Here is a 115343-nt window from a genome sequence, read left to right on the forward strand (position 1 = left end):
GCGTCACACGCCACTCCTACAGGAAAAAGCGCATTATGCGCTGTCAGAGACAAACAAGACCCGCTTTCCTGCTTAAATGAAGCAGGAAAACTGGCTTGTGTCTCGCCTGAGGAAAGGGCGTGAAAAGACGCGTCATTCTTTTTTGAGTCAGCTCCATTTGTTACAGCTGAAAATGATGTTGCATCGCCTCGAAAATCCGTTTACTTGCTTTCGTATCGTCAAACGCATAGATGTGACTGAGATGACGTTTGAACTTTTTAGGCATTTTCGATTCGCGTAGTGATTCCATCAAGGCGTCTCTTGTTTCGATGACGTCTCCTGGTAACAAATCCGTCGATTCGCCGGCGTTATCTTCGCCAACTAAGACAGGTGGGCGATAGTAGATGACCTTTTTGTGCATCAAGGAAAAATCGAGACCAACACTCGAATAATCCGTGATCAATACATGATGATTTTCAAGTAGCTCCTTGACTGTGAACGCATCCTGACTGATGACATCGACGAAGTCCGAGTGGAACAAGTGGCTGAATTTTTGGAAATTGCGATGAAGATAGAACGAGACTTCGGCCTTGTTGTCCATTACTAAGCTTTTCACCCGTTCGTCCGTGATCAACGCTTGAAACTCCTGGTAATAGTCGCTTTCCATGAACTGTTCGTCTGAATACGTATCGAGTTTTGGTCGCCACGTCGGCATGATCAACAGCTTTTTCCGGTTTTTATATCGCTTGAGCCAACGTGATCGTTCCGTGATCAAGTGGTCGAATCGGGCGAGACCCGTCACGATGATTTCGTCAGGATGAAAACCGTAATCGCGGGCGATGAGTTGTTTTTCCCGCTCCGAGGAGACGACGAATAAGTCGGTAAATGGATGCGGCATCTTTTTCCCATAAATGTGACTGACATCTTTTGATCCGATGACACCATGTTGCAAGAACAGCTTTTGTTTCGTTTGCATCAATGCTTCCGTGTGATAGGTAGCGAACGGTAAGGCATAACTTGAAGAATGCGTATGGCAGAGAATGTCTGCTGCTTGGACGACCTCGATGTTTTCTGGTGATTTGTAGAACACGATATGGTTCTCATATCCGACAAGATTTTTGAGGTCCGGACTCGACCGACTGATGATGTAGAAGATATTGAAGCGCTTCTGATGCTGGTCGACGAGATACTTGAAGAAAATCATCCCGTTATCTTGTGCTTTATCCGGATATTCAAAACAGATAATCGTCTTCTTATTTGGATCCAGTCCAAGTAACGGGTGAGGGTCTGCGTAATACTCGACAGTCTCGACCGGCACTGGGATTAGACGCATCGCAAGGCGTTCCGACACGGTTGAATAGGGGCGGACCAACACGTCATGTTGCTCATTAAGCGATAACCAGTGCTCATCGTTCAAGAGTTCCGGGTGATTTTTGAAGTGACGAATCCGGGGTGTAAAACCAGAGATCGGCATCTCACGAATCGTAAATCCGAACATGAGGTCATAGATGTTCGCATTGAATGCGTCGTAGTTATACCGGTCACCGAGTAACTGCTCGACGAGTTTTGGTTCGATCACGGCTTCGACCTCTGTCTTGAAGCGACGAGCATCAACTGGTGTGACGCTGAAGCGATTAATCGGCAGGGCGATTTTTTGTTCCTGATGTCTGATTTTAATGAAGCAATGTGGCTGTTTCACTTCGAAATACTTTGAGTGAAACGAAAACTTCAATAGAAGGACGTCGTCTTGACGAGTGATGCCCTCAAATAGGACGTCTTGATCATAAAAATTCATGATGGACGGTTTTTTGTTATAGATCAGACTGAGCTCGTCGTCTTGGTCGATGAAAATGAAATAGGAATGTTTCCCTTGTTTGATGTAGCTATTCGGTGCGATGACTATTGGTTCCGAAAGATGTTTGAACGAAATCGGTTTACCGGATTCATCGACGAATTTAACAGGATGATTCTTTTTTTTGAAGATATCGAGCAATGTATCAATCGATAGCACAAAGGCTGTCTCTATTTTTTGGAGTGGTATCAGTTGTTCATTGATCTCTAACTGTAGACTTTGATGCGGCAGATTCTCGATCAAAAACGTATGATCACGACAGGTGATTTTCATTGGTGCATGGCTTCCTTTCATACTCTGATTCAGTCGTTCTTAAACTACATCACTTACCATACAATATCTTCCGATTTCTGCAAAGATGTAGATTGATTGGAAACCAATGCGGTATAGTCTTCCGGCTGAAGGGTATTGGAAAAGAGACAGTCTTTACCGTATCTTCGACAGTTCATTAGTTGCAGAAACATGACAATGATTGGATATTATGCAAAACCGATTGACTTTGCTCGTAAAAAAGGAGATAAATAGAAACTGTATTGGTAAATGCGACTGATATCGCAAGAGGTTTATGAAAAAGCAAAGTCGGCTATATATAGAGGTTGAACTCACAGAAAAAAACAGAGATCAATCTTGAAGGGTGAAGGGGAGTAATGACAGATGCTGTATACGGTTACATCGACATTACCACCAAAACACGGTGGTAGAACGAAGTCGTTATTGAGTCGAATCGCACTCATGGAACAAGAACTTGGCGCCGGTTCAACAATTGTTACGACGAACTACAATGCCAACTACATGGAAGTCTACGAATTGTTCCGAACAGAAGAAAAGGTCGGTCCGAAAGTACAATTTGAAAATATCTACGATTGGTTATCAGATTACAAATTGTTAAGTATTCCAACGACTCGTTTTCGTAACAAACCGATCATCAAAGAAACAGCGCGCGAAATCGAAGGATTGAAAAGCGTCGAGAAAAAAAACAGTGACGCCGTTCGTTATTATGATGAGGAAGATGAATATGTCCTCTACCGTAAATTTTACCCTGAAACGCAAGTCGTCGAATTCGAGGATTTCATGACGAACGCTTCCCGTAAAAAAGTCGAGCGCTGGGAATATAACGTCTACGGTCAATTGCACCGGAAGACGATTTATTCGCCGGTCCATCATGGAAAGATGATGGAAGAGTTATATGATTCGGAAGGCAATGTCTATTGTAAGAAGTTCTACAATGAAATGACGCGCCCGAAGCTTATCTTGATTCAGTTATACCGGAATGGCAGAATGTACAAAGCGTTCAAAAAAGAGAAGGACTTATTTGAGTATTACTTCAATCGATTGTTTAAAGACGGTGATGTCTTGTTCGTCGATGCGCGTTTACTGGACCGCTCGATTCTCAACATCAAAGCAGATGTCAAACGAGTCATGGTCATTCACAACTCACACTTGGATGGTTCGACCGTCAAAGGATCATATACGACGATGTTCTCAGAATCTGATAAAGTGACACGTTTCATCAGTCTGACGAATCACCAAAAAGAAGACATTTTGGAGCGGTATAACATCCCGGAAGAGAAGATTTCCATCATTCCGCACTTTATCGTCCCAGAACAAACGCAACGACGCGAACAGGTCAAGGATCAATTCTGTTTCATCGGTCGATTCGGTTTGCAAAAACAGATGGATCATTTGATCAAGAGTTATGCGATCTTCAAACAATCCGGTCACGCGACGAAGCTTGTGCTCTACGGCATGGACGAACAAGGGCAACTGGCGATGATGGAGAGTTTGATCGAGGAGCTCGGCTTACAGGACGATATCGAAATCCACGGCTTCACGTCGAATCCGGCAGAAGTCTTCCGGGAATCGAAAGCCTCACTGTTGACGAGCGAATTTGAAGGATTTGGACTGACGGTCATGGAAAGTATCAATGTCGGCTGTCCGGTCATTTCTTATGACGTCAAATACGGACCACGCGAAATCATCGCCCACGGCGAGAACGGCTATCTCGTTCCAGCGAACGACATGGAAGCTTTTGCTGCCGCGATGGTGCAACTCGTCGAACGACCACTCGAGCGCGTCGAGACGAAGCCATCGCTGTACCTCGAGACGGCTGTAAAGAACTACGGACGATTACTAGAAGAATTAAGCAACTAAACCTACTACTTGAACGATGAAGAGGATGAACGTTATGAAGAAAATCACGAAAGCCATTATTCCAGCAGCAGGACTCGGGACACGTTTCTTGCCTGCGACAAAAGCAATGCCAAAAGAAATGTTACCGATTCTCGATAAACCGACGATCCAGTATATCGTCGAAGAAGCGGCAAAAGCCGGCATCGAAGATATCATCATCGTCACAGGTAAACACAAACGGGCCATCGAAGATCATTTCGATAACCAAAAAGAACTCGAGATCACGCTCGAGAACTCTGGGAAGACGGAATTACTCGAGAAGGTTCAATTCTCGACGAACCTCGCGAACATCTTCTATGTCCGCCAAAAAGAACAAAAAGGTCTCGGTCACGCCATTTTGACGGCAAAACAATTCATCGGGAACGAACCGTTCGCAGTCTTACTCGGGGACGATATCGTCGAGTCGGATGATCCGGCAATCAAACAATTGATGGACGTCTACGAGCAGACGGAAAAATCAGTCATCGGTGTACAAGAAGTCCGTCCGGAAGATACGCATCGTTACGGTATCATCGATCCTGTTTCACAAAACGGACGACTGTATGACGTGAAGAAATTCGTCGAAAAACCGGCTCCAGGCACAGCACCATCGAACCTCGCGATCATGGGACGTTACGTGCTGACACCGGATATCTTTGATTATCTAGCGAATCAAGGAGAAGGGGCAGGCGGTGAGATTCAATTAACGGATGCGATTGAGCGATTGAATGCGGATAGCCAAGTCTATGCGTATGATTTCGAGGGTAACCGTTATGACGTCGGAGAGAAACTCGGTTTCGTCAAGACGACGATTGAGTATGCCTTGAAAGATGCAGAGATGCGTGACGAGCTGAAAGCTTTCATCAAGACACTAGACATTTAACATGATGGACCACTCTGACATGATTCAGAGTGGTTTTTTTGTAATTCATGAAACCGATCCGTCTAGTGGAAACGTAGAAAAAGGAGAAGAGAGGTGCTACATATGTTAACGTGGCTCGGTATAAGGACTGATAAAAAAGCAGGACGACAATTTTTCACAGGTGTCGAAAAGAAAACAATCTTCCTAATCTTGCTTCTCTCGCTTGCGATCTTGAAGGGTGTGAAGTGGGGAATGACTGTACTTATCCCAACTGCCTTTTTCAGTGATCCGATCGTTTCCGTGTTACCAGGCGTGCTTGGCGTCCTAACAGCAGTCGTTTTCGTGCTTTTGGTAGAGCGCTCCCTGCAGGATAAGTCGAGTGAAAAGTAAGAGATACACGAAAGACCACCTGAAGTTAGTCGATTCAGACTGAAGACAAAGTGCAATTTTTCTCTAATTGAGAAGGATTGCGCTTTTTCGTTCGTCTCGAATCATTTATCAGGGTCAAGCTTCGCACCGCTGCTCCTGCTTATTTTTCTCTAGAAGGCGATTTTGAGCGAAAAAAATGCTTATGTGATACTTTTTCTCAATTCATCCAAATCAAACGAGAAATTGTTGATTTCGTTCCATAAATTGTTAGGTAGAACGTAATTGTCTCCTCGTTAAAAATAGGATAAACCTTTTTTAAGTTGAATTGGTAAAAAATAAATTTAATTATATAAATATAGTAAAATTGAAATGTTTTACTTCTATAAAAGTAAAATAAAGTATGGAGAATTGAGAGGTGATACAGAAAGATGAAAAATCAAATTTTAGAAAGTGTTTTCGCAGCAATGTTTTTTCTTATTTTTCTAATGTTTTTCGAAGGAATGCCGAAGTCGACTGATACATGGGTCGAATATGGAATAAAGTCTGTGGCAATTGCTGTCATTTTCCTAATAACGGAAGGTGTTTTTTCTAAAAAGTCTCTCAAAAAAAACACATCAAATCAATAAAGTATTCAATGGTTCTAATGCTGAGTACACGATAGAAAGAAAGCTTACATGTGCGTCATAATGTGGGCTTTCTTCAATTATTCAGAGTCGTTTTCGCGCATGACAACAGGTTCTTGTTGTAAAATGAGGAGGACTATGGAACAGGTGAGGGGCGAACGGACATGACGAAACGATCCATCCAAGATGCTGCTTTTTTGGGCAAACGAAAACAAGTAATGCGCTGCATCGAACGTGGTGACGATCTGAACGAACTGGATGAAGAAGGATTTGCGGCGCTTCATTGGGCGATTCAGGAAGGGTACCTACGGATCGTCGAATTGTTGCTCGATCACGGGGCGGATGTCAACCTTCCGAATCAGGACGGGATGTCACCGTTGCATATTGCGCTTTATGATCAAAAGACCGACATTGCGTTACTTTTGATCAAGCGAGGCGCTCATCTTGATTTAGATGAACACGGATTCTCAGCGCTTCATTTAGTAGCGGGCCGGGGCGGCAATAAAAAAGTCTTACGGAAACTAGCGCAGAACGTCGAGTTGTTACATCAACGGACCGATGACGGGGAAGGTGTGACACCGCTACATTATGCGGCGCAGGAAGGTAAGTCGAAAAAAGTCCAGCTATTACTGGAGGCAGGAGCAGAAGTCGATGCTGTCGGACTAGACGGATTCACACCGCTGTATCTCGCAGTCGGAAATAATCATCCGAAAGCGGTCAAAGTGCTTCTAAAGGCAGGAGCTGACATCGAAGCGGAAAACGTCGCGGATGGCGATACGGCAGTCCTCGCATTAGCGAGTGCTTACGGCTATGAACGGGTCGTCCGGTTATTACTCTCTTATGGAGCCGATCCACTGCATCGAAATGAAGATGGACGGACAGCGCGTGATGCGGCACTGGATAACGAACACCATCAGATTGCGGAGATCTTGCGCCAAAAAGAGATTGATGCGTTGTCTGAGGAAGAGAATAAGTGAACGATGGAAGACAAGACAGGAAACATCTGCGGATGCTTCCTGTCTTTAATTTTTAAAGGATTTTCAAATTGCTTTGTCAAAATAGAGATTAAGAGAACACTTATTCGTTATTGAAGGGAAGGATGTATCGTGAACGCAATCGATTGGACGGTATGGAATTTAAACGAAGTGAGAAGAAGAAGCATCAAAGTCTGGCAGTCGATTCCTGAAGATAAATTGAACTGGAAACCGGATAAGAACGCCATGACGTGTTTTGAGATGATCCGTCATGTGTTAGACAGCGAGTATTATTATTTCTTAGCGTTACAGAATCGAGGCAGTCTACCGTCGTATGAGTCCCCGTTTGAAGGGCGCGGCTTTGTATCCGTGCAAGAGGAATTAGACTTTGCGGAAGCCTATCGTGAGGAATTCATGGCATATGTCGAGCAACTAACGGAATCAGATTTAGCGATCGTTCAGATTGATCGTTCCGAATCAGGATATGTGCGTTCGCTCGGTGATATGTTGTTACGAATTGCATATCACGAAGCAGTGCATACAGGACAGTTACTCGATTACTTAAGAACAGCAGATGTTGAGCGGGTACGAGTTTGGGACTAAGGTAATTTAATGAGAAAAAGTGTTAGTAGTATGAGTTGCTAATGCAATCCGTCAGGTAGGGGGTAAAAATTAGAAAATACGTTTAGCAACATCCAAAGACATGAAGGTAATAGCAAAGATTTACGTTGATACGTGGAGGACGACATACACCGGTTTAGTACTCGATGTATATTTAGAACAACTCACTGTTCAACGGGCAGAACAAAAATGGATACAGTTTTTGAACGATTTCTCACAAGATACATTCCTATATGTGGTATTGAATGAAAAGGGAATTATAATCGGATTCGCAGCAGCTCAAATTCATGCTAATGCTGGAGTAAGGAAAGGAGAGTTGTCTGCCCTCTATATATTACCCGAAGCACACGGTTTAGGAATCGGCAAAAAGTTGATGGAGACTGTCAGCGTGCATTTCCTGAAAGCAGAGGTCTCCTCGATGATGGTTTGGGTAATGAAAAAGAATGAGCCAGGGCGTGCATTTTACAAACGACTTGGCGGCAAATACATAGGTCATCGTCAGAGTCGTTTTGGGAATGTTACGGTTGAAGATGAAGCATATGAATGGCTGGATGTCGCTATGCTTATCCATCATCAGAATTAAAAACAAGGAGGAAGTACGATGCATCTGTACTTCTTCCTTGTATGAATCACAGACTCCATTTCACTAGTAATCCTGCTTGTGTCAAACCGCCACCGAACCCATATAACAGGAGCATATCTCCCGCTTTGATTTTCCCCTCAGATATACCTTTATCTAAAGATAAGGGGATGGTCGCTGAAGAAGTGTTGCCATAATTGACTAGGCTGAAAAGCGTTTTATCAAAGGGAACCCCACTTTTATCGCAGATTGATTGAATCATGCGAAGGTTTGCACTATGTGGAATGAACCAATCGATTTGATCTAAAGTCATCGATGCTTGAGCCAGTACATATTTCATCCCATGAGGAACCGTGCTGACTGCCCATTTGTATACTTCTCGTCCATTTTGAACGATTTTGTTATTGTGAATAATAGGATTTTCGAACAATTGATTTGACAGGTTTGAGCAATATAGACTTGATCCTTTTTCTCCTTCAGAGTTCAAGTAGAAGGAAATAAAGTCAGACTGGACTTCATCACGTTCCACAAGAACAGCTCCGCTTCCGTCTCCAAACAAAATGCATGTATTTCGATCCGTGTAGTCAGTAATTTTAGAAAGTGTTTCTGCACCGATAACGAGAATTTTTTTATGAAGACCAGATGAAATTAATCCGTTCGCCAAGTGTAATCCGTATGTAAATCCCGCACAAGCAGCGTTCAGGTCAATTGTACCGGCATGTTTGATACCGAGTTTTGCTTGAACCAATGATGCGGTACTTGGTGTCTTAAAATCGGGTGACATCGTACAGATGATGATCATATCGACATCTTGAAATTCTTTATTGTAACGCAGTTTTAAATTCATGGCCGCTTGATATGCAAGATCACTTGTCGATTCAGTCTGAGCCGCGATTCTTCGTTCTTTGATGCCTGTTCGTTGAACTATCCATTCATCATTTGTTTCTACTAGTTTCTCTAAATCATGGTTCGTCATGATTTGATTTGGAACGTAAGAGCCGATTGCTGTAATTCGGGCATAAGATGCATTCAAGAATTGTTCCTCCTTGTAAAAAATATTTCTATAAAAATTTAAAACTAGATATTAGTACTAGGTACTAATATAAATGTGATTTTGTTTAAATACAAGCAATATAACTGATAAGATTTTTTGTTAAATCAAATAGTTTAAAAAATAGAGTGGTTTCTAGCGAATGCAATAAAGGAGGAATAAGTCATGATCGGAATCAGCATCGCCACCACATGGGAGTTTGACGCGACACTGGCGTATTTTCATGTCTCGCCTGAGGAAAGAATCACCTATCCATATGGTGAATACTTCACGCGTGAGATAAACGGGAAGACACTTCTGTTTTATAGCACGGGCGTTCGAAAAGTAAATGGCATCGGAGCCAATCAATACATGATTCTCCGTTTCTCATTGACGAAGGTCATCGTTGCCGGAACGTGTGCCGGGATTGACTCGAGGTACGACGTACTCGACACCATCGTTCCGGATCGTGCTGTTCAATATGATTGCACGGTCAAAGAGATTGAACCACTGATCAAACCCTCGTTCGCCGTCGATCTCGATGTATCGAAGTATGGTAACGACTTTCATCTCGGAACGATCGGAACAGCAGACCGTGCTGTCGTCATGTGGCGAGACTATATCGAACTGCGGGATAACGGATTGACGATTGCCGATACGGAAGCGGGGGCTATCGCGTACATCTGTCAGAAAAACGCAGTCGAATGTATCATCATCAAAGGCATCTCCGATTTTCCGACCGAAGAGAAAGAAGAAAATGCTGTCGAAGCAAACGTCGAACAGATGCGGATCTATATCGAGAACACACCAAAAGTCATGCAACGGATTTTTGCCGACTACTTATACCGGTTTCTAACGTAATCTTTCATCAGTGCACTTCTTTTACATATTTTCCAAGTTTCTTGCGGTAATATAGTTCAGTAGCATTGTATTTTTTGAAATATGTTTTATCATAGTGAATGGAAACGTTTTCTTAAATGGTGAGTGCATACCGAACTGTACAAGAAATGCCTGCAATCGTCAGGATTCGTAGGTGTAGAAGTAGATGGAGGGACATAGAAGCATGCAGGAATGGAAAGTATCTGGTCAACCGGGTCAGAAACGGATTGATATTGAAAGCCGGTTTCGCCCGGAAATCGAAGGGTTACGCACGGTAGCTGCCTTACTCGTCGCAATCTATCATATTTGGTTCAATCGTGTCTCAGGAGGTGTCGATGTCTTCTTCGTCATCTCGGGTTTTTTGATCACGACATCGATCATCTCGACGATCAACCGGACAGGAGAATTTAAGTTCCTGCCGTACGTGACAAAGTTGCTGAAACGACTCTTGCCATCCGTTTTGTTCATCTTAGGCGTCGTGTTAGTACTAAGCACATTTTTATTACCGGCATCGATTCTCGGGAAAACAATTCGTGAAGTCGTCGCCTCGATGTTCTTTTATCAAAACTGGCAACTCGCCGTCTCAAGTACGGATTACTTAGACGCGACCCAGATGAAGTCACCCGTCGAACATTTTTGGGCACTATCGATCCAGTGGCAGTTTTATATGATTTGGTTCGTTCTGTTCTCGTTCATCTTATGGATGATGAACACGTATCAGATCCGGTCGATTAAAGCCGTCCTGAACGGTCTGCTTGGCTTCTTGTTCGTCACGTCACTCGCGTACTCAATCTACCTGACTGAAGTCAATCAGCCATGGGCGTATTTCATTACGCCGACGCGGGTCTGGGAATTCGCCTTAGGAAGTCTATTATGTGTGAACTTATCGGCGATCCGTGTCCCGAAGTGGATAGCGACGATCATCGGCTGGGTGGGACTGATCGGCTTGCTGACGACAGGTGTTCTGTTTAACGTCTCGCAAATGTTCCCTGGCTATATCGCACTCTGGCCGATGACGTGCGCCTTGATGATCGTGTTATCAGGAACGCAGGAGACACGATTCGGATTAAAACGATTCCTCGGATCAAAGCCGATGGTCAAACTCGGTGGGATCGCGTTCGGGATTTATCTTTGGCACTGGGTGTTGCTTGAGTTCTATCGCTACAATGTTCAACAAACGCCAGGTCTGCTCGTCGGGACACTGATTATCGTTGCATCGATCGGTCTATCCTACTTGATGACGGAATGGATTGAAAAACCGATTCGCACTTCGACTGTCAATCGGACAGCGTTCAAGAAGCTAGGTGCGCTGTTGACGGTCAACGTTTTGTTGATTGGATCCTTACTCGGACTCGCTTATATGGAAGAGCAAGAGCTAAAACAAACTGTCAGCAAGAATAAGTATCCGGGTGCTTTAGCGATCGAACAGACACTGCCTGTACCGAAGCAAGATCCGTTCCCGTCTTATGCGAACGTCTTCAATGACTTACCGCTCGTCCATACGGATGGTAGCAACCAAGGGCTGCAAAAGACGGAAGCGAAAGTCGGCGAATACGGAAAGACGAAGGATTATAAAGCGACGATCGCGCTCGTCGGGAGCTCGCACTCGGAGCAATGGTTCGGTGCATTGCATGAAGCAATTAAAGGAACGGACATCCGTTTACTCAATCTGACGCGGTCAGGAACACGTTTTTCGACCGGTTATGAACCGGACTCCTTAAAAGGAATCTGGAACCAGAACGTCTTGAACTATTTGAAGGATGCCGATGTTGATTTGATCATCTCGCACGTGACTGCAGCGGATGCTTCAAAAGACAGCATCCATCAACAAATGGTCGACCAGATGCAGTTCGTCAAAGACGAGTATGGGATCGATGGTCTAGCACTCCGGGATAATCCACGGTATGACTTCAACGTACTCGAGGCGCTCGAGACGACAAGCATCGCGGACACGACGAAACAAATGAATACGCAACCGAACCAAACGGATGAAGCGTACTGGAAACAATTCGAAAAAACGAATCAGTCGCTTCATAAGCTGGATTTGACGCGTTACTTCCACGTCAAAGGCGAGTATCGCCCTGTCATTGGCAATGTCGTCATCTATCGTGACAACAGCCATATGACGAATACGTATGCGGAAAGCTTTGCTCCGATGTTCAAGAAAAAGCTCGACGAAGTGCTCGCGGACAAATTAGCGAGTACAATAGCTAACACGAACCATTAAAAAATAAAGCGTGTCGTGAAGCTTAACGAGGAGGAAATAAAAGAAACCATGGCAAATATTACGGCAAAGTTCAATCGGTGCTTAAAACTAGTCGAAAAATACCCACAAGCTTTCATAGTGGGGAAGGGGTCAACGGAAAATGAGATTCTTGAAGTCGAACATCGTCTTCAGGTCACGTTTCCGCCAATGTACAAAGAATTTCTAAAAAAGTTTAGTTATCTGGCTACGCATGATGAAGAGATCTGGGGAATCAGTCCATCAAACAACCAGTTAGATCTTGTATTTAGACTTGAAAAATATAACAAGGAACTCCGTAGCAAATCTCAAAGTGAAGTTCCTTCACATTTAATCGGAATACAAATGGAAGACTTTAGTTCGTCGCTCATTTGTCTAGACTTACAAGCCTTGACCTACAATGATCAAGAGGCAAAAGTATGTTTTTACCCAAGTGATGACGAACCTTACTATGCAGATTCCTTCACGGAAAGATTATTTGAGGTGTGTGATAGTGCCGTGTCAACGTATTTAGAGGATACAGAGGACGAATCTTCTACTCCAATCGAAAAGGTGAGTGCGATCAAGACGGAGCACAAGGATGTTTATTTCGAAGCAAAAGCGTTGATCCATGCACATCCAGAGTTATCTGAGTTTGGAGAAGGGATTTCGGATGCTAAAGTCGAGGTGATTGAAAAAGAGTTAAACGTCACCTTACCTGAAAGTTACGTGACATTCATGAAAGAATTCGGAGGGGGTGTCTTTGGAGACAACCAGTTTTTTACGATGTTCAATGATGAATTAGTAAAAACGAATCTCGAATTGTATCATCCAACAGAATTTGAGCATGCGCTTTCAAAACATCTAGTAGCTGTCTATTTTGATGATCTTGAGGAATTTTATGCGTGTCTTGATTTCAAAAATGTAGTGAATGGTGAGCCTAAAGTAGTGTATCGAGAAGTGAACGTACCGGAAGAAGACTATGATGATCGTGATGCATTCAAATCGTTCTCCGATTTTCTCTACTACATTATTCAAGACACCATTGAGGTCAACAGCTGATATCATCCGATCGACTACGTAAATGCTCGATTTTTCCGTTAAACGTATAAGCAACGTAATGAAACGGCTTGAGTCCAGAATTCAAAAGGACTCAAGCCGTTTTCCTATTCTTAGCATCACTTAACGTATGAACCATGCAGAAGGGCTGAACGAAAACACAGAAAAACTCCCTTCAAAATAAACGGTTGAAAGAATGAAACCGTCTGTTTTGAGAGGGAGCGTTTATTCAACAGATTGAAGCATTAAACAGAATAACTGCCGTCCGGTTGTTCACGTAATTCGAGTGCTTCAGCGCGCATCGTTTGATCCGTATTGAAGTACGCATCGACGACGCGGGAAGCGGCGAAGCCGTCCTCCATCGGACCGTACGTAGCACGGAACGTATCGAGTTGCGCTTGATACATTTTCGTCAGACGCGGGATGTCCGATAAGGCGTGAAGTAAAGCCTCTTCTGTCTCTAAGATAGGTCCCGGAAGATCGTTGTAGTAATCGAGATAGAATCCGCGTAGCGTGTCCCGATAGAGGTCAAGGTCATACGCATAGAACATCATCGGTCGATTCATGTTCGCGAAGTCGAAGAAGACAGAGGAATAGTCCGTGATCAGCAGATCCGTGATCAAATACAATTCCTGAATATCCGGATAGGCCGTCGCATCGATGAATTGTTCCCGGTGCTGTGCCGGAATCTTCGGCTTTTTCGTGACGAGCACGTGCGTCCGAATCAAGAAGACGTACTCATCGCCTAAGGCTTCCGCGACCCGGTCGAAATCAAACGGATAGTCGAAGTAGAACTTCCCTTTGCCAAGCGATTGATGATCGCGGAAGGTCGGTGCATACAAGATGACTTTTTTGCCTTCCGGTAGTTGCAACTGTGTCCGGATCCGTTCGATCGTTGCTTCATCATTCGCTGTAAAGAAAAGGTCATTTCGCGGATAACCGGATTCGACGACAGGTCCATCGTACTGGAACGCGCTTCTAAAGATGTTCGTCGCATAAGGACTCGGAGACAAGAGGACACTCCATTGCGCGATCGAATTTGTCACCCGTTCAACGTAACCTTCATCCCGACCATGGATCTCATCTAAATCAAACAACATCTTCTTCAACGGCGTGCCGTGCCATGTCTGGATGAACGTCGTCTCTTTCCGTCGTGTCATGTAGTGCGGGAAGTTCTGATTGTTGACCCAGAACTTCGCCGTCGCCATGTAATAGAAGTAGGCGGGAGACAGGCGTTTGACGACTTTTGCATTCGGATCACTCAGATAGAGCTTTTTGTTATAGATCCAGACGACTTTATAGCCGAGTGCTTGCTTTTTCAGTTCTTCGTAAATGTAACGCGGGCTGTCCGCGTAATGTTTACCGAGACCGCTCTCGAAGACGACAAGTTTTGGGTCGACCGGTAAGACGCGTTGCATGAGTCGATATCCTGCCTTCATCGTCGGGAAGTAGAACCGGCTCCGACGATAGACCTTAAAGAGGATGTTCGCCGCTTCGTTCGTCTGAATCTTCTCTAAAAGACTCGTCTGTTTCGTATAGTTCGCGATCGTTTGATAGACCTGATCGGAATAGGTCGTATCCGTTTTCGTCAAGAAGACGTCAGCACGTCTCTTGTATTCGTCATCCATCTCAAAATGACGGCGTGCTGTCGCATCGAGATCCTCGAACAAGTCATCGATCGTCTTTGAGATCTGACCCGGTAATTCGTTCTCGAGATCGAGATACGAACCGAGCGGACCGATGAAGCGTTTCGGATCGAATTGCAGGTAATGGACCGGTCGCTTCAAGAAACTGAAGTCAAAGGCGACACTCGAGTAGTCGGTGACGAGCAAGAGGCTCTCTTTTAACAACCCTTGGACATCACGTTCGCCTTGATGGATGACCGTGATTGGTAAGTTCTCGAAGTGACTCGAGTATTGCTGCATGTTCGGGTGCAGGCAAAGGACGATCTCGAGACGATGTTGTTTTGCGTATGCATGCAGACGCTCACTCGATAGGAACGCTTGGTACTGCTGATAATATTCCGATTCGAAGAACTGGAGTGGTGTCTGTAGCCACGAGCGCCACGTCGGAATGACGAGCATCTGACGTTTGACTGGGACGTCGTCGTTCAAGAGGGCATCAAAACGAGACAAACCGGTGATTTTGACCTCTCGCTCAGCGTAGCCCATGTCTTGTGTGACGAGTCGTTTCTCACGCTCGGAACTGACGAGGAACAGATCCGTATCGAAGGCAGCGGCAAACTTGCCGTACTGGTCATTCATGTTCTTCGTTCCGAGAACCCCGTGTTGGATGAAGACACGATCCGCCTTCATCTTCCGTTTGAACGGTTCGGACCGGAGCGGATACAAGTATTCCGCATGATGTGTCCCGATGACCTTCTTCGCCATCAACGAGTGATAGATGTGTTCCTTCGATTTGATCGGCAAGACGTTTCCGAGCGGAGCGACTTGCGCGTATTCGTTCGACGTCGGATCGATGACGTAATAGACCGGTCGCTCCGGATAGGTTTCGCGCATGTACTTGAAGAAGTGATATCCGTTGTCCTGCGCTTTATAAGGGCGTTCTCCGACGAGCCACGTGTTCTTCTCGGCAAACAGCCGGTAGAGCGGGGCGAACGTCATCAGGTGATTCAGATAGGCGTAATTTTCATTCGTAAACTCGGTCATCTCAAACGATAGATTCCGGTGACCGACCGTGTAGTACGGAATGATGTGCATTGTCGACGTATCATCTTTCCCTAACGCTTCCGGTGTCAGTTGACGCGTGATGTACCGGGCGCGACCGAGACGGTGTAATTTTGGTTCCGACCGGTGATAGAAGTCGAGTGCGACGAAGGCGTCATAAACTCCTTCTTGTAATTGCGCTGCTTGATAGAGTTGTGACCAGTGGATCGTCGCCGTGTAGTGATAACGATACAATCCGAATTTTTTCGCACTTGTCTCATTTTGGTACAACCAATCGATCGGGACCGGGACTTGATTGCCACTTTCCCGGTGAACGAGGAGCAAACGTCCCGTCTTGATGAACGCGTGACGGGTAAAGGCTTTCCCGCTGATGACCGTCGTCGCTTTCGTCTCATTGCGGACCGCATCAATCTGAATCTTCGGCTTCATCTGCGGTTCTTTATTCAATAATAGACGGAGATTGCCTTTTAAATCCGTATACAACTGGACGAATTCGTTGGACGTCTCATCCATCAATGGCGCGACCGGCGCGGGAATCTGCGTGTCGAGGAAACGTCCTAACAAAATCTCACGGGTGAAGACGGATGCATCGAGCGTAGCATGACTCGGTAAGCCGTCAGACTCCCATTTGTGTAATTGTTCTGGTGTGAGGTGTTCGACTTTTTTCGTAAACGTCAGCCAGAGTGAAAAACGACCGATCGGATAAGCAGTCTCTTGATCGGCTTCGACAGACTCGATTTCAACGAGACCGTCCTCTTCGACTGTCGGAACGTCCGCATCCTGCATCTGAGCAGCATGTTGACTCAGCTGAGAGACGAGCGTATGCGGCAGTTGGAAAGAGAAGCGATGATCGTGCTGTTGGTTCGGTACTTCAAGGACCGTCTCTTGCAAACGATCGCGAATGAGTAAGGACGTGATCGTCAGCAACGGATCGTTCAATTGACCGGATAGCGTATAGTCTGTCGGTGAGGATTGAATCTGTAACGACTCTTTTAACACCGATCGTTTAAGTTTCTTTGGTTTCTTCGGAAGTACAGTGTGCCCGAATTGGAGCACCCGGAGAAGAGATTTAAACAGCATGGGATCAAGGGACCTCCTACTAGGTGATATTTTATGAAAGCGTTATCTTTCATTAGCATTCTATCACAATCAATAGCTAAAACATCCCAAAATTTGAAAAACAATACGGACTTTGGTGGATAGACGAAAAAACCTTCTCACAGAGGAGAAGGTCAATAACCGATTAGTCGAGCTCACTCAAAAGCGTTAACCAGTTTGTCGTAAAGAGATCATCAGAAAACCGATTGATCGAGTGCAGGGCGGCTTCTCCCATTTGACGGCGTAGAGCCGGTTGCTCCATCAAGCGGATCGCTACTGCTGCAAAAGCTGACGTATCACCGGGTGGAACGATATAACCGGTCGTCCCGTGTGTGATGATTTCATGCGGACCATAACAGATGTCATAGGCGATGACCGGTACACCGTGCCCCATGCTCTCAAGGATCGCCATCCCGAACCCTTCGGATTGCGACGTGAAGATTGTCGCGACGGCACCATGATAGGCGTCTTGAATGTTCGTGATGAATCCGTTAAACCGGATCTGCTTCGTCAGTGACAGTTCCTTAATCAACGCGTGGAGATCCTTTTCGAGCTGATCGTTGTAACCGAAGCCATAGAAATCAAGGAAAGCATTCGGATGCTGGTCGACGATCTTCCGCATGACACGGATACTAGCAGCGACATCCTTTTTGATTTGGATACGCGAGACGACGATGAACCGATTTGGATCAGGTTCAGGAAGAACCGTATAATCCGCTTCCGGCACCGCACCGACACCGTGAGGAATCGCATGGAACGTCTCCGGATGACCGAACTGATCGGTCATATGTGCTTGTTGCCGAGGGGTTGCCGTGATGACTCGATCCCACTCGTCGATACGACCGAATAACGTATCCCAGACACCGCTGACCGTTGCCGTCTCGTTGAAGGGGGAGACGAAGTGATTGCTGTGTCCGAAGGCGATTTTTTTGATGTTCGGATGCTTGATGTCCAAGATGACCGCGTCTAAATTCTTTTTCGGTAGGTTGGCAAGACGATCTCGGTATTCTGACGAGATCAAGACCGCCTCATGCTGACCTAACAGCTTATTCAAGACGAACGTATTAAAGGTTGCCGGATCATTGAACTGTTTTTCCTGACCGGCTTCGAAATAAAACAGATGACTCCAGTCCGCTGAATTGATTTTATGCCAAATCGTTAAATAACACGTCCCGTCACTATGGAAGAAGGAGCGAGAGACCGGTTTGTTCGACGTAAACGAATACTGGATCGTCTGCACCAACTGGCCGTTATCCAGGTATTCTTCGCGGCGCAGGCGATGACGATTCTCTGAAAAATAATCGATGAAGCTGAGCTGATCATTCGCGTCAAACCGGGCGTACTGGACGTATGTACCATTTTCGAACAACCGATACGAATCTTTTTCGGCGCGACTCGCGTCGAGGAACAACGTATACCGCTTTTCCCAGCGTGGAATCAATTCGCCTTTCGAAGAGACGACGGACCGTTTGTCTGCCTGGCGACGTGCTAAAAAATTAATGACGTTGACGACTTGGATGCGAGAATCAAGCAACCGTGCCTCGACCATCTCTTGACGAATCGTTTCAAGATTCGGTTGAATCCCTAACGTCACGAGCGTCACGTTTCGCTCCGGATCAGCCGCGATGATCGCATTCGCTCGTTTAATGACTGCTTTTGATAAACCGCCACGCTGGGTCGCTAACGTATTCAATGTAAAAAACAAATCTCGTTTCATAGGGCATCTCCTTATATAGCGCTTACAATTTTAATGAGCGTCATGAAATGTGAATCTCTTTGGTGAACCTTGCCCATACTATAGCATACAATGTTGGAATAATAAGGAACCTAGGGATGAAGTGAAGATGTCCCTAGGCGTATCGTTAAGCTTCATGAATGGGTTGAATGAATGAACGATTGGCTGTGATGTACGTATCCTGAGTCGTTTTCAAGCGTGGGGTGCCTTTCGATGACAGAACGATCTTCTCAATCGAAAGAACCGTACCCGGTGTATTTTTCGTTGGTAGTTCGTTTTTAAAGTCACGATCAGCATACTGTTTACATGTCTTCAAAATCCGGACTGTTGTCGGAAGATCAGTCAGGTACGTCTCGTCATCAATCATAGGCGCAAGATGGACGTATTTTTTGTTTGCCGTGACGTAAGCACCATCAACCGTGACGAGTCGTGGTGTGCCGGCCACTGTCAACTGAAGATCGGAAATCGTCAGCAATTGCCCGACTTCAAGAGCTGTCTGCTTATGCTCGAATTCCAGATCGTCATACAAGAAAGCCTTCTCGAGTACAACGACTTGCGTCGGTGCATCGATATGATACTTCGTCGCGTCGATTTTCTGTACAGGTGATCTGGATTCCGCTGGACGAAATTCGACTTTAAGTTGCTGGTAATGCAGATGCATCCCATTGACACTACTCGGTAACGTCATCCGGACGACGAACGGATGATAGTCGTCATGGATCAGCATCAATTGGAATGGATATGAATGTCGTTCGAGTGCCTCCGTCGAAATGAATAATTCAGTCCCTTCGATATGGAACGGAACGGCGGTTTCCGTTGCTTCATCGTTAGGCGCGATTAAGAGAACTTGATCGACCGAAGCCGTGTCGTCTTTGAATAATTGTACGACTTCATAGAAGACACCATCAACGAGACGCGTGCCTGCATACGTGGCAAAGAACGGCTCAAGGACAGGTCCGAGATGGTGTAGTGATTCCGGCATTCTATAATAAAGACGGTTCTCCGATACATAGCGCCGGGCTTTATGTTTTTGGACGAGTAGCGTGATGAAGGTGACGAAGCTGTCATAATCTTGTTGCTGCAGCAAAGCGTACTGCTTTTGGAAGATGTCATCGAAAATGAAATCGGCTGGATCTGCACCATGACGTTCAAAGATAGTGATCATTTCACCGAACAAATCAAAGAAAGTCTGCTGTTGCGGATGCTCAAGGAACCGTTTGTTGTTGAACAGACGGGAGAGGAAATCCATCTCGATCAGACGGCTCAAGGCATGAGTCTTGGCGACTGTCGGAATATCCAGTTCAAGCGTTTTCTCAAGCACTTGTAAATTAAAAGTCGTCTTCTCGAAGATGCTCGTCTGTCCGACTAACGAATCATTCATCGCAAATCGATTGACGTGATAGACAGGTGCCGGATTCATCGAAGCCGTTTGACAGTTAGAGATGGCTTCGAAGAAGAAGAGTTTATCTTCACCGAACTGCATCGGGCTGAACCGGATGTTATGCTCGATCAAGACGGAGTGCTTCAGGATTTTCCCCGGCGGTCCAACCGCGCGAAATACTTTGTCGATTTCATATGGCACGAGCTGATTGGCAGTCGTGAACGATGCGAACCGCCCGACTTTTTGAATCGACGTGTCGGTATGTTTGATCGTTTGACCGAATGCGATATCGGCATCGTTCGAAGCGGCTTGCGCGACGAGCTGAGGGAATCCGACCGGATCAAGGCGGTCATCAGCATCTAAGAACGTGACGTATCTACCTGTCGCTTCTTCGATTCCGACGTTTCGCGGATGGGCAGGACTTCCCGTATTTTCTGGGAGTTCAATGATGCGAATGAAATCCATCGTTTCTGCAGCCGTGTGGAGAATCGATAACGACTCGTCGGTCGAACCGTCATCAACGAAAATCGCTTCCATCGTTGAATGATCAAGCGTGAGTGCCTGAATCGACGCTATACACGTCGAGAGATCCGTCGCTTTATTGTATACAGGAATGATAATTGAAACAATTTTTCCCAACAGTAATTCCCACCTTAAAGAAAATATTTTAAAAAATACCATTTGAACTGTACCACAAAATGGATGCTCTCAAGCGTAAGAAAGGTGAGAATATACAAAAAAGGACGATGACCCGATCAAAGAAGGGAGTCATCGACCATTTAAGCGCGGTCATAAAAAATTGAAATTACTTGATTCCAATGTTCTCAAGATATTTTTTTTTAGAGTCATCGATTTTACGGCTGATTTGTTTCGTATACGTCTTCCGCGCGTAAGTGGATCCGTCTTTCTGATAAATGGCTCTTTCTCCTCTAGATGATTGGTCGTAATAGATTTCGATTAAATTTTGATCCTCATAGACGATGACGCCCGTTTCTCCAGAATTTCGCTTTAGTTGTCGATCAACCAGTTGTTTCTTCAAGTATTGATTTTCAGATTTAATGACTTGATTGATAGCTGCATCGTATTTCTGTTTTGCTTTCTCGCTTGTCGTATTTCCGTCTTGATCGTAATCGCTACATCCTGCTAGGAAGACGATCGAAAAGAAGACGATCGAAAAAAGGAGGAAAGATAAAAGTTTCACTTTCAAATGCGAACACCTCCGAAGTACACGTTTTGTATTACCGATAGTGTACATCAAGGCAACGCTTCATATGTAGCGCACTTGAGAAATAGGGAAGTGCCTTAGAGTAGAATAGGCATATTATAGTTCAATCGCATCGATGACTCCTTCAGGATATTCCCAGACGTTTCCTTCGATGAGCCATTGGTGGTGGCAGTTCGGACAAGCGACTTCCGAAGAGAAGTCATACTGGATTTCTACACCTAAGCGCCGCTCCTCGTACGATACACTATGTAAATCTTCAATGAGAATCTCCTCCTTGAATTTCTCACGACAACGTGGGCATTTGAATTTCGAATAATGACTGATGACCGTATCCATTCGATTCAACTCCTAAACAAAGAATTAGTATCGTTTACAGTATAATGATAACGCTTACATATAAACGAGTTAATTTTGAATTGTAATCAAAATGGAATATATCAACTGAATTGGATTTTGATATATAGAGATCTCGAAAAAAATTTAAAAGGAATTACCCGTACTTATACATCCGTTCAATCCAATTGAGGCATACTTTTCGTCTAGATCAGTAAAAAGTGCCTTAAGATATAAGTTGAAACCACCATACCATTACAGCTTTTAAGAGAGGTGAAAATCATGTTAGAACTCGAAGTGTTATATATTGAGAAAAATGCAAATAATGAGTTGGATATTAACTATTTTGATCCAAAAAATGAACCATTGATCTTTATGTTTCAAAGGATGTTGAAAAAATTAAAGGTACAATTTCCGAAATACAGTTCGCTTTATGTTATTTTTTATGAAAGTTTAACAGAAGAAGAAAAACAAAAAATCAGAAGTGAAAATGGTGAAGGACGCGAATATTATTTTAAAGAAACTAAGATGGAGGAATTAAAGTCAAAAAAGAATTTAGATTTTTTAAAAGAAACATTGAATACTTTATTAGAAGGAATTAGACATTCAATATTCCGAGAATTTATAACCGATGATGAATTAAATAAAATAGAAAATTATGTGTATGAACAGAACTTTATATTCGTACAGAACATAGGCAGGAAAAATAACAAAACGAAAACAATGAGAGCTACTCTAAAAGCAAAATTGACACCTGTTAACCTAAATTTGTTTCTAGTGATTACTGATATGAAGTCTCGGAAAAGCCTATATGATGGATGTATATTTGAATTATCGCAATCAGTCATTATACCGTTAAGAAGTATATTGAACCCTATCTCTTTATATGGATATGAATTGTATTGGGAAAATGAGAATACGATCGACATCATCATAAACACAGTGGGAGATAGATTACGAACCAAAATTTATCGGAAGAATGATGACTCTGTTTTGGTTAAGCAACAAAAAATAAAGGTTTAAAGAAAGCATTATTTTTTATCAAGTGATTGCGACATGGAGTGTTCTTAACATGCAATTCTTTTCTTCTGCTCACTAGATGCTACACTTAGACCAGCTATTACACATAAAAGGATGATGTGGATGTGGAAGGCACTATTGTTTAATTCTGTTTGGATGGGTATCACATTGCCAATTCTTTTGAGTATTACTTTTACAATTTTATCCCCTCTATTCGTTTCTAGTAATAATGGTGTTCTCATGATTGTCGTTGCGTTAATCATTGGCATAATTGATGTTTATCTATCAATTCGGATTTGGATATGGATCGAAGGAAAGTCCTACAAACGAAAACGATACATGTGAGTGAAGCCTAACGGATGAACATTTTAAAAAGTCGCTTTATTTTTTTACATTGCTATAAGATGGCTTCGGTATTGAACCGGAGTCATTTTTGTCGTTTTCAGATGTCACGATACCCTCCACTAGGAAAAAATAAAAAATCCCAAAATTGTATTATGAAATATATAATATATGGTAGAAGATATTTATTGAAAATGACATTTTTTAATGTCATGAAATGAGGATATAAAAATATGAATTACATAGAACACTTAGAAGCCCATTGTGGTGAAAGTACTGGTCACCTTGAAATGGAAGAATTACAAGATCATGCGATTCAATTGTTGCAGTTTCAAAATGCACCGTTTGCGAATGCGAATACCGTGACATCACTTGGATTATTGCATCACCCATTACAATTCGAGAACGGTGCCGTTATCCATCAAGAAGTGATGCTATCTGTCATGCAACAAGATGCCGAGTCGGATTTAATTGAATTGATCTATCGCTTGACGCTGGAAGCACTAAAGACTGGACACGCTTATGATTTAGGCGAGTATTTACCGATGCCGGATGGGTTGTTATCGAAGTACGGCTTCGCTGCCCTATACGTGACGACACCGTTATACTTTGAAGAATCATTTCAAGTCTATAAAGGGAACACGGCATTCGGGGAACCGGAGACGGTGTTACCAGTCTGGTTCGTGCCCATCTTTGCTTCGGAAGTCGCTTACATCGAAAAATACGGTACTGAGGAATTTAATGAGATGTTATATGAAACTGAGATGCAGCTGCTTAATTTAAAACGACATCCGCTCGTGGGAGACAATGAAGAAATTGAAGAATCGATTTTTAACAGGGAGGTATTCGTTTGCGAATGCGAAATTACCGACGCCCTTTTTGAAGACGATATCCAACGACCATTAGTACTAAATGGACCGCTAGCGAAAGCGTATCACATGAGTGTTGAATCGGGAGAACAAGGCGATACAGATCAAAATGAAACTTTCCTGTTTGATTTTCTAAATCATCAAAATCGTTTTCCGATCTACGCGACCTTTTTTGCTTTTGAAGAGGAAGACAAAGACAACAGGGCTTTTTTCTCGCAACATCATATGTCGTTCACTTCACATGTCTTGTCTAGGCAGAAACAATCGAACGGTTGGTTACGTGGAAAACGAACATCGACAAGTGAGAGTCATTTTTTCACGGTAAAGATTGAAAATGCTAGGATGCTCGAACTCATCCTTGAACACGCTTATGGAGTTGCATCGATGGACGAACTGTTCATGTTTTCGTATTCCGATCGCTTGTCGATTCAACAAGAGGTCGAAACGACGTACCGAAAAACACGTGTCTTAGAAGATCGGTTCGTTTATCCGGAAGATACGACCGTCGTGATTGTCGGCCATGATGGAACAATGCTTTATCTGCTATCGAACGAAGAACACTTCGCTTATGATCTTCGGACGGACTGGGCGAAACGACTACGACAACAGTTACCGAACGATACGATGATTCGCCAGCTGAATGGCGAATTGTTCGCGGACCTATAAGAACGGGAGGGAACTTCATGCAACTCATCAAACCAATGAACGGTCAGAATCATTTTTGGCTGTTCGAAAAGGATGGACGGACACTCTACACGTTTCACGGCATCATGGGAGAGAAATTGAAAGAACCAATGAGCGAGCAAAAGTTCTCGCGCTTTTTTAATCTGGATGCCTACATTCGAGAACTTGTAGCTGAGAAAGAAAAGGACGGATACTCGGTCGTTCAAGAAGCGGATTACCACGAAGTTGTCGTCGAGATCTTTTGTCAGGATACAGAGTATGACGTCATTTTTGAGCATCGTTCGAGCATTGAAGAAGACCTCAACGGTTTTCTTTTTGAAATCGGCAACGGGTATTTTGTTGAAGATGAGTATGGTCCAGAAGCGATCGAATTCGTCCTTCATATCTTGGAGCCGTCCTATATCGTTGAACCCGTCATTGATTATTTTAAGGACCAGTTTAATATGAAGAAAATCCGAATGGGGCAGGCAAAAGTTCATTACGGCAGACGTTTGACCGGACTTTATCCCACAGGCAAGAATTTTAACCGGAAAAATTAAAGACAAAAATGTATAAGAAGGAGTCATATAGATGACATATCAAATCGGTTTACCAGGCGTTACAGAAGAGAGACTACAAGAGGTGGAAGCAGAACTTGGCTTCGAGCTTCCGAAAGAACTACGAAATAGGTACAAGCACGAAAATAAATTCAGCATCGGCGAATGGGGATTTCATCCAATCAAGGACGAGCAGTATATCAAGCGAACATGGGAGGACCTTGTTCGTATCAATTTGACAGATGCAGAAGAGTATCCAGAAGGGTTCTTGCGGATTGCGGCGGACGGAACAGGTGACGAACTCGGATATCAGTTACCGGACACAGATACGATCGTCTTATGGGACCACGAAGAACAAGAACTATTTCCGGTAGCACCGACGTTGAATGCGTTCGTTGAAAAGGAACAACAAATGGAGCAGAGTGCGGAACAAGCAGAACTTTTCTTAGAGACGGTTCTTGAAACGGGAACTGTCTATGGTCTATCAAAATTTGAACAGTCGGGCTGGGCCTATTGTCCGTCGAATCAAGACGAGACAGACGTCCTGTTATTCTTTTCGACGGAAGCAGCGGCTAAGGCGTTACAGACGAAGGAATGGGCGGACTATCACTTGATTCGCTTGGATTTGGATCTATTCATGGATGGCTGGTTACCGAACATGATCGACGACGGACTATATTGTGGCTTGAACTGGGGACCGGAGCTTGTCGGAATCGAGCTGGATCCAGAAGATGTCCTAGCAGATCTGGAGGGTTAACATGATTCAGACACTCAGTAAACAGGTGGATGGCATTACGTACTTTTGGTACTTGTATCGTGATGGCCGAACAATCCAGATGTATCATGGTGTCACCGAACAATGGAAGCTTGATCAAGATGTCAGCGATGAGAAGGAAGAACAGTACACGACAAGGCGTCAAGCGAAACGACGGATGGAGGAACTGATTGCCGAGAAACAAGCGGAAGGATACAAGCAGGATGATATTTACGGGATACAACCTGGACGAAAGGAACGCGAGAAGTTTCGACGACGGACGTCCTGGTTCGCCTATCTTCTGGTGGGACTTGGTCTGTTTCAGTTCGTGACACCGTTCTCTGTCTTACCAATTGTAGTATTTGGAATGGGTATTCCCTTGATGTTTTTAGCTTTTATCGGTAAAGGTTATCTTCCTACATGGCTTCGAATTTTCTGCTTCGTTAGTTACTTTTTCATGCACGTGATTCATCAGCAGGAATCATATATCCCGTATCTTTTCCCGGTTCTTTCGATAGGCACGGGAATACTATTATGGTTTCATCTTCGAAAAACGAGACAACAAATGAAAGTGGATCAATGACATTTAAAAAGGAGATGAAACATGTCGCTTCTAGATAAGTTATTACAAGACCCTATCGTTTCTGATCTACCACGTCTTCACACCGCTCTTCTTGCCAAAAATCGTGGCTTACGCAAAGAGTGGTTAGTACATATGGATAGATTCATTGAAGAAGCGAATACGTGGAACTTCGAGCGACAGCGGACGTTTGTGAGTTGGTTATTATCTACCTGTGAAGGAGAGACAGACGCTTCGTTCCTCTTGATTCATCCGCTAAAAGAACGTCTTCTAAAACCGACTTTGAAGAAGTGGATGAAAGAGATGCCGGATGACGTTCGACCGTATCGCTGGTATGGTCTTTTCTTTAATGAAGATGACCGCTTCATCTACTTACAAAAGGCGATTACACGTGGGGGAAGACGGGAGCAGTTAGCGATCGAGAGAATGATTGATCATCTTTTGTACGGATTATGGTATTCCTTCCATCATCTCGATGAAGATTTGTATTTAGGAGAAATCGAGAAAGATGCAGCATCCTTAACAGAGACTTGGTTACTAATCGAGCAACTCGATGATGCGGTTTTCAAATCGGAATGTATTAACGAATGGCAGAAGATGAATCAAACCTTAACGGATTGGATTCGTTTCCGGCAAGAGCGAACCACCGGATTCATGGAATGGCGGATGAAACAAGAATCAAAGGGTTAAGTTTGATTAATCCCATGACATTAGCAGGTTAGAAATGTCCTCTCCGTTATATTTAAGAAAGAGGTATTTAACATGAAAAAACTTGGCACGTTTACAAGTCATAAAGGGAATCTGATTGTCTCGGATCCGGCTTTCCTTGAGCCGGATGTAGAATACAACGTGACAATTCCAGTTGAACAAGGTTCGATTTGGATGGTCTTCTATGACGAAGATGAGTTCGAATCAATCAATTTGCTTTACCTAACAATGAATGAAGAAACGAAGATGGATCCATCCGATTTCGAGCCGTTATCCGATCTAGTCGTCGTCGATTCAGCGCAGCTCGTCGTCATGAACACAGCGGATTACGGGAGACGGGAAGCCATCGATTGGGAGATTCGAAATACGCTAGAGTTTGATGAAGAAATCGACCCGTTCTATATCGCAATTTCAGATGAAATGATGGAAGGCGAAATCTTCCTGTTTCCGTTCGGTGTCGCCGTTCAGTTAATGGGGGACGGACACTATGAAGTCCTTGTCCGACGAGAAGACGGTGACGTGACAGGGATCGTAATCGTCCTCGGGGAACATGAGGCTTTTGAAGAACACGATGACGAGGAAGACGTGTCACTAGAAGACGTTGAAATGCCAATCATCAAGAAAGAAAGAAGTCCATCAGGAGCTGATGATAGGTTTCTGGCGAATGTGATAGCTTCTATGGAGAGATTCTATGGAAAAGACCACAAAAAACTAAATTACAGTATTCCAATCGAGGGGCAAAAGGTAAGTCACGAGCTTCGTTTGTATGATCGCTTACCAAAAATTCAAAGCTACCGAGTGTCCGTGGAGAGTCCTTGTCCAGAAGCCCGCATCCAAGCATTCGAGACCGATCATTTTGCGATTCCGGAGTGGTATAAAGAGATTTTGCGAGTCTGTAATGGTGTGCGTTTTTCCGAAGAGTTGAACTTAAACGGTATTCCGTTGACGAGTTGGAACGGATTATCGCATGAGATTCAATATAATCTCTCGGACAGTCTCGATGAATACGCGTTAACCGAGTTCGATGCACTCCGTGACAAGTATTTCTTTTTTGGCTCGTCGTTTAAACAGGACGAATACTATGCGGTATTGAAAGAGCGTCCAGACGAAGCCGTCTATTGCTTCGATTATAGAACGTTAAAACTCAAACCGAAGGCAACGACTTTCCAAGATATCGTCCGTGATGCATGGCGCGCGTGTAATCTGAAGGCACTCCATAAAAGAATGTGAGGATGATCTCATGAAAATAATCTATTCCCGTGAAGACTTACTCGCACTCGAAGATCCCTTTGAATATGAGGTGGGATTGCCAATCCGCATCAGAGAACTTCCGGCTTCCGTCATCGAAGAGGAGCTTCCGGATAGCCGCGAACAATTAGATCGCCTTCTGAAAGAGGGCTATACCTTAGTCATTCAAAAATCGCGAATTCCGAACCCTTCCGTATTCGCGGGGTTACACGTGATAGCAGAGAACACGGTCATGAAATTATGTGTCTACGAGGGGAATCATTGTGAGGATGCGTTATGGGATGTCCTGTCCGAGAATGAATACAATCGGCACTGGGCATATTTTTTACTGAAGAAAATCGAAGGTGTCAGATTCGAATGGCCTTATACGAATGAAGCTCAAAGTTCGCTGAAACTGTCTAATCTCAAAACAAATGAACTCGTACATCTACGATTTGAAACCAATCAAAGCGTAACGTGTCAATGGGAATGAAAAAGGAGATACTTCATGAAAACGTATCTTGAAGAGCATAGCGATGCGACACGAGTCTACCCTTGGCTTACGGATGCGAGTTCATCAATTCGCTGTCTATGTGTGGTCGGTGAGATGCTTTTGTTTCCAGAAGATATCGTCCAGTTCAAACAAATCAGTAGTGAGATGTTCCGTGATGAGCTAGCGAAAAAGCATGCGCTAAGCACGTATCGCTTTTATGTAGTAGTGTGTGTCGGAAATAAGTTCCATTCCAAAAGAATCTTTGATTACTACAAGCTGTGGCGTCTACTTGAACGAGAAGAGACGCTCGATGGCTTCACCTCCCGAATGGAAGTACCGGTTCAAGTGGGCAAAGAACCGTACTACGTTGGGATTGCTGAATTTGGTATCGAACAGCTCACAACAGCTATCGAGATGGTTAGTGATTCTCCAGCTATGTATATCATTATTTGTGCGAATCATGATCGACCGCCACACTGTCAGGAGCTACTTGATCAGGTACTCGATATCGGCTTAACAGAAAGTGGGAATTTACCAGTCGTCGAGATGGTCACGACACTAACCGCACAAGGTTATGCCGTCTGCACGTGGGGAAGTTCGAGTGAAGAACAGGAACTACAGTGTTTTTATACGGCAGCCTTCTTATAACAATGTAGAAAGAAGGAATTCGATGAGTCTGCGTGGCGTATCGTTTGAAATTCTGAATGAACCGGGACGTGTCATGCTCGATATACTAAGTGCGATCGAGATGAAAGCGTATGACTGGTTTCTTCGTAACTTTGATTTTCCGATCCAAACCATGGACGGGGACTTGTATGACAGTTTAGAAGAGTTTTTAATCGATCAGAAAGCGACAGGACATGAATTAGCGAAATGGCTAAGGGGACCAAGCAATTACTTGATCTTTGCTGAATTGTTTGCATTTCAAAGTGGTCAGACTGAAGAAGTAGGAATGACGTATGAGTGGTTTCAGAAAAGCAATTGTCACATCGCGATTTTGGTGTATGACTGCACGTACGTCGATATCTATTGTAAGGAGCAGCACGTATCCGAAGCATTTTATGAGAACGCCGTGAGACGTGGATATACCGGAATCGAATGGGTGACAGATGATAATGATCCTCGGACTCGTTTGTCGGTATGGTCAGAATAAGACACTGTTTAGACGAACGGATGTAAACGATAAGCGTTTAAGGTGAGAGCTATGAACTACGAAGTTTTGATAAAAGGAGAGAAAAATCATGAATCAAGAGATGGAAGAGTTTGTTCAAGCGGTCCATCGGACGGTCGTTCAGGACGGTATGGCAGATTATAAGGACATCTATGAAGAAGAAGTCGATCCAAGTGTTAATGCCTATACTGCCTGTATCGCGTTTTACCAGCAGTCGAGCGAAGCGGATCAAAAACGGATGAGACAGATGATGGAACAGACGATCATCGATACGGTTTCGCATGTATTTGGCATCATCGATGGGAGTTCAGGACTAAATGGATCTGCGCTTGAAGCGAAACTGGCACTTGTCCGAGTCGACGAAGCAGGAGATCCGGTCGAGACCGTAGAGACAGATGGCGCATTGCAAGATACGTTTTTAGGATACATAGAAGATCATGACTTGAACGCATTGTGATGGAAGGAGCGAAACCACTCATGATCCAACTGACAAAACAAGGCGACTCCGGTACGCTTTACCAAACAATCTATACGGAGGGACGCCTCATCGTTCAACATCAAGGAATCGTTGGAGCGTGGGTGAGAGCGGAAGACGTAAGACAGATGCGTGTCTCGCGCTTCAAACGATTAGGTGTACAGATATTGCAGTTGGTCGAGAAGTTTGAACGTCAAGGCTATCGCGAGCTGAACGAGACAGATTACCGGGAATTAATCGTCCAGTTTTCTTATGAAAAGGATCAGGAAGAAACAGCGCTCGAGCGACGTTACATGATGGAAGAAGTAATCAATGATGGTTTGCTTCATACGGGGAACGGCTACTGTGAAGGGGGAGATATCGGTAGCGGTACGACGAATATCTTTTACCATGTCCTTGATGTCGAGGCAGCCATTGCACTAATTTTTGAAGAGACGAAAGCACGCGATGTACAAGACGAACCAAAAATTGCAGTACAAGAAGGAGCAGCGTACACCGTTCTATATCCTCAAGGAGCGACGTTCGATTTGATTGGTGAAAGTAAACCATGGAGCTGGATTCCGATGACGCAAGCGGAGGACGAGAAGATATGGCACGTCATTGATCAACAATTTCAATTCGCACCCAGTACGACAGTTTTCCCCTCATACCATGCCCCAAGTCCGTTCATTACATACGAAGTGGATTATGAGAAACGTGAAAAAATCGAGCAAACGTTAAAGCGTATTCTGACCGAGCTGACCGTTGAAGGGGAACGCGTCATGGCACTCGATTGGAATCATCAAGGATACTGGATCGACCCAAGGCGCCCGTTTCTTCGAAATGAAGAAGGAGACTGGATGGTTCCAGCAGTTCCAGATGGCGATTACTCCTTTTTCATCGCCCGTGATTTTCGCTGGGGGTACCTCGGTCACCCGTGGGAGGGTAGCATCACAATGTTTGGAGAAGATCTAATTACTGCGTTCCAAAGAACAAAGATTTTTTCGAATGAAATCCGAAGAGGGTGAGTAAGATGAAAATGACCTTTCAACGAAACGACTGGATTGATGTGTTCCGAGAACTGCTACCACACGACGATTGGAAAGAACTCGTCCGTCTTCAAGTGAATCAGCATTCGTATCCGGTTGAAGTAAAGTTACTGGACCGACCACTCAAGCAGAATCCACACATCGACGATTTTTCGGATTGGACGGTCCGATTTTACATGATCATGACCGACGATTCGCAGCTTAAAAGGTTTCTCGAACATCTTGTCATCGAACAGCAGGAAATGGCGACTGAAGCAGAAGTGACGCTTATCATCCAAAAACAAGGACAAGGAATCGTCCGGGTCACGAACGATTGTGTCTCGATGTATGGAGTCGCATATGAAGAGCTCGATGACGCAGGGACAGAATATGAGAACTTTTTTGATGCGGTCTTACCGCATGTCACGTTTCCGGTCGAGGTCGTTTTTTGTGGTCGGGATGTTTTAGAAAATGATGATTCGATTCACGTGATGACGTTGCGCGATTCCAATTGGCAAGCGGTATTTGAAGAACATGTATTGCATTTGCTGAATCGAAAGGAAGTGACGTCAGGATTATTTTCGAAAGATGCAGGACCCGCACGGCAAACGCTTGAGGACTTCATGTCTGAATTCTCGTTATTGATGCCCTATAACTTCATCGTGACCCGCGATGCAACAAATCGATTTGGCATGCTCGATCACTTTTGTACGAATGGAAAGATCGCGCATTTTGGGAAAATGGACGATCGAAAGACGTTTTTCAACTAACGATGGAAACATCATACATAAGGAGGAAGCACAATGAGCTTAGCATCATATATTTGTATGGAGAGACAAATTCCTGAACAGTATCTCAATTTAGATGAAAAAGATGAAACTGTTCCTTTATATATCGGTCCCTGTTTTGCGGATGAAGACTGTCTGTATGAAGTAAAAACGAAGCATTTTCATAAATGGTATGTATATGAAATTTCGAGTCACTGGGGCATCGAGATCGTTGAACCTTTTGATTCCGAAATTGCACTGGAATCGAAAGAAAAGCTGCGTTATTTGTTTACGCTCATGAACGAGTTCTTAGACGAGGGTGAATCGTTTGAATTGTATACCTGTTGGATTGGGGAAGAATCCGATCCGCAAGTGAAAAGTATGAAGTTATCATTGGCACTTGATCAGTTAGAAGACATCGAGATTCCTGAAAGAACGCATATTTTGATCACGAAACAGAGTGAAAACTAAAAAGCCGCTGCTCCACAGCGGCTTCAGTTTATTTGGTTCACTCTTGTGCATAGACGATGTCTGCGATGGCATGGACCTGAGCAAGCGTCATTTCGGAATAGAATTCGATCGACAAAGGATGATCCGTCGGCTCGAGTTCAAAGAAAGGAAGTTGACCGGTTCCTTCATCATGGACCATCACTTTTAAGTTGACGGTATCCGGGTAAGCGGGTAGATCGCTTGAAAACCAGCCGAACATCGCCTCCTCAATCCGAGAACGTTTTTTCTCGATGAAGCGAGCGAAGTTATCAGGACTCAGGCTCACCCATGCAATCCACCAGAAGGGTTCGTCTTGTCCAGCAATCGGGAGTTCAAGAATGCCCTTCACGAAATAATGCGGACCGTCCAGTTCTAAGACACACCACGTATCATGCATCTCGCTTTTCGTTTCTTGCTCTTTCTCAGACATTTGTTCGTAGTAGACCGGTCCGAGTGTTTCATATTCAGTCGGGAGTTCGTCGTGGCGTTCGCCACAGATGGCGCAAGGCAGAAGTTTTTTCATTGGAATCACCTCTAAGTTGGATTATGTATGTCTCGTTGTCGAACGCTAGGAGAGAGCATACTTATAGTGTAACATCCGTTGATAGAGAATCCTGATGAAGACCGTGACAATCCAGAGAAAGTGAGGAGATTAACGTGCAGATTTACATTGAAGAACATCAAAATCATGCGAAGACGATTAAAGAATATCATCTGACACTAAAGGGACAAGACCGAATCGAATCCATTTTTTCATTCGAATATTATAATGATGACTCAAAGGAAGATGAAGTCATTTCGGACGAAGAAGTGTTAACCCAATTATTCACACGGTTGAATCGTTTTCCAATCTATCTCTCCTTTGGATTCCATGAACTGACGGATTTAGAAAAAGAAGATTTGCTGTCTACGCTTAAGCACAAACAATTATCGTATACAGAGATCCTAATCACTAAGCGTGAAAGATATATGACCGTCGAAGTGAATTGCCCAGAAGACTTATTTCAGGTACTCACGCAGTCAATTACAATGGCTAACTACAATGGCTACTATTTGATTGCTTTCACTGATTTATTGAAGTTTGAAACGAGGAGAGTAAGACGGTGGTTGATCAAAAAAGAGAGAGTAGTATCAGTAATCGATATGACGAAACCAACGACATTTTTTAAAATCGGGTTTGATTTCGAGAATATTCTGATCTTCTCGAATGAAACAGATTTCGATGCATTAGAAAAAATAGAAGCACTGTTTCCAGAGGATGAAATCGAGCGGTAATGGAGAGATTATGAGGGGAGAGGGAACGTGTTGGATGTCTATTTTGAGAAGCATATGGATCATGCACAAGTGTTCAAAGACAGATACTTGTACGTTGATCGACCAGAACGTATCGACTTCATCTATTCGATGGGTTGTCTACCGGATGACACTGAAAGCGACTATCAAGGCGATTCAAATCGAGTCTTGAAACAATTTTTGACGCGTCTCAATCGGTTCCCGATTTTCGTCACGTTCGGTGGAGGATTTACGGATGAGGAGGTCGAGCCGTTTTTTCAAAAGCATAATCTATCGTATAAAAAGGTTCGACCAAACAAGAACCTATACTATAGCGTTCAAGTGCATGACGCGACCGAACTTGAGTTGTTGCTAGATGAGACCTATTGGTATGGGGCTGTGAACGAAGACTTCTTTATATCGTTTACGAATCTCCTGACGTTTGAGCGGAGAATGGTCAAAGGATGGTTTTTCAAAAAAGAACGTATCGTTCCCGTCATTCATGTGACGAAAGAGATGTCGTTCATCACGATGGAACATGATTTCATGGGCTATTATCTGTTTTCGAATGAACCCTGTTTTAATACCGAGGACAAGGTGAAAGCCATCTTTCCAGACGACGGTACCATTGAATTCTATTGATGAAACCAGCAACTCGATTTAGTTGGATGATGTAGATGGATCAAGCAGAATACGTGGAGGGATTTTCATGTTATACATCGATCTCGAAGAACATACGAATCATGCAAAAGTGATCAAAGACCGCTATCTCGATATTGATCCACCGGGTGCTATTAAGTCGATTTATTCGATGGGATGTCTTCCGAATGACGAGAAACGAGACTATCAACATGACTCCAATGAAGTACTGAAGCATTTTTTGACGCGTCTGAATCGCTTTCCAATATTCGTCACGTTCGGTGGTGGTTTTACCAATGAAGAAGTGGAACCGTTTTTTCAGAAGGAAAATCTGTTCTACACAAAGATTCAACCAGATAAGAGCAGTCTTTTTTATAGCGTTCAAGTGAACGATGCGAGCGAACTTGAGCGTCTGCTGGACGAAACGTATTGGTATGCGGCAGTAAACGATTTTTATTTCCTATCGTTTACGAATCTCCTGACGTTTGAACGGAAAATAGTCAAAGGGTGGTTTTTCAAAAAAGAACGTATCGCTCCCGTCATTCGTGCGACGGAAGAGATGTCGTTCATCACAATGGAGCATGATTTCATGGGCTATTATCTGTTTTCAAATGAAGCCTGTTTTGATACTGAAGAGAAGGTAAAATCGTTTCTTCCTAAAGGAGATGGCATTGACTATTATGAATGACATCCGGACGGGTGATATAAGGGAGGACGATCATGTTTGGGATTAGTACGAGTTTAAAAGAAGTGCCAGAAAACGAAAAAGAGATTCTACCATTTCCGAGTCACGTCCAACGTTTTTTAAGAGAAGAATTCGCAAGTACCTCCAATCGCTGTGACCTCTTGATTGATCTCGATCCTTACGGCGATAAGTTGTTCTTAGCAAGAGAAGTGAACGAGTTGATTGGAATTTGCGAGCTGCTTATTCAACGCTATTGCACACCTAAGGAAGCGTGGATGATGAATCAAGCGAATCATTATGCGAATGAGCCGTGGATGATGCATCAGTCAGATAAACGAATCATGGAACTACATCAATTTTTAGAATTATTGAAGCAGATGTGCATCGCGTCCGTCTATCAGAATACGTTGGTTTGTTTTTGGGGCGACTGATTGATTGAATGTTGAAGAATATATAAAAATTGGAGTTTTGAAAAGTGAGAAAAAAGCTGAAGATAATGGGAATCATAGCAGGTGTAAGTCTTTCGATATATGTCGTGTGGACGATCTACCGACTATTTTTCTTGGTTGATATCAATGTTGTACCAAAAGAAGAGTATATCTCAAAAAGTAGCTCGCCCGATCAGGCGCACACGATTCGCTTTTACCGCGCGAATGGTGGCGCGACGGTGGATTATGCGATGCTCGGCATTATGGAGAACAAGGACGGAGAAAAGCGCAGAATGTACTGGGAGTATCCTTGTCGCGAAATAAAAGAAGTGAAGTGGACGAAGGATACGGTGACGATCAATGGCACTAAGATCAAGATATGGAGTCAAGTGTATGACTTCAGAGAGGGCATATACGAAGCAGACTAAGAGGAACATGAGGATGATGATATGCATTCAGCAAATTTTGGCGTACAACCACGTGACGTAGTTGTTAGAAACCAAGCATGCAAGGATGAAGATTAACGATTGCTTGGTTTCTTCAACAAATAGCGAGGTGGTGGACCGAAAGATTGCTCCGCTTCGAAATACGCTAGTTCGCCTGGAATACAAGAAATGATCGAGGCGAATCCAAAGCCGATGGCGTGTTCGAGTGCTTCACGGAGAGGTAACGTTTTCCCGCTAATCAGCTCGTTTTCTGATAGACAATAGCACGTATCCGGTGCACCATATTGTTTCAACAAATCATACGTATCGTCTGGCCATGAATTAGGTGGTTTGATTTCAATCAAATAATCATTCTTCAGCATGCTTAAATACCGGTGATCTAACCGCTGAAGCGCCATATCTCGTTTTTTTGGCGTGAACAATTCATGTAGAACGCGCTCTTGAACGCGATTGACAAAAAATGATTGGACGAGCACTCTTTCTTGTTCTTTATCCATGTTTTCATTTCCTTTCTACTCAATTTAGCGAATCAAATCCATTACATACACTCATTGAATTCATTTTACATAAAAAGGAGCCAATTTATGAGCTACCTATCTGCGGGATATTATCTTATTCTGCTAACTCCTCGAAAAGAATACATGGACAAGGCTGTTGTTCCTGAGTCCGTTCTATCCGTAAGTGAATGCATCTGTACACACTATCCTGACATCAGTATCTTATGGGGAAACGTGGAAGTAAAGAAAGACCGTTATATGGAACAACTCGGTCTCTCACTTACCACCTTTCAGTTACTCGAACAATGGATAGAAGAACAGCGGAAGACAGGAGATATGTTGTTTCCTCAAGTGTTCTCTAACTTAAATGTTGCGCAAACGTTCGTAGATCGTTTTTTGAATCAACTTCCTGACATACGCATCATCAGCCTCGGTTTGCCTGAGCAGTATAAAGTGGATTTTCTTGAAGATATAGCGGCTTTTAGTAGTAAAAATCCTGAGCCTTATGGAGTAGAAAAAATGGTATCACAACATCTCAGACCTGACATGGAAGGTTCCAAAAAAATCGGGTACGAAGTGCTAGGATTTGATTCGGGATCATTTCATTCGTATTTGTGTAATGGACTGGAACGCGATTTCAGTCACCATTTTAACTTCTCACTTAACATCCATGGTTTAATCCATACGTTCGAAGAAGCGGATCGTTACTCAGATTATTGTAATGAATTAGGCGAGGCGACAGAAGCAGTCTTATGGCTGCCGTGGGCGATTTTTGAATATGAACGGAGCAATTAAAAGTAAAGATGCTGCTAATCAAGTAACAATGTTTAGAGTAATGAATCAGGAGGATAAAAAACGATGGAATCGACCGAACAATTAGAGCAGCATGTAAATCAATTAAGAAATACACTTTATGAATTCGAAAAGAAGATGGAACGCAAATTTTCGATTGAGGAATGGCGGTACCTTCTGGAGAACGGATTAAATAGTCTTTTGAGCACACGTGAAGACACACAGCAAATGATTTCAAAGCTCTCCATTCGAACGAAAAAAAGGCCTACTCGTTGGAAGCTATCATCAGGAGTTGTCTATGCCATTCCGTTACCTCGACTTGGAGGATACGGATATGCAGAGATGAGAATTTCGCAAGATGAGAATCATGAGACTGGAAAGATAGAGCCTATGGATTACATCCAATATTATAATCTCAAGACAGACTCGATTTTTTCACTCCAGGAGTTAGACCAAAAGAATCCTGAGACTTGTATCATCATAGATACGGGGTATTACGGGATTACAGAAGGAGAATGGATCGTACTTGGAAAACGGCATCGGGAAGAAACGTTTGAGACGCCATTACTATTTGGTAGTGTACCTAGTTTAAATTCTGATGGGGAAAACTACTATGTTACTCGAGGTATCAATGGAGAAAGAATGTTTGTGGAAGAAGAAAAGGCACGAGAGGTGATAAATCCTTCTGCAACCTGTGGTGATTTATCTGCTGTATACAAATATGAAGAACGATTAAAAATAATGAATGATTTTAAGAATTCATAATAAGTTAACGGGATACAAAACATTGAAAAATAAAGAGCAATTAGAATTGTATGTAAATCAATTGAGAAGTACACTTCAAGAATTCGAAAAGAGAGAGGGTCACGAATTTTTGATTGAGGAATGGCGGTACCTGCTGGAGCATGCATTGGATAGCCTTTTGAGTACACGAGAAGATGAGGAAAAGGATATTTCTACCCTTTCCATTCGAACCCAAAAAAAGCCTGTACGTTGGAACCTATCATCAGGAATTGTCTATGCGATTCCGTTACCCCGACTAGGAGGATACGGATATGCAGAAATGAGAGTCTCAAAAGATAAAAACTTTGAGAGTGGAGAAATAAATTCTATGAAATACGTTCAATACTACAACCTTAGAACAGAAACGATTCTTTCCCTTTACGAGTTAGATCAAAAAAAGCCTGAGACTTGTATCATCATGGATACAGGACAACAGGGAATAAGAGAAGGGGAATGGAAAACGATCGGAAAAAGGCATCGGGAAGAAACGTTTGAGACGCCATTACTATTTGGTAGTATACCTAGCTTAGATTCTGATGAAGAATACTACTACATTACTCGAGGTATTTACGGAGAAAGAGTGTTTGTGGAAGAGGAAAAGGCACGAGCGGTAATCAATCCCTCAGGAACGTGGGGTGATCGAGCAGCTGTATACGAATTCGAAGATCAATTGAAAGAGTTGAATGACTTTAGAAACACATTATAAGATGATGAGGAACAACCCATTGGAGAATAAAGAGCAATTAGAACTGTATGTAAATCAATTGAGAAATACACTTCAAGAATTCGAAAAGAAGATGGATCACGAATTTTCTGTTGAAGAGTGGTGTTACCTGCTCGAACATGGACTAAATAGCTTATTGAGTACACGGAAAGATGAACAACAAGTGATTTCAAGCGTCTCGATTCGTATGAAAAAGAAACCTTTGCGATGGAATTTATCATCAGGAGTTGTCTATGCGATTCCTTTACCTCGACTTGGAGGGTATGGATATGCAGAAATGAGAATCTCTAAAGATGAGAACCATGAGACTGGAAAACTAGAGTCTATGGATTACATCCAATACTATAATCTTAGAACAGAAAGAATTCTTTCACTTCATGAGTTAGATAAAAAAAATCCTGAACCTTGTATAGTCATTAGAACGGGTTACTATGGTATAAAAAATCGGGAATGGATTGTACTTGGAAGACGCCATCGAGAAGAAGGAACATTTTCAACTCCGTTGTTATTTGACACTTTAGAATCGAATGATGAAGAGTATTTCATCACGAAAGGCTTATGGGGAGAGAAAATTTTTGTGGATGAAAAAGAGGCTAAAGCAGTCGTAAATCCATATGGTTCAAGTGGGGATATAGCTGCTGTTTACAAATACGAAGAACGATTAAAAGAAATCAATAACAATTTGAAATGACTATTTATGTTGGAATCACAGATTGGTTTAGAAGTATTAAAACGATACTCAAACGGAGGTTGATTTAATGAATTATCTTGATCATTTAGAACAGCATTGCGGAGAATTCACGGAAGCATTTCCAATCGAGGAACTTGAACAAAAGAACGTCCAAATCTTGAAATTCAAAGATGCACCATTTAAGGAAACCTATACGATTGCATCCCTTGGATTACTTTTTCATCCACTCCAAACGGAAGATGATTCACTGATGCATCAAGAAATAATGATATCAGCGGAACAACCAGACGTTCAGGACGAGATCATTTATTTATTCTGGCAATTGGCTGAGTACGCTATGAGAACAGGACATGCATTTAATGCAGCAGAGTATTATCCACTCCCTGAAGGAATATTTGAAAAGTATCAGTTCTCCTCTGTTTATGTTACAAGTCCTGTGTACTTTGATGAATCCTTCTTCCTATTTGAAACAGATTCTAATGTTGGGAATGAGCCAGATACCGTATTGCCAGTCTGGTTCGTACCGATTTTTGAATCTGAGGAGAAATATATTGAAAAGTATGGAGCAGATCGATTCGAAGATCTTTTGTTCGAGACAGATGAGTTAGTAGATTTTAACCGTAAACCACTCGTGTAGATGGTTATTGATAGCTATTTGAAAGATAGAACATCGATCATACACGATCTGATAGAAAATCCTAGAGGTTTAGAGAATAATGGAGGATCAAATGAAGACGCCTCGTATACCTGACATCATATCGAAATTAGAATTGGTTTTAGAAAATAAACTTTCTAGAGAAGAAGTGTCTGATTGGGCTTATAAATGGATGATGGTTTTAGAAAATAAAGAAGGATGGGAGACTACAGATTACGATATTTTAGTTTTTCAAGGCTTAACTACAGTGTATGGCATGGACTTACTCAATAGCCCTACCGAATATCTGCACTGTGAGGAAGATATCCGTGATTGGGTGAAAGAACTCCAAAAAATCGAGAATAACGATCATCAGAAGGGTAGAAAGAAGTTTAACTAAAGTTTTGATATATCGCACAATGACAGTAAATCATCTAGTGGATGCTTGAACTCCTCAAGTGAATTAGAAGAATTTCCATAACTGTTTTAAAAACAGGAGGTATGAATGAATAAGAATCAAATCATGGATTCAGGATGGAATCGTCAAACCATATGGCAGGGCTGTATACTCGCTTCAATCGCTCATGCTATCTTTGTCGCAAACAACCCCGATTTTGCTTATGAGCATTCGTGGGATGGTGATCATTACAGTACGAATGATGGTCAAGGCTGTAGAGGAACAGTATCATTTGGACCGGATTTTTTTGTGGCGGCTTTTCGAAACGAAGAATTTTTTGAAGAGACTATAGAAGCGAATGACTTGCTAATCGAAGCTCCAGAAAAAGTACAAAAAATGGCTGTAGATGATACTTTTCAATATCTATTAGATGATATTAAAGGAGTCGTTCTCCCGATCGTCACTACTGTCTTGTGGGGAGGTGATCGTCAATCTTTTTCTAGTCATCAATACGAAGAAATGATGGATCGGGGATCAAATCTATTAGAAATACAGGCATCGGGTTACGAAGCTGGACTGGCATATTGGGAAGAGTACTACGAACTCACGGAACGACAGCTGTTGCTCCTAGAAACACTATATCACTTGAAAATAGAGAATCCATCTCAAGCTATTACCTTATCGCATGAGGACATTCAAGTATTAGATACGAGTGATATGGAAGGAATTGAGGAGAGTACAACTTCTTTTGATGAGATTGCTATTCATTGGCCTGGTGATGTATCTAACTAATCTATTCACTTACGTAATCTAGTTATGATTGCAAAGAAGCACACATCGTAAAAGAGATGTGTGCTTCTATTTTATAGACCCGAATAATAAACTTTCTCCGTCCGATTGATTTTTTCTACTACATCCTCGAACTTGAAATAAGACTATTAAGAGCAATCAGAAGTCAAACGTATCTGGATCCGGTCCACTCCGAAGATTTTCATTTAATTGGTTTAATCGTTCCATATCTTCTGGAAGGATTTCGAAATCAGTGATGCGCAGATTTTCTTGCATCCGTGAAGGCGTCATGGACTTAGGAATCGTGATGATGCCCTGCTGAATATCCCATCGTAGAATGATTTGAGCAGCTGATTTTTTGTATTGTGTAGCGAGCTCCTGAATGACCTCATTTTCTAGAAGTTCCGCATTCATGAGCGGTGACCAGGCTTCAATTTGAATCCCATGTTCACTGCAGAATTGACGCAACTCTGACTGAGTTAGCTTCGGATGGAGTTCGATTTGATTGACGACAGGTATGATGGATGCATGTTGCAGTAAGTCTTCGAGATGATGGATTTGAAAATTACTCACACCAATCGCGCGGAGCTTGTCCGTTTGAACCAACTCTTCAAGTGCTTTCCAAGGAGCTTGATACTTGGCTTTCCCTGGCCAATGGATCAAGTAGAGATCAAGGTACTCCAACTGCATTTTTTCTAAGGATTCTGCGTAAGCAGCAAGTGTTTCTTCATATGATCCATGTGCATTCCAGACTTTTGATGTCACGAATAGTTCTTCGCGTGTTACGAGTCCTTCTTCGATAGCTTTCGCAATGCCTCTGCCGACACTTTGTTCGTTACCATAGATGGCTGCAGTATCGATGCTGCGATAGCCTTCACGAATTGCAGTCACGACCGCTTGCTCGAGATCCGCACCGTCCTCGACACGAAATACGCCATATCCGACTTGTGGCATGTCCACGCCATTGTTTAACCGTACTGTAGAGATTTTCATATTCATCTAGCTCCTTTATCAAAATTACAGCAAAAAAATCATGCTGTCTGTGTGACATCATCATATCGGGAGCAATCAGAAATAAGAAGACGGCACTTTAAAGTTCCATAGTCACCAAAAAGTGACTTTTCCTAAATCACAGGGACGAGGGAAGTAAAAAAAAATCAAACAGCAAACAGCCCTGCATTCGAAAATGCAGGGCTGTTTAGGGAAGTACGGAAACATTAACAGCTATTCTTCAAGTGTTCATTTTGGAGATGCTGCTCTCCCCAGTCACATAAGACATCCATGGTCGATTTTAACGATCGTCCATAGTCCGTTAACTCATATTCGACCTTAGGTGGAGCTTGGTGATAGAGGACCCGTCGAATGACACCGTCCTGTTCTAATTCTCTTAATTGCTGGACCAGCATTTTTTGAGAGACATTCGGCATGAGACGTTTTAACTCACTCGTCCGGTACTTATCTTTAAACAAGTGGCACAAGATGACGACTTTCCATTTCCCGCCGATTACTTTTAAAGCAGCTTCGACAGGGATGCTAAATTTACTCAACACGATAACTCCTTCATCCATAAAATTAAAATACAAAGACTGATTCCTTCGTTAAAAGAATTACCAAAACGAAATATAGCATAAGTTGTACTTTATTCAAAAGAAGTGAACTCGTATGACTATATCAACTAGTACTGAGCATTACTCGTGTTGTAAAGCAGGACGTTAGCAAAATATCCAATGTAGTTTTTCTTAGACGTAGCTGTACGTGATTTTATTTTGTTGCCTCTGCTTCATACTTCTCTAAAAATTCATCAACAGAGACCTTCTCATTTACTTCACTCGTTGATTTACTCGAGGAAATGGTGGGAGATGATCCATTTAAATCATCTGGACTTGATTGGATTTCAAGCACTAATGTATCACCTAAACCCGTTTCAAGCCCACTTCCGAAGTTGAAAGTTCGTGTTACATAAGCTTCAGCATAATTTCGTTGATTTTCAGAGTACACTTTTACGTTAGAAATCTTATAACTAAATGAATGTAGCTGTTGTTTATCCACTTTTGTACTAGATAGAAAAATTAATACAGCCTCGTCGCGTGAAGATAATCTCGATTGATTGGTGTGTGCTAACGGCGTATTGTTTAAAAAATCCGCTTTTTGTTGCTCCAGGACGTTCGTGAAAAAAGTGTAGGCTTGCTCCTTTGAAATCGCGCTTTCAGATTTTTCCTGTGAAATATTAGAAGTCGCTATTGCGTTACTGATCAAAAAACCAGAAGATAGAAGTACACCTAAAGAGAGTGATAATAAAATAGTTTTCTTCAATATCAAAACCTCTTTCTGTTGTATAGATAATGTTACTATATAACAAAAAAAACCAAAAAGGAAAGGTTGAAAAAGATGGGTAAATCGAATTCTAAGAAAAAGAATAGAAAGAAAATAGTCCTGATCTGTTTCGGAACGCTAGCCATCATCGTACTACTCATGCCAATCCTATCACCGGTTCTGTTTACGGATGCTTCGCCGAGAGGTGCTTTAAGACATGAACTCTATAAAGAAGGATATTTCTATCAAAGTTACTTTGCAATCATTACGGAACAAGATCCACAAGCGGAGCGTTACCATATGTTTTGGTACCATTGGAAAAGTGAAACAGGCGGAACTCCTTTTGTCTGTTATTCGAAGAAGGTGAGTGAAGAAAAGTATGCGGTCTCTTGTGGTACAGGTCCATGACCCTATTTTTCGGAAAAAAATCTTAAATAAGAAAAGTAGATACATCATGCGAAATAGGAGTGCAGACTGGTGCGATGGAAGCGTACATAGTTCTGCACTCCTTTTGTGAAAAATCGAGATATGAGAGAAAAAATCATACGCCAAACATCATAAATGCAGACTAGACATAGGAAAAATTTCAATGAAACTTAATAAAGAAAAATATCGTAATTAATAGTTGTATAATAACTTCATGTAACAAACATATTCAAAGAATACATATGTCGGAGGAGACGTCGATGGTGGTACCGTTTCTTGGTCTTGGTGTCGGGATATTCTTGTTGACGTTAGGCATCTATTTTATCCGCTCAAAGCATGCGAAAAAGACACCGCTAGCGGGACACGGGGATAGCGTCGACACGGTGGATTCATTCGTACTCAGTATCATTTTGTCAATTGGCGTCATCTTATTTTGTTCGTTGACCGTCAGACATTATGGTTATGTCTGTGTCTTAGGTGGACTGTTCATACTATACGTAGTCAGCGCAGCATGGTGAGACCTATAAAAATGTAGAAGGTAAGATAAAAGGAGCACAAATCATGATTCAATTAGTAAAACAAATCGGCGATCGTGTTCATCACATCGTCTTTCACCAAGAGGGGCGCACTTTATTTTGCCGGGAAGGAGTTGCCCGAAAAGAGCAGGCAATCGATAGCGAGGATATGATGGAAACGAATGAAGAGTCCGCAACGAAGCGGATTGTTTTCAAAAATCCGTTCCTCGCGTATCGTCAGAAAAAAACGTGGGTTCGTGAAAAATTAGACAATGGATACATCCGGTCACCTTTTGCTCTGTCTGAAGCGATGGATTTTCGAGCCGACCGACGAATCATAAAGTTGCGTATTTTTAGCGCTTTATTGATCATGTTCAGTGGATTACTGACGCTGACAGGTAGCTTACCGATTCCAGGATATGTGACATTCGTTGTTCTGACTCTGTTCTGGCCGCGTGATTTCGAAGGAAAATCAGCACGTGCTCGCTTCTATTTTTGGTCTGGTGGACTCTTCTTATTCGCGTTAGCGGGCTCATCAAAAAACTATTTATCACCAATCAATCTCTCGATTAACGGAGCGGTCTGTCTCATCTCAGGATTCATTCTCCTGTTGTATGCGTCAGAGCAATTACAGGAACTTGCGACGAAAGGAATCACATATCATGACGAATCAACAAACGAAGGTGATTGAACTCAAGCGCGACAATGGTCAAGCGACCGACTACTGGGTCAGTTACCGGATGGGGCGCACGCTGTATCAGGTATCCGTGCAAGAACAAGCCGATGGTCAAACGGATGAAGGGGAGGTCGTCAAAGAACGTTTTCCGTTTTATTTCGGGATGAAGAAACGAATGCTTGAGTTAGCGGAAGCGAAAGAAGCCCTTGGTTTTCGACCGTTGACTGAAGCGGAGAAAGCAACGCCCGTCATCGAGGAAGAGGAAGCGCAGCTCGATCCTGCTTTCTTTAAGCCTGCGATCCGATACGCCTGGTTGATGCTCGGTCTCGGCATTCTGCTCTTCCTTCTTCCTTCGCCGATCCTGAACGGACTTGCGTTCGGACTCGGCTTATACGTCTGGTATGAGACATTCGGGCAGCCAGGAATGCCGCGCAGCTATCAACGGTATTTCCACGGGATGCTCGCGGGATTGACGATCTTACAGGTGCTATCAGCGTTAGAGTTCGAGCGCGTCGCGCAACCGTACTATGCGACGATTTCTGTGATTTCTGCGATCGTACTAGTGCTGCTCGTCGTTCAGCACCGCTTGAAAGAGACCGATCAAATCGGTCAGGAGGAAAGTATTCGGGTTAGGAAAATGAAAGACATCGATCTCGATCGTTTAGATGATTGAACACGATTAAAAAGAATCGTTGGATGAACGAAAGCAGGCAGAGATTCGCCTGCTTTTTTCTTTGTGTTGAAACAAGTCTATTTGTTTAGTAAAATGAGTTCACATTTTACTACTGTTCAGAGGAGTGAGGAAACATGGCAAGTATTCGAGAGGTGGCAAAATTAGCTGGTGTGTCGATTGCGACGGTTTCGCGTGTGTTGAATGCGGATGAAAAGTTATCAGTCAGTCCAGAAACCAGAGATAAGGTATTGCAAACGGCAAAACAACTGAACTATAGTCCGCGGCAAAAAAAATCGTATAACCAGCGGATTGCGACCGTCGGCTTAGTGACGACGGTCAACGAAATACAAGAAATCGATGATCCTTATTTCAGGGCAATTCGTCGCGGCATCGAAAGTGAAGCGGAACGCCAAAAAGTAAGTGTCAACAAAATTATTCGTCTATCTGAGAAAAAGACGGACCTCGAAGGATTGAATCATCTAGGTGCGATTTTAGTACTAGGTACCGTTGCGCCAGACATGCTAGAAGTCTTATATCAAAAAAATCCGAACATCATCGTGATTGACGATTCCCAAGCAGATGCACGGTTTGATGCCGTCTATTCTGATTTTAAAAGTGCGACGATTGCGAGTCTCGAGCACTTTTATGAGCTCGGTCATCGACAGATCGCGTTCATCGGTGGTCATCGTGTCATCATGAATCAGAACGGTGAGTCGTTCATGAGTGAAGAAGAGGATCGCTATCAGACGTACGTCTCTTGGATGAAACAAAAAGAATTGTCTGAGCATATACACGGTCTGCTTGGGGAATGGAAGACACTCGAAGGACTTCGTCTAGGGGAGCAGCTGGCTGAACATCAGGATGTCACCGCGGTACTCGTTGCCAGTGATCCGATGGCAGTCGGTGTGTACCGGGCATTCCAGCGAAACGGTCATCAGATACCGGAAGACATCTCCATCTCGAGCTTTGATGATATCGAAATCGCTGAATTTTTAACACCTTCCTTAACGACGGTGAAGGTTGAAACAGAAGAATTAGGAAAGTTCGCTATCAAAATGGCTTTGGAACGAATTCGTGGCGAACGTCATCTGCCCATCCGTCTCATGATTCCCGCGCAACTGATCAAACGAGAAAGTGTATCTCCTAAAAATTGAAAATAGTGTTGACAAAGTGTTTACTAAACTTTAAGTTATAGATATGTTTAGTAAACGCTTTTTTATTTTGCCTCAAAATGAAAGCGTCATCAATTGAGGGGGTTGGGTTTTGGAACTGATTCATGTTAACGAAACAGAAGGTATATTTCACTTAACAAATCGTCATTACAGCTATATCCTTCGGATCGAAGAAGGACAGGTCGTCGCCCAGGAGTATTTCGGTCAACCCATCAAAACGTATCATGGAGCACGAAAATACCCACGGATTGATCGATCGTTTTCACCTAACTTTCCGGATGCTACGGATCGATTGTTCTCGCTCGATACGCTACTGCAAGAGTATCCCGGTTATGGGACGGGGGATTATCGTTCACCAGCGCAACAGATCAAACACGAAGATGGGTCAGATGTAACAGACTTTCGCTATCGCTCATATGAGCGAATCAACGGAAAACCGAAGCTGGATGGTCTTCCCGCCACCTATATCGAAATGGAGGAAGAGGCGCAGACACTCGTTTTGATATTAGAAGATGCAAAGGAAGAACTCGAGTTGCGTCTAGCATATACCGTCTTTCGAGATCGACCGATCTTATCGCGATCCGTCCAGTTGCATAACGTCGGTACGAAAACACATGACATCCAAAAACTGATGAGTCTGTCACTGGATCTCCCGTCTCAAGAATTAGAATGTCTGACGTTGAATGGTACGTGGGGGCGTGAGCGGATGATGGAACGAGAGACGATTACACGAGGCATTAAAGTGTTTGACAGTAAACGTGGTTCGAGTAGCCACCAAATGAATCCGTTTCTTGCGATCGTCTCACCGGAGGCGACGGAGTACAGCGGGGAAGTCGTCGGGTTCAGCTTGGTCTATAGCGGGAGTCATCAAATGACGGTCGAGAAGGATCCGTATGGACAGACGCGGATTCAACTCGGGATCAATCCATTCGGTTTCCAGTGGCAACTGAATCCAGGCGAGTGTTTTCAAGCGCCCGAAGTCAACATCTCCTACAGCCAACACGGCATGATGCAGATGTCACAAGCCTTTCACGCACTGTATCGCGAGCGCTTGGCGCGAGGAAACTTCCGTGACGCTGATCGTCCGGTTCTGATCAATAACTGGGAAGCGACGTACTTTGATTTTGATGAAACGAAAATCAAGCAAATCATGGAGGAGAGCGCGGCTCTTGGCATCGAATTGTTCGTGCTGGATGACGGCTGGTTCGGACGACGAGATGACGATTATTCCTCACTCGGAGATTGGTTCGAATATCAAGAAAAGATACCGAACGGGCTGAAACATCTCGCGGATCATGCCCATGCTCAAAAGATGCAATTCGGATTATGGTTCGAGCCGGAAATGATTTCAAGAAACAGTCAACTTTTCAGAGATCATCCGGACTGGATGATACATATTCCAGGTCGTGGACGATCCAAAGGACGAGATCAGTACGTCCTGGATTTCAGTCGAAAAGAGGTGCGAGACAATATCATCGAACAGATGACAGCTGTACTTGACGAAGTCGAGATTGATTACATCAAATGGGACTTCAACCGGAACGTCACGGAAGTCTTTTCGACCGCGTTACCAAGCGAGTTGCAAGGCGAACTGTTGCATCGCTATGTACTCGGACTCTATGAAGTACTGGAGTTCTTGACTGCGCGTTATCCGCATATCCTGTTCGAGAGTTGTTCCGGCGGTGGCGGTCGTTTTGATCCCGGGATGTTGTATTACATGCCGCAAACATGGACGAGTGACAACACGGATGCCGTCGCGCGTCTGAAGATCCAGCACGGAACGAGCATGATCTATCCAATCTCGTCGATGGGCGCACACGTCTCTGCGGTCCCGAACCATCAAACGCATCGCAAGACGAGTCTTGAAATGCGAGGTCACGTTGCGATGGCGGGTGTATTCGGATATGAACTTGATGCGACACGGTTATCGGAACAGGAGAAGGCGATCGTCAAACAGCAAATCGCGTTTTACAAAACGCATCGGCGTACACTTCAATACGGAACGTTTTATCGGTTGGAGAGTGCGTTCACGAGCAATCATCCAGCTTGGATGTTCGTCTCACAGGAGCAAGATGAGATCATCGTCTGTGATGTCACCGTCTTGAGTGAAGCTGCGGCACCGATTCGGACACTGAAATTGAGCGGTCTCGATCCTCAAGCGATCTACGAACTAGAAGGAGCTCGTTACGGCGGAGATGAGCTCATGTACGTTGGGTTATATGTGCCACCAACCGTCAACGGAGATTTTGACAGCCGGTTATATGTCTTGAAAAAAATACAAGAGCATTCAGGAGGCAATCATGATGAATAAGTCGATGAAATTAGGAATGGCAGGCATTCTCTCGTCTTCGTTATTGTTTGGAGCAGGCTGTACGATGGGAGCGAATTCGGATCAGACCGAGATTGAGTTCTTTTCACAAAAAGTCGAGATGAAAGCAACGTTAGATCAAATCATCAAGGATTTCGAGAAGAAGAATCCCGACATCGATGTGAAGCTGACGAGCGTCAGCAATGCCGGTACCGTTTTAAAAACGCGGATTGCTGGTGGTGACGTCCCGGACATCGTTCATACCTATCCACAAAACGCGGATTTCAAAGGGTGGGCAGCAGACGGGAAGTTCGTTGATTTATCGAAGGAGTCGTTTTTAGGAAATCTCAAGGACGGTGCTGCCGAGTCGTATGCTGTTGATGGGAAAGTCTACTCGTTACCGCTGAACTCGAACGCTTGGGGCTTCTTCTACAATAAGACGAAATTCGATGAGCTCGGTCTACAGCCACCTAAAACGTGGGATGAGATGAAGGAAGTCGTCGCAAAAATCAAAGACGCGGGCGAGACACCATTTGCGAGCGCATTGACGACAGAGGACTCGTGGACAGTGAACGGATATCATCAACTTGCCTGGGCGACGGTCACAGGTGGATTCGAACAAACACAGGATGCACTCAAGAACAGCCCGAAAAATGGCATCAAAGTCGGAGATCCGAACTTTGAAGCAGTCGCGGACGAACTGAGTCTCGTCAGTGGAAATACGCAAAAGAATGCGAACGGTGCTTCGTATAGCGATGCGGTCGCTGTATTTGCGAATCAAGACGCGTTGATCTTCCCGAACGGCATCTGGGCACTTCCAGTCATTCGGGACCAACAGCCTGATTTCGAAGTCAGTATGTTCGCATACCCGGGAAAACAAGCGGGAGAAGAGATGACGGTCGGAGCAGCCGACTTGGCGTTATCCGTCTCAGCGTCAGGATCGAAAAAAGAGCAGGCAGCTTCGAAGAAGTTCTTGTCGTACTTAACGGAAGGGGACGTCATGCAGAAATACTATGATAAGGATGGCTCACCAACGTCCGTCAAAGCCGTGAAAGCAGACGGATCCTTCAAAGAAACAAAAGCCGTCTCGGATCTCGTCTTCTCGGATAAACAAATCATCTGGTTGCATTCCGAGTGGCCGTCGGAAGAAGAGTTTTGGCATTTGACGGTGGATTATATGAACAAAGGGGATAAGAAGAAGCTTTCGAATGATCTCAACACGTTCTTCAATGAAATGAAATAATCGAAAGGGAGTTGCCTCCATGAAAGAAAAAGGATTCGTCAACCGCTACTGGCCCTATCTCTTCATCATCGTGCCGCTCTTACTTCAAATCATATTTTTCTTCATTCCCTTGGTTCAAGGTGTCATCTTCAGCTTCACCGACTGGACAGGGCTGACTAGCTCCTATCACTTCATCGGAATTGATAATTATATCTCGATTTTATCAGACACACGTTTCCGGGATAGCATCGGCTTTACATTACTCTTTACGATTGGTCTCGTCGCTGGTCAAATCGTACTCGGCATCGCGATTGCTAAATTATTGAACCGTAAGATCAAAGGAGTCGGGCTGTTTCGGACAGCCTACTTCTTTCCTGCTGTCATCAGCACCGTCACGCTCGGCTTGATTTTTAAGCAGTTCTTCAACTACGGTCTCGTACCGCTCGGTGAATACTTACAGATTGAATGGCTGTCGCAAAGCTTGATCGCAAACGAAGGAACTGCCTTCTGGGGTCTACTCTTCGTTGCGCTTTGGCAAGGGGTCGCGATTCCTGTCGTCATCTTCTTAGCGAATCTCCAAAGCATTCCGAACGAGATTCGTGAAGCGGCGTCCATTGACGGAGCAAATGCATGGCAGACATTTAAAAAAATTGAACTACCTTTCCTATCGCCAGCGATCAGCATCGTCTTGATCCTTGCCATGAAGGCGGGTTTGACTGCGTTTGATTTAATCTACGCGTTAACGGGTGGAGGACCAAGTGGCTCGACGACATCCCTCGGACTACTCGTCTACAACTATGCGTTCAAAAATAACCAGTTCGGTTATGCCAGTGCGATTGCGATCGTACTGTTCATCATCATCGCGATCGTTTCGGTCATTCAAATCAATTCGTCCAAACGGTTCGAAGTTTAAGGAGGGCATCATGAAAAAAGATCGCATTCATATTCCGACCTATCTATTTTTATCCATCGGACTCGTATTGATTGCACTACCGATGTATCTGACGATTTTAAATTCCTTCAAAGAAACGCGTCAAATCACCGGCGGTTTCTTTGAGTGGCCAGATCCATTCACGTTCAATAACTTCCAGCGTTTATGGGAGGATGGTGTCGTCCAGTACTTCGCGAACTCGATGCTCATCACGACTTCGGCGATTGCGTTAATCATCCTGATTGTACCGATGGCTGCTTTTGCGTTGGCACGTACGATGGATCGGAGCCGTGTGTTTCAAGGCATCTACATCTTTTTAATCATCGGGATTTTCGTTCCGTTTCAAGTCATCATGATTCCGATCACTTCGATGATGTCAGGACTCGGTTTATCTAGTAAATTCGGCTTGATCCTGTTGTATTTGACGTACGCGGTGCCACAATCGCTATTCCTTTACGCAGGATATGTAAAAACCGTCATTCCGAAAGAACTCGATGAAGCGGCAGCGATTGACGGGAGCGGGAAGTTCAATACGTACTTCAAGATCATCTTCCCGATGATGAAACCGATGCACGCGACTGTGTTGATCTTGAATGCACTCTGGATTTGGAACGATTTCCTCTTACCGTTGCTTCTGCTGAATCGCGATGAGTCAACTTGGACCTTACCTTTGTTTCAATTCAACTACCAAGGGCAGTACTTTAGTGATTTTGGTCCTTCGTTCGCGTCGTATGTGGTCGGTATCGTATCGATCCTCGTCGTGTATCTCTTTTTCCAGCGCCATATCATTGATGGGATGGCAAACGGATCAATTAAATAAGGAACTAGGGAAGCATGTATTTGACGCGTAAGTCGAATACATGCTTTTTGTATGAGGAAATAAAAGGAAAACAGAATTGGAATGAAGAATAGATTACCGTGTTATAGAAGCGAAACAACAAAACATTGAAAAGAGGAAAAAGAGACATGGAAGTACAGTGGAACGATAAGACTATCCTTGAACTCATACTCATCGTCTGGGTGATCGGAGCCATCGTCATCATCGTGAGTCAGGCGCGGAGTAAGAAAAGTTTGAAAGCGAGCTTGATTAGCGGAACGATCATCAATCTTCTTTATACGACGGGCATTTCATTACTGTGGTTTTACACGATCGCAGTCGATGGGATCAGTCAGGTGTTAGTCGTCTTTTTCTTCGTCGGCATCTTTACGGTCCTTGAGTTTCTGTTTGTGATCGTTCTTTTGATCGTCAAACGCAAAAAAACAACTGTTTCTTGAGGAGTGTAATTTCAGTATTTCAACGTTTATTTCGAGAATCATCCGAAATTCAAGCGGACGATAGAAGGATTAGAGGCGATATCGTGTTGAATCGGAATAGATCAAAGAAGGAATCGTTTTTATGTACGACGCAAGGACATCTTCTACATAGTAGTAAACGTGCTTTTTCGTAAAGGCTCTATTTACGAAGAAGCATTTTTTCAAGGATCTAGTTAAATTAAATTGAACTTATTGCTTTACATTTTTCTTCCAGTCCTTTACGCTACAATAAAGTTCAATAAAATTTAACTATTGGAGAGAGGGGAAGGCGATTGAACAAGCAACTAGTCATCTTGCTACTTGGTAGAATTCTGATGAACATATCAGACAGCTTTTATATGATTGCCATCGTTTGGTTCGTCAAGACGACGACGAATTCGCCATTTCTGGTCGGATTAACGAGTACGATTGCTGTGTTACCTGTGACGCTTCAATTTTTGTACGGTCCGATCATTGATCGCTATTCGAAAAAGAAAATCCTCTTTTTCTCAGGCGTCGGGCAAGCCGTTTTGGTCGGAATCATCACCTTGCTTTATTTAAACGAGACACTCTGGATTCCATTGCTGTTCGTCATACTGTTTTTAGCGTTAACATTAGCGGAAATCTCGTATCCAACCGAAAATACACTCATCGAGCGGCTGGCATCAAAAGATCAGTTGACGAAGGTCAATTCGGTGTTCGCCTTTTCTTATCAAACGCTTGATTTGATTGCTGATGCGTTAGCAGGCATCGTGATTTTGTTTGTCGGCGTCGGAATCGTATTCGCTGCGAATAGTATCGTACTGCTAGGGATCGGGTTCTTATTTTTGCTCATACTCAAAGTACCATCTTCGAAAAAGGAACAACCCATTTCCTTACGAAACTTTTGGCAACAGTATAAGCATGACTTCAAGGAAGGGTTCTATGTCGTCCAAAAGCAAAAAAAGCTCTTGGCAATCGTATATGGCATCATCGGGATGAATTTTCTTGCGACGATGGGACTTGCGGTGTTACCGATCATTTCTGAGACATCAGCGGAGTATGGGTTTTGGTTAGCAGCGATTTCACTCGGAACGATGATCGGGACATTGGTATCAAGTCGTTTAGAGACATTTGCCCTCAATCGTGTCATACCGATTGCGGCGCTTCTATCCGGCCTTTTTTGGGTCAGTGCGTTTTTAGTGAAAGATGCCAGGGTACTACCCATCGTCTTATTTGGAATCGCTTGGATCGGAATTGGGGTGATTAGCATTTACCTGTATACGCTCATCCAAGTCAATCTTCCCTCGGACTATTTAGGAACAGGTTTTTCGTTTATCTCTTCTCTACTCGGATCCTTAAGTCCGCTCGGATATTTCGCGGGAGGCATGTTCGGAGAATGGTTTTCTAGTACGACGATCTTATTGATCTCTGGTATCGGCTATTTTGGCTTCGCTGGCTATTTCTTACTTCATCCGACACTTAGAGCGTTAACGACACCTGTCAGCACGAGATTCGAGAAGACTGCTGAAGAAAGAATAAAAGTCAATCAATAAATTCAAATAAAGTTAGTTTACATAATGAAGTAGGGGAAGGTACGCGTCTTCTTCTACTTTTTTTTGTAATTATGCAATCGATTGCATTCGTATGCCTGTTTAACATCAAGGAAAAGGAATCATATTTCTTGCAAAAACTAGTTTTTATTTCACACGATTTATGCAAAAATAGAACACAACAAACTGCGAGAATTTTTAGAAAAGTGAATGACTAGACTATTCATCCTTTTGAGTAGAAGAGAGAAGTCATCGTTTTTCGAATTCTAAATAACTTATTTTTTGTAAGCCTGGAGGGGAACGTATGAAATTGTTGAAGATGTGGAACCAAATCAGTTTAGTGAAACAAATCGCGATTGGCTTAATCGTAGGGATTGTTTTAGCCGTCACGATTCCTGAAGTAGCGAGTTCTTTGACCATCTTTGGAACATTATTTGTTTCCTCACTAAAGGCAGTCGCGCCGATTTTGGTCTTTTTCCTAGTTATGGCTTCGATTGTGCAACACAAAAAAGGTCAGCAAACGAACATGAAATCCATCGTCTTCTTATATCTGCTCGGTACATTTTTAGCGGGTGCGATTGCGGTCGTCGTCAGTTTCTTGTTCCCGGTCACGATTACACTGTCAGAAGGCGCAGAGAAGCTGTCAGCTCCTGGGAACGCCATCGAAGTCCTTAAGAAACTTGTCTTGAACATGGTCGACAACCCCGTCAATGCGCTCATTCAAGCGAACTACATCGGAATCCTGACATGGGCGATCGTCTTAGGACTCGCATTAAAAAATGCTTCCGACACGACAAAAACGTTCATCTCGAATTTCTCAGATGGTATCGCTAAGATGGTCGGCTGGATCATCAAACTGGCACCCCTCGGAATCATGGGTCTCGTCATCGGTTCAGTCACAGAGAATGGACTTGGTTCTCTCGGTAAGTATGTAGGATTATTGGGCGTATTGATTGGTACGATGCTTATCGTCGCACTCATTGTTAATCCATTGATCGTATTCATCAACGTCCGTCAAAATCCATATCCGCTCGTCTTTAAATGTCTACGTGAAAGTGGCATCACGGCATTCTTCACACGTAGTTCGGCAGCGAACATCCCAGTCAACATGGAATTGTGTAAGAAGCTCGGTCTCGATAAAGAGACATACGGCATCTCGATTCCGCTCGGTGCCACGATCAACATGGCGGGGGCGGCGATTACGATTACGGTTCTGACACTTGCTGCCGTCAATACGCTCGGGATTCAAGTCGATATTCCGACAGCCATCATCTTGAGTGTACTTGCTGCGGTCTGTGCATGTGGAGCGTCAGGTGTCGCTGGCGGATCACTTCTCTTGATTCCACTTGCATGTAGCTTATTCGGAATTCCGAACGATGTCGCGATGCAAGTCGTTGCCGTTGGTTTCATCATTGGGGTGTTGCAAGATTCATTTGAAACAGGACTCAACTCTTCGACAGATGTTTTGTTCACAGCTACAGCGGAATATCGCAAACGCTTGAAAGAAGGCGAGCAACTGTCAATCAATCGTCAGTCGATGAATGAAGCTGTTTCTGAAAAGGTCGTCAACGGCTGATCAGCTTTTCTATCATCATGATCTAAATAAGAAAAGGCATCCCAGCTGAGGATGCCTTTTCTTATAGACAAATTAACCTTCTCCTAAAGCAACGTACTTTTTTAATTTCCCTTTGAAACTCACGAGCAGAATTTCCTTTCTTTCTTCAGTAGAGTATAGGGAGGTACCCTTAGAGAGCTTCGTAGCAGTCCCATTATCAAAATCGTCTCTATCCGAACTTCTTCTTTTAATTTCTCCGACTTTTTCTTTCTGAGTGACTTCGGTTTTCTCTGCCCATGCTACATCTGATTTGTAGATCGTATCATTGAATTGAAAAATGTCTGCTTTAGCATCTTCTCCCAAGACTTCTGATGCTGTCGGTTTTTCACTAGTACTTTGCATTATCTCTTCATTATTACAACCACCTAATATCCATACAGTCATAATCGAGAAAGCGAATGATAAAACAACTTTTTTCATGATATAACCTCTTTCCTGTTTTGTAAGTTATTCCATGCCGATACACGTTAACGTCAACTGCTCTTCACGCTTGCCATCCCATTTGATTCGGATATGGTACGTGTCACTCGCTTTAAAGAGTTGTAAGGCGGCACTTGTCTCAAAGGTGGAGCCATCTCTTTCGGTTCCAATGAAACTTTGGAAATGGCTAGAGCGTTTAGCATGTTGACCATCTGACAATTGACTATCGACAAACCAAGTCACAGGTTTCTGTTGTTGTTCCATTCGTTTCAGGTCCTGTCCGATATATGTTAGGGCGTAGCCTTCGCTTACCCGGTAAGATAAAGGACGCTCTTTGACTTGCCGGACATGAATCACGGCGTTCCAGGATTCGCCTTTTGCCTGAAAGATGAGGTGTTCGGGTTCAGATGTTGCTGAAGCGCGGTGAATACCATAGAACGTGAAAAGCGTGAGGAACAGTAAGCATGCAATTAATAAGGTTCGCTTGAATAAGCGCTTGGACATGAAGGTCACCTCGGAACAGCAGTTTCCTTTAGTCTAGCAAATTCGGATATCTGTTCTACTCAGAATTCTATAAGAAAAGGGAATCTGTTTTCAGGATATCCAGCGTCCGATCTGCTCACCCATCTTGACGCGACGTTCGATGCCTGATGCGAGTTCGACGGTGTCCGGTGGCAAGACGAGGATGACAGTCGAACCGAATGAGAAGTAGCCGAACTCTGCACCACGCTCCAGCAGTCGTCCTTGATGTGTCTGAACAATCGTATTGACGTTCAGTGCACCGACCATGACGTGCTCGATCGCGCGGTGATCGACTTGCAGACGCGTGACCCGACGATAGTTGCGTGTCAGCGGACGTTTGCTGAATCGTAGCCCCATGTCATTGACGGGTGCCGAATCTCGCCCCAGTGTATAACTCGTCGTGATTTCGCCCGTGACTGGTGAGTGGACACGGTGATAGTCGGTCGGACTCAAATAGAAAATCAAGGCGACTCCGTTCGCGTAATCCTGGGAACGTTCGCTCGAGCCGATCAGCTCAGCAACGGTATAGTCCTGTCCTTTGATCGTAAACCGACTATCTTGCGTTAACGCCGGGACGATGGAGAGGACAGCGTCACTCGGACTGACGAAGGCATCCGACGCGGTTGCGATGGGTCGCATACCGGGACGTAACTCGCGTACGAAACAATCGTGCAGCGAGGTAAACGAATCAACAGACTTCAGCGCTTGATCCGTCTGAATGTGATAGGTGCGAATGAAAGGTCGGATGAGCGGTTTACTAAAGCGACTCATCGCAAACCGTTTTAGTGTGTTCGCAACAACGGGTCGAGCATTTAAGTGGATGATCGTATCAAAGATGGCTTTCTTCATGAGGTAAAAACTCCTTTAAGTTGTAATCTACCTCTTAGGATACGGTCGAATTCTGTTGATAGACGGAGTCGTTTTCTTAAGTTTGTCTTAATAAAAACACGTACCGAAGATGCGGCACGTGTCAGAACGTCATGATTTTCGAGTCAACAAATAGAGTAGAGGTCCGAACGCACCAATCGCGAGGGTGATGATTGCCCAAAGTGGAAAGCTTCGTCCCGTACGACGTGCATCATGACAGAGCCAAACGATGATGAAGAGGGCGCAGAGAATCAGGTCGACGAAAATCTGGAGCGTCGCCGTATTTTGTGTCGCTTCCGCAAAGATGCCAAGTACACCAAAATCAATTATCGAAAACGCAGTTAAAACAGCGAACGCGATCGTAATGATGAGCAATAAAGATTTCGGGATGGTGTCTACAAATGAAGCTTGAGATTCTTTCATAAAGGATTCTCCTTGAAAGTGTAGTGTTTACTACAAATAAATGTAGCATGTACTACAATCGAACGTCAATCGAGGATACGCAGAAGAAAAGTTATTACCCTGATCCGTCAAATAACGAAATGTGATGCTGTTCAATTTGGTATAATACGGAAAAAGAAACGTAGGATGACGAGAAGGGACGGAGCGAACATATGAAGGTAAAGCGATTGCGAACAATCTTCGCCTGTAGTGCGGCTGTAGCCGTATTGATGAGTGGAGCAAGTATCGGAAGTGGAAGCAGTCTTGTCGAAGCAAAAGTGGTCCAGACGAAAAAAGCGTTCGATTATAAAAAATACCGTGCCGATCAATTGAAGGTCATCACGAAGTACGGCAACATCTTATCGGATCTTAGCTCCAAATCCCCAATCAAAATTCCTTCTTATTATCAAAATGAAGCATATCGGACTGCGGTCGAGCAGTATAATCCGAAAGTAGAAAAATACGATTCAGATAACGTGAAGGAGTCAAGAAAAATCAGAGCGATGCGAGTCGATCTAAAAGCAGTCGATACATCGTCTGAGAAAAAAGCGTTCGATAAACGAATGGTCGCAATGAAAAAAGAAGTCAAACGACTCGTCAAGGTCGAGCAGGCATTAGCGAAGGAAAGCAAACCACTTTATCAAGAAGTCATGGATTACGAGCGACAACAAACGAAAGCGTTCATCGCCCAATATGGACCGATTGATCCGGCTTTGACGTTGATTAAATCTCTTCCATACGTACAGGAACTTGAGCGAAAACTGATCAAGAAAAAAATCAGTAAGCAAGACCGGATCGAGCGCGTAGATCAAGCAGCAGAGGCGATGGTACGAGAACGTGAGACGTCGAGTGAGCGCGTCGGACCGGAGCGTGGGAAAATGACGATCTTGATTTACGAGAATAAATTCGAGGAAGCAGCAGCTGTCTTTGAAGAAGCGAAACAGCTGACGAAAGACGAGAACGTCCGATTGGATCTTGCTTTTAAGAAGATCATCAATCGCTATTTAAAATAGAGCATCCTTCGTGGATGCTTTTTTGCATGGTGTCCGTTTCTTAAAATCGAGTATGATGGAAAGGGAAGGAGTCGATCGGATATGGATAAGTTTGAACAGAAGCGACAGGATTATACGCATCACATCGCAAAAGCGACGTTAGCATCAAGCATCAAGGAGATGAGTCTCAAGAAGATGGCGACCGCTGCCGGGACAAGTGATCGGATGCTGATGCATTATTTCAAGGATAAACAAGATATCGAAACCGCGGTGTTGACTGCGATTAGCCAAGAATTAATTGATTTACTACAGCAACCGGATCTAAAACTTGAGTTCACGGCATTCGTCCGTTTTCTGCGACAAGCAATCGATGAGCCACGAATCAAGCCGTACTTAAATCTTTGGTTCGAGATCACCCATCTTGCGACGAGTCAGGGGGAACCGTATACGTCGATCACGCGGACGATTGGGGAGTCATTCGACAACTGGATTAAACAGATTTATGTGCCGGCAGAAGGAGAAGATGTCGAACAGCAGACTGCGTTATTGTTCGTCTTCACGGAAGGGCTCGTCGTCTTGAATAAAATCGGCTTACAAGAGCGGATGGACGCTGCGGTTGAGGCGATGATTGATCTATACGAAAGAGCATGAATTTCATAAATCATCTTCGATTTCAATCCATACTTGATAGAATACCTCTGTATCGAGTGGGAAAATCGCGGTATGAACTCGAAATTCAGAGACTTGTGCTAAATAAAAGGCAAGAATCGTAGCAACCTTAAAGTCTGGCGTACCATAACCAGTAATCGACCGACCGTGGATCTCATTTGCAATCGAGTCTGCCCAAACTTCGGCTTCACGAAATGTCTCGAACTGCATTATCTCTTCCTTCCAACGAATCGCCATCTTCACGTCCTCCTCTACTGTAGTTAATGTTAGTATATGGAAGAAATAGTGTGTTATTTAAGGGGGAACGTCAAACATGAGTCGTTTTGGAATACATCAGGAAGTAATCAATCCGCCGCTCGGTGCCGCCTTCATCGGTTATCACCGAGAAGTCGGTATCGCAAGCATACACGATCCGCTATTTGTCACAGCGAGTATCTTTGAAAGTGAGCAGGCGACATCGGTTTTCGTCAGCATCGATAACATCGGATTGCTCGTCGCAGATACCGATACTATCCGTGAAGGCATCGCGGACCAGCTAGACGTGTCGAAGGAACAGATCATGGTCGTTTACACGCATACACATTCAGGACCAGCGACAGCAGGAAACGAACCATTGACCGTCGCCTATAAAACGATCTTGACGCAACAAGCGATCGTATCTGCTGTTAAGGCGAGTGAAGCGATGCAATCGGTCGAGATAGGGTGGGGTGTGACGCAGGGGAAACTCGGCGTCAACCGACGGGAGAAAAGAAATGGTCACGCGGTGATGGGGACGGATCCTATGGGTGCGACGGATGACCGAATCGGCACACTATTGGTTCGACATGCCGATGATGCGAGTCTCGTCGGAGCCTTCGTTTTCTGTACAGCGCATCCGAACGTCTTGAAATCAGATAGTGTCGTCTTATCCGGAGATTACCCGGGCGTCGCTCGAACGATACTCGAACAGGCACTCGGCTGTCCAGTCGTGATCGTCCAAGGAGCGACGGGGAACATCAATGCGAAATATCGCGGTGACCTAACAAGTCTACAGAAGATGGCGTTCGCTTTAAGCGGGCACGTCTTAACGATGGTCCCAGACGTGTCGTATCAACCGTTAACGCACCACCGGATTCAGTCGGTAATCTACCCAATGCGCTTAACAGAAGTACCGGCTACGAACGAATTACAAGACATGGCAACTTACGCTGAACAGACATGGGGCGTCAGCGCAGCACGCTGGTTGGCGTACGTTCAAGAACAATCGGGAGCAACTCTATCGATCCCGATCGAAGTCCAGTTACTTGAATTAAACGAAGGTTCATTCTCAGGTATACCGATGGAGCCGTTCTGTGAAACAGCGTTACAGATTCAACAGATCCGTCAAACGAAACTCGCATTCTTCGGAGGCTATACGAACGGTTACATCGGTTACTTGCCGACAGCGGAAGAACATCCGTATGGTGGGTACGAAGTGGCGATCAATCCAGTCGTCTACGGTCCAGTGACGGGTCTTTGGATGCCGCCTGTACCGGAAACAGCGAATGAAATCGTGAGGCACATCCGACAACTCTATGAAACGAACAACAACCCGGCTTCTCTCGTCTGAGAGACCGGGTTGTTATGATTACGATTTGATTTTTTTGATGATCCAGAATAAAGCGAAAACAAATCCGCATGTTAGGAAGATGAATAAAAAGAACAGAATGAGTAAGTTAGATAGATTTAACATCAAAGACCTCCGTCAATATGTATAGCTGATTTTCGAACTTTCGAATAGTAATAGAGTAACATAGCAATTAACAATATATAGTGAAATGACTTATTGTTTTTGATATTTCTTAAAGGGATTACTTATTATATGAACGAATAGTTATTTTATTCCATTTTAAAAGAGGGGGAAATATCATGATCGTCAAAAGATTTATTCTTAGTGTTATCATCACTTATTTATTCCTCAGTTTGCTTTTATACTTCAGCATCGGATATACGATTGATTGGATTCCGGAAGCAACTTTAGCTCAAAAGATAAAAGGGTACGCCTTTGAAGGGTTCACTCGGTTTAATTTTATTAAAGTTTTAATTGCTGTAGGTGTAGGTACTTTGTACAGCCTACTCTACCTAAAACCAAGATTACCGAGTTCCCCAAAGCGTTGATTTCCTTTATTTTGAAACTTTTCTTTGTTAAGTTCGTTTATTAAAATGTGAATGAGTCAACGTATTGGGGGAAATAAACATGAAAAAGACAGTTGGTGCAATCGTATTAGCAGGCGGCATGATGATACTCGCTGGTTGTGGAACAGCAGCGACACAAACCGATCTATTTAAGCAACAAGGTACATATTTAGGAGATAACAGTAACGTACGAGACATCGTCCAACAGCTACCGCATGGCGATCAGTTAAAGAAAATGGAACTGTCGACGAAAGATAAACCATATCAACTGACGTTACGTTATGCTGGATACGAAGAAGGACAGGTCGAACAAAAAAGTAATCGTACAGCAATCTACAATGCAACAGCACTGTTCACATTGATTCCGAATGTCGACCACGTCAACATGACGATCGAGGCTGCTTCGTATCACTTTACGAAACAACAGCTGCGCGATTGGTATGGAAAAGACTTTACGGCGTACGATAATGAGAAAGCGCTGAAGGCATTCACGAAGCCTTTTATCGAAGATTCGAAGAAAGTAAACGACTTATTGAACTAAATCGATTGGGCACGCTCTTGAAAAGGAGCGTGCTTTTTAATTGATTCATTCCCATAAGTTGTAAAAAGTACTTTGCATAACAGAGTAATTCAGTTTATTGTAAAGGTACTGATACATCCAGAATTAGGAAGGGGTTGGACGGGATCGAGATTGATAAGGAGTTATTAAAAGGGCACGTCGACACGATCATCTTGTCGTTGTTGAACGAACAAGACCGATACGGGTATGAAATCGCGAAGACGATCCGGCAAACGTCAGATGAGCAGTTCGAACTGAAAGAGGCGACACTCTACTTGTCACTCAAACGACTCGAGAAAAAAGGATTCGTCACATCCTATTGGAGTGACGAAGCAGCAGGCGGCGGGCGGCGTAAATATTATACGCTGACGCCTGAAGGAAAAATCCTTCTTGCGAAAAAACGACGCGAATGGCGTTTTCTGAAGCAACTACTCCCGAAGTTTCTTGAAGAGGGAGACGGTGCGCTTGAATAAACTCGATCATTTCGTCCGTGACTTGTATCAAGATGCGGATGTGACGGATCCGGAAATCATTGACGTCATGGAAGAGACGCGTAGCCATCTCGAACAATCGATGCGAGACTTGATGATTCAAGGTTATTCGGAAGAAGAAGCGACGAAGCTTGCCATGTATCGCTACGGTAGCAAGGAACATGTCGATCAGCTGTTGACGTGGGTCTATCGAAAAGAGCGGACGTTCGCTTCGTGGTTGCTCCGAATCGGGATCAGTATAGCTACTGCAACGATACTATGCTTTATCGGCACGATGATGTTGAGCCAGCATCAGTCACTCGCCTATGCGGATGCCTTTTATGGTAATGAACGCTCGATTGAAGCGTATGAACGTATTTTAGAAGATCATCTATTGCTAGTATCGATTTCTGGACAAGACACGGCGTCCTCACGTGATTTCACCATTCATAAATCGATTTGGTTACCGGAGTTGTTCACTTCACACGGCGTGTATCTGATTGACGAACAGCACCTGACGACGATAGAAAGCTTTGACGTCACGAAATTTGGTGCCGTGCTCGCGCTGATCGGCTTGACGATCTATCTCGTGACATCCGTCATTTGGAGCGTCATCAAGCTCTATCATGCGGGACGATTGCATCTGCTAAGTATCATATCAGTCATATTCTTTAACGTCCTAGGTTACTGGTTTTGGGCATTACGAAAATAGGAGGGGTCATATGTTGCAGCAAATCAAGCTCATTTGGTCGCAAGCATTCACGGTGAAACGATGTGTATTATATCTTCTGATCATTCTCGGCTTACCGGTGCTTCAATTCAGTTTCATTTATGAAGGCTATCAGTTCTTCTTACCGATCGAAGTGTTCGAGGAGACGCTATCAGGAACGATCCCGATGCTGTTTCCGGTACTAGTGGTCTTAATTTTCTTGCCAATCTTCATCGCTGAATACAAGGATAACTATCTTACATATGTCCGAACACGTGCGAGTCTAAAGGATTATCTGTTTGCAGTCGGTTTCGTCAATGCGATGCTGACAGGAATCGTATTCTTTTTAATGACAATCGTGACGTTCGTCCTCATTCATTATGTCGAACCAATCATCGGTCTCGTTGACTATTGGTCTCTCAGCGAAAAGACGTATGAGACCTCAAATGCATTTTCGTTCTTAGCGGACATTCATCCGTTACTCTATGCCGTCCTCTATGCTGTTTGGATTGGACTCAACGGAACCGCGTATGCGACGCTTGCTTATCTGTTGATTTTGGCGCTCGAACAAGTCTATCTCGCAATTTCGTTACCATTCGTCGCTTATCATATCTTCAATTTTGTCGCGGGTATCATGCAAGCACCACAGTTCTCGCCCATCAGTACGGTCTTTCCGTTCAATATCACGGAACAACCGCTTTGGACGGTGTTCGTACCGTTTGCTATTTTGGTTGTTGTTAACATTACGCTCTATCTGACGATGATTCGACCGAAACCGGAGTGGATCTTCCAATCATGAAGAGGACACGAAACATTTCAATTGTACTGAATAGTCTATTCATCCTCGTGATCAGCTACGTCGCATGGTATAGACGACAAGAAGTTCTGTCCGAGGCACAAGAATTCGGCAAAGATGTCAACGCGTGGGACATCACATTTACGATTCAAAATGATATGTACCTAATACTCTTTTTCCTGATGCCGTTACTGCTGTTCCTCTCGTTTCGAACGATTGAACAGCAGTATGAACCGACGATTTTGATTCGGGTTGGCTCATTTCGGAACTGGGTGTACTACTCGACAAAACGGTATGTACGCGCTGTTCTGACACTGTTTGGATTCGTCTTGTTGCTGAGTCTTCTTAGTGCCGTTGATCAATCGTTTACGTTGCAGTGGAGTCCTTACAGTCAACTTGCAACGAGTGGTAACATAAGTCATTATCTCGTTTCATCTTTCCATTCACCCCTGTCAGTGATTTTCTTACAATCGATTCTGTGGTTGCTTGCGAGCATTGTCCTACATGGATTGATGTGTCTTGTGTTTCTGTTGCATGAAAAACGTAATGGCTTGTTGCTACAGGTGGCAGGGGTAGTGTTTTGGTGTATCTTTAGTTTTAAATCATCGTTTGGAGTAGGAGAGTTTTTTTCACCCGCTGTGTATTTCTCTGTCGGGGCTGTATCCAATATAATGCATCCTTTGATGGCACTCGTTATCCTCAGTCTCGTGATCGCACTGATTTATTTATCGGTCCAATGGATTCAATCGCTCCGTCAACTATTGACTTCGCAAAAGGTATTATTACCGTATCTAGTCTATGCGATGCTTGCTAGTCTGTACATCTTCCTCAGTAGTAGTCGAGCGTCAACTGAGCTGCAAACGATTGGTGATCTGTTCGTCGTCGTGTTTTACGGTGTCAGTGCGGAGGACAGTTCGTTTCTGCAACTCGTATCGCATCTGATCCTTTTCTTCGGACTCGCTTACTTAAGTCAATTGAGTCTGCAGGATCAAATGACGGCAATCGGACCATACACGTGGATGCGTTACCAACGACTCGAGAAATGGGCACTGCATGTCTTCGTAAGGGAAGGACGTTTTTTTCTACTTGCTCTCTCACTTCTAATCCTCGGAACGATTGTAATCGGAATGCTGCAAGGCGTATCGCTATCGCTTTCGACTAGCCTTTTATCGATTTCACCGATGCAATTGCTGCTGCAACTGTTTGGCATCTCGATGCTACAATTAATGCTTTATTCTCTTTTCAGCTTCATCTTGCTGTGGCAATTCCCAGATGGATACGCGATGCTCGGTTTGTTCGGCGTCTTATCGGTTTTCTTACTGCCCAACTTCAATCGGTATGGCATCTTTCCGTCCGGATTGAATGGATTTGCCCAATTGCAGTCGTTTAGTCTGACACACCTCTTGATCGTTTTGTTGTTCTACGTTGGGCTTTCACTTGTCTGGTTATATGTTCTGTTTCAAAAAAGCATACGAATATAAGGAGGATGTATCATGGAAATGATCAAGCTCGAGCAGGTCACGAAAGGGTATCAAGGCAATCCGTTATTCGCAGACGTCGATTTGACGATTCTAAAAGGAGACATCGTCGGCATTACGGGACCGAATGGTTCAGGAAAGTCGGTCTTATTCAAGATGATTTGCGGCTTCATCCATCCGGACGCGGGAACGATCACCGTCCGGAATGAACAGCTTGGTCCGACACGACGCTTTCCGGAAAACGTCGGCGTCATCATTGATCGACCGGGTTATATCGCTCATAAATCAGGGTTTGAGAACTTAAAGCAACTCGCAGCGATCCGAAAAGTAATCACAGATGCCGACATCGAACAAGCGATGCGGACCGTCGGCTTACAGCCAGGCAATCGTCAGAAGGTCAAACAATATTCACTCGGAATGAAACAAAAGCTCGCAATCGCACAAGCCATCATGGAACAGCAGGACATCTTGATTTTGGATGAGGCATTCAATGCACTCGATCATGATAGTGTCTTGCGTCTGCGGGAGCTCTTGTTGTCGTTCAAAAAAGACGGCAAGACGATCGTCTTGACGAGTCACAATCAACAGGACATCGACGCACTGTGCGACTCCGTCTACCGCATCAATCAAGGTCGGCTCGAACAGGTCGGCTAACACAAACAGGGAGTGGATCAACGGATCCACTCCCTGTTGTATTACGGTTAATTATTTTCCTGGCTTCGTTTTATAGAAGCTATAGAAGACGCTGATCAAGATGACGAGGACGATCGTACCGAGCGACATCCAGATTGGCATTTTGTAGACATCACCGAGAATCATCTTCGCTCCGATGAAGACGAGCATGAAGCTGAGACCGTGTTTCAAGTAATAGAAACGATCGATCAAGTTCGCGAGGACGAAGTAGAGACTACGGAGTCCAAGGATCGCCATGATGTTCGCATAGAAGATGATGAACGGATCACGCGAGTACGCGAAGCTTGCTGCGACGGAATCGACGGCGAAGACGATATCCGAGATCTCGATGAAGATGAGCGCGATCAAGAGTGGCGTGAAGAACAGTTTCCCATCAATTCGTTTTGCGAACTTACCAGACGAGATGTCTTGTGTGATCGGTAAACGTTTCTCTAACCAACGAATCGTTTTGTTCTCTTCGAGCGACGTCTCTTGACCGATGTTCTTGTACATCATCCAACCAGTGTAGACGAGGAACGCTCCGAAGATGTAGTAGACCCAAGCGAAGTTCTCAAGCAACGAAACACCAGCGACGATGAAGATGACGCGGAAGAAGATTGCACCAAGAATACCCCAGAATAAGACTTTGTGCTGGTACTTCAATGGAATCGCGAAGTATGCGAAGACGAGTGAGAAGACGAAGACGTTATCAATCGCGAGAGCCTTCTCGATGAAATAAACGCTCGTATATTCGATCGCAGCGGAACTTCCTTGATCGAAGTAGAGCCAGCCACCGAAGGCGACGGCGATTGCGATCCAGACGAACGTCCACGTCCAGGCCTCCCGAAGCGAAACTTCATGTGCCTTACGATGGAAGACTCCAAGGTCAAGGGCGAGCATGATGAAAACGATGGCTAGAAAAGCAATGAGTAGTGTCAACAGCGCTTCCTCCTTTAAGGTAATTGTTGTCTTGAATTTATTATAAGGTCATAAGAACTCAAAAGTAAAGAGATAAATGTTCGGAATGTGCAATTGGTCAAAAAACAATCCCCGAAAGTGGACGAATGTATTCGACGTGATGTGCAAAGAAACGACATAAAACCCAGTTCCGAAAAGGGACTGGGTTTCATGCATATTACTTTTAATTATATAAGTCATCATGATAAGGGAGGGAAATGCGGTACGACGTACGTTCCGAGTTCATCGATGACGTCTTCTGCTGATCGCTCACCGTCGAATAGCGCGAAGAATAAATGATTGACGCCAAGCTCGCGGTACAATTCCAGCAACTCGATCAGTCGATTGCGTCCGATCCGAAAACCGAGTCGAATCGGTGTCGCTTCCTCGTTCGGATCCGCGGATAAATCAAGATGAATCGGCATCGAAAACGGGCGAAACGTTGTGTTACCGGCTGCTTGACTCGCGGCACGCCATTGCTCGATGGCACGTGCTTGTTCGAACGGTCCTTGCGGATAATACATCCAGCCGTCGCCGTTTTTTGCGAGCCAGTTCATATCCTGCTGTGCGAAACCCGTGATCATCGTCGGGATGTTTTTCTTTGGTCGTGGCACGAGTGTCGCACCACGAACTTCTCCATACGTCGAATCAATTTGCGGATAATCTTCATATAAAGCTTGCTCCATCACTTGCAGTGCTTCCTTGAACTGAGCACCACGGCTCGGATGATTGACACCGAGTCCATGGAAGTCGGCTTGCCGGTCACCGGACGAAACACCGAGAATCAAACGTTCCGGGAACAAGGCATCAATCGTCGCGACTTCCTTCGCAGAGCGTAACGGATGACGGAGTGGCAGGACGAGTGCTGACGTTCCGAGGGCGATTTGTTTCGTTTGGCTGAGGAGATGCGTCCCGTATATCAGCATGTCATGAATCTGTCCGACAGCCGGATCAAGAAAATAAGGATCCTTCAATAAGACGTCGCGTAGCCAGAGTGTCGTAAAACCATAGTTCTCTGCTTTTTGTGCGAGCTCGACTTGATTGGCAAGCGTCGGCGTTCGCATCTTGAAATTCTCGAGCGGGACGTGGAGACCGAGCGTGAGCTCGCCCTCCCGGTACATCCGCTGATAACTTGCATGATCGTTAAACATAGTAGTCCTCCTTATTGATGTTCGAGACGACGCGAGACACCTGTCAAGATGACGGCAAGAATGACCATGATACCGCCGACCCATGGCGTGTGGACGAGACCGATCGTATCGGTCACGAGACCACCAATCGTTGCTCCGAGTGCGATGCCGATGTTAAAGGCTGCGATATTCAAGGCAGATGCAACATCGACTGCTGCTGGGACATATTTTTCAGCCAACTGGACGATATAGAGCTGGAGTCCAGGGACGTTCATGAACGCAAGGAGTCCCATTAAGATGATACCGATGATACCGGCAACCTTGAACGGAATCATGAACGAGAGGGCGATCATGACGATGGCATGGATAATGAACATATAGAACAACGCTTTAATCGGATTACCGTTCGCAAGTTTTCCGCCGACCGTGTTTCCGATCGCAACCGCGATTCCGTAGACAAGCAGAATGATACTTATTAAGCTCGGACTGATTTTCGTGACGTCCTGCATGATTGGTGTCAAGTACGTAAAGGCGACGAACGTTCCACCGTAACCGAGGGCAGTGATTAAGAAGCCGAGCATCAAGCGTCCGTTCGTCAACAATTTGAACATGTCGGAGAACTTAGCAGGTGGTGATTGTTTCAAGTCTTTTGGAATCAAGAAGAAGCTTGCGATGATCGCAATGATACCGAGTGCAGCAACCGCGAAGAACGTCGCGCGCCAGCCGAATGACTGACCGATGAATGTCCCGAGTGGAACACCTGTGACCGTTGCGACTGTCAGACCTGTGAACATCAAGGCGATGGCACTGGCTTTTTTATGCTCCGGTACGAGCTGGACGGCAATCGTCGCACCGATTGAGAAGAAGACACCGTGCGAGAAAGCAGTGATGAAACGAGCAGCGATCAACAATTCAAACGTCGGTGAAATCGCGGAAACGAGGTTACCAGCAATGAAGACGACCATCAATGCCATCAGTAACGTTTTCCGATTCATTCGGTTCGTTAGTGCCGTCAGGATGGGTGCACCGACGGCGACACCGATCGCGTAACCAGAAATGATGAGACCAGCGAGTGTGATGCCGATATTTAAGTCACCAGCGATCGCTGCGAGCAGTCCGACGGGAACGAATTCCGTCGTACCGATACCAAAAGCGCTGATTGCTAAGGCAAGTAGGGCAAGTCCGCCGTTTCTTGGGACCTGTTCCTCCTGGATCCGTGAGTTTAATTGATTCATAGGGATTCCTCCTAAAAATGATTTCAGTAAGGATCGTGTTCAGTGGGCCCGACCGAACATGATCCGATTGACATGAACCCAGCATAACCAAGGTGTTTCATTTCGGGAAGTACGTACTTTAAAGTGCGATAGGCACTAAAAAGTACCCTACTCCTTCATTTAGATGCAAGGTCTAAAAGGAGGTTGTACTTTCCGTTGACAATTGCTATCATATAGCCAGCTAATCTGCTTGGGAAGTACGCACTTTCAAGTACGATAGGCACTAAAAAGTACCTATGCCCTTAACGGAATCACGAAAGGATGGAACATATATGCCATACAATATCCCGGTCGAAGCAACACTTGAAGTCATCGGCGGAAAGTGGAAGGTCGTCATCATGTGTCATTTGATCAAAGGCGAGCGTCGGACGAGTGAGCTCCGCAAGCTAATGCCGACGATTACGCAAAAAATGCTGACGCAACAATTGCGCGAGTTAGAAGAAGACGGCGTCATCATCCGGACGGTCTTTGAACAAGTCCCACCGAAAGTCATCTACTCGTTATCCGAGTACGGCTGGTCGCTGAAGCCGATTCTTGACGCGATGTGCGCGTGGGGAGAAGGGCATATTGATTTGACGGGTGGAGAGGTCATTTCATCTTAATAGCAAGAAAAAAGGTTCGGCAACATTGTCGAACCTTTTTTTTGCGTTCAAATCGTCTGGAAAAAAATAAGCTATAAAGTAAACGAGCATGAGAAAAATCTTGCATTATATTTACTCTATAAACTGTGAAAAATCCTTAAATTTTTTAGGATATTTTCATCAGTTATCGATAAAACAAGTCAATAAAGTACTAGAATTGAGAAATCCCTTGATAAGAAAGTCATGAATACTACATGATTGATTTGAGTCTATAGGACGGGTTCCTGATTTTGGAATATTTGTTACGATCAAGTGGAAGAAAGTTTTAATTTTCTCTTTAAAGAACTAATGCCATGTTTCATCAGAGTGAATGACTTTCTATCTTGACAGAGAAAGGAGGAGTTCGGATGTCTGCTATGTTCGTGTCGTATCAATTGTCTTTAGAAGAAAAATTCTTCAACATGATCGAAAACAAATGGTTCTGGATGGTTTTCGCTCTTGTCATTTTAGTAGGAGTATTCGCATATGCGTTCTATTGCACGAGCCGAGGCTACAGCTTTAATGGTAACGTAAAATTAAACTGGCCAAAGTTCTGGCAAATGGGAATTGGCTGTAAAGCCTCGTAACGTACTTAACCGGCGGGGGCTCCTTGAGCTCCCGCTTCTTTCAGGAGGTACAGATATGATTGAAATCGAGAGTTTGACAAAATCGTTTAAAAAGAATCGCGTTATCGATGCGTTATCAGCATCGTTTTCTTCGACGGGGGTATCCGTCATAGTTGGGACGAATGGAAGCGGAAAAACGACTTTATTGAACATGTTGACGAATCTGTTAGAAGCAGACGGTGGTAGCATTCAAATTGACGGTATTTCACCTGGTAGTCAAGCGTACAAGTCTAAATTTTTCTATCTTCCTTCTGACTTTTATTTACCAGGTTACATGACAGGAAAGGAATATGTCCAGTTCGTTTTAAGTCGATATGAGACGAGCGAAGAGGAGAAAGCTTCTCTTTTGATCGAATTGCTCGACTTAGCGGACGGTCAACATAAAACCATTGAGTCGTATTCTTTTGGTATGAAGAAAAAAATTCAAATTGTCGCAGCGGTTGCTGCCAATACGGACTATATAATTGCTGATGAAATATTTGGAGGACTTGATTTTGATACATCCTTGCTTGTCCAGGAGCTGTTTGCAGCAGTCGGTACGACGAAAAAAGTGATCATCGTCTCACATGAGCGCAATACAATTGATCGTTTCCCAGAGGACGTACGACTCATGAGACAAGGAACTCTTGTCCGATTTGAAGGAACTCCAGAGGATTTGACGGATGTCATAAAACAGGAGGATGTCTTACGTGAAAAACTCGACATCGTCAGCAAACATTTTATGTCTAATGAAATTCTTCTTTAATGATACGTTTCACGGACTCTTTAATCGTCCCTTTTTTAAAAGTCGTGTGAATCGATACGGATTAGCTGTCCTTCTTATTTGTATCTATCTCGGATACTTTTATCTAAATATGGTGCAGCTCTCCTCATTATCAACTAATGCGGTAGAAGCAGATGAGACAACTCGTTTGCTCGCCGGGAAGATGACACTCAGTAGTTATTTTAATGTCGTCTTCATTTTAGGTACGTTCATGTTTATTTTGATCAATGCAACGGTCTCGTTGAATCGGAACTCTTTATTTTTTGCCAAGACACTTCCGTTCTCTGAAAGAGAGGTCAATATCAGTCAACGATTATTTAAACTTTGCGTTGCCCTTGTATTCTTTGAGTTGCTGATGATCATCGTTGCGCCTGCGCTGAAGTTGATACCGATGCAGTGGGGAACGGCACTCCTTGTCTTGCTTACACTCCACACAGTGTTCATCGCTAGTTTTTGGTTATTAGATTGTCTTCATGCGGCGGTATTACACCGATTTTCTGGCATACAGCGTAGTGTATGTAGCTTTGTTCTTGATTTGCTATTGATCGGAGCGGTGACTTTCCATTTGATGAAAACGCGATTTCAGGTAGATCTCTGGGTCAGTACATTATCGTATTCCATTTTGACCATAACGCTACTGGTGTTGCTGACTAGTCTTGCCGTTGGCGGAATCGCCTATCTCCTCCATGCGATTTTCTTTGCTCGAAATCATTTGTATGTCCGTCAAAATTACTTCAAGTTGGGATTGCCTGCGTTCAATATCGGGTTGGCAACGACGATGCCTGCCATCATCCGCAGTAAGAACTTTCTTTATTTTTGGGCACTCCTTGCCGTGATGTCTGTCGGAGCTTGGTATCAAGTCGGTTGGGAAGGGACTTTTCAACTCTGGTTGTTCTTGTTCCCGGTGCTTGGAGTGGTAACGATTACATACGCGGACGCAACGTTAGCTGTTCGGAAGGTATATGGATTATACAGAATCCATCCCTTGATGGAACTAGCGTCACTGTTTGGTGTCGCAATCATCTTGATGGCACCGGCACTCTATATCGGAATTGTTGAGACGAATAGTTTGAATCCCTACATGTACGGAATCAATATCTTTTTCGCAGCGACGATTGCAGGATTTTTATTTCCAAAATCTCAAAGTAATATCAACGAGACGATTGCTTCTGTGTTGACAATCATCTTAATCGTATTGCTATCTGTGCTCGTCAGCATCGATGGGGCATTATATCCTGCTTTAACAGTCTTGCTTAGTGTTTTGTATCTCATCCTAAAGAAAGAATACGAGGTGGCGAAATGAAAATCACGAAGTTAATTGGTGTTGGTACGGTTTTATGGGCAATCATTTTTCTAGTGGATTATATCTACGAGTTGTTTCAAATCAACGAAACGAGTGTCGTGACGACGGTGACAGGATTAAAAATTACTACGGTGATGACAAAAGAAGAATTAAATACACACTTTGCGTTGACACTTCAGGCGCTCATTCTTTATGTAGTCTTCATTGTCTTGTTCACACTGTTTGGCCTCTTCTTACAGAAGCGCCGAACGTTAGCACGTCATGACGCTTGAGACACTTTTGCACCTGACTAGCTACATCATGTTAATCGGAATCGTTGTCGCAATTCATGAGATGCTTCATACAATAATGGCTTGGATATTTCGACGGCGACCGACCATTACCTTCGACCGTTTTTTAACACCTGTAATCCGTTATGAAAACAATCAGAATGATTGGCAAAATCTCATCATCGCGTTATCGGCTCCGGCTGTATTGTTCGGAATAGGCTGGATCATACCGGTGGATGGTGGGGCATGGGTTGTCATAAAAATCTTATGTTTAGCTAATATACTGAATTTCTTTCCCATCACGACGGATGGTCAGATGATTTTTTTATCTTGTTTACGCCTCATTCAAAAACATCGAAAACGAAGAGATGCCGTCTAAAGGAGGGCATCTCTTTTTTTTATACAGAACCTACCGGGTTTCATATAATGAAACAAACTCAACTTTTTTTGAATCCAATTGTTGAGCTCCTTAAGATGAATGACATGAGGTGATGACATGCAATACGAAGTAACGACATTAAAGAAAGGATTACAGCTATTAGACGCACTTCGTGCGAACGGTCCGATGTCACTGACGCAACTCGTCGAGCAGACTGGCTGGAGCAAGGCAACGGTTTTTCGCTTGTTATCGACGCTAGAAGGGATGACGTACGTCACGAAGTCACATAAAACGTATACAATCACCGAGCTCGCTGGACGACCGACGCCACGACTGGGAACGATCGAGAACTGGAATATGGTTCCTCCGCTCCATGAATTGAGTCAAGAACTCGGCGAGACGGTCTACGTCGCGATCTTACAAGGAACGGAAGTCATCAATACGCAAGTCGTAGACGGAAAGTATACGAACCGGAGCCATACTCAAGTCGGGGACCGGTTCTTCGTCCATCAAAGTGCGCTCGGGAAAGTCATATTGGCATTTCTCGAAGCAAATCGTCTGCAGGAAATTCTGAGTCGGCTTGAACTAGCAGCACGGACGGAGCGAACGTTCGTCGATCGCCAGTTGTTGCTGTACCATTTACGAGATATCCGCGAAAAAGGGGTCGCAATCGATGACGAAGAAGCTGATTCTGGCATTCGATGCCTCGCTGTCCCCATCTTAAAAGAGGGCAACGTCGTCGCAGCGCTAGCCATCTCAGGCCCGGCGGACCGTTTGACGAAAAAGCGAGACGTCCAGTTCAGTAAAGTATTGCAACGTTACAGTCAAAAAATCACCTCCTTCATTCAATAAAAGGAGGATCATCATGAATCGACAGATGTATCAAGCGCTGATCGCACTAGCAATCAGTGCATTCGCGATCGGGACGACCGAGTTCGTCATCGTCGGTCTTCTGCCGACGGTCGCTATTGATTTAGACATTACCTTGACGAAAGCCGGTACACTGATTTCCGGTTATGCACTCGCACTTGCGATTGGAACGCCCATCCTAGCTGCGATCCTCAGCCGAGTCAATCGTAAAAAATTGTTGATTGGTCTGATGCTTATCTTTACGGTGGGGAACGCAGCCGCGTTATTCGTCAGTTCTTATGAAGCGGTATTGATGTCTCGCATCGTTACGGCCATCGCACACGGATTGTTCTTTGCGTTTGCAACGATCGTCGCAACTTCGGTCGTTCCAACTACGAAGCAAGGGACAGCCGTATCCATCATGTTCACCGGACTGACGGTTGCGACGGTACTCGGTGTACCGATGGGAACGTATATCGGACAACATGTCGGATGGCGCGCGACATTCGGTGTCGTCGCTTTACTCGGAATCGCCGGTTTGCTTGCGATCGTTCGCTATGTCCCACGAATGACGGAAGAAAACGTGCAGCAAACGACGGTCAAAGATATCGTCGCACTTTTGAAGAACGGTCCGATTTTACTTGGACTCGCGATGACGGTGTTCGGTTTCGGTGCGACATTCGTCTTGTTCACGTACCTCTCACCGATTTTGACACGAATCAGTGGATACAGTGATCAGGCTATCACCTGGATCTTACTCGTGTACGGTGTGTTCGTCGCCATTGGCAACATGATTGGCGGTAAACTAGCAGACCGTCATCCGGTCCGTTCTTTGCGTTGGGTGTTCCTCGCGCAAGCACTAGTGTTGCTCATGCAAATGCTATTATTGCCAAGTTGGATCGGATCCTTGGTTGGAATCGCGCTTCTTGGATTGATTGCCTTCATGATGTCGGCAGGCGCACAAACGCACATCGTCGGACTCGCGGATCGTTTTGTCCCATCGGCTAAAGGAATGGCGTCCGCCCTCAATATTTCGGGATTCAACATCGGCATCGCACTCGGTTCAACGCTTGGTAGCCTTGTTCTAGCGAACGGTGAGTATTTAGATACGGCATGGGTCGGAGCTCTGATGGCATTGATCGCTACAATCCTTGCCGTCATCAGTAGTAGACAACAGACTAAACACTAAAAGGAGTAAATAACATGACGACAGAAATATTGAATACAGAGGAGAAAGACTTAGTACTCGAGCGCTTTACGCATCAAGATGCGTTTGAATTAGGATTGATAATCGTGGCGTTGGCGAAAGAAAATGACGTCAACGTAGCCGTTCATATCGAAAAAAACCGTATCCCGCTATTTACGCATTTGATGGACGGAACGACCGAAGAGAACTATCAGTGGTTATTCCGCAAGAAGCGAGTCGTCGATCACTATCAGAAGAGCTCCGCTTTCATCGATGCACGATTCAAGGAATCTGGCGGAACACATGCTGAGCACTCGTTACTCGCAGCAGAAACGTTTCAGGCGGTCGGTGGTTCAATTCCACTTCGCGTGACAAATGCAGGAGTGATCGGTACGTTGACGGTCGCTGGTTTGACGGGAGAACTGGATCATCTCTATGCGGTCGAAGGTGTCCGCCGGTATATAAACAAACACGATGGATGAACAGCGAGAACGGATGACTCCTAGACGGGAGGTCATCCGTTTTTCTTGCACGAAGATCAGTCGGTCTCAAACCGGACCGCGTCAGCCGCAGTCGAAGAATGACTGGCGGTTGTCATCAAAGCCGAAGTCGCTGAGTAGATAGAACGAGGATGATTTTTCAGTACATAATGTCATAATCGTGTCTCTCTAGAAGAACGTATTAAAAACCGTGCGATTCTTTTCGTTTAAGATACCAGAGAAGTCCGAGGGTAATGAAAAACCCAATCGCACCTATGATTCCGATGAACAGGAAACCAATGAGATCATTACCGATATTCTTTTGAAAAAAATAGGATGAACCAAAAATCGCAGTGGTAATCATGAAAATATTGCGTAGATGGCGAAGTACTTGGACTATCATGGATAACCCTCTTTCTTAGTTTTTCGTTCGACGGATCTCGGTCGCGACAATCGAGTCCTTTGCAAACGTCACTTGAATCGTATCACCCGTCTGAATGGCAGCCGTGTTATCCGTTTTGCCATAGACGATCGTGTCCGTTGTGACGCGAATTTCTGTTAATGCATACTGCTCGTCCGGATGTTGTTCACTCGGAGCAACAAATAACGTATCCCCTGTAATTTTCTCGACGATTCGTGCATCGTTCTCGTGTGTACAGGCACCAAGCGGCATACTAAGGAATAAAATAAAAGCGAAAAGCCAACGACGTGTCGGCATGAACCAGGCACCTGCTTTCGTCAGTTAATAGGGTTAGATGAAATCGTATTATTATATAAATTTTACCAGTTGTGATACTGATTGATGCGAATTTAAAAAACTTTCTTACTCCAAAATAACAGGAATTCAGATCGAAATCAGCGTATGATTAAGGGAATACTATCATCTCGATATGAGGAGGCATTACGATGAAGGCAGCCATCTGTACCCGCTACGGATCCCCGGACGTCTTGCACATCACAGAGGTACCACACCCGGTTCCAAAATCAAACGATCTACTGATTAAAGTACATGCATCTGCTGTCCATTCCGGAGATCGTCGCATGCGTTCGCTCGATGTTCCGCTGTTAGGGAAACTTCCAATGCGTCTAGCTGTCGGCTTTAAGCGACCGCGACAACCGATCCTTGGTGTCGTTCTTGCCGGTGAAGTCGTCGAAGTCGGTCAGGACGTCAAGCAGTTTCAAGTCGGAGACCGTGTCCATGCCTTGACGGGATTTGGCTTCGGTGGATACGCCGAATATGCGTGCGTGTCTGAGAAACGTTGCATTGCAAAAATGCCGCAGCACGCATCGTACACGGAAGCGGTCTGTCTCCCGTTCGGTGGTACGACGTCGCTTCATTTCTTCCGGAAACTCCAAATCGATCAGATGAAGACAATCTTGATTTACGGTGCGTCGGGCGCTGTCGGGACGGCTGCCGTTCAGATCGCCAAAGCAAAAGGGCTGCAGGTGACGGCTATCTGTAGTGGACGAAACACGGAGCGGGTCAAAGCGCTCGGTGCCGATCACGTCATCGATTATACAAAGGACGGTTACGATGGATTGTTGCTGAAGTACGATGCCGTCTTCGATGCATCCGGAAAGATCAATAAGACGCAAGCGAAACGACACGTCAAACAAAACGGTGCCTTTGCATCTGTCGCGGGACAAGGTGTGGCGAAAGAACGGAAAGAGGATCTACACTATTTAAATGAACTGTTTGAAGCGGGACGATTCAAAGCCGTCATCGACCATATCTATTCCCTTGATGAGATCGTCGAAGCGCATCGTTATGTCGATACCGGGCAAAAGTTCGGTAACGTCGTCGTGTTAATAGCAAACGAATGATTCATCGAACCACCTGGGTCAGGTGGTTTTTTGTGTTTATCCAATATATGTTAAAATGAAATAGTCTATTTTAAGGATGGGGGATATAGCGATGATGAAACAGATTCATGCGTTTGAGACAAAAACGGACTATGACAAATATGAAGCGGTCACGCATCGCTTTCAAGCACGGTTAGACGAGTATCAAACGATCTTACAAGAGGAGTATCAACTGATCGACGTGCCGAAAGGAATCGTTTGAACGTCAGCGGAACTCGCGACGACGGTCTTCTCGGACATTCCGATTCCAGCATTTACGAATAAGGACTTGATCTACATATCACCAGACGTTGCAGAGTGGCGGATGCTATTTTTGTCTCAACTCGACGGGAAGGACGTACCGCATATTCGAGCGTTCTACGAAACGCTTGCGGAAGATCACGTCTTGACGATTGCTGGTCATGAACTGACGCATCACTTGGATTTGTTCGTTGATGAATTCGACGATGAGAGAGAAGACGGAATCTGGTTCGAAGAGGGAATGTGTGAGTACCTCCCCCGGAAGCATTTGTTGTCGGACGAAGCATTCAAGCGAATTACGACAATTGAGACAGAGCTGGTCGAGCTCTTTCAGGAGGAGTATGGAGCGCGCTCGATTGATCAATTTGGGAGTGCCTCCTATGCCGGTAGTCTGTCGAGTATCATGTTTGATTATTGGCGGAGCTTTCTCGCGATCCATCATCTTATCGAGGAACGGTATGACGGGAACGTCTTACGTGTTTTTGAAGCATATCGGAACTGGCATGAGCAGAGGCGGATCGTGCCGCTATCGGAATACTTTAATCTTCAGACGGTAAGACGCTAAGCTGTGTTTGTAGTGGAGGAGGGCTTATGAATCGTTACAGTATTCTTTCGCTATCTGCATTCATCTGTTTTTGTTTCTTCTTTTTCCTGATGAAGAGCGGAGTCAGTCTGAAAGGGTTTGGAACTGTCTATATCCTGCTTCTGTTTATCGTTCCGTTAGTCGGCGTATACACAGGGTACAAAACGAAGCATCGAATACTCAAGTGGGGATTCGTCGGTGTCCATCTCATTACGTTCTGTATGATGTCCTATTTGCTGTTACTGGCTTACAGTATTTCCGAGCCTTAAAAAGGTTAAACGAAATGGTCAGTTGATTCCGAGTAAAAAAGAATCTTCTGACCTTTGCTAATATGTAGTGTGAAATTAGAAAGCATCACGTGATTTAGTCTCGCTTTGGCAAACTGGTCGTCGTGCCCATCTCGACGACGTGATCATCTTGAAGACGATACAAGAAATATTCCTCTTTTTGAAGTCCTTGCCCCTGTACTTTCACGGCAATTTGATAGCGTTTCTCTTTATCGCGGTGTTTGTCGTCATAAGCAGAGTGGAGTGAGACGACATGAGCTGGACCATATTTTTTCTCGACATAAGTCTCAACCTTAGTGCTGACGTGCTGCTCGAATCGTTCATCGTATCGGACGTCTAAGTAAAACAGCAGTCCACCTAGTAGGAGAAAGACAACCAAAACGTTGATTCCGATTTTTTTCAATTCATCACTTCCGATCGTTCCATAGCATTAAACCTAGAAAAGCTGTTACAGATGATCGGAGGACGATGCATCATAACAGCGATTGAATCATTAATTTGAAAATCTACATCATTTGAGTGATTGCTTTAGATATCGACTCCAACTAATTTAAGAATGATGATGATCGTGATAGCTGAGAGCGCAAAAGAACCGGCAAAAGCAAGCTGTTTTTTCAAAAGTATCTCCTCCTTATGAAAGGGTTACCATTATTATGACATTAAGTAATGTATCTGTAAAATTAATTCCAATTAAAACCGTGGATTTTCATCATAAAATTTTAGGAATAGATGACAACATCCCCACTCCTCGTTTTGTCAAGAGAGCAGGGATTTTTCATATTTCCTACATTCTACTTTATTAATAGTCGATGAATCGCCCTTGCCTCAGCATATGTCGATTCCTGTCCGAACCAACGATAAGTGAGAGTTGATAATGGCGAAGTTCCAGTGTCATTCAATAAAGCGATAGATAAATTATTCTTCCGATCAACGATTAAAAACTGTCCGCCTGATCCCACTCCCCATAACAGAGGATGTTTAGCATTTGATTCTAACCACCAAAGATATCCATATCCTGAAAAACGATCGACGTCCGAAATCTTAGAGTAAGCCATTGTACTCTCCTCAACCCACTTGATTGGAATAACGGATCGTCCTTTCCACTTACCATCTTGGGCATAAAGCGCACCAAATCGGGCAAGGTTTTCGGCAGACATATAAAATCGATACATCGGAATGGATGTTTCTTCATTCTTTTCATAAGTGACATGAGAAGGGCTGAATGTTTTCATGCCAACAGGCTTGGCGATCCATTGTTCAAAAGCATCTCCGATTTTCATTTTCGTCTCTTTCTCAAGAATAAGCCCCAACATGTTAAAATCCCAATTGTTATAGTAATAAAAACTTCCTGGAGTATGACTTTCACGTTTTGGACGTAAATCTTTCATTCGTTGTGATTCACCCAATGCGTTTAAGTAGATACCTGATCGTGCTTGTAATAAGTCCCGAATTGTTGCGGATTTCTCTTGTTTCGTTAAGGGTTGCTTGGAATCATCGACAGAGAGTTGTCCCAATGTCATATCCAAGTCTACTAACCTTTTTTCCTCTGCAATCCCAAATAGTGCACTGATGATGCTTTTACGAATAGAAGCAACATTATACAATTCGTTCGAAGAGCCGATGGATGCCACTTGTTGGGTATCCTGAATTGCATATAATGCGTCCGACTCATTGCGTTTCATCTGCTGTTGAAGACTTATCTTCAACTGTTCAGTATCTGCTTTACTTTGAAGTAAAATATTTTCATTATCTGTTTCGTTTTGTACGAAAGGGCGGGTAAGATAGACGAAAAGACTCCCAATTACTATTAGAGATAAAAATAAAAGAGTACGTTTCCTTCTTGACTTCATAGTTCAGTTCTCCTTCAATCAATGTTGTGATGACACTGATTGATTATCAACCTTCAAGTAACTTTAAGGTCAAGCTTTCTATAAAATATAGTTTAAAAGGAGAGATAACTTGAGTTTATTTAAAATTGGAGAGGCTGCAAAACAAAGTGGGATACCTGCATCGACACTACGTTATTATGATCAGATTGGTCTGATCCGTTCGCGTCAAATCGATCCACATAGTAAGTATCGATATTACACACAACACGACATCACACATATGAAAATCGTCCAGCATCTGCGCAGAATGAATTTTTCTCTTGAAGAAGTTCAACTTTTTTTAAACGAAAGAGATGTGAATCTTCAACTTGGATTGTTAGAGTAAGAAGAAACAAGAAATTAAGTTAAAGCGGTTGGCACTTCTTCAGACTGAGAAGGAAGTGCATCGCCGAATCGAATCTATAGAAAAGGAATTAATTTCATCAACAATCACGAAAAAGGATAGTTGGGAAATAGTAGTGAAACATTTTGATGAACGACCTATTCTATCGAAGCGAAAGATTTTCGACAGAGGGGGAATTGATATCTATCAAGACGCGTTTCTACAGTTACTCAAAGAAAATTCGTTTGAGGATGTACCCGTTACATCGCTCTTGTTACAGCATCATCATATCCAACTAAATGAAGAATTTTCTCACTTCGAAAGACATCTTCCAGAAATCGATTTAGAGGTAGGCGTGCTTCTTCCTTCCATGACATCCCCGTTTCAGAATGCGACTTTGCCTAGTGGTAGTTATGCTTGTATTGTGAGTAGAGGTATGGCGGGGAAGGAACGATTTCGTAAATTATATTCATTTCTACAAGAATGGCTTCAAGAAAATAACTATAAAGTCGAAGGACCATTAATTGACATCGTCTTAACAGACCTCACTCAGTTAACTGCGATTGATTATTCGGAAGATATACTTTCTGAAACTCAATTTCGTATTACACCAAATAATGCGTAGTGTGTAAGCAGCGTTCATCATGTAGTTAAATTATATATTTGTAAAATTAATTCTAAAATAAATCGCAATTTCTTATCGCAACGTTTCATAAAGAAAATGACAACATCCCTACTCCTTGGTTTGTCAAGGCAGTAGGGATGTTATTTTCATGTCCACCAATCCGGTGGAGTATATCTCGTTAAAAGATCTTTCTCGACGAGTCGCTGATTCACATAAGACGTGACGCTTGGAAGTAACGCATCCATGTTGGCAGGGTGCACCATGACCTCAACGGATGAACCGGGTGTGATTGAATCAAGTGTCGCAAACGAAACGCCCTCTCCATAAAACCGCTCATCGAAGCGATTCGTCAGCCAGAGATCCCGGTGCTTCTTGTTCCCCGCAGCACGGAACGTCGTTTGATATTCATTAGCGAGTTCGACGATGACAGAGTCGATCGCGGACCAGCCGTGGATATGATGGTGACTGTCTAAGTGGTGTAACGACAGCCCGGTAGCAAGAAAAGCTTCAATCTGGGCTTTCCATTCCAGGTAGACGTCTTCAGGATCCGGTGGCTCTTCCTTCAAAAAGCGACTCGTGAAACGAAACGTCCCGTCCTCCTTTGTTAACGACTGACTTGTCGAAGCGAGCGGTTTTCCCCAAGAGAGCACGAGATGTACGCCGACATGCAGGTCCGGGTGTTGCTGAGAAAGTCGAACAGCTTCTTCGACCGCATGTCCGTTCATCATCAGCGTCGTCGAATTGACGGGACCGTAAAGATGACTCTCGATGATGCCTTGGTTAATACCCGTCGTCAAACCGAAATCATCAGCATTGACGATTACACGCGTCTTAGGCATGTGCCGTGCCAGTCAGCGAGAGTGCTTGATCAAGCACTTGATCGCCCTTCATCAACCCGTATGCCATGTTGTCAATCACAGCAACCGGCACGTTAACTGCTGTACGGATTTTATTCTCGAGGTAGCGGACTTGCGGACCGATCAAGATGACGTCCATCGTCGTATGTTCCTTTAGTCGCGATTCGGGTACTGCTTCGATCGTTGCGTCAAGCCCTCGTGCTACGGCTTCCGTCCGCATTTTTTCTACTAAGATTGAAGTGGACATGCCTGCTGAGCAGACGAGTAAGATATTCATTTCGCTTCCTCCAGTCGATTGATTTTAGTGATCATGTCGATCATCTCGGTCGCCAGTTCCTTGACCGTCATCGCCGTCATCAGATGATCTTGAGCGTGGACGAGTAGGACGCTCATCTCGTTGCTGGTTCCTCGTGCTTCTTCTTGTAAGAGTTCCGTTTGGAGTTTATGTGCTTCAAGAAACGAGGTTTCAGCTTCTTCCAGCTTTTCTTTTACGAGCGCAGCGTCGCTGCGTTTGGCAGCGGCGATCGCCTCAAACGCACTCGAGCGTGCATTTCCGGCATGTAAGATGATCATGAACGATAGTTGTTGGATCGATTCTGTCTTCAACTGATTTTCTCTCCTTCGTGGATGCTATCTTTATTATTTCGATTGATTTCGGCAGTCATGGCGCGTGCTCCTGCTACGACGAACGGGATGTAAATGAGTGTCGCGAGCGTCAAGTTGAACACCTGAAGTAGGACACCGCGGATGCTACCACCGGTGACAAGGTACCCGCTGATGATCGGTGGTGTCGTCCATGGTACGATAGCGACCGTCTTTGGAACCATTCCGGTTGATAATGCAACATATGAGACGACCGTCAAGACGACCGGTGCGAGAATGAATGGAATCAACATGACCGGGTTGAGCACGATCGGCATGCCGAAGATGACCGGTTCGTTGATGTTGAACAGCCCGGCTGGAGCAGATAGCTTAGCGACTTGATGATAGGGATGATTGCGTTGTTTACGGACGACGATGAAGATCGCAAGTAGTAGTGACAACGTCGTACCAGAGCCACCCATGAAGACGAACGCATCGAGGAACGGTTTCGTTACCGTGTACGGGACGTCATAGGCGGAGGCACCAGCTTGAAATGCAGCTAAGTTTTGTTCAATCAGCGGCAGGTAGATCGGCTCGATGACCGACCCGATGATGTTCGTGCCGTGTAATCCAAAAAACCATAGGACATGGTTCAATAGGGCGATGATCAGACCAGCGGCAAGCGAATCACCGAAGCCTTGAAGCGGTTGCTGGATTGCCTTGAAGATGACCTCAAAGATGCTGAGCTCGAGTTTCACTTGGATGAACAACTGGATCGCAGCAACGACCGTCAAGATGATCATCGAAGGAATCAAGGCTTGGAACGATCGGGTGACACCACCGGGCACACCCTCCGGCATCCGGATCGTCAGCTTCGTATGGATGAGAAGGCGGAATGCTTCCGTCACGAGGAGCGAGACAATGATGGCAACGAATAACCCTTGGGCACCGAGCCAAGCGAAGCTAAGTCCCCAGTCTTTCGTGACTGGAACAAGCATGACGTAAGACGCAATTGACAGGATACCAGCGGCGAGACCATCGATATCGTAGGACCGTGCCAAGTTATAGGCAATCGAGAAAGCGACCAATAAACCGAGAATCGCGAAGGAGGCATTCCAAATGTTGCCGCCAAGCCGTTGCCAACTGCCTTCACCAAAAGCATTGTTCATCGAGCCGACGAAATCGAGCGACCAGCTACCGAGCTGGATGGCAGGAAAGTTATTGATTAGAATCGCGAGTGAACCGACGATGATGAGCGGCATGACAGAGACAAAGCCGTCACGGATGGCGACAAGATGGCGCTGGGAACCGATCCGTCCGGCAATTTCAATGAACTTGTTCATGAGAGAACCTCCTTAAGCTGGAATTGGGGTAAGTACGGGTGATGCGCGCGAAACAGCTCTTCAAGTAAAGCGTCGATCCGTTTTTCGTCTTGGATCAATGGGTTCATCAGGGCAGCGAGGTAAGCATCCTCGTACTTCCCGGAAATGGCGGCTTGAATCGTCAGTTGCTCGAATGTCTTTAAGTTCGTGATCAGTCCACGGACGGAGAGTGGTAAGCTACCGATTGATAGCGGACGTGGCCCAGCTTTTGTGATGACGGCGTTGACCTCGATGACCGCATCTTCCGGTAAGTCACAGATCGTTCCTTGATTCAGCGTATTGACGGTTTGGATATCACCACGGTCGTTATAGAGCGAGTCCATTAAGTTACACGCTGCATCCGAATAATAGGCTCCACCGCGTTGTTCGAGCTCTTTCGGTTTCACGTCGAGTGACACGTCTCGGTACTGCTCAAATAGTCGGCGTTCGACTTCTTGAACGACTTCAGCGCGTGTCCCGTTCTCTTCGTAAGCTTGTCGATCTTTTGCGAGCACGTCACGCGTTTGGAAATAATATTGATGGTACGGGTTCGGCAACATCTTGATCGAATTCAGAAACGACTCGGACCAACCAAGTCCGACGATATTCGCTGGTGAGTAGTCGTTCCCTTGACTCAATGCGGAAAGAACGTCTTCTGTGCGGTCGACACCATTCACCGTGACTTGTCGACCAAAGATGAAGTGATTCAACCCGATAAATTCGATCGAGACGTGCTCGACGGGGGCATGTAGGATTTCAGCGACGGAGTTCCGCATGTTGAACGGGATGTTACAGACACCAATCACCTTCTGATGCTTGGAATGTTTTAGAAGTGCCTCGGTCACGATCCCTGCAGGATTAGTGAAATTAATTAACCAGGCGTCGGGACAGAGTTCCGCCATCTCGTCAGCGAGCTCAAGTAAGACGGGAATCGTCCGAAACGCCTTGAACATACCGCCAGCGCCATTCGTCTCTTGACCGATGAAGCCGTGCTTCAGTGGGATGCGCTCATCAAGCGCACGGGCCGCAAGACCACCGACCCGAATTTGCGTCGAAACGAAGTCGGCTCCACGGAGCGCTTCTCTTCGATCGAGTGTCCAACGAAGTGCGATCTTCACGTTAGACTTGTCAATCATCCGTTGTGCGAGTTTGCCAACGGTTTCGAGCTTTTCTTTTCCGTCTTCGATATCGACAAGCACGACCTCGTCGACCGGAAAGGAATGGTGACGCAAGATGAAGCCTTCGATGATTTCCGGTGTATAGCTGGAGCCTCCACCGATGATGACGACCTTGAGTGGCATGTTGTGAATTCCTCCTCATGAAAGCGATTTCTTTTTGTTGTAACAAATGTAACAAATAATACAAATTAGAGCAATATAAAAATACAAATAAAACAAATTATGATTTGTATTTGCATTTGTATGATGTCTGTATCACAATAAAGGCACAAAGGATTAGAGGAAGAGGTGGGGGTATGTCGCAATCGACGTTACAGACGGCAATCAAGGAAGAGTTACTGTCGCGAATCAAGAGAGGCTATTACGAAGAAGGGAAGAAGTTCCCGACGGAGTATGTACTTTGTGAAGAGTTCGATGTCAGTCGGACGACCGTTCGAGGTGCGTTGAACCAGTTGACGCTTGAAGGGTATCTGATTCGACAGCAAGGACGTGGGACGTTCGTCGCCGGTAAAAAAGTGCGGCAGACATTGTCGCATACACCGAACAATTACGCCGCTCAGTTAGCAGTGCAAGGTAAGCGGGGCGAGGTGTCTTTGATTCAATTATCCGTCGTCTCTGCGACCGACGTCTTAACGGAAGTCTTTCCTGTAGAAGAGCAAGCGCCCATTCAGAAGATTGAACGGATTCGTCATGCAGATGGTGAACCGACACAATATGAAATCTCATTCATCCCCTGGTCGATTGCTCCAGGGATTACGAAGGAACAAGCGGAGCATTCGTTGTTCGATACATTAGCAAAAGTTTTCGACATTCAGGTAGCGAAAACGACAGAGTCACTCGAAATCGTCCTAGCGGATGAAGCGATCAGTAGTCATCTGAAATGTCCAGTCAATGCGCCATGTTTCTACATCGAAACAGTAACGGAGGATCAGGAAGGTCGAATCATCGAGTATTCACGATCCTACTTCCGCGGCGATAAGACAAACTTCGTGATTGAACGTTCGTATCGTTAAATGGAATAGCGCTGTTGTTGAGAAGCGCGAAAAGAGGTTGAATCCATTCAGACATCGGAATGGATTCAACCTCTTTTGACGTCATCATTTTGTTTCAACTTACATCATGCTAAGTAATAGTTGAGGCTGTTGGGAGAGTAAATAATCGTTTTCGACGTAGCGATGATAGGACAATGACGAATCGTTCATATGAAAGAGCGTCAACTGTCGACTCTCGAAGTCGACTTCTTCTATGTAGACAAGTTCTGTAATGCCACCGGAGTGATGGGGAGGAAGCAGTTTTAAGGATAATCTCTCCCGTAAAGCGATGAATAATATGACTTCCATTTTGTAAGTCATAGGAACAGAAGCATCATGGTAAAGATGAATGGATGAATCGATGGAAAGGCAAATCGGCCGGTTCATGGTGTGTAACGGTGCAGGATGAGTCATTTCTTTTTGAAGGTGCTGCATGGTGGACCTCCTTGTAATAAGAACGTATGTTCATATTATGTGGTGTAGATCCATTTTTTGCAATCTTATTTAACGGCAATGACTTATGAATGTGTTGTCCATCATCGTTCAAGTTGCATTGTCAGAGATAGTACCACGCTTTTCATAAAAAGGATGCTGATATTCTCATATATCTTGGGATAATCGAATCATATCGGTACACCGGATTCCATTTTCGATGATTTCCTCTTAATAGTGTCTCAAGAAAAAGTTCATGTCGATTCCGATTCGATTGTTTGCGGTCTTGTCGGGAGAAGTACATACACGCCGATCCATTGTTCATTGTTTTCAGCAACGAAACAATGACCTCTTTTTACATAGTTTTCGACTAACTTCAGAGACGGGTCCGCCGCTAGCAAGAGCTCCATCGGAGGAGTCTCATGGATGGACAATTGATGAATATCTACATTCATAACTGTATACTCCTTACATTTTAAGATTAATTAGCGAACCACTATTTTTATTTCCTTTAAACGTACTATCATTTAATAAAAACCAGCATCTGATAAATAATCAGGTGCTGGTTTCATATTGTAAAGAGTTAATACCCAAGACAAATAAGTTTTTTTAACTCGGCATATGTTGAAGTTCATTATAAAGAACGTAGCTTCCTGAGGGAATGTCTTTTGCGCGATACATGGCGAGATCCGCGTGCTGTAGCATCTCGAGCATACTCGAGGCATCCGTCGGATAGCAGGAGATACCGATGCTTGGCGGACAAGAAATCATATGATTGGCAATCTCATAAGGTGCTTGTAACGTGCTCAACAACTGATTTGCAATACGATGAAGTTGTTCGTATGATTTAACATTCTTTAAAAGTAATGTAAATTCATCACCGCCTTGCCGTGCCATCATGTCAAAATCCGCATCGAATGATTGTAGTCTTCTAGCGACCGCTTTCAATAATTGGTCACCGACATCGTGTCCAAGAGTATCGTTGACTGCTTTGAATTGATTTAAATCCATGAAAAATAAAGACACATTTGATGGAGGATGAAAAGAATCACTTTTAATGAGCTTTAACAGGCGTTCTTCGAACGCAAGGCGATTGAATAATCCTGTCAACGCATCATGATAGGCAAGGTATTGAATACGTTGTTCATTTCGCTTTATTTCAGTCACATCCTTACCGATACCGAAGATTCCAACAATTTCGTTTTGGACGATGATTGGAACATTGGTGATGTTCATATACATACTGGAACCGAATGCATTTTCAATAACGGTCTCATAACTTCGGGGCATACCTTTAAATACTTCCTTTAGTTCTTCTGCGACCGTCATCCGATGTGTATCTTTGACATAGCGAAGGCTATTTTGACCCATCAAGTCGGTCTTAGAGACGCCGAGAAGATCGCTACAGGCAGTATTCGCACTATCAAATTGACCTTTAAGGTCAGTTGAGTACACTGGATCTGGATGATATTCGAACAAGGATTTATACCGTTCTTCACTTAATTCAAGCGTTTGTGCTTGATCGTAGTAGCGACGGACTAATTTATGATTCTCGACAATGATTAAGACTTGCCGAGTGATGACGAGTAAAATGGAAAGTCCTGAACCTACTGTCACGATATCGAAACTACGCGAGTGAAATCCCATGAAGACGAACAGAATCAAGACTCCCCCATAAGGCGTGAGCATTTGAAAAATATTTAACTTTTCGTGATGAGTCGTTAACGTTGTACTTATAGTATTTGGCTGATGTTGAAGACCTGAAAAAGCTAAAACGATCATTGCTATGATGAACAGAGGATCAATTAAACTACCTGAGATGTATGTGTCTTGAGCAATCAAATACAAGTAAACAGAGTCAGCGATTGCTTGTATCGTGACGGCTGCGATAATGAGATACATAGATAAACTTTTATCCTTACTCGTAAGGTTAAAGAATAAAAAGGAAGCGGCGACTAACATGCCCAAGTCTCCTAAAGGGTAGATTAGGGAGACAATGAGAGCATTCATGGTTGCCGCACTCGTATCCAAAATAGGCTCGATTAAAAAGTGCCAAGAGAAGGTACTCGCAACGACTAAAATAATCATGACATCGAATAAAAATGAAATGCGTTGCTGTATAGCTGCATCCTTCAAAATTTTGTGAATCAGAGCGTAAAGCAGGAAGATAACTTGTAGAATGTAAAACACGTCTGGCCATCCTGGAAACGCCACGTTTTTGTGAAAAATATTTTCTGTGAAAAACCAAATCAATTCGGCGATTAAATAACAAAAGGTGCCGAAAGTGATAAGTAACCAGAACTTACGATCATTTGAATCAGCCCATTTGATAGCAATCCTCAAGTAGAGAAGGGCAATCAACAATCCTGCAATTGAAAAAATATTTCCCCCTAGTGCTTCAAGAAATTGAGAATCAGAAAAAGTGACAATCCATCCATAATAGCCTAAAGCATAAAGTAGAATGATGAGGATAAAGCTTTTAGGTTGTTTAAACATGCTATTCTTATACTCCTTCTTATCATATTCACTTAGTATACAATGAGCTTATTTTTTGAAAAGAATTTGTTTATAAAACAGGTCTATACTAGTTTATCAGCAGAGCATCTTAAAATTATTCCTTAAGATCAAGATAGAAAAATAAGTCGCCATCATAAAGTGCATGACATAAATGATCAAACGTCATCTACGGCATGCACTTTAAAATTTTTAGAGAGATGTGGTCTTCAAAACATCTTGTGTTTGAAGCAATGTAACAAATGCGTCAAAATCGATTGGACGAGAGAATAAGTAACCTTGACCGATCGTACATCCGTAAGAAGTAAGAACCTCTTTTTGTTCAATCGTTTCGATTCCTTCCGCTACGACGGTTAAATTAAGATTCAAGCCGAGCTCGATGATCGTCTTGACCATAGGCGATTTTTGATTAGAAAGCAGGCGATCGATAAATGACTTATCGATTTTCAATGTATCAATCGGAAGTTGCTCGAGTACATTCAAGGACGAATACCCTGTTCCAAAGTCATCGATGGATGTTTTAATCTGCGAGGTCTTCAAACATTGCAAAATCGAAACGCTCTCTTTGATGTTTTGAACAATGCTCTCTGTAATCTCAAGCTCGAGCCATTGCGAGTCAAGAGATGTCTCCTCGAGAATCTCGATGACACGCCGGCAGAAGTTTGGACTCTGAAATTGAAGAACAGAAACGTTGACCGATAGAAGTAAGGGTTCGAATCCTAAAAGCTGAAGTTGTTTACTTTGGTAAGTCGCAGTGAATAGGACCCACTCTCCGATTTCATTGATCAGACCTGCTTCTTCAGCGATTGGAATGAACTCAGCTGGTGAAATCCATCCGAACTTTGGATGATGCCAACGGAGCAATGCTTCCATACCAACGATTCTCCCAGAACGAAGATTGACTTTAGGTTGATAGTAAACGCTCAATTGATGCTCACGTATCGCATTTCGTAAATAGGATTCAATTTCAAGCTTTCGTACTAAGTTGGATTGAAGTTCAGTTCCATAGGAAACAAATGCGTAATTTCCATTCTGTTTAGCTTGATAAAGAGCTTCAGCTGTATGAGCCTGTATTTCTTCGATCGTCAAACTTTGGTCAGGAAATACACTGACACCACCATGCGCTACAATTTTCAATTCTAGCTCCTTCAAACGGATAGGAGCTGCAAGATGAATAAGTATCTTTTCATTCACAACAGTGATATTAGATCTCTCTGTTTTCAGAAGCACAATCATAAACTCATCTTCACTGTACCGATACATTTTAAAATTCTCTTTCAGTACATGTTTTAAGCGGAAAGATACTTCTTTCATGATTTGTTCTCCAACATGATGCCCGAAAATATCTGTGTACATCCGCACTCGTTCTACTTGAAGCAATATGAAGGCAAGCGGTGCGTGTTCATCTTTGAGGCTATTTTTGGTGTCTTGTAAAAATGATGCACGATTACCTAAGCTCGTTAATGGATCGATATATGCGATTTGGTTTAATTCAGCTAATAATTCACTATTTTTCATGACAGTAAAAGCTTGTCTAATGATGATAAGAAAAAAAATCATGATCCATCCTGTACTTAAGGCATTTAAATTCCAGGCATAACTTTGCATCATTAGGATGGAGAGGATCAAGATGCTCGAATAAGGAAAGATAAATTCTTTTTTGGTTGAGACATTAAGAGCAAATGGATCAATCATACTTTCTTGTTTAGGCTCTTTTTCATGATATCGAGCGGTGTAACCGATAAATAGTAATGCGATAGTCCAAATCAAATCGACACTGCCACCTGATATATAGCTATTCTTAATTGTAAATTGTGCAAAAGTGATATCTCCGATGACTTGTAAAAATAAACCGATGATGAGATAAGTCAAATATGCATTTCGTTTGTTGAATAGGATTAAATAATAAAGCGTGATGATAAAAAAAAGAATTCCTAAATCGGCAATTTGGAAAAGAAACGTGTGGGCGATGTACCACAAAGACTGCTGATTAATCTGATAAAGCGGATAAAGCAGGTAATGATAACTAATTGAAGTCGCGGCTATCATATAAATCATTGTATTAAAGAAGAATGCCGAGTTTGAAAATTTTCTCGTTTGATTCATAAGTTGATTTAACAGGGCAGCAAAGTAAAAAAAGTAAGAGCAGACCCAAGTTAAAGATGATAAGTCCGGTGTATTTATGACATGATTCGTAACAAGTAAGATGATCCAAACAAGTGTGCCAAGGGCAGAAAAACTCGTTCCAAGACCTAAAAACATCCAAAAACGTCTAGCGGATTCATTCTTGAGATAACTTTTTATGATCCAACTCGTACTTAAAATACCGACGAATAACTGGACCGTGTTTAATAGAACCAATCGCATCCATTCAGATCCTTCAAAAAAATGGTTCCCATACCAAAACAATAAACCAATTCCGATGGACAGAAGGAAGGGATAACTTATAGTTGTACGCAATTTTTTTCCTCCCTTATGTTTAAATAGCTTTCAAATAAGTATCGGATATATTAGATTTATATTTAACGTAATGTTCTGATGTCATTTGGATTTAAAAAAATCGCTACTATTACGTCATCGAACTAAAATAAGCCTAGATCTCTCAATTGAGTAGATCTAAGCTTATTTTTAGTTCGTAAAGTATCGTGGTGTAAATGACCTAAAAGCTTTTTATCGTCATGTCCTTTTAATTTGAAGCTTTCAAGTGTAAAACATGATACGTCGTTTTCGTTCCATTCGTGATGCTATACGCTAGTACCCCATCATGATATAGAGGAAACGATACCAACTCTTCAAAGTCCGTCAGAGGAGCGACGGTCTTCGCTTTTAAGTCCGCATACATCAACTGATTGATGCCTTCGCGGAAGACGACTTGTGTGTTCGAAAGGAATTGAATGCCGTTAATCAACGTCTGGGCACTCGAAGCAGAATAGTTCAGCGCCTCATGGTCTAATCCGATCGGTTGGAAAATGGCGTCGCCTTCTGTACCGAGAGCGAAATAGGTGCCGCTGCGACTAAAATCAGTCAATCCTAACATCTCTTTTTTATAGGCACCATCCAGCGTCTCAAGCACCCGGACGTTTTTCCCGTTTTTGAAGTGAGACGTGTATAAGGTCACACCGTCATCGCTATCGCGGTGTTCGTACGTGAATAGTCCATCCCGTGTTTTTCCTGTTTTTAAGATGAAGGACTGGAGTGGTGTGATCTTTCCGGTTTTTAAGGAATACGTTTTTATCGTGGAGACCGTTTTTTGTGCAGTCGCTTCTTGCGTGATCCAGGACGCACGAGTTGTCGTGACATCGATTCTCGGAGGGGACGTATCAAAGCGACTTTCGCCAGTATCCAGCGTCGTCACCTGATTCGTCGTAATGTTTAGTTGACGAATCGACCATTTCACACCTGTCTTTGTCGGCTGTTCTGTTTCGACCCATAGTAAAAACGTACCTGTACCCGTCATCATCGGGATTGCATGCTTCGTCGCATGGACGATTTTGTTGTGCTGTCGTTTCGTATCGTATGTATAGATGACACTCTTGTTTTCTTGTAGGTCAAAGTAGAAGATCTGATTTTGATAGAAATATTGCGGATCGATTGAGACACGGTGTTTGCTCAGTAATGAAGAAAGGTCGTACGTTTTCGTTTGACCTAACGTGACGCGCTCCGTTTGCTTTTCTAATTCGATTGCTTGTTGGTTCTTGGAGTCGTTTGTTGCTTTCTTCAAGGAAGTATTCACTTGTTCAGGTGACGCGACATTTTTTTGTGCTATACGCGGTGTTGCTTGTTCTTCCATCATGGTACAACCCGCTGTCGTCCAAACGATGGTCGAAAAACAAAAAACGGATGCGAAGCGTTGTAATTTCATATTGGATAGCTCCTTCGAAGGTTTTCGGAAACGTAAGTCAGTGCTGTACCTCATGTGAAGAGGGACTCGGACGACGAGTATGAAGAAAGACGAGATACCACCACTTTAATGTGTAGGCGAATAAGAAGATACACATCCATGCCCACGGTCGCAGTGTCGTCAATTCTTCGTAAAAATGTCTGAACTCTGTAATGTCAAGACGGTACAAAGAGTTCCAAATGAATAGTGCATACAGGAAAAGCAACGCTACCACCGCTCGAATCGATGCTTTTCTCAAGGCTGGATGCTTGAACGCGACGAAGATTGCACTGATAAGCGTGATGAAAAAGAATGCGTAGAATAATACCCACACCCACATGTCATTAGTTGGACCCATATGTATTTTCCTCCTCAGTTAATCATGGATGCGTCTAGACGATCTTCTAAACAAAACAGAAAGAATGACATCAATCAGTAAGCCGATCAAGAACCAACTGATCAAGGTCAGGATGTAGATCAGAAAAAGCGGGACATGGAAGGAATCTAGCCATGTTCCAAGAAAGGATCGTGATTCAAGAAGCCAGAAAACAGGGCTCGTCAGAAACAACAAGATATTTTTGTCATCGTAGCCGAAGGCATTGAACAGACAGACAACAAGTGAGAGCAAGGGTAGCCAGAGTCGAAAACCTTTACGCAGTATTATTCATCTCCTGTTTGAGTGAGGTTGGTTTTATCGGACTTGAATTAAAAAGGCGGATAGACCGTCACCATGTTCGTTCCATCCGGCAACGACCTCATAGGTATACATACCTTGAGAAGAAGGTGCGATAAGAATGTCGTTTTTTAATGAAACCTGTTCACTTTTCGTTTTCGAATCCCAGCGTACGACTTCGAGCAAATCGGGTTTACGATCAAACGAGAGATGAATTTTGTCAGAGGGTGAGACGATGACGGGTTTACTTTTTTCAGTCATGTGTAAAGCATCCACATAGATCATGTCCGCACATTGAGCACTGAACAAACTGGACCAGCAATAAGAACCTTGGACAGTTGGAATCGCTTTACCGTTTACTTCGACGTTTGGATCATAGGGTTCAATTCGAAACGGTTCAAAATAGATGAAAAAAGCAATCATAGCGATTAAACAACTAATCAAGATGTATTTCAGAATAGGAGCACCTCCTTAGAATCAGTATCGTAGAGTGGATCAGTCGGTTGTATCTAGCATATTTTTCCACAAGAAACAATTGAATCCCTTCTCTTGGTGGATGGAGTTTCGGGATAGTCTGATATTATTGACTCATTCTTTAAATTAAAAGAAGGACAGTGGTTCATGAGCGAATTCGCTGAACCTCTGTCCTTTTGATGGTCGACTATACAAACTGATTTGATTTAACCAATCTTGTCCGCCATATCCGGTATGGCGTTTCTTCGTTGACGCGATACACCGATTCCTAAAGCAATAGCTGCTCCAAGACAACTCGATAAGCAGCCGAAGAGTAAATACAGAGAGGGTGTGGATTCGCCGATCATGACGGATGCGATTCCGCCGATGACGGGGAAGAGCGCGACCATATAGCCGCTCTTCGAACCACCGATCCGTTCGACGAGTTTCAAATAAAACAGCCATGCAAGAAATGATGCGATCACGGTTAAATACAGTAAGGCAGAAAGATAGGTGACGGTTGTCGGGAGCGTAAGCGGTGTTCCTTCGAACCAGACGATGGCGCCCATCAGTAGACTCGCGACAGTGAATCCAATCGCGTTGGCGTGGACCGGGTTGATTCGTTGCTTGGCGTTCCGCGCTGAACTGGCGTCACCCACTGAAGTCAATAGCGTGCCGACTAGAGCAATCAAGACACCTTTTAAATCGGTCAGTCCATCGATGCTACCTAGACTCGGAACGATCAGGACACCGACGCCGATGATACCAAAACATCCGCCAATCCAAACGCGCGCATGGAGGGTCTCTTTTAAAAACAAGCGCAGAGCGATCGGTGTCAGAATGACCTTGAGTGAGAAAATCAACGTCACGATGGCGGCAGAGCTTAACATCGTCGCGTAATAAAGACATAAGTAACTAAGCGCGAAGTTACAGACACCGAATACGACGATGAAAGGCATGTCCGACGCGGTAGGGTTGTTCGTTCGTTTAACGAATAACGCGAATAGAATGAAAAGAACAGCGGTCATCGCTAATCGATAGGTCAAGGATACTTCCAAGGCGACAGGTGTTCCTTGGATTTTGACAGCAATGAAATTCAGTCCCCAGACGATCAAACAAAATAGATACATGAAATATGTCATAGCAGGTCCTCGTTTAAGTAGTTTACTTCCAAATCTTTTCCTGTAGTTCATCTTACCAAAAGTAGAACGTTAAGAAATTAATTTCGGTATAAATAGAAAATTCACTGACCGTCATATGACAGCCAGTGATTAAGTAGTAATCATAATTTGATTTTAACGGTGTAGAGAAAACCAGTGAATCCTGTTTTTACGTTCATGACGAAGGTATTTTCATTTTTCGGTACGATGTAGATGACATCAATTTTTGAGTGTAACGGAGCGTAATAACCTAAGCTTTCTGAATAGGCTTTTTTGTTCAGATTGATCGTTTCTTCAGGCGTGTAGCTTTTCTTGTGACGATCAATCAATGGGAAAGAAGAGGGTTTATAGTCGATATAAGAGTCAGCTGAATCTTCACCCTTTACCTGCATCTCAAGTCTGACAGATACGGCTTGTTTATCTTTCGGAAGATTCTTAAGTGGAACACGTTTCGCCGAACTGACCATGAACCCACGTTCTTTCATTAAATTTTTATCACCAGCATAAGTCTGAAGACCACCTTTATTCATCAGTTCTTCGATGGCGTCTGTATTCGCTTTCTTTGACTGTTTCTTTTGTCCGGTCTTCACGGTGGTTGATGTAACATCTACAGCATCGACTTCGATTTTGACGGTCGTCGGCTTCGCAATGGCTTCGCTTGTCGCGAGAAGAACATACGTATTTTTATCACTTGGAACACGGAACACAAGATCGACGCGAGAAACGAAAGGTGGGAAATAGCGATAGCCGTCCTTCCAAGCGTCTGGGTTCCGGTTCTCATAATCGACAGCTTCGTATACATTACCGCTTGTATCCTCTAACGTGAATAGATTTGGCTTATAAATACCATATCCGCCATCTGCGTCTTTATCCTTGTAGTTCTCAAGGATGACGGGAACGGTAACATATTGTTCATCATCAAGAGTTGGTAATTTCAACTCCTTTGGAGGTGATAGGAGAAGTTTATCAACGCGGAAAATATTGCTTTTTGTTTTAGGATCTCCCGGATAGGTTTGAACGACTCCACGATTCATTAGTTGATCGAGCTTGCTCGAATTGACTTTTTTCGTAGAGGACGCTTTCTTTTTCTTGTCTTTTACATCTGCCAATTTCGTTCCTGTCGTCTTGACCGTTGGTGCAGCTGTTTGTACCGGTTTCGTGGACGCAGGTCCTTCTTCTGTCGTAGCAAAGAAGAACAGGGAAGCGACACCAACGACAAGGGCACCACCAACTGCGGATAAGGCGAGTCGGAAACGTCGTTCCGTCGCTTTCGTATTCGTTGCGACACTTCCAATCGCAGCATTTGGTGTAATGCTGACGGCGCGTTGAGCGGGTAAGAGGGCACCGAGAACTCCCGTGATGGCAGGAATCAACAGCATGACACTCAAGAAACCAAGTTCGCCAGTTGGAAACTGGTTATAGACGAAGCCGATCATCGCGAGTGCAATGAGCAAACCGATGATTCCGGCGAACAGTCCCGTCATCAATCCTTCACTTAAGACGAGTGTCCGGATTTGTCCGTTACGCCAGCCGGTTGCTTTTAAGACAGCGAGCTGACTCTTTCGTTCGTTGACGTTTTGCCACATGATCTCCGTCGTCGTCAGGATGGCGATAAGTAAAGCGACACCCATCGCAACATAATGCATCGTGCCGACTTCGAGTGCAACGTATTCGCCGAGCCATGTCGCATACAAGACACCTTTCAGTCGGAAGGTGATGAACAGGAAGAAAATGAACAGGCTCGTCGGCAAGGCGATCGCGATTGTCGAGAGGATCGTCCGTTGCCAATACGTTGCAAGTTGGTTGATGCTCATCCCAAGGACACTTTGTGCCCGGACGAAGCGACGACCTTTTGAAACTTCACCAGAACGCATACTTTCGAATGGTTGAATCCGGCGGATGAGCGTCATCGGGACGAGCGTACCGCCCCAGTAAATCAATAGACCAGCAAGTCCGATCAAGATGATCCGTGATAAGGCAATCGGATGATCCGTCGTCAGCCAGAACGAACCGAGGATTGTCCAAGAAATCAAGGCGACGAGTGCGCCGAGTAACGTTGCTTCTAGGAACAGAAGCTTCGAGAGCTGACGTGGACGCCAACCGAGCGACAGTAAGATCGCGAATTCCTTCTTGCGGGCATAGAGTAAGATGATGTTTGAACTAAAGACATACACGAGAGCAACAGCGATGACGCTGGCGATGATGCCGCTCATGCCGACTTTCGCTTCTTGGAAGATGGCCATCGATGAACCGAGTTTGATCCACGGCTGCTGGATCCAACCGAGTGCCGATTCACCTTTTAATCCAGGGAGGTATGTCAGCGCGAGCTGTGGCGAGGAGCCAAGCGTGACGTCGGTGATCAGACCGGTCTTGTCCTCGATCTCTTGAGCAACAGCTTTCAACTTTTTCTCACTCGTCGCGTTCATCGTCTCGACACCTTTGACGTTGACACGAATGGCGGAGATGGCTTTATCACCACGTAACTTAAAGGCGGCGTCAAGCGTCGTCAGCATCGATGGTGGTTTCGTCAAGAAGTCATACGGATCGTTCGTCGGTTTGACTTCCCGGACTGGATTGACCGGTTTTTCATTCTTGTCCATGACCCATTGGGCTTTCGCCGGGAAATAGGTCTCCATCGGCAGTTCCGTCAATGGATCCTTCGAGATATTCAATTTTTTCGGATCAAAGACACCAATGTAGTTCAAATGCATTTTCGGGACGTTTTCTAGGCTACCCGTGCCGTCACCGAAGATACGAGCTTTTCGATACATCGATCGTTTCGAAATGAGGGCGTCCTTATCGACCTCTTGAGGTGTTACTTGATAGGTGAACGGCCAACGTTTGGCAAAGGGACTAGCAATCGTTTGATACTCGACAGACGATGGCTTTAAAAACATCCAGTCAAAGCTACCACTTGCTTTTTCCGGAACCTTATCTTCGAGAATGTTCTTAATAAGTTGCTTTGATGCTTGCTCTGTCGAAATATAGTATTCCTTCGTATCTTTAACAGGAAGCGTCTTGAGATAGGATTCGCCACCTTTTTTCATAATACTGCGCACCGTTTCAACCATTGAATCTTTGACGAGCGGGATATCGACTTTCTCGTAGCGATAGGTCCGCGAAGCATTGACGTATTCCTGACTGTTCATGATCAATGGGATGTCCCAAACACCGTCACCATAATCGTTCACGACATCGTCCTTCGTGAAATAACGACTATGCGTAGCCTTTTTGGTTGCCTGATCGAGTCCAACGAGTTGTGCTTCTGCTTCCGGATCAATCCCAGCAAGCATCACTGCGCTCCCGTAACCGTAGATAGGAAACTCGCCTAATTCTTGCGGTGAAACATCTCGATTCAATCCGTCACTCTCAGGAGGGAACCAACCGGCTCCGGCAAAGAATGAATAAGATTCTGTTTCTTTCTTTAGCCCAGTATCTTGCATATCCGTAAACGAAATTTTGTAAATGCCCGGTTCTTTGAAATTATAGGTATCCGTTTCAGCATTCGTATTGTAGTTCCCAATCATTGCAATCGGTGCTGCGACTTCGACGTCAGCAATCTGCTTGATCGTCTCGTACTGCTTGCGGGTAATCCCACCGTCGAGCCCGCTCATATAGTTCGGCTCGAGCAGGTTCAAGTCTTCTGTCACGCTCCGGCTGCCTTCCGGACGAACGACGATATCATACGATGAGCCCCAGCGTTTTTGCAGTTCATCGACGACCGTTCCGTTATTTGCTTGCGTCGTACCGATTAAGTAACTTAGTCCGGTACTGACGATCAGAACGCCGACGAGGAGCAGAATGAACCGCTCCTTGTTGCGCCACCAGGAATTCCAGATGAATTTAAGCATCGATAAAACCTCGATTCCTTTCAATGACTGGACAGTCCATGTCAAGTTCCTCCTAGTGTTTAAATTATTTTTTCGTCAGATCGATTTTGACGGTCGTTGGTTTAGGGAACGCTGGATCAGAAGCGAACAGAACGAATCGCTTCTGATCGATTGGTACTTGATAAACCAACTCCACTCGTGACTTGTACGGTGCGAAATATTGAAACCCGTTTTTCCAGGCTTTCTCATTGCGATTCACATAATCGATCGGTTCATAATCGGTTCCTTGCAAGTCTGTCAAGGCATACCGATTGGGACGATAAGTGATGAATCCTCCCATATCATCCCCTGTATCTTGCATGACGACAGGGATCGTCAAGAAACGATAACCAGCACGTTGCTTTAGATTCAGTTCTTTTGGTGTGTCAATCAATGCCTCGACATGAAAACGATCAAATTGATGTTTCGGATTCCCGGGAGTTGTTTGCGTGACACCTCGCCTCATCAATGTTTTTAATTTTTCCGTTTCCTCTGTTGAAGGAGTAGTAGCGGACGCATTCGCTTTTTTGATATCGTCGAGCGTGATCTTGACGGTCGTCGTTTTTTCGACGGCCTCATCTTTTGCAAGCAAGACGAACACCTTTTGGTCAACCGGTACTTGGTAAACAAGATCGACCCAGGATTTTTTCGAATTGATGTATTTGAATGCATTTACCCAAGCCGTTTTATCGTGATTGACATAATCGACGGGAGTGAACTCTTTTCCGTCAAGAGCAATCAAAGAGAAGGTTTGTGGTCGATACGACGAAAACGAACCTGCAGCTAATTCATCCCGGTTATGAAGGAAAACTGGAATCGTCACGAAACGATATCCTGACTTCTCTTTGAGCTTTAACTCTTTTGGTGTTGAAACGAGCTTTTTAACAGAGAAGTCATAATTCTTCGCCGCCGGGTCACCCGGGTACGTCTGAATAGCGCCTGCGTTCATCAATTGCTCCAGTGCCGTGTTGTCTTCGGCAGTATGTTTCTTATCGTCAGGATCTTGAGCGAGATTTTTTAATTTTTGTCCGGTCGTTTGTACTTTTGGTGTCGTTATTTCTTTTTGAGCCGTTCTCGTTTCAGGTGCAGCGAGGAGGAATAAACTCGTCGTTCCGATGACGAGCGTAGCAGCGATGCTACCGAGTGCCCATTTAAAGCGACGTTCGGTCAATTGTTGATTATCGTTTACGCCACCGATGGCTGCGTTCGGCGTGATTCGCACAGCACGCTGGGCAGGAAGCAAGGCACCAAACACACCAGTCGTTACCGGAATCAGGAGCATAAGACTTAAGAAACCGAGTTCACTGGATGGGAACTGATTATAGACGAAGCCAATCATTCCTAAGGCAACAAGTAGACCGACGATTCCAGCGAAGAGTCCAGTCATCACACCCTCGCTTAAGACGAGAAGTCGGATTTGACCGTTGCGCCAACCGGTTGCCTTCAGGACGGCGAGTTGATTCTTTCGTTCGTTGACGTTTTGCCACATGATCTCGGTCGTCGTCAGGATGGCGATGAGTAAGGCGACACCCATTGCGACATAATGCATCGTACCGACTTCAAGCGCGACGTATTCACCGAGCCAGGTCGCATATAAGACGCCTTTCAGTCGGAACGTGATGAACAAGAAGAAGATGAACAAGCTCGTCGGTAAGGCAATTGCGATGATGGACAGTAGCGTACGTTGCCAGTAAGTCGCGAGTTGATTGATGCTCATTCCAAGAACACTTTGTGCCCGGACGAAACGACGTCCTTTTGAGACTTCGCCAGAGCGCATGCTTTCAAATGGTTGAATGCGTCTGATGAGTAACGTCGGAACGATCGTACCGCCCCAGTAGATCAAAAGCCCGGACAATCCGATCAAGATGATGCGTCCGAGGGCAATCGGGTGATCCGCTGTTATCCAAAATGATCCGAGAATCACCCAGGCGATGAGTGCGACCAGCGTTCCAAGAAGTGTCGCTTCTAGGAAGAGGAGTCTCGATAGCTGCCGTGAACGCCATCCGAGCGAGAGTAAAATCGCGAATTCTTTTTTTCGAGCATAGAGCAAGATGATGTTCGAACTGAAGACGTAGACGAGCGCGACAGCGATGACGCTCGCGATGATGCCACTCATTCCGACTTTCGCCTCTTGGAAAATTGCGATCGACGACCCGAGTTTGATCCACGGTTGCTGGACCCAACCGAGTGCCGATTCTCCTTTTAGACCGGGTAAATACGTCAAGGCGAGTTGCGGGGAGGAACCGAGTGTGACGTCCGTGATCAGACCCGTCTTATCCTCGATTTCTTGTGCGACAGATTGCAATTTTTTCTCACTTGTTGCGTTCATCGTCTCGACTCCTTTGACGTTGACGCGAATCGCAGAAATTGCTTTATCCCCGCGTAACTTAAAGGCAGCATCGAGTGTCGTCAGCATCGATGGTGGTTTCGTCAGGAAGTCATAGGAGTCGTTGGCGGGCTTGACGTCACGGACTGGATTGACCGGACGATCATTTTGATCCATGACCCACTGTGCTTTTGCCGGGAAGTAAGTTTCCATTGGAAGTTCAGTCAACGGATCCTTTGAAACATTGAGCTTTTGTGGGTTAAAGACACCGATATAGTTGAGATGAACTTGTTTCCAGCCTTTAAAGCCACCTTCAAACTCACGTGCTTCGCGATACATGCTTCGTTTGAAGAGTAAGGATTCCTTGGCGACTTCTTTTGGTTGGACTTGGTAGGTAAAGGGCCAACGGGAACTGAACGGACTTTTAATCGTTTTGTATTCAACCGGTGAAGGTTTTAAAGTAATGGAAGACAGTGAATCACTATTGTTCGCATCGCCTGTTGATAAGGTGTTTTTAAGGATACCGTCCACGAGCTTTTTTTGGACGTCTTGAGTCGTGATCGAATAAGAGGTAGGCTCTTCCACTGGTAGTTTACTCAGGTATGCTTTCCCACCTTTTTGTTCAATCTTTTGGACCATGTCTGCAACGCCTGTTGCAGTGAACGGAAGCTCTACCTTTTCATATGTATAGGTGCGCATCGCATCGACATATTCGCGAGAATTCAATAGAATCGGAATCTGCGTCGCTTGATCACCGTACGAAACGGGAAGATCCGTTTCGCTGAAGAAACGGCTATACGTTCCGGTAGTGGTCGCTTTTTTCAAACCGACGAGCTGGTCTTCAGCAGCAGGATCGATTCCGGCAATCATGACTTCTGAGCCGTAGTCATAGAGGGGTTGTTCACCAAGTTTTAAAGGGGAGACGCCTGTGCGCGTTGCATCACCCATTGGTTCCCAGCCAGCAGCAAGAAACGTTGTCATGGTATAAGATTCGTTTTGGAGTCCCGTATTTTGAGAATCCTTGATTTTCAAGCGGTAAATCCCTTCTTCTTGAATCGTATGGGTACCGACGCTACTCGATGTCGATGTATAACCAATCATCGCGATTGGTGCTGCGACCTCGACATCAGCAATCTGCTTGATCGTCTCGTACTGCTTGCGGGAAATCCCGCCGTCGAGTCCGCTCATATAGTTCGGTTCAAGCAGGTTCAAGTCTTCCGTCACACTCCGGCTGCCTTCCGGACGGACGACGATATCGTACGACGATCCCCAGCGTTTTTGCAGTTCATCGACGACCGTTCCGTTGTTCGCTTGCGTCGTACCAATCAAGTAACTCAGTCCGGTACTGACGATCAGGACGCCGACGAGGAGCAAGATGAACCGCTCCTTGTTACGCCACCAGGAATTCCAGATGAATCTTAGCATGTACTATCCCTCGCTTTCGTTTGATTTGAAGAAAATTACGTAATGTGCCCTCCTTATCACTCATGTACATATCCATATATTTCTTTTTATTTTTCCATTATATACAAATAATAGTGAATTGACTAAAGAATCTGTTAATTTAAATGGCAATGTTTTAAGTTGTTAAAGGAGACTGGAACATAACTAGCTGAATTTAACGAAAAGAAGGAATTGCCATCACTCAGAATGTGCAATTCCTTCTTTTCGTTTTGAAACTGCGCTTTGTCCCAGCCTTTATCGTTCGTTGTGCATTGATGAAAAGGAATTGACATAACTTTCTTTTTTTGTTATTTTTCCTTACGAACGGTCGTCAGTTAATTAAGGAGGATCATCATGACTAGACAAACAATCATGCATGTTGCTTTAAGGCAATTTGCTAAAAAAGGATTTGAAGCAACGACGTTATCAACGATTGGTACTGAATGTGCTATGAAAAAACAATCCATCTATTCTCATTTTACAAGTAAAGACGCTCTTTTCTTAGAGATTTATGATGAAGCTTTAAAAAATGAAATCGCGTATATCGATATGTGGATCAGTCGTCATGAAGAGAATCACTTAAAGACGCTGTTGCCAATGTTTGTTGAAGAATACTTGTCACGACATCTATTGGATGACGGTATGACATTTTTCTATAGATTTGCTTTTTATGCACCTGAACAGTTCAAAACTCGGATCGAAGTAGGAACGGAGCAATTCATCTCGCATCTAGAGGCACAGTTCATCGCGTTATTTAAGAGACACATGGAACAGTTGACGTCGACCTCATCACCCGAAGCATGTGCTCTTCATTATTTGACATTGTTTGATGGATTGATTGTCGGATGTTTATACGATAGCCCAAAACGTTATATTCAGCGCAAGTCCGCAGCGCTCGATCTATTCATACATGCGTTCGTCAAGGACGATCTACTGGATGATTGAAGGTACGTCTTTTATAACGTGAATAGTAAGCCAGATATATAAGGATGACGGAACAAGTCACAAAAAGAACACCGTGCAGACCGCTTGTCCATGCGGTTACTCCAAATAACACATGAAGCATTAAAAACAACTTTTGATTGTTTCGCTCAAGCTGAAGATTCGTTGCAGGTTCTTCGTACTTAGCAATGAATAAACTGAAAAAGAGAGCAGTGATGTACCAACCCAAAAAGTTTTGAGTAGGAATGCCGTAATATATACCAGGCTCCTGCCAAACCCAATATTGATTAAGCGAAGCGACAGGATCTATCGCTAAATCTAACCAGACTGTCAAAAGAGGAACGATTAAAAGTGTACTGTATCGGATAGAAAATAGCCTGGAGAAGGCGTAACTAGCTCCGATTACAGATAACCATGCAGGTCCCATAGTGATAGGTACACCAAGCCAGAGAGGTCCGAACTCCGTCGTATAGATATATTTACCGAACAAGAGACCAGTTTTCGTTCCGAAGGATTCTATAAGAATCGATCCGAAAAAAATCAATGGAATAATGAAGCGTGCTTTTGGCAACACGTGCCATAAATAGAATGCGGCATAAGTGCCTGAAAGAAATAAGAAGACGGCATTTGCCCACTCTAGCCATGAGGGAAGTAAAGAAAACCCTACCAGCAAGAGACCGATTGAGAACCATATGACGAAAAGTTTCCATACATATTGTTGAAAGCGATCCATTAGTTGCCACCACCTATTGAAGTATTGGAAATGAGGAGATTGGATGATCAGACGGGTAATTAATGAACATACAGCATATTATGGACACTTATTCCATGCACAGAATATCTTTAATGCTGAAGAGAACAAAGGACGGTCTATTGAAATCTATGAGAGTAGCCAATTCAAGCGTCTGATGATGCTCGATCGGACGCTTGTTACATCAGAACGTGACGCTTTTGCTTACTACGAAATGCTCGTTCATGTCATCTTATACGCTCATCCGCATCCGAAACGAGTCTTGTTGATTGGTAATGCGCGAAAGTTACTGTATCAACAGATTTTGAAACATTCCGACCTTCTACAGGTCGATCATATCGTACTTGACGAGTCGATCGCACGTCATTATGATGAGTGGTTTAAAACGGATCCGAATGTATCACGCTTCATTAAACGACTTGAAAATGTCGTATGCAGGGACCATTATGACATCATCATATTTGATTTACCGAGAAATTATTCTGCTGCGAGTTGTAATGATGTGTTACGACGTTTCATACCGGCTCTACGATCTGATGGATTGTGGAACATGATTCTTCCTCATCCGATGTTTGAGTCGAAACGGTACAGAGAAGTAAATCGATTAATGCGGCAAAAAGGGAGTCAGTTTAAAGATTATCTATCCTATGCGCCGACTTTTCCGGGCGGAATTGCTCTATTTCGTATTGGAACAAATGCAGGAATCATTCAAACACGAGTCACGCGAGGTGTCGCATTCGAAACTAAGTATTTTGATGCAATGACCCATGAGGCAGCATTTGTTTTACCCCGTTATATAAAAGAGGCAAGATCCTCGTGAAGCTTAAGGGTCCTGCCTTAATATCATTCAAGAACTTTTAAGCCAATAACAGAGAGGACGATCATGCTGAGAAAGAGAATGCGTTTGAATGACTTCTCTTCATTAAACATCACCATTCCAAGGATGGTCGCTCCAACTGTTCCGATTCCGGTCCATACTGCATAAGCCGTACCCATCGGAATGGTCTTCATCGCAAGTGACAAAAGTGTGAAACTCAATCCGAAGAACAGTATGAAAATTAGAAACGATGACGTGTTACGTTCACGATTAAGTCGATTGATGCTCGAGACGCCAATCACCTCAAAAAGTCCTGCAAAGATTAATGTGATCCAAGCCATTATTCATGTGCTCCTTTCGTTGCCGATTTTTTATCGGATGTTGATAATTTTAATCCGATGACACCAGACATCAACATAGCGATCAATAATACCTTTATGAATGAGAGTGGTTCACCAAACAGAGCTGCTCCGACGAGAACCGTTCCGGCTGTACCAATTCCTGTAAAGACGGCGTATGCCGTACCGACAGGAAGCGTCGATGTCGCTTTGATGACGAACACAAAACTAGCGACGATACCAACGAGCGTCAGCGCCCATTCTAATGGGGAAGCAGCATGTTTTAATCCGATGACCCAGCCAATTTCAATCAGCCCTGCTACGAGGACGAATAACCAATTTCGATTCATTTGAATCACTCCTTTATCTAACTTGAGTCCAAGTATAAAGTTTTGTGTAACACAAAGGTCAATATGAAAGGAGCAACAAATGTATAAAGAATTTTTATCCATCAGTGAAATGGCGAAACTACGGCATATGACAGCGGAAACACTGCGGCACTATGACCGGATCGGATTAATCAAGCCTCACCGGATTGATGCGACAACCGGATACCGTTACTACTCGATTCATCAATATGAGGTCCTAGGTACGATTCGTGAACTTAAAGAGATTGGTCTGAGTTTAGAAGAAATTCGTACTTTCTTAGAGGAGCGCAACTTAGGAAAGTCGTTATCGATCATGGAATCACACCAAACGAAATTACAAAGGAAAATCAAACAGTTAGTCCGAATCGAGAGTAGTCTACAACAGAAGACGACATATCTAAAAAGAATTGCTGAAGAGGGAAAAACACCACAACCAAACGTCCGTTATATCGAGGAACGCTATTTTTTGACAACGCATGACGAGGTTGCGGATGATGTTGAATTGAGTTACGCGACGATTGAGATTGAAAAATTACTAGAGCTTCACGTATCGCTTGTCGCAGGAAGTTTTTTAGGTCTATTATTTGATGCCGATTCGCAAATCCAAGCGGATGCTGTATCCACTTCAATATTGATGGCACAAACTGCTTTTCCAAATGATTATCCAGAGATGAATCTCATTTGTATTCCGGCAGGATACTATGTATGTTTACGTCACTTTGGACAAGTTTGGGATCGGACGAAAAGTTTAAAACAAGCGAAGGATTACCTTGAAAAGAATGGGATGCGAATTGACGGAAAGGCAATTCAGATGGTCGAGGTGGATGTTTCAGTGACAGATCGATTGGATGAATCGTTGTTTGAAATTCAGATTCCAATTTCTTTTAAGAACGAGATACGATTATGAAAGGATTGAGGAAAACAGAGCAATCAATCTTTCTAATAACAATTCTGTTCGTTAGTGGTGTCATTGCATGGATACAAAGTGGGATAATAGTTGGCTTGTTTTGTACGACAGCATTGCTGTTTATATTCATTTCCCGAAGAAAATACGCATCAGTTGCGGGGTTATTTAGTATTTTTTTGATAGGTCTTGCATTCTACAAGTCTGCTCTATCGTACTTTAAACTATCTGGTATTTCGAACACTGAGTTTATTTTACTTCATCGGATTTCTTTACTTTTGATATTGATTCCATTGGTAATATTCGTATTAATCACGCATCATCGACAATCGTTATGTTCGATTTTTCTCCGCTTTCCAAACTTTAAGGAACATATTATGATGTTTCCGCGTCATACCCTTTCCATGAGAACGTTTTTATTTTTGGGGATTTTAGGATCGTGTAGTGTCTTTATTCCGCTTTTATTTGATGCACGACTCGAACTGACGTCAGGTTTAATCTTATTTAGTTTGTTCTTTTCTCTAGTGAATGCAACAATCGAGGAATTATTGTATAGAGGAGCCATGCTTACTTTCTTAAAAGATATAGTCTCGACTCGCTATGCGATAGTTGTGACAAGTCTCAGTTTTGGTCTCTTGCATCTAACGCTCGGTATCTCTTTAGTGTTCACCGTTCTGTTTTCCATTGGTGGTCTATATTATGCGTGGGTCGTTATAAAGAGCAACAGCATTTATCCGACTATTTGTTTTCATTTTGTAATCAACGTAGGAATGGTTTGGAATGGATGGATTTTATAAATGCTAAACCAACATCAGAGTAGACTGCTTTAAATACATACTAGTGAACATAAGGATGGATAAAGAAACTGATTGTAATCTTGAATCACTACTTATATGCGCAACAATAAACAAAAAGACGATGGAATTTTTAAAAATCTAAATTTCATCGTCTTTTTATTATCTTTCTAAGAGTTATCTGCCATCTTTCGCATAATCAACTCATCAACGAAGTCATGCTCATTTATCATGACGTTAACGTTCCTCTGAACGATGTCAAAGCCAACTTTTTTATACGCAGCGATGGCTCGTTCATTATGCGAAAACACTTCAAGTACAAGTTGATGAAGTCGAAGGTCCTCGAAACAAAACCGGATGATACACGCGATCGCTTCTGTCCCGTACCCTTGACCGGTCCAGGGGAGGGCACGCATCGAAATACGAAATCCCGCTTGTTTCAACTCTGCCTCAATGTCTAAAATGGAACATTCACCAATTATTTCACCGGAGTTCAAACAGATTGCGAAATCAAAGCGCGATGGATCAGCTTGAGTCGAAAGAATGTGCTGTTCGATCTGTTCGAGCGAAAACGTCGCCGTCGTACCAGTCAGGTAACGTAATGTCTCATCCTGGGTTTGTTCGAATAAGACGTGTGCATCGGTCACGTCAAGCGGACGGAGGAAAATTCGTTTTGCGGTCAGGTTCATGAATACCTTCCTTTCTCATGACGAAAGCTTGATCGTTTCGTCTGTTTCCGTCGTAAAATGATGACGCTTCGTTCGATCCTGGACGATCCAAACGATCCATCCACCGATGAACAGGAAGCTGACTGCAGCGACGGTATACGTCAAGCGAATTGAGGTCTCCGCATAGAAACCAATCAACGCCGTCAAGAGAATGACACCAGCTGACTGTACGACGTGGATACTACTGAGGAATCGTCCCATCGTTTCGACCGGAATGTGCGTTTGAGCGAACGTCATGAAGCCGGTGTTCGCAAACGCAAGGGCGAACGTCAGCAAGAAAAAGCCGATTGCTGCCGTCAGGAACGACGTCGCTGTGGCAAAGATCACATAACCGATCGGTGTCATCAGTGCTCCGAATTGAATCAAGAAGCGGAGCGACATGCGATGCGTGAAAATCGCATTGACGGCAGAACCACAGATGATGCCGATTCCAGCGATACTGACGAGAAATCCATACGTGCTTTCATCCAGTTGCAGAACGATCGTCGCAAATGAGGCTTCGAGCGAATCGAGTCCGCTCATCAGGACGATCATCAGCGCATAAAAGGCGTAGACGAGCGTGACGTATCGCCGCGTCCGTGCAAACTGAAGCGTCTCTTTCCAGTCCGCAAGAATCACTTGGAGTGAGAAGGACGTCGCTGGAGTCTCTGCCTGGCGGACGTCGGGCAAGACGGACAGTAAGGCAGCAGAACACAGCAACGCTCCTGCATTCAGGATGATTGCCGTCTCCGGAGAACCGATCAAAAATAAGAATCCAGCAATCGACGGTCCGAGAATAAAGCCGGCTGATTGAATAAAGTTCTTCAACGCATTGAACCGTTGGCGACTCGTCTCCGGAACGAGCTTCGTCATGTAGATCAATGACGATGTCTCAAACAGTGTGTTGCCGATGTTCAGGATAAAGACGAGGGCATAGAGGACATACAACGAATCGATCAGTGTCAGTGAAAAGACGAGCCCGGCACGCGAGACGTCAAGCATGACGAGCAAGCGGCGCTGATTGATCCGATCGACGACACTACCGGACCAGAGGCTCGTCAACAGTGCGGAGATCGGCAACAGAATATAGAGAACGGAGACGGCGAACGCTGATCCCGTTCGTTCAAGGACAATTAAATTCAAGGCGATGAAGTAGACCCAAGCGCCGATGTTCGAGACACCGACACCAAGTAATAGCAATCCAGGGTATTTCCAATTCGACATATGACACACTCCTTTTTATTGTTTTTTAAGCCAATAAAAAAATCCCACCTCCAAGACGTTGGTCTTGGGGACGAGACTGTGCGTGTCGTGGTGCCACCCCTGTTCGCGAGACCGTCACCGGTATCGCCTTCATCGGTACGACCGTTTTCAAACGGCAAATACCTGAGCTCGATAACGGGAGCACCCGTCACGATATCCCCGATTCGGTTCCACCGTGCTGCTCAGAGGCTTGGTTCGGTCAATGGCTGATGCTCCTTCTCACCAATCGGAGCTCTCTAGGAAAAGCCGAGATGACGTACTGTTCTCTTCGACGCGTTTAATTCATATGATTTGTCTCATCCTAGCATATACAGAATGAAACCGTAAAGAATTTTATCAATTTTTTACAATTATTGAAAATGATACATAGAAATCAGAATTAGAAAAAGCGACCTAAATGGTAAAAGATGTAACAGGTTGTATGATACATTGTCATGGTCACACGTTCACTTTCAAGAAAGTCGTACGAAAGGAGGGAAAGAAATGAAACGTTTGATTTTTTTCATATCTCCACTCCTTGTTCTAACCGGAGCTGTCTTTTTCACGACGTTCCGTCCAGTCGAGCAAGCAATCTATTTCTTAATCTTATTTTTACTGACCTGTCTATCAGCGATGATTCTAGTGGAGCGTTTCGTCAAACGTCATGATGTGATCCGTCGACTAAATACGATCCATCCACTTATCGGAATCGTAATGGGGACAGTTGTGCTTGCCGTATTAGTCGGTGGTCTCATATGGTTAGCACCTTCGTTGACGAATCCGAGTCTCATTGGTCTTCTCGTCATCTTCCTTTCCATGTATAGCGGAATCCTCGTTCTCGGTTTCATCATCAGTTGTTTCTTCGAAGGCATTACGCGTCAACCGAAGGATCAATTGATTCGCCCAGTCTTTCTGTTCATCGGAACAGGCTATCTCATCTTGACCGTCTTCGGAATTTTGCAACTGTATCGTCAAACCGGATGACAGCAAACCCCACTGAAGTCATGAGACGACAGTGGGATTATTGTATTTACTGCACTTTTAATAAGAATCCGAATTGTCCGTCTCCTTGTTTCCAGCGCGAGTTTAGTTCGTACGCATAGAGGCCGGGTTCTGTCGGAGCATTGAACTGATCTTTTTTCAAAACGACGGGGGATTCCTGTTTTTGGTCATCCCACTGCGATAGTTTCACGCTTTTAAGATCACCGGATAACTCGACACGAACGGGTGCTCCAGCAGAGACGGTAACTGGCGTTTTTCCCTTTGCTAGGTCAAGACCGTCACGGTACGTCTTATCGACACATTGACTGCGGAATAAGCTATCCCAGCAATAAGACCCTTGGACGGTCGGAACATCCTTTCCTTTTGCCTCGACTTCGGGATTCGGTGGCGCGCCACGGAACGGTTCGAAAACGATAACGCAAACGACGAGGATCAGTAGGACGGCTAATGTTAGACCACGTTTCATAAGACACCCCCGATGGATTTTCTTTATTTTACCAAAATAAATCGAGATAAGCTGAGGTGTCTTTGAAAAAAAGGATATTCATTTCTTAAATTTCGAAATACTTCTGTTCCCTATTATTTATCAGAAAACAGCTGCAATCGTTTATTCAACAACTCCGCGACATAAATCGTTCCATCCGAACCGACCGCGATGTCGTGCGCAATCCGGAGTTGTCCTGCTTCTTTGCCCCATGTACCGAATCGTTTCTCGATCTTTCCTTGTTTGTTCAAGATGACGATTTGGCTTTGCGCGTTCTTTTTTTGCCCATTAAGATAGTTTCCACCATCGGCGACGTAGACTTTACCGTTCGCGCCGACTTCGATCCCGTACGGTCGACCGAGTTCTTTTGACGACCACGTATCGATGTGTTTGCCGTTTCGATTAAAGATTTGAACCCGGGCGTTGTCCCGGTCCGCCACATAGAGATTCATCTCATCGTCGCTACTGATCCCATGCGGCAGATTGAACTGTCCGTCTTGTTTGCCGTGTTCATTGACTTCCCATTTGACTGTTCCTTTTGGATCGAACATGACAATGCGACTATTCCGGTAGCCGTCAGATACAGCGAACGAGCCGTCCTTGAAAACGGTGACGTCTGTCGGACGAGCGAACGTCTTTTCATCCAGCTGTAGCGGGATGCTTGGCAAGACGTTTCGGATGCGCAGACCGACTTCCGTGAACGGACCATATGCGTTTCCGAACGTTTGCAAGACTTTACCGGACGCATCGAGCTTGAAGACTTGGTTCAGATTGATGTCGGTAATCCAGATATTGTTTTGGTCATCGACTTCGAGACCGTGCGGTGACTTGAATAGTCCTGCGCCTAACCGCTTCTTCACCTGCATCGTCTTTCCGTCGAGCACGATCAATGTCGGTTCTGTGATGTAGGTGTCATCGCCGTATGAATTACTACCTCGGTGTAAATAGTAGACGTCACCGTTCGGAGCAACAGTGACGCCGCTCGCTTCCCCAGCAATCGAACGATCGCGCGTTTCTAGTGGCCAAGCGACCTGACCGCGATATGTCGTATCTTTTGGGATGGGTGAATAGTTGTCTTTCACGACGGGATCTGCGCCACCTCTTGACCAAGAAATACCCAGTACCGTGATGGTTGCTAAAGTCCCTATAAAGATTAATCGTTTTTTCATACATCGTTCCTCCAGACGTGAATTCGTATCCATATTATATCTAGATATTAAACGAGGACGAATCGTTCTATAGGAGGAGACAGCGGGTTACGGAAGCAGGATATTAAAATCGGGATGAAGGGGTAAAGAAGAGAGATATCATATGAGGGAAAGAAAGTGAGGCAAAAACATGAAGGCAGTCACCGTAACGGGGCATGGTGGGCTTGAGCAGCTCGCCTATATCGATCAAGAGACACCACAACCGAAACAAGGCGAGGTACTGATTGAAATCAAAGCTTGTGCCTTGAACAATACAGAAATTTGGATGCGGGAAGGCGCCTATGGTGCAGAGAGTGAATCAGGCTGGAAAGCAGAAGGGGTGAAGTTCCCCCGGATTCCCGGTTCAGACATCAGCGGACGGATTGTCGCGGTCGGAGACGGTGTCGCCGAGACGGAAATCGGACGCGACGTCGTCTTGTTCCCGTTCACGGCAAGTGGAGAAATCGCTGACGAACAGAGTGCCGAGGACTTATCGTTCATCGGCTCCGAGTATGACGGCGGATACGCGGAGTATGTCTGCTGGCCGCTCGAACTCTGCTACGATATGCCGCTTGCTTCCTATACGGATAGTGCGGTCTTCTCGGTCAGTGGATTGACGGCGTGGCACATGGTCGAGCAACTTGACTTACAAGAAGGACAGACGGTACTCGTAACAGGTGCCAGTGGTGGTGTCGGCTCACTCAACGTCCAGATTGCGAAACGGGTCTTCGGAGCCCGTGTCGTCGCACTCGTCGGTGACTTGAAGCTGACGGATCAATTGCACGAACTCGGGGCGGACTTGGTCGTTTCCTACCGTGAGCAGAACTGGAATCAGCAGGTCATGCAAGAAGTCGGTCCGGTCGATGCGATTCTCGACGTCGTCGGCGATGCGGTGTTTAAACAAGGACTGGATCTGCTGAAGCGCGGCGGAACGTACTGTATTTCCGGATCGTCCGGGGGGCAGGTGACGTCGCTCGATTTTCGGACGCTTTATTTGAAACATATCCGTCTACAAGGATCCGTCCTTGGCAATCGCCATGATTATGAGAAATTACTGGAGGCCGTTCGGACGAAAACGATTCAGCCGGTCATCGACCGGACGTTCCCGCTCGCTGAAGCGCGAGAAGCCCAAGCGTACTTTAAACAAGCTGGCAAATTCGGCAAGGTCGTCTTGCTACCATAAGAGAAACCGAACAAAACGAGCTATCCTCTTCCTGTGATGGAAAGGATAGCTCGTTTTCGTGTCAATTTAAGGGCTAGGCAAGATGTAAAAAAGCGTGACGGTCGAGCTAACAGGCTCCTCTTCCGTATAATCAACCAATTCCTCCTGTGATTCATGAATCGTATACCGGTTGCCCGGAAAGAGTTCCGTTACCCAGGTCGGAACGTGTGTAGCGAGAGGG

The 115343-nt window shown here is 44.2% G+C and carries 124 protein-coding genes and 1 pseudogene (1 of these 125 only partly in view); 79 read left to right on the forward strand and 46 right to left on the reverse strand.

The window, feature by feature from the left end; all coding sequences use genetic code 11:
- Positions 1 to 160 precede the first annotated feature (160 nt).
- The gene (locus tag AC3B4V_RS03285; RefSeq protein ID WP_488377742.1) at positions 161 to 2104 is read right to left on the reverse strand and encodes a CDP-glycerol glycerophosphotransferase family protein; all 1944 of its coding nucleotides are present in this window, start codon (positions 2102 to 2104) and stop codon (positions 161 to 163) included.
- 381 nt (positions 2105 to 2485) lie between these two features.
- On the opposite strand from AC3B4V_RS03285, the gene AC3B4V_RS03290 reads away from it, so the two are divergent.
- The 6 genes from AC3B4V_RS03290 to AC3B4V_RS03315 all read left to right on the forward strand — a co-directional run bounded on the left by AC3B4V_RS03290 (position 2486) and on the right by AC3B4V_RS03315 (position 8032).
- Positions 2486 to 3982 carry a glycosyltransferase gene (locus tag AC3B4V_RS03290; protein ID WP_488377743.1) on the forward strand — a complete coding sequence of 499 codons (1497 nt, stop codon included), beginning with the start codon at positions 2486 to 2488 and terminating at the stop codon, positions 3980 to 3982.
- 34 nt (positions 3983 to 4016) lie between these two features.
- On the forward strand, positions 4017 to 4883 hold the full coding sequence (gene galU, locus AC3B4V_RS03295; protein ID WP_064300048.1) for a UTP--glucose-1-phosphate uridylyltransferase GalU: 867 nt from the start codon (positions 4017 to 4019) through the stop codon (positions 4881 to 4883).
- 93 nt (positions 4884 to 4976) lie between these two features.
- On the forward strand, positions 4977 to 5252 hold the full coding sequence (locus AC3B4V_RS03300) for a hypothetical protein (protein WP_488377744.1): 276 nt from the start codon (positions 4977 to 4979) through the stop codon (positions 5250 to 5252).
- Positions 5253 to 6018: 766 nt separating this feature from the next.
- Positions 6019 to 6831 (forward strand): ankyrin repeat domain-containing protein, encoded by an 813-nt coding sequence (locus AC3B4V_RS03305; RefSeq protein WP_214722917.1) that lies wholly within the window; start codon positions 6019 to 6021, stop codon positions 6829 to 6831.
- Between the two features lie 129 nt (positions 6832 to 6960).
- Positions 6961 to 7431, forward strand: coding sequence for a DinB family protein (locus tag AC3B4V_RS03310; protein WP_488377745.1), 471 nt, complete (start codon positions 6961 to 6963; stop codon positions 7429 to 7431).
- Positions 7432 to 7507: 76 nt separating this feature from the next.
- Positions 7508 to 8032, forward strand: a complete 525-nt coding sequence (locus AC3B4V_RS03315) for a GNAT family N-acetyltransferase (protein WP_488378220.1) — start codon at positions 7508 to 7510, stop codon at positions 8030 to 8032.
- Between the two features lie 46 nt (positions 8033 to 8078).
- Here AC3B4V_RS03315 and AC3B4V_RS03320 read toward each other — a convergent pair whose 3' ends face one another.
- Positions 8079 to 9062 carry a beta-ketoacyl-ACP synthase 3 gene (locus AC3B4V_RS03320; protein ID WP_488377746.1) on the reverse strand — a complete coding sequence of 328 codons (984 nt, stop codon included), beginning with the start codon at positions 9060 to 9062 and terminating at the stop codon, positions 8079 to 8081.
- Between the two features lie 183 nt (positions 9063 to 9245).
- Between AC3B4V_RS03320 and AC3B4V_RS03325 the strand changes: the two genes are divergently transcribed.
- From AC3B4V_RS03325 to AC3B4V_RS03335, 3 genes are all read left to right on the forward strand, one after another.
- Entirely contained in the window at positions 9246 to 9920 is a 675-nt protein-coding gene (locus AC3B4V_RS03325; RefSeq protein WP_488377747.1) for a 5'-methylthioadenosine/S-adenosylhomocysteine nucleosidase family protein, read from the forward strand.
- A 202-nt stretch (positions 9921 to 10122) separates the two neighbouring features.
- Complete coding sequence (locus AC3B4V_RS03330) at positions 10123 to 12165, forward strand: acyltransferase family protein (RefSeq protein WP_488377748.1); 2043 nt, start codon at positions 10123 to 10125, stop codon at positions 12163 to 12165.
- 48 nt (positions 12166 to 12213) lie between these two features.
- The gene (locus AC3B4V_RS03335; RefSeq protein ID WP_488377749.1) at positions 12214 to 13221 is read left to right on the forward strand and encodes an SMI1/KNR4 family protein; all 1008 of its coding nucleotides are present in this window, start codon (positions 12214 to 12216) and stop codon (positions 13219 to 13221) included.
- Positions 13222 to 13463: 242 nt separating this feature from the next.
- Here the strand turns inward: AC3B4V_RS03335 and AC3B4V_RS03340 are convergent, their stop codons facing one another.
- The 5 genes from AC3B4V_RS03340 to AC3B4V_RS03360 form a co-directional block, all read right to left on the reverse strand.
- On the reverse strand, positions 13464 to 16904 hold the full coding sequence (locus tag AC3B4V_RS03340; RefSeq protein ID WP_488377750.1) for a CDP-glycerol glycerophosphotransferase family protein: 3441 nt from the start codon (positions 16902 to 16904) through the stop codon (positions 13464 to 13466).
- Positions 16905 to 17148: 244 nt separating this feature from the next.
- Positions 17149 to 18720, reverse strand: coding sequence for a glycosyltransferase (locus tag AC3B4V_RS03345; RefSeq protein ID WP_488377751.1), 1572 nt, complete (start codon positions 18718 to 18720; stop codon positions 17149 to 17151).
- Positions 18721 to 18865: 145 nt separating this feature from the next.
- On the reverse strand, positions 18866 to 20758 hold the full coding sequence (locus AC3B4V_RS03350; protein WP_488377752.1) for a DUF5776 domain-containing protein: 1893 nt from the start codon (positions 20756 to 20758) through the stop codon (positions 18866 to 18868).
- 166 nt (positions 20759 to 20924) lie between these two features.
- Positions 20925 to 21326 carry a hypothetical protein gene (locus AC3B4V_RS03355; protein WP_488377753.1) on the reverse strand — a complete coding sequence of 134 codons (402 nt, stop codon included), beginning with the start codon at positions 21324 to 21326 and terminating at the stop codon, positions 20925 to 20927.
- A 114-nt stretch (positions 21327 to 21440) separates the two neighbouring features.
- Positions 21441 to 21680 carry a hypothetical protein gene (locus AC3B4V_RS03360; protein WP_488377754.1) on the reverse strand — a complete coding sequence of 80 codons (240 nt, stop codon included), beginning with the start codon at positions 21678 to 21680 and terminating at the stop codon, positions 21441 to 21443.
- Positions 21681 to 21959: 279 nt separating this feature from the next.
- On the opposite strand from AC3B4V_RS03360, the gene AC3B4V_RS03365 reads away from it, so the two are divergent.
- From AC3B4V_RS03365 to AC3B4V_RS03430, 14 genes are all read left to right on the forward strand, one after another.
- Positions 21960 to 22700 carry a hypothetical protein gene (locus tag AC3B4V_RS03365; protein ID WP_488377755.1) on the forward strand — a complete coding sequence of 247 codons (741 nt, stop codon included), beginning with the start codon at positions 21960 to 21962 and terminating at the stop codon, positions 22698 to 22700.
- Between the two features lie 572 nt (positions 22701 to 23272).
- On the forward strand, positions 23273 to 24574 hold the full coding sequence (locus AC3B4V_RS03370; RefSeq protein WP_488377756.1) for a suppressor of fused domain protein: 1302 nt from the start codon (positions 23273 to 23275) through the stop codon (positions 24572 to 24574).
- A gap of 17 nt (positions 24575 to 24591) precedes the next feature.
- Entirely contained in the window at positions 24592 to 25131 is a 540-nt protein-coding gene (locus tag AC3B4V_RS03375) for a hypothetical protein (protein ID WP_488377757.1), read from the forward strand.
- Positions 25132 to 25162: 31 nt separating this feature from the next.
- Positions 25163 to 25885 carry a DUF2750 domain-containing protein gene (locus tag AC3B4V_RS03380; protein ID WP_488377758.1) on the forward strand — a complete coding sequence of 241 codons (723 nt, stop codon included), beginning with the start codon at positions 25163 to 25165 and terminating at the stop codon, positions 25883 to 25885.
- A gap of 1 nt (position 25886) precedes the next feature.
- Positions 25887 to 26465 carry a hypothetical protein gene (locus AC3B4V_RS03385; RefSeq protein ID WP_488377759.1) on the forward strand — a complete coding sequence of 193 codons (579 nt, stop codon included), beginning with the start codon at positions 25887 to 25889 and terminating at the stop codon, positions 26463 to 26465.
- Positions 26466 to 26597: 132 nt separating this feature from the next.
- Positions 26598 to 27152, forward strand: coding sequence for a hypothetical protein (locus AC3B4V_RS03390; protein WP_488377760.1), 555 nt, complete (start codon positions 26598 to 26600; stop codon positions 27150 to 27152).
- A 72-nt stretch (positions 27153 to 27224) separates the two neighbouring features.
- Positions 27225 to 28400 carry an SMI1/KNR4 family protein gene (locus AC3B4V_RS03395; protein ID WP_488377761.1) on the forward strand — a complete coding sequence of 392 codons (1176 nt, stop codon included), beginning with the start codon at positions 27225 to 27227 and terminating at the stop codon, positions 28398 to 28400.
- 10 nt (positions 28401 to 28410) lie between these two features.
- Positions 28411 to 28890 carry a hypothetical protein gene (locus AC3B4V_RS03400; RefSeq protein WP_488377762.1) on the forward strand — a complete coding sequence of 160 codons (480 nt, stop codon included), beginning with the start codon at positions 28411 to 28413 and terminating at the stop codon, positions 28888 to 28890.
- Between the two features lie 15 nt (positions 28891 to 28905).
- A complete protein-coding gene (locus AC3B4V_RS03405; RefSeq protein WP_488377763.1) occupies positions 28906 to 29538 on the forward strand; it encodes a hypothetical protein in 633 nt (210 codons plus the stop codon).
- 22 nt (positions 29539 to 29560) lie between these two features.
- On the forward strand, positions 29561 to 30043 hold the full coding sequence (locus AC3B4V_RS03410) for a DUF2691 family protein (RefSeq protein ID WP_488377764.1): 483 nt from the start codon (positions 29561 to 29563) through the stop codon (positions 30041 to 30043).
- Between the two features lie 88 nt (positions 30044 to 30131).
- Positions 30132 to 30518, forward strand: a complete 387-nt coding sequence (locus AC3B4V_RS03415) for a hypothetical protein (RefSeq protein WP_488377765.1) — start codon at positions 30132 to 30134, stop codon at positions 30516 to 30518.
- A gap of 20 nt (positions 30519 to 30538) precedes the next feature.
- Complete coding sequence (locus AC3B4V_RS03420) at positions 30539 to 31543, forward strand: DUF2716 domain-containing protein (protein ID WP_488377766.1); 1005 nt, start codon at positions 30539 to 30541, stop codon at positions 31541 to 31543.
- 5 nt (positions 31544 to 31548) lie between these two features.
- A complete protein-coding gene (locus tag AC3B4V_RS03425; protein ID WP_488377767.1) occupies positions 31549 to 32313 on the forward strand; it encodes a hypothetical protein in 765 nt (254 codons plus the stop codon).
- Between the two features lie 57 nt (positions 32314 to 32370).
- A complete protein-coding gene (locus AC3B4V_RS03430) occupies positions 32371 to 32781 on the forward strand; it encodes a hypothetical protein (RefSeq protein ID WP_244290126.1) in 411 nt (136 codons plus the stop codon).
- Between the two features lie 37 nt (positions 32782 to 32818).
- On the opposite strand, the gene AC3B4V_RS03435 is transcribed toward AC3B4V_RS03430, so the two are convergent.
- Complete coding sequence (locus AC3B4V_RS03435) at positions 32819 to 33322, reverse strand: DUF2199 domain-containing protein (RefSeq protein ID WP_488377768.1); 504 nt, start codon at positions 33320 to 33322, stop codon at positions 32819 to 32821.
- 134 nt (positions 33323 to 33456) lie between these two features.
- Between AC3B4V_RS03435 and AC3B4V_RS03440 the strand changes: the two genes are divergently transcribed.
- From AC3B4V_RS03440 to AC3B4V_RS03460, 5 genes are all read left to right on the forward strand, one after another.
- Positions 33457 to 34074, forward strand: coding sequence for a hypothetical protein (locus AC3B4V_RS03440; protein WP_215147844.1), 618 nt, complete (start codon positions 33457 to 33459; stop codon positions 34072 to 34074).
- Between the two features lie 27 nt (positions 34075 to 34101).
- Positions 34102 to 34713, forward strand: a complete 612-nt coding sequence (locus tag AC3B4V_RS03445) for a hypothetical protein (RefSeq protein ID WP_215147843.1) — start codon at positions 34102 to 34104, stop codon at positions 34711 to 34713.
- 67 nt (positions 34714 to 34780) lie between these two features.
- Positions 34781 to 35398: a hypothetical protein gene (locus tag AC3B4V_RS03450; RefSeq protein ID WP_488377769.1), complete on the forward strand. Its 618-nt coding sequence runs from the start codon at positions 34781 to 34783 to the stop codon at positions 35396 to 35398.
- Between the two features lie 32 nt (positions 35399 to 35430).
- Entirely contained in the window at positions 35431 to 35826 is a 396-nt protein-coding gene (locus AC3B4V_RS03455; RefSeq protein ID WP_488377770.1) for a hypothetical protein, read from the forward strand.
- A gap of 44 nt (positions 35827 to 35870) precedes the next feature.
- A complete protein-coding gene (locus tag AC3B4V_RS03460) occupies positions 35871 to 36251 on the forward strand; it encodes a DUF5412 family protein (protein WP_488377771.1) in 381 nt (126 codons plus the stop codon).
- A 92-nt stretch (positions 36252 to 36343) separates the two neighbouring features.
- On the opposite strand, the gene AC3B4V_RS03465 is transcribed toward AC3B4V_RS03460, so the two are convergent.
- Positions 36344 to 36766 (reverse strand): hypothetical protein, encoded by a 423-nt coding sequence (locus tag AC3B4V_RS03465; RefSeq protein WP_488377772.1) that lies wholly within the window; start codon positions 36764 to 36766, stop codon positions 36344 to 36346.
- Between the two features lie 87 nt (positions 36767 to 36853).
- Here AC3B4V_RS03465 and AC3B4V_RS03470 point away from each other — a divergent pair, with 87 nt between their 5' ends.
- The 7 genes from AC3B4V_RS03470 (at position 36854) to AC3B4V_RS03500 (ending at position 41579) form a co-directional block, all read left to right on the forward strand.
- Positions 36854 to 37561, forward strand: a complete 708-nt coding sequence (locus tag AC3B4V_RS03470; protein WP_488377773.1) for a hypothetical protein — start codon at positions 36854 to 36856, stop codon at positions 37559 to 37561.
- A gap of 63 nt (positions 37562 to 37624) precedes the next feature.
- Positions 37625 to 38323, forward strand: a complete 699-nt coding sequence (locus tag AC3B4V_RS03475; protein ID WP_488377774.1) for a hypothetical protein — start codon at positions 37625 to 37627, stop codon at positions 38321 to 38323.
- On the forward strand, positions 38304 to 39047 hold the full coding sequence (locus AC3B4V_RS03480; protein WP_488377775.1) for a hypothetical protein: 744 nt from the start codon (positions 38304 to 38306) through the stop codon (positions 39045 to 39047). The genes AC3B4V_RS03475 and AC3B4V_RS03480 overlap by 20 nt, the downstream gene beginning before the upstream one ends.
- Before the next feature lie 19 nt (positions 39048 to 39066).
- Entirely contained in the window at positions 39067 to 39756 is a 690-nt protein-coding gene (locus AC3B4V_RS03485; protein ID WP_488377776.1) for a hypothetical protein, read from the forward strand.
- Between the two features lie 67 nt (positions 39757 to 39823).
- On the forward strand, positions 39824 to 40393 hold the full coding sequence (locus tag AC3B4V_RS03490; RefSeq protein WP_488377777.1) for a suppressor of fused domain protein: 570 nt from the start codon (positions 39824 to 39826) through the stop codon (positions 40391 to 40393).
- A 79-nt stretch (positions 40394 to 40472) separates the two neighbouring features.
- Positions 40473 to 40790: a hypothetical protein gene (locus AC3B4V_RS03495; RefSeq protein ID WP_488377778.1), complete on the forward strand. Its 318-nt coding sequence runs from the start codon at positions 40473 to 40475 to the stop codon at positions 40788 to 40790.
- 105 nt (positions 40791 to 40895) lie between these two features.
- The gene (locus AC3B4V_RS03500; protein WP_488377779.1) at positions 40896 to 41579 is read left to right on the forward strand and encodes a hypothetical protein; all 684 of its coding nucleotides are present in this window, start codon (positions 40896 to 40898) and stop codon (positions 41577 to 41579) included.
- Between the two features lie 156 nt (positions 41580 to 41735).
- Here the strand turns inward: AC3B4V_RS03500 and AC3B4V_RS03505 are convergent, their stop codons facing one another.
- The 3 genes from AC3B4V_RS03505 to AC3B4V_RS03515 form a co-directional block, all read right to left on the reverse strand.
- Positions 41736 to 42575: an aldo/keto reductase gene (locus AC3B4V_RS03505; RefSeq protein WP_488377780.1), complete on the reverse strand. Its 840-nt coding sequence runs from the start codon at positions 42573 to 42575 to the stop codon at positions 41736 to 41738.
- 218 nt (positions 42576 to 42793) lie between these two features.
- Positions 42794 to 43123, reverse strand: a complete 330-nt coding sequence (locus AC3B4V_RS03510) for a winged helix-turn-helix transcriptional regulator (RefSeq protein ID WP_064300010.1) — start codon at positions 43121 to 43123, stop codon at positions 42794 to 42796.
- Between the two features lie 214 nt (positions 43124 to 43337).
- Positions 43338 to 43889 carry a hypothetical protein gene (locus AC3B4V_RS03515; protein ID WP_215084356.1) on the reverse strand — a complete coding sequence of 184 codons (552 nt, stop codon included), beginning with the start codon at positions 43887 to 43889 and terminating at the stop codon, positions 43338 to 43340.
- Between the two features lie 75 nt (positions 43890 to 43964).
- On the opposite strand from AC3B4V_RS03515, the gene AC3B4V_RS03520 reads away from it, so the two are divergent.
- From AC3B4V_RS03520 to sstT, 12 genes are all read left to right on the forward strand, one after another.
- Positions 43965 to 44297, forward strand: coding sequence for a hypothetical protein (locus AC3B4V_RS03520; protein WP_023468073.1), 333 nt, complete (start codon positions 43965 to 43967; stop codon positions 44295 to 44297).
- A 278-nt stretch (positions 44298 to 44575) separates the two neighbouring features.
- The gene (locus AC3B4V_RS03525; protein ID WP_023468074.1) at positions 44576 to 44833 is read left to right on the forward strand and encodes a hypothetical protein; all 258 of its coding nucleotides are present in this window, start codon (positions 44576 to 44578) and stop codon (positions 44831 to 44833) included.
- A 43-nt stretch (positions 44834 to 44876) separates the two neighbouring features.
- Complete coding sequence (locus tag AC3B4V_RS03530) at positions 44877 to 45521, forward strand: hypothetical protein (RefSeq protein ID WP_215084354.1); 645 nt, start codon at positions 44877 to 44879, stop codon at positions 45519 to 45521.
- A complete protein-coding gene (locus AC3B4V_RS03535) occupies positions 45493 to 46179 on the forward strand; it encodes a hypothetical protein (protein WP_214804777.1) in 687 nt (228 codons plus the stop codon). The genes AC3B4V_RS03530 and AC3B4V_RS03535 overlap by 29 nt, the downstream gene beginning before the upstream one ends.
- Before the next feature lie 134 nt (positions 46180 to 46313).
- Entirely contained in the window at positions 46314 to 47333 is a 1020-nt protein-coding gene (locus AC3B4V_RS03540; protein ID WP_214804778.1) for a LacI family DNA-binding transcriptional regulator, read from the forward strand.
- A 115-nt stretch (positions 47334 to 47448) separates the two neighbouring features.
- Complete coding sequence (locus tag AC3B4V_RS03545; RefSeq protein ID WP_488378221.1) at positions 47449 to 49662, forward strand: alpha-galactosidase; 2214 nt, start codon at positions 47449 to 47451, stop codon at positions 49660 to 49662.
- Entirely contained in the window at positions 49655 to 50902 is a 1248-nt protein-coding gene (locus AC3B4V_RS03550; RefSeq protein WP_069940528.1) for an extracellular solute-binding protein, read from the forward strand. The genes AC3B4V_RS03545 and AC3B4V_RS03550 overlap by 8 nt, the downstream gene beginning before the upstream one ends.
- A gap of 19 nt (positions 50903 to 50921) precedes the next feature.
- Positions 50922 to 51794 (forward strand): carbohydrate ABC transporter permease, encoded by an 873-nt coding sequence (locus AC3B4V_RS03555; protein ID WP_029341502.1) that lies wholly within the window; start codon positions 50922 to 50924, stop codon positions 51792 to 51794.
- Between the two features lie 10 nt (positions 51795 to 51804).
- Positions 51805 to 52632, forward strand: a complete 828-nt coding sequence (locus tag AC3B4V_RS03560) for a carbohydrate ABC transporter permease (protein WP_058705285.1) — start codon at positions 51805 to 51807, stop codon at positions 52630 to 52632.
- 146 nt (positions 52633 to 52778) lie between these two features.
- Positions 52779 to 53087: a hypothetical protein gene (locus AC3B4V_RS03565; protein WP_214804780.1), complete on the forward strand. Its 309-nt coding sequence runs from the start codon at positions 52779 to 52781 to the stop codon at positions 53085 to 53087.
- A 311-nt stretch (positions 53088 to 53398) separates the two neighbouring features.
- Complete coding sequence (locus AC3B4V_RS03570) at positions 53399 to 54640, forward strand: MFS transporter (protein ID WP_214804782.1); 1242 nt, start codon at positions 53399 to 53401, stop codon at positions 54638 to 54640.
- A 301-nt stretch (positions 54641 to 54941) separates the two neighbouring features.
- Positions 54942 to 56213, forward strand: a complete 1272-nt coding sequence (gene sstT / locus AC3B4V_RS03575; protein WP_488377781.1) for a serine/threonine transporter SstT — start codon at positions 54942 to 54944, stop codon at positions 56211 to 56213.
- Between the two features lie 72 nt (positions 56214 to 56285).
- Here sstT and AC3B4V_RS03580 read toward each other — a convergent pair whose 3' ends face one another.
- The 4 genes from AC3B4V_RS03580 to AC3B4V_RS03595 all read right to left on the reverse strand — a co-directional run bounded on the left by AC3B4V_RS03580 (position 56286) and on the right by AC3B4V_RS03595 (position 58484).
- Complete coding sequence (locus tag AC3B4V_RS03580; protein ID WP_488377782.1) at positions 56286 to 56672, reverse strand: hypothetical protein; 387 nt, start codon at positions 56670 to 56672, stop codon at positions 56286 to 56288.
- 27 nt (positions 56673 to 56699) lie between these two features.
- On the reverse strand, positions 56700 to 57176 hold the full coding sequence (locus AC3B4V_RS03585; RefSeq protein WP_488377783.1) for a hypothetical protein: 477 nt from the start codon (positions 57174 to 57176) through the stop codon (positions 56700 to 56702).
- Positions 57177 to 57266: 90 nt separating this feature from the next.
- Complete coding sequence (locus tag AC3B4V_RS03590; protein WP_488377784.1) at positions 57267 to 58043, reverse strand: phosphatidylserine decarboxylase; 777 nt, start codon at positions 58041 to 58043, stop codon at positions 57267 to 57269.
- A gap of 129 nt (positions 58044 to 58172) precedes the next feature.
- A complete protein-coding gene (locus AC3B4V_RS03595) occupies positions 58173 to 58484 on the reverse strand; it encodes a DUF2834 domain-containing protein (RefSeq protein ID WP_488377785.1) in 312 nt (103 codons plus the stop codon).
- Positions 58485 to 58675: 191 nt separating this feature from the next.
- Here AC3B4V_RS03595 and AC3B4V_RS03600 point away from each other — a divergent pair, with 191 nt between their 5' ends.
- Positions 58676 to 59515, forward strand: a complete 840-nt coding sequence (locus AC3B4V_RS03600) for a hypothetical protein (RefSeq protein WP_488377786.1) — start codon at positions 58676 to 58678, stop codon at positions 59513 to 59515.
- 81 nt (positions 59516 to 59596) lie between these two features.
- The gene (locus AC3B4V_RS03605; protein ID WP_488377787.1) at positions 59597 to 60145 is read left to right on the forward strand and encodes a TetR/AcrR family transcriptional regulator; all 549 of its coding nucleotides are present in this window, start codon (positions 59597 to 59599) and stop codon (positions 60143 to 60145) included.
- A 3-nt stretch (positions 60146 to 60148) separates the two neighbouring features.
- On the opposite strand, the gene AC3B4V_RS03610 is transcribed toward AC3B4V_RS03605, so the two are convergent.
- On the reverse strand, positions 60149 to 60394 hold the full coding sequence (locus AC3B4V_RS03610; RefSeq protein WP_488378222.1) for a hypothetical protein: 246 nt from the start codon (positions 60392 to 60394) through the stop codon (positions 60149 to 60151).
- Between the two features lie 82 nt (positions 60395 to 60476).
- Between AC3B4V_RS03610 and AC3B4V_RS03615 the strand changes: the two genes are divergently transcribed.
- The 8 genes from AC3B4V_RS03615 (at position 60477) to AC3B4V_RS03650 (ending at position 66983) form a co-directional block, all read left to right on the forward strand.
- Positions 60477 to 61751: a neutral/alkaline non-lysosomal ceramidase N-terminal domain-containing protein gene (locus AC3B4V_RS03615; protein ID WP_488377788.1), complete on the forward strand. Its 1275-nt coding sequence runs from the start codon at positions 60477 to 60479 to the stop codon at positions 61749 to 61751.
- 299 nt (positions 61752 to 62050) lie between these two features.
- Entirely contained in the window at positions 62051 to 62299 is a 249-nt protein-coding gene (locus tag AC3B4V_RS03620) for a hypothetical protein (protein WP_488377789.1), read from the forward strand.
- Positions 62300 to 62378: 79 nt separating this feature from the next.
- On the forward strand, positions 62379 to 62858 hold the full coding sequence (locus AC3B4V_RS03625) for a DUF4825 domain-containing protein (protein ID WP_488377790.1): 480 nt from the start codon (positions 62379 to 62381) through the stop codon (positions 62856 to 62858).
- Positions 62859 to 63001: 143 nt separating this feature from the next.
- On the forward strand, positions 63002 to 63349 hold the full coding sequence (locus AC3B4V_RS03630) for a PadR family transcriptional regulator (RefSeq protein WP_050677757.1): 348 nt from the start codon (positions 63002 to 63004) through the stop codon (positions 63347 to 63349).
- Positions 63336 to 64058 (forward strand): hypothetical protein, encoded by a 723-nt coding sequence (locus AC3B4V_RS03635; RefSeq protein ID WP_488377791.1) that lies wholly within the window; start codon positions 63336 to 63338, stop codon positions 64056 to 64058. The genes AC3B4V_RS03630 and AC3B4V_RS03635 overlap by 14 nt, the downstream gene beginning before the upstream one ends.
- A gap of 10 nt (positions 64059 to 64068) precedes the next feature.
- The gene (locus AC3B4V_RS03640; protein ID WP_488377792.1) at positions 64069 to 64854 is read left to right on the forward strand and encodes an ABC transporter permease; all 786 of its coding nucleotides are present in this window, start codon (positions 64069 to 64071) and stop codon (positions 64852 to 64854) included.
- The gene (locus AC3B4V_RS03645) at positions 64851 to 66332 is read left to right on the forward strand and encodes a hypothetical protein (RefSeq protein WP_488377793.1); all 1482 of its coding nucleotides are present in this window, start codon (positions 64851 to 64853) and stop codon (positions 66330 to 66332) included. Before AC3B4V_RS03640 ends, AC3B4V_RS03645 begins: the two co-directional genes overlap by 4 nt.
- Before the next feature lie 12 nt (positions 66333 to 66344).
- Positions 66345 to 66983 carry an ATP-binding cassette domain-containing protein gene (locus AC3B4V_RS03650; RefSeq protein ID WP_488377794.1) on the forward strand — a complete coding sequence of 213 codons (639 nt, stop codon included), beginning with the start codon at positions 66345 to 66347 and terminating at the stop codon, positions 66981 to 66983.
- A 51-nt stretch (positions 66984 to 67034) separates the two neighbouring features.
- On the opposite strand, the gene AC3B4V_RS03655 is transcribed toward AC3B4V_RS03650, so the two are convergent.
- The 3 genes from AC3B4V_RS03655 to AC3B4V_RS03665 form a co-directional block, all read right to left on the reverse strand.
- Positions 67035 to 67940, reverse strand: a complete 906-nt coding sequence (locus AC3B4V_RS03655; protein ID WP_488377795.1) for a TerC family protein — start codon at positions 67938 to 67940, stop codon at positions 67035 to 67037.
- A 218-nt stretch (positions 67941 to 68158) separates the two neighbouring features.
- Positions 68159 to 69109 carry a TIGR03571 family LLM class oxidoreductase gene (locus AC3B4V_RS03660; RefSeq protein WP_488377796.1) on the reverse strand — a complete coding sequence of 317 codons (951 nt, stop codon included), beginning with the start codon at positions 69107 to 69109 and terminating at the stop codon, positions 68159 to 68161.
- Positions 69110 to 69120: 11 nt separating this feature from the next.
- On the reverse strand, positions 69121 to 70323 hold the full coding sequence (locus tag AC3B4V_RS03665; protein ID WP_149427237.1) for an MFS transporter: 1203 nt from the start codon (positions 70321 to 70323) through the stop codon (positions 69121 to 69123).
- 311 nt (positions 70324 to 70634) lie between these two features.
- Between AC3B4V_RS03665 and AC3B4V_RS03670 the strand changes: the two genes are divergently transcribed.
- The 9 genes from AC3B4V_RS03670 (at position 70635) to AC3B4V_RS03710 (ending at position 76839) form a co-directional block, all read left to right on the forward strand.
- Positions 70635 to 70964, forward strand: coding sequence for a winged helix-turn-helix transcriptional regulator (locus AC3B4V_RS03670; protein ID WP_064299991.1), 330 nt, complete (start codon positions 70635 to 70637; stop codon positions 70962 to 70964).
- 386 nt (positions 70965 to 71350) lie between these two features.
- Positions 71351 to 71569 carry a hypothetical protein gene (locus tag AC3B4V_RS03675; protein WP_035408256.1) on the forward strand — a complete coding sequence of 73 codons (219 nt, stop codon included), beginning with the start codon at positions 71351 to 71353 and terminating at the stop codon, positions 71567 to 71569.
- A gap of 55 nt (positions 71570 to 71624) precedes the next feature.
- Positions 71625 to 72353, forward strand: coding sequence for an ATP-binding cassette domain-containing protein (locus AC3B4V_RS03680; protein WP_488377797.1), 729 nt, complete (start codon positions 71625 to 71627; stop codon positions 72351 to 72353).
- Positions 72289 to 73674, forward strand: coding sequence for a hypothetical protein (locus tag AC3B4V_RS03685; protein WP_488377798.1), 1386 nt, complete (start codon positions 72289 to 72291; stop codon positions 73672 to 73674). Before AC3B4V_RS03680 ends, AC3B4V_RS03685 begins: the two co-directional genes overlap by 65 nt.
- Positions 73671 to 73946, forward strand: coding sequence for a hypothetical protein (locus AC3B4V_RS03690; protein ID WP_488377799.1), 276 nt, complete (start codon positions 73671 to 73673; stop codon positions 73944 to 73946). The genes AC3B4V_RS03685 and AC3B4V_RS03690 overlap by 4 nt, the downstream gene beginning before the upstream one ends.
- A gap of 28 nt (positions 73947 to 73974) precedes the next feature.
- The gene (locus AC3B4V_RS03695) at positions 73975 to 74322 is read left to right on the forward strand and encodes a metalloprotease family protein (protein ID WP_488377800.1); all 348 of its coding nucleotides are present in this window, start codon (positions 73975 to 73977) and stop codon (positions 74320 to 74322) included.
- Between the two features lie 117 nt (positions 74323 to 74439).
- Positions 74440 to 75174: an IclR family transcriptional regulator gene (locus AC3B4V_RS03700; protein WP_488377801.1), complete on the forward strand. Its 735-nt coding sequence runs from the start codon at positions 74440 to 74442 to the stop codon at positions 75172 to 75174.
- A gap of 13 nt (positions 75175 to 75187) precedes the next feature.
- Entirely contained in the window at positions 75188 to 76360 is a 1173-nt protein-coding gene (locus AC3B4V_RS03705; RefSeq protein ID WP_064299985.1) for an MFS transporter, read from the forward strand.
- 14 nt (positions 76361 to 76374) lie between these two features.
- A complete protein-coding gene (locus AC3B4V_RS03710) occupies positions 76375 to 76839 on the forward strand; it encodes a heme-binding protein (RefSeq protein WP_488377802.1) in 465 nt (154 codons plus the stop codon).
- A gap of 415 nt (positions 76840 to 77254) precedes the next feature.
- Here AC3B4V_RS03710 and AC3B4V_RS03715 read toward each other — a convergent pair whose 3' ends face one another.
- Entirely contained in the window at positions 77255 to 77554 is a 300-nt protein-coding gene (locus tag AC3B4V_RS03715) for a hypothetical protein (protein WP_481265539.1), read from the reverse strand.
- Positions 77555 to 77742: 188 nt separating this feature from the next.
- Here AC3B4V_RS03715 and AC3B4V_RS03720 point away from each other — a divergent pair, with 188 nt between their 5' ends.
- From AC3B4V_RS03720 to AC3B4V_RS03735, 4 genes are all read left to right on the forward strand, one after another.
- Positions 77743 to 78660: an NAD(P)-dependent alcohol dehydrogenase gene (locus tag AC3B4V_RS03720; protein ID WP_488377803.1), complete on the forward strand. Its 918-nt coding sequence runs from the start codon at positions 77743 to 77745 to the stop codon at positions 78658 to 78660.
- Positions 78661 to 78751: 91 nt separating this feature from the next.
- A complete protein-coding gene (locus AC3B4V_RS03725) occupies positions 78752 to 78901 on the forward strand; it encodes a hypothetical protein (RefSeq protein WP_488377804.1) in 150 nt (49 codons plus the stop codon).
- A gap of 102 nt (positions 78902 to 79003) precedes the next feature.
- Entirely contained in the window at positions 79004 to 79504 is a 501-nt protein-coding gene (locus AC3B4V_RS03730; RefSeq protein ID WP_488377805.1) for a collagenase, read from the forward strand.
- Between the two features lie 26 nt (positions 79505 to 79530).
- The gene (locus AC3B4V_RS03735; protein ID WP_488377806.1) at positions 79531 to 79791 is read left to right on the forward strand and encodes a hypothetical protein; all 261 of its coding nucleotides are present in this window, start codon (positions 79531 to 79533) and stop codon (positions 79789 to 79791) included.
- A 94-nt stretch (positions 79792 to 79885) separates the two neighbouring features.
- Here the strand turns inward: AC3B4V_RS03735 and AC3B4V_RS03740 are convergent, their stop codons facing one another.
- Positions 79886 to 80212 carry a hypothetical protein gene (locus AC3B4V_RS03740; RefSeq protein WP_488377807.1) on the reverse strand — a complete coding sequence of 109 codons (327 nt, stop codon included), beginning with the start codon at positions 80210 to 80212 and terminating at the stop codon, positions 79886 to 79888.
- Positions 80213 to 80600: 388 nt separating this feature from the next.
- Positions 80601 to 81659: a serine hydrolase domain-containing protein gene (locus tag AC3B4V_RS03745; protein WP_488377808.1), complete on the reverse strand. Its 1059-nt coding sequence runs from the start codon at positions 81657 to 81659 to the stop codon at positions 80601 to 80603.
- Positions 81660 to 81768: 109 nt separating this feature from the next.
- On the opposite strand from AC3B4V_RS03745, the gene AC3B4V_RS03750 reads away from it, so the two are divergent.
- Positions 81769 to 82023, forward strand: a complete 255-nt coding sequence (locus AC3B4V_RS03750; protein ID WP_488377809.1) for a MerR family transcriptional regulator — start codon at positions 81769 to 81771, stop codon at positions 82021 to 82023.
- A gap of 28 nt (positions 82024 to 82051) precedes the next feature.
- Positions 82052 to 82645 (forward strand): GyrI-like domain-containing protein, encoded by a 594-nt coding sequence (locus AC3B4V_RS03755; RefSeq protein WP_488377810.1) that lies wholly within the window; start codon positions 82052 to 82054, stop codon positions 82643 to 82645.
- Between the two features lie 146 nt (positions 82646 to 82791).
- Here AC3B4V_RS03755 and chbG read toward each other — a convergent pair whose 3' ends face one another.
- Genes chbG through AC3B4V_RS03780 form a run of 5 tightly spaced genes read right to left on the reverse strand, consistent with a single transcriptional unit; the run spans position 82792 to position 86746 of the window.
- Entirely contained in the window at positions 82792 to 83484 is a 693-nt protein-coding gene (gene chbG, locus AC3B4V_RS03760; protein ID WP_481265545.1) for a chitin disaccharide deacetylase, read from the reverse strand.
- A complete protein-coding gene (locus AC3B4V_RS03765) occupies positions 83477 to 83779 on the reverse strand; it encodes a PTS sugar transporter subunit IIB (protein ID WP_047390543.1) in 303 nt (100 codons plus the stop codon). The genes chbG and AC3B4V_RS03765 overlap by 8 nt, the downstream gene beginning before the upstream one ends.
- Positions 83776 to 84075, reverse strand: coding sequence for a PTS sugar transporter subunit IIA (locus AC3B4V_RS03770; protein WP_214724268.1), 300 nt, complete (start codon positions 84073 to 84075; stop codon positions 83776 to 83778). Before AC3B4V_RS03770 ends, AC3B4V_RS03765 begins: the two co-directional genes overlap by 4 nt.
- A 29-nt stretch (positions 84076 to 84104) precedes the next feature.
- Positions 84105 to 85427: a PTS cellobiose transporter subunit IIC gene (gene celB, locus AC3B4V_RS03775; RefSeq protein WP_488377811.1), complete on the reverse strand. Its 1323-nt coding sequence runs from the start codon at positions 85425 to 85427 to the stop codon at positions 84105 to 84107.
- Positions 85424 to 86746 carry a 6-phospho-beta-glucosidase gene (locus AC3B4V_RS03780; protein WP_481265548.1) on the reverse strand — a complete coding sequence of 441 codons (1323 nt, stop codon included), beginning with the start codon at positions 86744 to 86746 and terminating at the stop codon, positions 85424 to 85426. The genes celB and AC3B4V_RS03780 overlap by 4 nt, the downstream gene beginning before the upstream one ends.
- A 173-nt stretch (positions 86747 to 86919) precedes the next feature.
- Between AC3B4V_RS03780 and AC3B4V_RS03785 the strand changes: the two genes are divergently transcribed.
- Positions 86920 to 87636, forward strand: a complete 717-nt coding sequence (locus AC3B4V_RS03785) for a GntR family transcriptional regulator (RefSeq protein ID WP_058703449.1) — start codon at positions 86920 to 86922, stop codon at positions 87634 to 87636.
- A gap of 99 nt (positions 87637 to 87735) precedes the next feature.
- Here the strand turns inward: AC3B4V_RS03785 and AC3B4V_RS03790 are convergent, their stop codons facing one another.
- The 10 genes and pseudogenes from AC3B4V_RS03790 to AC3B4V_RS03835 form a co-directional block, all read right to left on the reverse strand.
- Entirely contained in the window at positions 87736 to 87963 is a 228-nt protein-coding gene (locus AC3B4V_RS03790; protein ID WP_481265549.1) for a hypothetical protein, read from the reverse strand.
- A 291-nt stretch (positions 87964 to 88254) separates the two neighbouring features.
- Positions 88255 to 88541, reverse strand: a pseudogene (locus AC3B4V_RS03795) (hypothetical protein).
- A gap of 154 nt (positions 88542 to 88695) precedes the next feature.
- Entirely contained in the window at positions 88696 to 90582 is a 1887-nt protein-coding gene (locus AC3B4V_RS03800; RefSeq protein ID WP_488377812.1) for a DUF4084 domain-containing protein, read from the reverse strand.
- Positions 90583 to 90792: 210 nt separating this feature from the next.
- Entirely contained in the window at positions 90793 to 93060 is a 2268-nt protein-coding gene (locus tag AC3B4V_RS03805; protein ID WP_488377813.1) for a putative bifunctional diguanylate cyclase/phosphodiesterase, read from the reverse strand.
- 226 nt (positions 93061 to 93286) lie between these two features.
- Positions 93287 to 94462 (reverse strand): hypothetical protein, encoded by a 1176-nt coding sequence (locus AC3B4V_RS03810; RefSeq protein ID WP_488377814.1) that lies wholly within the window; start codon positions 94460 to 94462, stop codon positions 93287 to 93289.
- Positions 94463 to 94499: 37 nt separating this feature from the next.
- On the reverse strand, positions 94500 to 94838 hold the full coding sequence (locus tag AC3B4V_RS03815; protein WP_488377815.1) for a hypothetical protein: 339 nt from the start codon (positions 94836 to 94838) through the stop codon (positions 94500 to 94502).
- Positions 94839 to 95171: 333 nt separating this feature from the next.
- Positions 95172 to 95597: a hypothetical protein gene (locus tag AC3B4V_RS03820; RefSeq protein ID WP_488377816.1), complete on the reverse strand. Its 426-nt coding sequence runs from the start codon at positions 95595 to 95597 to the stop codon at positions 95172 to 95174.
- A gap of 236 nt (positions 95598 to 95833) precedes the next feature.
- On the reverse strand, positions 95834 to 96748 hold the full coding sequence (locus tag AC3B4V_RS03825) for a DMT family transporter (protein WP_488377817.1): 915 nt from the start codon (positions 96746 to 96748) through the stop codon (positions 95834 to 95836).
- A 140-nt stretch (positions 96749 to 96888) separates the two neighbouring features.
- Positions 96889 to 100617, reverse strand: a complete 3729-nt coding sequence (locus tag AC3B4V_RS03830) for an ABC transporter permease (protein WP_488377818.1) — start codon at positions 100615 to 100617, stop codon at positions 96889 to 96891.
- Positions 100618 to 100681: 64 nt separating this feature from the next.
- The gene (locus AC3B4V_RS03835) at positions 100682 to 104386 is read right to left on the reverse strand and encodes an ABC transporter permease (RefSeq protein ID WP_488377819.1); all 3705 of its coding nucleotides are present in this window, start codon (positions 104384 to 104386) and stop codon (positions 100682 to 100684) included.
- A 372-nt stretch (positions 104387 to 104758) separates the two neighbouring features.
- On the opposite strand from AC3B4V_RS03835, the gene AC3B4V_RS03840 reads away from it, so the two are divergent.
- On the forward strand, positions 104759 to 105349 hold the full coding sequence (locus AC3B4V_RS03840; RefSeq protein WP_058265817.1) for a TetR/AcrR family transcriptional regulator: 591 nt from the start codon (positions 104759 to 104761) through the stop codon (positions 105347 to 105349).
- Here the strand turns inward: AC3B4V_RS03840 and AC3B4V_RS03845 are convergent.
- Positions 105324 to 106079, reverse strand: coding sequence for a carotenoid biosynthesis protein (locus AC3B4V_RS03845; protein WP_406747933.1), 756 nt, complete (start codon positions 106077 to 106079; stop codon positions 105324 to 105326). The genes AC3B4V_RS03840 and AC3B4V_RS03845 overlap by 26 nt on opposite strands.
- A 43-nt stretch (positions 106080 to 106122) precedes the next feature.
- On the opposite strand from AC3B4V_RS03845, the gene AC3B4V_RS03850 reads away from it, so the two are divergent.
- Complete coding sequence (locus AC3B4V_RS03850; protein ID WP_058265819.1) at positions 106123 to 106917, forward strand: spermine/spermidine synthase domain-containing protein; 795 nt, start codon at positions 106123 to 106125, stop codon at positions 106915 to 106917.
- A gap of 23 nt (positions 106918 to 106940) precedes the next feature.
- Here AC3B4V_RS03850 and AC3B4V_RS03855 read toward each other — a convergent pair whose 3' ends face one another.
- Both AC3B4V_RS03855 and AC3B4V_RS03860 read right to left on the reverse strand, forming a co-directional pair.
- Positions 106941 to 107255, reverse strand: a complete 315-nt coding sequence (locus tag AC3B4V_RS03855; protein ID WP_035397660.1) for a DMT family transporter — start codon at positions 107253 to 107255, stop codon at positions 106941 to 106943.
- Entirely contained in the window at positions 107255 to 107602 is a 348-nt protein-coding gene (locus AC3B4V_RS03860) for a DMT family transporter (RefSeq protein ID WP_058265820.1), read from the reverse strand. The genes AC3B4V_RS03855 and AC3B4V_RS03860 overlap by 1 nt, the downstream gene beginning before the upstream one ends.
- Positions 107603 to 107681: 79 nt before the next feature.
- On the opposite strand from AC3B4V_RS03860, the gene AC3B4V_RS03865 reads away from it, so the two are divergent.
- Positions 107682 to 108527, forward strand: a complete 846-nt coding sequence (locus AC3B4V_RS03865; protein WP_488377820.1) for a MerR family transcriptional regulator — start codon at positions 107682 to 107684, stop codon at positions 108525 to 108527.
- Positions 108528 to 108928: 401 nt separating this feature from the next.
- Positions 108929 to 109321 carry a CPBP family intramembrane glutamic endopeptidase gene (locus AC3B4V_RS03870; RefSeq protein ID WP_488377821.1) on the forward strand — a complete coding sequence of 131 codons (393 nt, stop codon included), beginning with the start codon at positions 108929 to 108931 and terminating at the stop codon, positions 109319 to 109321.
- A gap of 167 nt (positions 109322 to 109488) precedes the next feature.
- Here AC3B4V_RS03870 and AC3B4V_RS03875 read toward each other — a convergent pair whose 3' ends face one another.
- Positions 109489 to 110007, reverse strand: a complete 519-nt coding sequence (locus AC3B4V_RS03875) for a GNAT family N-acetyltransferase (protein WP_488377822.1) — start codon at positions 110005 to 110007, stop codon at positions 109489 to 109491.
- Between the two features lie 15 nt (positions 110008 to 110022).
- A complete protein-coding gene (locus AC3B4V_RS03880; protein ID WP_488377823.1) occupies positions 110023 to 111249 on the reverse strand; it encodes an MFS transporter in 1227 nt (408 codons plus the stop codon).
- Positions 111250 to 111771: 522 nt separating this feature from the next.
- Between AC3B4V_RS03880 and AC3B4V_RS03885 the strand changes: the two genes are divergently transcribed.
- Entirely contained in the window at positions 111772 to 112251 is a 480-nt protein-coding gene (locus tag AC3B4V_RS03885; protein WP_133208673.1) for a hypothetical protein, read from the forward strand.
- A 46-nt stretch (positions 112252 to 112297) separates the two neighbouring features.
- Here the strand turns inward: AC3B4V_RS03885 and AC3B4V_RS03890 are convergent, their stop codons facing one another.
- Entirely contained in the window at positions 112298 to 112735 is a 438-nt protein-coding gene (locus AC3B4V_RS03890; RefSeq protein ID WP_058265826.1) for a hypothetical protein, read from the reverse strand.
- Positions 112736 to 112848: 113 nt separating this feature from the next.
- Positions 112849 to 113922, reverse strand: coding sequence for a peptidyl-alpha-hydroxyglycine alpha-amidating lyase family protein (locus AC3B4V_RS03895; RefSeq protein ID WP_488377824.1), 1074 nt, complete (start codon positions 113920 to 113922; stop codon positions 112849 to 112851).
- A 169-nt stretch (positions 113923 to 114091) separates the two neighbouring features.
- On the opposite strand from AC3B4V_RS03895, the gene AC3B4V_RS03900 reads away from it, so the two are divergent.
- Entirely contained in the window at positions 114092 to 115123 is a 1032-nt protein-coding gene (locus AC3B4V_RS03900) for a zinc-binding dehydrogenase (RefSeq protein ID WP_488377825.1), read from the forward strand.
- Between the two features lie 66 nt (positions 115124 to 115189).
- On the opposite strand, the gene AC3B4V_RS03905 is transcribed toward AC3B4V_RS03900, so the two are convergent.
- Positions 115190 to 115343 carry the 3' portion of a hypothetical protein gene (locus tag AC3B4V_RS03905; protein ID WP_488377826.1) on the reverse strand. The gene runs 341 nt beyond the window's last position, so 154 of the gene's 495 nt are visible here — the last part of the coding sequence; the start codon falls outside the window, past its right edge — the gene reads right to left on this strand; it ends in the stop codon at positions 115190 to 115192.

The sequence above is a fragment of the Exiguobacterium sp. E17S genome (assembly GCF_057772545.1).

Coding starts and splice junctions, on each gene's coding strand:
- AC3B4V_RS03285 (WP_488377742.1), bottom strand. CDS start 2,104: ATGAAAATCACCTGTCGTGATCATACGTTTTTGATCGAGAATCTGCCG.
- AC3B4V_RS03290 (WP_488377743.1), top strand. CDS start 2,486: ATGCTGTATACGGTTACATCGACATTACCACCAAAACACGGTGGTAGA.
- galU (WP_064300048.1), top strand. CDS start 4,017: ATGAAGAAAATCACGAAAGCCATTATTCCAGCAGCAGGACTCGGGACA.
- AC3B4V_RS03305 (WP_214722917.1), top strand. CDS start 6,019: ATGACGAAACGATCCATCCAAGATGCTGCTTTTTTGGGCAAACGAAAA.
- AC3B4V_RS03325 (WP_488377747.1), top strand. CDS start 9,246: ATGATCGGAATCAGCATCGCCACCACATGGGAGTTTGACGCGACACTG.
- AC3B4V_RS03330 (WP_488377748.1), top strand. CDS start 10,123: ATGCAGGAATGGAAAGTATCTGGTCAACCGGGTCAGAAACGGATTGAT.
- AC3B4V_RS03335 (WP_488377749.1), top strand. CDS start 12,214: ATGGCAAATATTACGGCAAAGTTCAATCGGTGCTTAAAACTAGTCGAA.
- AC3B4V_RS03345 (WP_488377751.1), bottom strand. CDS start 18,720: ATGAAACGAGATTTGTTTTTTACATTGAATACGTTAGCGACCCAGCGT.
- AC3B4V_RS03360 (WP_488377754.1), bottom strand. CDS start 21,680: ATGGATACGGTCATCAGTCATTATTCGAAATTCAAATGCCCACGTTGT.
- AC3B4V_RS03365 (WP_488377755.1), top strand. CDS start 21,960: ATGTTAGAACTCGAAGTGTTATATATTGAGAAAAATGCAAATAATGAG.
- AC3B4V_RS03370 (WP_488377756.1), top strand. CDS start 23,273: ATGAATTACATAGAACACTTAGAAGCCCATTGTGGTGAAAGTACTGGT.
- AC3B4V_RS03375 (WP_488377757.1), top strand. CDS start 24,592: ATGCAACTCATCAAACCAATGAACGGTCAGAATCATTTTTGGCTGTTC.
- AC3B4V_RS03380 (WP_488377758.1), top strand. CDS start 25,163: ATGACATATCAAATCGGTTTACCAGGCGTTACAGAAGAGAGACTACAA.
- AC3B4V_RS03385 (WP_488377759.1), top strand. CDS start 25,887: ATGATTCAGACACTCAGTAAACAGGTGGATGGCATTACGTACTTTTGG.
- AC3B4V_RS03390 (WP_488377760.1), top strand. CDS start 26,598: ATGGATAGATTCATTGAAGAAGCGAATACGTGGAACTTCGAGCGACAG.
- AC3B4V_RS03395 (WP_488377761.1), top strand. CDS start 27,225: ATGAAAAAACTTGGCACGTTTACAAGTCATAAAGGGAATCTGATTGTC.
- AC3B4V_RS03400 (WP_488377762.1), top strand. CDS start 28,411: ATGAAAATAATCTATTCCCGTGAAGACTTACTCGCACTCGAAGATCCC.
- AC3B4V_RS03405 (WP_488377763.1), top strand. CDS start 28,906: ATGAAAACGTATCTTGAAGAGCATAGCGATGCGACACGAGTCTACCCT.
- AC3B4V_RS03410 (WP_488377764.1), top strand. CDS start 29,561: ATGAGTCTGCGTGGCGTATCGTTTGAAATTCTGAATGAACCGGGACGT.
- AC3B4V_RS03415 (WP_488377765.1), top strand. CDS start 30,132: ATGAATCAAGAGATGGAAGAGTTTGTTCAAGCGGTCCATCGGACGGTC.
- AC3B4V_RS03420 (WP_488377766.1), top strand. CDS start 30,539: ATGATCCAACTGACAAAACAAGGCGACTCCGGTACGCTTTACCAAACA.
- AC3B4V_RS03425 (WP_488377767.1), top strand. CDS start 31,549: ATGAAAATGACCTTTCAACGAAACGACTGGATTGATGTGTTCCGAGAA.
- AC3B4V_RS03430 (WP_244290126.1), top strand. CDS start 32,371: ATGGAGAGACAAATTCCTGAACAGTATCTCAATTTAGATGAAAAAGAT.
- AC3B4V_RS03435 (WP_488377768.1), bottom strand. CDS start 33,322: ATGAAAAAACTTCTGCCTTGCGCCATCTGTGGCGAACGCCACGACGAA.
- AC3B4V_RS03450 (WP_488377769.1), top strand. CDS start 34,781: ATGTTATACATCGATCTCGAAGAACATACGAATCATGCAAAAGTGATC.
- AC3B4V_RS03455 (WP_488377770.1), top strand. CDS start 35,431: ATGTTTGGGATTAGTACGAGTTTAAAAGAAGTGCCAGAAAACGAAAAA.
- AC3B4V_RS03465 (WP_488377772.1), bottom strand. CDS start 36,766: ATGGATAAAGAACAAGAAAGAGTGCTCGTCCAATCATTTTTTGTCAAT.
- AC3B4V_RS03470 (WP_488377773.1), top strand. CDS start 36,854: ATGAGCTACCTATCTGCGGGATATTATCTTATTCTGCTAACTCCTCGA.
- AC3B4V_RS03475 (WP_488377774.1), top strand. CDS start 37,625: ATGGAATCGACCGAACAATTAGAGCAGCATGTAAATCAATTAAGAAAT.
- AC3B4V_RS03480 (WP_488377775.1), top strand. CDS start 38,304: ATGATTTTAAGAATTCATAATAAGTTAACGGGATACAAAACATTGAAA.
- AC3B4V_RS03490 (WP_488377777.1), top strand. CDS start 39,824: ATGAATTATCTTGATCATTTAGAACAGCATTGCGGAGAATTCACGGAA.
- AC3B4V_RS03495 (WP_488377778.1), top strand. CDS start 40,473: ATGGAGGATCAAATGAAGACGCCTCGTATACCTGACATCATATCGAAA.
- AC3B4V_RS03500 (WP_488377779.1), top strand. CDS start 40,896: ATGAATAAGAATCAAATCATGGATTCAGGATGGAATCGTCAAACCATA.
- AC3B4V_RS03505 (WP_488377780.1), bottom strand. CDS start 42,575: ATGAATATGAAAATCTCTACAGTACGGTTAAACAATGGCGTGGACATG.
- AC3B4V_RS03520 (WP_023468073.1), top strand. CDS start 43,965: ATGGGTAAATCGAATTCTAAGAAAAAGAATAGAAAGAAAATAGTCCTG.
- AC3B4V_RS03525 (WP_023468074.1), top strand. CDS start 44,576: ATGGTGGTACCGTTTCTTGGTCTTGGTGTCGGGATATTCTTGTTGACG.
- AC3B4V_RS03530 (WP_215084354.1), top strand. CDS start 44,877: ATGATTCAATTAGTAAAACAAATCGGCGATCGTGTTCATCACATCGTC.
- AC3B4V_RS03535 (WP_214804777.1), top strand. CDS start 45,493: ATGACGAATCAACAAACGAAGGTGATTGAACTCAAGCGCGACAATGGT.
- AC3B4V_RS03540 (WP_214804778.1), top strand. CDS start 46,314: ATGGCAAGTATTCGAGAGGTGGCAAAATTAGCTGGTGTGTCGATTGCG.
- AC3B4V_RS03550 (WP_069940528.1), top strand. CDS start 49,655: ATGAATAAGTCGATGAAATTAGGAATGGCAGGCATTCTCTCGTCTTCG.
- AC3B4V_RS03555 (WP_029341502.1), top strand. CDS start 50,922: ATGAAAGAAAAAGGATTCGTCAACCGCTACTGGCCCTATCTCTTCATC.
- AC3B4V_RS03560 (WP_058705285.1), top strand. CDS start 51,805: ATGAAAAAAGATCGCATTCATATTCCGACCTATCTATTTTTATCCATC.
- AC3B4V_RS03565 (WP_214804780.1), top strand. CDS start 52,779: ATGGAAGTACAGTGGAACGATAAGACTATCCTTGAACTCATACTCATC.
- sstT (WP_488377781.1), top strand. CDS start 54,942: ATGAAATTGTTGAAGATGTGGAACCAAATCAGTTTAGTGAAACAAATC.
- AC3B4V_RS03580 (WP_488377782.1), bottom strand. CDS start 56,672: ATGAAAAAAGTTGTTTTATCATTCGCTTTCTCGATTATGACTGTATGG.
- AC3B4V_RS03585 (WP_488377783.1), bottom strand. CDS start 57,176: ATGTCCAAGCGCTTATTCAAGCGAACCTTATTAATTGCATGCTTACTG.
- AC3B4V_RS03590 (WP_488377784.1), bottom strand. CDS start 58,043: ATGAAGAAAGCCATCTTTGATACGATCATCCACTTAAATGCTCGACCC.
- AC3B4V_RS03595 (WP_488377785.1), bottom strand. CDS start 58,484: ATGAAAGAATCTCAAGCTTCATTTGTAGACACCATCCCGAAATCTTTA.
- AC3B4V_RS03600 (WP_488377786.1), top strand. CDS start 58,676: ATGAAGGTAAAGCGATTGCGAACAATCTTCGCCTGTAGTGCGGCTGTA.
- AC3B4V_RS03605 (WP_488377787.1), top strand. CDS start 59,597: ATGGATAAGTTTGAACAGAAGCGACAGGATTATACGCATCACATCGCA.
- AC3B4V_RS03615 (WP_488377788.1), top strand. CDS start 60,477: ATGAGTCGTTTTGGAATACATCAGGAAGTAATCAATCCGCCGCTCGGT.
- AC3B4V_RS03620 (WP_488377789.1), top strand. CDS start 62,051: ATGATCGTCAAAAGATTTATTCTTAGTGTTATCATCACTTATTTATTC.
- AC3B4V_RS03625 (WP_488377790.1), top strand. CDS start 62,379: ATGAAAAAGACAGTTGGTGCAATCGTATTAGCAGGCGGCATGATGATA.
- AC3B4V_RS03640 (WP_488377792.1), top strand. CDS start 64,069: ATGTTGCAGCAAATCAAGCTCATTTGGTCGCAAGCATTCACGGTGAAA.
- AC3B4V_RS03645 (WP_488377793.1), top strand. CDS start 64,851: ATGAAGAGGACACGAAACATTTCAATTGTACTGAATAGTCTATTCATC.
- AC3B4V_RS03650 (WP_488377794.1), top strand. CDS start 66,345: ATGGAAATGATCAAGCTCGAGCAGGTCACGAAAGGGTATCAAGGCAAT.
- AC3B4V_RS03660 (WP_488377796.1), bottom strand. CDS start 69,109: ATGTTTAACGATCATGCAAGTTATCAGCGGATGTACCGGGAGGGCGAG.
- AC3B4V_RS03665 (WP_149427237.1), bottom strand. CDS start 70,323: ATGAATCAATTAAACTCACGGATCCAGGAGGAACAGGTCCCAAGAAAC.
- AC3B4V_RS03670 (WP_064299991.1), top strand. CDS start 70,635: ATGCCATACAATATCCCGGTCGAAGCAACACTTGAAGTCATCGGCGGA.
- AC3B4V_RS03675 (WP_035408256.1), top strand. CDS start 71,351: ATGTCTGCTATGTTCGTGTCGTATCAATTGTCTTTAGAAGAAAAATTC.
- AC3B4V_RS03680 (WP_488377797.1), top strand. CDS start 71,625: ATGATTGAAATCGAGAGTTTGACAAAATCGTTTAAAAAGAATCGCGTT.
- AC3B4V_RS03685 (WP_488377798.1), top strand. CDS start 72,289: ATGTCTTACGTGAAAAACTCGACATCGTCAGCAAACATTTTATGTCTA.
- AC3B4V_RS03690 (WP_488377799.1), top strand. CDS start 73,671: ATGAAAATCACGAAGTTAATTGGTGTTGGTACGGTTTTATGGGCAATC.
- AC3B4V_RS03695 (WP_488377800.1), top strand. CDS start 73,975: ATGTTAATCGGAATCGTTGTCGCAATTCATGAGATGCTTCATACAATA.
- AC3B4V_RS03700 (WP_488377801.1), top strand. CDS start 74,440: ATGCAATACGAAGTAACGACATTAAAGAAAGGATTACAGCTATTAGAC.
- AC3B4V_RS03705 (WP_064299985.1), top strand. CDS start 75,188: ATGAATCGACAGATGTATCAAGCGCTGATCGCACTAGCAATCAGTGCA.
- AC3B4V_RS03710 (WP_488377802.1), top strand. CDS start 76,375: ATGACGACAGAAATATTGAATACAGAGGAGAAAGACTTAGTACTCGAG.
- AC3B4V_RS03715 (WP_481265539.1), bottom strand. CDS start 77,554: ATGCCGACACGTCGTTGGCTTTTCGCTTTTATTTTATTCCTTAGTATG.
- AC3B4V_RS03720 (WP_488377803.1), top strand. CDS start 77,743: ATGAAGGCAGCCATCTGTACCCGCTACGGATCCCCGGACGTCTTGCAC.
- AC3B4V_RS03725 (WP_488377804.1), top strand. CDS start 78,752: ATGATGAAACAGATTCATGCGTTTGAGACAAAAACGGACTATGACAAA.
- AC3B4V_RS03730 (WP_488377805.1), top strand. CDS start 79,004: ATGCTATTTTTGTCTCAACTCGACGGGAAGGACGTACCGCATATTCGA.
- AC3B4V_RS03735 (WP_488377806.1), top strand. CDS start 79,531: ATGAATCGTTACAGTATTCTTTCGCTATCTGCATTCATCTGTTTTTGT.
- AC3B4V_RS03745 (WP_488377808.1), bottom strand. CDS start 81,659: ATGAAGTCAAGAAGGAAACGTACTCTTTTATTTTTATCTCTAATAGTA.
- chbG (WP_481265545.1), bottom strand. CDS start 83,484: ATGCCTAAGACGCGTGTAATCGTCAATGCTGATGATTTCGGTTTGACG.
- AC3B4V_RS03765 (WP_047390543.1), bottom strand. CDS start 83,779: ATGAATATCTTACTCGTCTGCTCAGCAGGCATGTCCACTTCAATCTTA.
- AC3B4V_RS03770 (WP_214724268.1), bottom strand. CDS start 84,075: ATGATCATCTTACATGCCGGAAATGCACGCTCGAGTGCGTTTGAGGCG.
- celB (WP_488377811.1), bottom strand. CDS start 85,427: ATGAACAAGTTCATTGAAATTGCCGGACGGATCGGTTCCCAGCGCCAT.
- AC3B4V_RS03780 (WP_481265548.1), bottom strand. CDS start 86,746: ATGCCACTCAAGGTCGTCATCATCGGTGGAGGCTCCAGCTATACACCG.
- AC3B4V_RS03785 (WP_058703449.1), top strand. CDS start 86,920: ATGTCGCAATCGACGTTACAGACGGCAATCAAGGAAGAGTTACTGTCG.
- AC3B4V_RS03790 (WP_481265549.1), bottom strand. CDS start 87,963: ATGGAAGTCATATTATTCATCGCTTTACGGGAGAGATTATCCTTAAAA.
- AC3B4V_RS03800 (WP_488377812.1), bottom strand. CDS start 90,582: ATGTTTAAACAACCTAAAAGCTTTATCCTCATCATTCTACTTTATGCT.
- AC3B4V_RS03810 (WP_488377814.1), bottom strand. CDS start 94,462: ATGAAATTACAACGCTTCGCATCCGTTTTTTGTTTTTCGACCATCGTT.
- AC3B4V_RS03815 (WP_488377815.1), bottom strand. CDS start 94,838: ATGGGTCCAACTAATGACATGTGGGTGTGGGTATTATTCTACGCATTC.
- AC3B4V_RS03825 (WP_488377817.1), bottom strand. CDS start 96,748: ATGACATATTTCATGTATCTATTTTGTTTGATCGTCTGGGGACTGAAT.
- AC3B4V_RS03830 (WP_488377818.1), bottom strand. CDS start 100,617: ATGCTTAAATTCATCTGGAATTCCTGGTGGCGCAACAAGGAGCGGTTC.
- AC3B4V_RS03835 (WP_488377819.1), bottom strand. CDS start 104,386: ATGCTAAGATTCATCTGGAATTCCTGGTGGCGTAACAAGGAGCGGTTC.
- AC3B4V_RS03840 (WP_058265817.1), top strand. CDS start 104,759: ATGACTAGACAAACAATCATGCATGTTGCTTTAAGGCAATTTGCTAAA.
- AC3B4V_RS03845 (WP_406747933.1), bottom strand. CDS start 106,079: ATGGATCGCTTTCAACAATATGTATGGAAACTTTTCGTCATATGGTTC.
- AC3B4V_RS03850 (WP_058265819.1), top strand. CDS start 106,123: ATGATCAGACGGGTAATTAATGAACATACAGCATATTATGGACACTTA.
- AC3B4V_RS03855 (WP_035397660.1), bottom strand. CDS start 107,255: ATGGCTTGGATCACATTAATCTTTGCAGGACTTTTTGAGGTGATTGGC.
- AC3B4V_RS03860 (WP_058265820.1), bottom strand. CDS start 107,602: ATGAATCGAAATTGGTTATTCGTCCTCGTAGCAGGGCTGATTGAAATT.
- AC3B4V_RS03865 (WP_488377820.1), top strand. CDS start 107,682: ATGTATAAAGAATTTTTATCCATCAGTGAAATGGCGAAACTACGGCAT.
- AC3B4V_RS03870 (WP_488377821.1), top strand. CDS start 108,929: ATGAGAACGTTTTTATTTTTGGGGATTTTAGGATCGTGTAGTGTCTTT.
- AC3B4V_RS03875 (WP_488377822.1), bottom strand. CDS start 110,007: ATGAACCTGACCGCAAAACGAATTTTCCTCCGTCCGCTTGACGTGACC.
- AC3B4V_RS03880 (WP_488377823.1), bottom strand. CDS start 111,249: ATGTCGAATTGGAAATACCCTGGATTGCTATTACTTGGTGTCGGTGTC.
- AC3B4V_RS03885 (WP_133208673.1), top strand. CDS start 111,772: ATGAAACGTTTGATTTTTTTCATATCTCCACTCCTTGTTCTAACCGGA.
- AC3B4V_RS03890 (WP_058265826.1), bottom strand. CDS start 112,735: ATGAAACGTGGTCTAACATTAGCCGTCCTACTGATCCTCGTCGTTTGC.
- AC3B4V_RS03895 (WP_488377824.1), bottom strand. CDS start 113,922: ATGAAAAAACGATTAATCTTTATAGGGACTTTAGCAACCATCACGGTA.
- AC3B4V_RS03900 (WP_488377825.1), top strand. CDS start 114,092: ATGAAGGCAGTCACCGTAACGGGGCATGGTGGGCTTGAGCAGCTCGCC.